Consider the following 105,628-nt stretch of genomic DNA (forward strand, 5'->3'; position numbering starts at 1 on the left):
AGCACGCGGTGACGTTCGCGGGCGGGTTGGCGACGGAGGGCTACCGGCCGTTCGTGGCGATCTACTCGACCTTCCTGCAGCGGGCCTACGACCAGGTCGTGCACGACGTGGCGCTGCAGAACCTGCCCGTGCGGTTCTGCCTGGACCGGGCCGGGCTGGTCGGCGCCGACGGGGCGACGCATGCCGGGGCGTTCGATCTGGCGTATCTGTGCTGCCTGCCGAACATGACCGTGATGGCGGCGGCCGACGAGGCCGAGCTGGTGCACATGGTGGCGACCGCGCACGCGCATGACAGCGGCCCGATCGCGCTGCGCTATCCGCGCGGCGAGGGCGTCGGCGTCGAGCTGCCGGAGCGAGGCGAGGTGCTGGCGATCGGCAAGGGCCGGATGGTGCGCCAGGACCCGGAGGCCCGGGTGGCGATCCTCAGCCTCGGCACGCGGCTGTCCGAGGCCCTGAAGGCGGCGGATGCGCTGTCCGAGCAGGGCGTGGCGATGACCGTGGCGGATGCGCGCTTCGCCAAGCCGCTCGACGAGGCGCTGATCCTGGAGCTGGCGCAGAGCCACGAGGTGCTGATCACCATCGAGGAGGGCTCACGCGGCGGGTTCGGGGCGATGGTGCTGCACCTGCTGTCCGAGCAGGGCGCGCTGGATGCGGGCCGGGTGCGTGTGCGGACGCTGACGCTGCCGGACACCTACCAGGACCACGACAGCCCGGAGAAGATGTACGCCGAGGCCGGGCTCGACGCCGCCACCATCGTCAAGACCGCGCTCGCGACGCTGCCGGCTTCCTCCGGTCAGGTCGAGCAGGCGAGCAACGTGGTGAGCGTCCGCCGCCGCCCGCGCTGATCATTTTGATCGCGACGACCGTCCAACCCAAGTCCCTCAACCTGAGGCGGCGACGCGCAGCGTAGCCCTCGAAGGAGCCTGCCAGCTTTCTTGCGATCCCTGGCAGGCTCCTTCGAGGCCCGCTGGTGCCGGCTCCTCAGGATGAGGGGTGGATGGGAGGTCGGGGAAGCTACCCCAACGCCTCTGCCACGGCCTTCCCGCAGGCCTGCGTGTCGGCATTGCCGCCGAGGTCGCGCGTGCGCAGCGTCCGCTCGGACAGCACCCGCTCGATCCCGCTGACGATCTCGCGGGCGGCTTCGTGCTCGCCGAGATGCTCCAGCATCATCGCGCCCGACCAGATCTGGCCGATCGGGTTGGCGATGCCCTGGCCGGCGATGTCGGGGGCGGAGCCGTGGACCGGCTCGAACACGGAAGGGTGCACCCGCTCCGGGTTGATGTTGCCGGACGGCGCGATGCCGATCGTCCCCGTGCAGGCGGGGCCCAGATCCGACAGGATGTCGCCGAACAGGTTCGAGGCAACGACCACGTCGAACCGGTCCGGGTTCAGCACGAAATGCGCGGTCAGGATGTCGATGTGGTATTGGTCCCACCGCACATCCGGATAGCCCTCGGCCACCGCCTTCACGCGCTCGTCCCAGTACGGCATCGTGATCGAGATGCCGTTCGACTTCGTGGCCGAGGTCAGGTGCTTCTTCGGCCGGGTCTGGGCGAGCTCGAAGGCGAATTTCAGGATCCGGTCGACCCCGTGGCGGGTCATGATCGTCTCCTGCAGGGCGAATTCCCGGTCGGTGCCGGCGAACATCCGGCCGCCGGCATTCGAGTACTCGCCCTCGGTGTTCTCCCGGACCACCCAGAAGTCGATATCGCCGGGCTTGCGGTCGGCCAGCGGGCACTTCACCCCGGGCATCAGCCGCACCGGGCGCAGGTTGGCGTACTGGTCGAATTCCCGCCGGAACAGGATCAGCGAGCCCCACAGGGAGATGTGGTCGGGCACGCGCTCCGGCATCCCGACGGCGCCGAAATAGATCGCGTCGTGCGTCTCGATCTGCGGCTTCCAGTCCTCCGGCATCATCCGGCCGTGCTGCTCGTAATAGTCGCAGCTCGCGAAATCGAACCAGTCGAGCTGGAGCGCGAAGCCGTGGCGCCTGGCCGCCTGCTCGAGCACGCGCACGCCCTCGGGCACCACCTCCTTGCCGATGCCGTCGCCCGGAATCACCGCGATGCGGTAGCGGCGCTGCGAACTGCTGTCTTGACCGGCCATGGATCCTCTCGGGTGTCGCGTCGGGGGCTGCGTACCGGGCCTGGGTTGCACGGTGCCAGGGTGTTGCACGCGCTCCTGCGGTCAACACCCCATCCTGACAATCACGCAGATTCGCCTGCCATCATCCGGCGCTGGCGGTCCAATTCCTCGCTGTAGCGCTTAAGCGTGTGGCTCTCGGTAAGGAGCCCCAGGACCTGGCGGCTCTCGGCGCTCTGGACCACGGCGAGCGCCTCGCTCTCGCTGCGGTCGAAGGTGGCAGCCGCGTCCTTGGCGTTCATCTCGGGCGTCAGGAACAGGTCGGCATGGTGCAGCAGGTCGGCCAGAACCGGCGCCGCGCCGGCCTCGGCGTCCCGGGCGGCGGCATGCGCCTCGGGGACGTTCACGATCCCGGCATAGCGGCCCTTCGCATCCACGGCGACGACCCGGGAAGGCGAGCCCAGAGGGTGGGCGCGCAAGAAGGTCGGCAGCGGGGTGTCCACCACGACGGTGGCGGGATCCCGACGCATCAGCCGGCCCACGGTCAGCGAGCGGATCCAGCCGACATCGTGGGGACTGCGGATGCTCTCGCCGCGCAGGTGAAAACGCCAGGTGGCGAAGGAGTAGCCGAAGATCTTCCGCACGGTCAGCGAGGAGGCGATCACCGCCGCCAGCACCACCCCGGTGATCGGCAGGCTGCCAGTGACCTCCAGCGCCAGGAACGTCATGGTCAGCGGGCCGCCGATGATCGCCACGGCGAGCGCGCTCATGCCGATCACCGCGTAGGCCAGCGGCGTGAGGCCGAAGCCTGCCATCGCGGGCAGGAACTCCGGCGCCACGACGGCGAACAGCTTGCCGGCGATCGCCCCGAGGAACAGCGAGGCGAAGAACAGGCCACCGCGGAATCCGGATCCGATGGAGATCGCCGTGGCGGTCGCCTTGGCGGCGAACAGCCCGGCCAGGACCGCGACGCCGTGGTCCTGGCCCTCGGCGGCGAAGTGCATGTGCAGGGCGCCGTGGCCGCCCGAGAGTACCTGCGGTGTCGCGATCAGCGCCAGCGCACCGACGCACAGCCCTCCCAAGGCGGGCCCGGCCGCCCGCGGCAGGCCGGAGGCCTGGACCAGCCGCTCGACCAGGGTGACGCCGCGCATGATCAGGATGCCGAGCAGGGCGCAGAGCAGCCCAAGGGCAAGGCTCGGCAGGATCTCCAGGCTGGTGATGTGCGAGGTGGTGACCGCCTGCATGTCGCCGAGGTCGGCCAGCGGCTGCGTGTGGATCAGCGCGCGAGAGACCAAGTTGCCGCAGAGCGCCGCGACGACCACCGGCGCCAGGGTGGCGATCGAGTAGGTGCCGATGATCAGCTCGAAGGCGTAGAACGCCCCGGCGAGCGGCGCCCCGAACCCCGCCGCGATGGCGCCGGCCGCCCCGCACCCGACCAGGGTCCGCAGGTCGCCCCGGCGCACCTCGAAGGCGATCCCGAGCCGGGAGGCGAGGCCAGACGCGAGCTGCGTATAGCCGGCTTCCAGTCCCACGGAGGCGCCGGAGCCGTTCGAGATCACGTTCTGGAGGGCGAGGTAGAGGCTGTCCCGCAGGGACATCCGACCGCCATGCAGTGCATTCGCCTCGATCGGGTCGATGGCCGGACGCTTGCGCGGACCGCGGATGTAGTTGGCCGCGACGATCAGCAACCCGAGCAGGGCGCCGCCGAGACAGGGGCCGATCAGTAGGAGTGGCGGCGCCACGGCGTCGGCAGCGCTGAGCCGGGTCCCCGCGGGAAGGTGATAGAATGTCTCGCGCAAAGCCTGCGTCACCCAGGTCATGGCCGACACCGCCAACCCGGCAACGCATCCCACCAAGGTCGCCAGCAGGACGAGACCGCCTTCGCTGCGCCGGACAAGGCTGCGCAACCGCCCGGGGGCCAGGAGGATCCGAGACCGGGTCCAGCGCCCGCGGGAGCGCGTGCCGGGCCGGGCAACGTTCCGGGCCGGGTTATGGGCCGCTCCCGCCTCGGAGGCCTGACCCGAATTCTGGCTTCCGGTCGCGGCTGGTGCCGGCTGTCGCGCGCTCACATTCCGCCCCTCCGCCCCGCCCCGCCCCGGCTGGCGCCGCATGGTTTCATCCTCTCCTTACGGAGCGAATCCGGCCTGCGTCCACCGACACCCCATCAAGCTGCACGGATCGGGTTGAAAACTGCCGCAGCCCACGATACACCGCCCGCCAGTGCCGCCGTAGCTCAGTTGGTTAGAGCACCAGATTGTGGATCTGGGGGTCCCCCGTTCGAGCCGGGGCGGTGGTACCAAGACTTAGCTGGTTTTAGACAGCTCGAAAGTGGACCAGGGGTAACGCTGAGGGTAACAGCGACCCCTGGTTTTCTTTTGTCCGCACGGCATGAGCCGCAGCAGCGCCAGCAACCGACAACCTGTCAGTTGCTCAGCAGCACCGGCATCGGTGGTATCGCCGGCACGCCGCTGAGCGTTCGCGGGATCGGGCCCTGACCGACGGCGATCAGGGTCCGCAGAGCGCGGGTGGCGAGGTAATCCGCTTGGCGGAGGCCTTCCCTGGCCCGGCGCATGTCGTCACCGGCACGGCGAACCCGCCGCATCTGCCACCACGCCACCGCGGTGATAATCGGGCTGATCAGGTGCATAGCTCGATCACCTCCTGCAGGACCGTGATCACCATCCTCTCAAGGTCGTCCGGCGCCTTGTTCATCGCCGGATCCGTGAACGGGAATGTGTGAGCCAGGTAGTCCTGAAGGCAGAGACGGGCCTTGGCCTTCAGGTCAGCGGGATTGAGAGACGGCTCCGCTAAGGCGCGGTCCCAGACGGCATCGTACAGATCCATCTCTGCATCGAGCTTATCGTCGTCCCAATCCTCGGCTCGGCAACGAGGGGATATGCCGGCCCAGTGAGCGGTAGCCCACTCGCAAGCGTGGGCCAGATCGGACGGCCGCAGATCTAGGGGCGATCCGGAAGGGAGGGCCATGACGGCCCCACCTGTGATCGGAGCGGCGAGGATGGCTGCGAGGGCGGCGCGGCGGGTGGAGGCGGCCATTAGTTCTTACCTCTGACCATGTCGAAAGCCTCACGGCGGTTGGTGTCGAGGCGCTCGCCTATCTTCGACAGGACCTTGCTGATGACGAACACGTCCTCTGGGTCGATAGGATCCCCGGAACAGCCCATGCGGTTAAGCACGCTCGCCCAGCGTCGCAGATCCGTTGTGTCGTTTTCCATCCTATCGATGGCGTTCCAAGCGGGATGCCGGCTCATAACGACCTCCCGACATTGAAGCGGTGAGCGCCGCGGCCGGTCCACTCGGTGGCCGAGGCTTCCGGCTCCTCGGGCTCGCAATCTGCGTCGCCGTCGAGCGCATCTAATAAGGCCAGGTCCGCCTCGATACGGTCGGCGATCCGGCGGCGCAGCTCGCGGACGCGCTGGCGGTCGGCATCAGCGAAGAAGCTGGCCAGCCCGATCTGGATCTCGGCGATGGCCTGGTCGGCCGGATCAGTCTCACGGCAGGCCTTAATGGCCCGGGAGACGGGGCCCAGCTGCCGGCCGAGCCCCTGGCCTGCTAAGGGCCGCGAGCTGCGGTTGGCCTGAGCAAAACTGCTCAAACCCTTGTTGCCGGACTGGGGTAATAAGGGCGTGCGTGTGCTATGGGCGTGGCTAGCCATGCCGCTCTCCTCAACAGAGTGGTGGGGTCAGGTCCGGTGCGGGAGCTTCCACCTTCCCGCCGGACCGTCATTGTGGTACCACTAGGCGTGAGGCACGTCAACTATGGTACCACATGCGCACGGGTAGAACCCGCGGGAAGCAGACCGGCATTCAGATCCAAGTGCGGGTGCAGCCTGAACAGGTCGCCCCCCTCGACGCTTGGATTGCCGATCAGCCTGATCCGAAGCCAACCCGTCCGGAGGCGATCCGGTACGCTCTCACTGACTGGCTCACCGGCCAGGGCTACGTGAGGCACCGCGAGGATCCTGAGGGGGCGAACTGACATTCTCGCCCAGCGTTGCAGCGCTGATGTCGCGTGGCGCGGCGTCCATTTTGGAAACCTGATGCCCTACACCCTTCAGCGCCTCGCCCCGGGCAGCTTCGATCTCATTCTCGACGGCAAGGTCGTCGGCAGCCTCGTGCGAGACGTGTCCGAGGACGGCCGAGAGGGCGACTGGATGGCTGAGACGCTAGAGGACAGCCCACCCTTCCCGCCGCCGTTCGAGCGCGGGCAGCACGCATTCCCGACACTGTTGGGAGCTGCGAAGTGGCTCGACGCGACTGTGCCCGATCTCTGACTGGAATCCGCTGGCGTCATCTTCATTGAGGAGAACGGCGAGGGGCCTGTAACTTAATGGTTAGAGCCGACCGCTCATAACGGTCTGGTTGCAGGTTTTAGTCCTGCCGGGCCCACCAGCTAGCAAGCTATCCCTGGAGACGCTCGCTCCATCTACATTGAGGTGAAGGCGAATGACGGGAAGCGCCGCTGATCAGAGCGAGCAGCTGCAACGATTTAACCTAGAGAAATCAAGCAACTTCTAGCATGCCAGCGATGCGTTGGAAAAGTTTTATACAAAGTTCGCGTGGAAAAGCGGTGCTTCCAGTCAGATATGCCGCCGCCTCGCTAGCTAGATCCTTCTTTCGAATAGATATTCCGTTCATTTCCACATTGTCGCTACCAGATATCGCAATTCGTTGCGCTTCATCTAAGCTACACATAAACTTTTCAGCAAGGAATTCAGAAGGGTAAAGATATTCTATTCCATTATTTTCCCATATTATGATGTTTTCTCTACTAACTCCTAATGCTGCGAGCTGCTCTGAATTAGACTTGTTGTGCACACTATCTAGAACAACTAGGGTTCTTCCGCTATATGCACTGCGTGCCAGTCCTCCGATCATAAGCCCCAATTCTCTTATGCGAGATACTACATCGCCTCTTGCCTCAACAACAAGAACACGATGCTGGGGAAAACTTATCTTGATCGCCGCGGACAGGAACTCATGATCGGTTTTGCCTTCGACGACAACGATCGCTGAAGGCAGCCAAAAATTTTCCAGACTTTCGCCTATAAATCTGAATTGAAGATCTTGAAGTTGCTGCAAGGAAGAGACATTCTCAACCGTTATTGTATTTCCCACGCGCGATATGCGGTAGTTATTTGATATAATATTCCGATCTAGGAAAATGTGCGAGTGCGTAGCAATCATCACCGCTTCAAGGTGTGGAAAGAACCCTTTCCGTACTGATTTATCAGATAATAATTTAAACAGTTTTTGCTGAGTTTCCGGTGAAAGGCCGAGCTCCGGCTCATCAATAGCAATTCGATTGATCCTCTTATCAGCTAGATCGCAGACAATTCGCAATATGAGTCTGCTTCCTGTGCTTGCTTGATCTAGGCGCTTCCCATCTATGAAAACCAAATTATCTGACAACGAATTATTTGGATCATGTTTTCGAATTTCAAACGAAGATCCTAAAATGTAATTAGAAACGGCAAATATATGATTTCGCTGGTCATCCGATATCAATCGCAGATATTGCCCCAAGTCGTAATAAATACCGTCAACGTTCGTGCTTTCGCGGAGGTAAGACAAATTTGGTTTTTCACCCAAATCTGATGGAGCGCCAGCGGTGGGGTTGAGATTCGTCCCATGCACAAACCTATTAACCGGCAGAATGCCAGCCTCAGTCCTATAGCATTCATAGAGAGCTTTAAGCAGCAGCGACTTACCGCAATTGTTTTTTCCCGAAAATACTACATAGTGCTTATTTTTAATATGCTCAGCAATAAGATTGTGAGATGGGTTGAAATTTGCAAACGGGATCTCCGGTATGTGCAGGGGCATCGGCGCTGGCGGCCTTCGATGATAGGGGGAATTCGCGCGGGTGGCACTCGACCTTATCGGAAGCTGTCCTGTTAGATCGAGTGGCAATCGATCCCGGCACGGTGAAGCGAAAGCACCAGCACCATCTACGCAGCCTGCCGCCGACCTTTGAAGATAGGCTTCAGCGCCTGCGCAGCATCGTAGCAAGCCCCGACTCGACACGGCAATTCTGACGGCTATCCTCCCGCCATCCGCACAGCCCTCGCCGCCCTCGCCTTCGCCGTCGCTGCCGGTGGGGCACAGGCTCAGCTGCCGCAGCCTCCGCGCTGATAATCCGCTCGCCCCCGCCCCGATCTGTTCACGGGGTAAGGCGGAAGTCGGCCGATCAAAAGCGGCGCATGTAATCTCCGAGTTCGGAGCGCATCCCCGCTTCGAAGCCAATGTGCCATGCCTGGACGTCGGCAGCTTTCATGCCGGCTTCCTGATGCCCTCGGGCCACAATGATCCCGACCTGCTCGATCCGGCGCACCATGCCCTCAACGCTACCTGTCTCCGGGCTCAGCGTTTTGATCATCTCGCTCGTTGCAAGCCGGCCAGCTTTTTCGCCTCGCGCGATGGGAGCTAGCGGCTTGCTATGCGGCGGCATGGGTCTCGATTGCCTCACCTCATTGAGCCGATACGCAACGCGGCTCGTGAGACAAAATGAGGCCGGGCGGTTACCGGGGCGTGCCGGTAATTCGATACCGCTGTCCCGGACCGGGAGCGCGACACGAAAAAGCCCGCGCCGGCGAACCGGGCGGGCTAAGTGGCCATTGAGCTTGGGAGTCCCTCGAATAACTGTCCGTGAAGCTGAGTCGCATCCCCCAATTGAAGGATGCCTCGCGCCAACAAGAAAGCCCCGCGCGGCTGGGCCGGCGGGGCTGAAGGTTGTGATCTCAAACTCGGGGAATCAAAAATCACGGTGACCATACCGCAACTGCTGACGTAGGAAAGCCCGCCACGATGCTGGATCGGGCGGGCTTTCAGCCTCGGACAAAGGTGTCACCGCGGAGTCCGAGGCTCTGATGGCGCCAGCTGTTGAGACGGGCGCCGCACACAGTTGTAGTGCTGCAGTGCAGCAAAGAAACCCGCCTCGCCAGTGAGCCGGGCGGGCAGAAGTAGTCATTGGGCTTCGAGCGCTATGCATGGCTCGGCCGACGCTGATCCGCTTCACCCTTTTGGATGATGGGAGGGTCTCACTCCGCCTTCGCCATCTGCCGCCCGTGGTTCTGCACGATGTCGCGGAAGAGGTTGGCGAGCTGTCGCGATGTCAGCCGCGCGAGTGGAGCGTCATCCAAATAGGGGTAGTGCTCCGGAGCACACCGCGAGATGGTGTGTGGGGATTAACCATATCTCGCACCGTCGTCGCCGTTGAGACTATGAGGCGTGGGTGCTGGAGGGTCTCCACCATGTTGACGCGCACCGTCATCAGCCTCGCCGCCCCCGTCTTCCTCATCGCCTCCTGGGCCGCTCCATCCTTGGCACAGCCGGCCGCCAACGGTGGGCCGAAACTGCTCATCCACGGCAACTACTGCGGTCCGGGCAACAATGCTCCGCTACCGCCGATCGACGCTTTGGACGCAGCCTGTGCCCGACACGATGCCTGTACACCGGATGTCGGTCTGCCCTCGAAGGCTTGTAACCTTCGGCTAGAACGGGAGGCTGCTGCGGTCGCGCGTGATCCGCGTCAGCCGGATGATATCCGCTCCCTGGCCGGCTTCGTAGCCTCATTCGCGGCGTCCAACGCGTCGAGCCCCGCTCCGTCGGTGCTCCCGGCTAGGTTCGGCCGCTAAGAGACTGGAGGTCAGCTCCCTCCAGCCGACGCCATCGTCCGGCCCCGGCTCAGCACCACGTCCTTGAACAGGTTGCCGGAGGCTGAGGTGCGAACGTTGGTGTCCGGCCCAGGCTTCTGAACGAGGACGTTGACGCTGCCGTTCGCCTCGACCTTCGTGCCACCCACGACACCGGCACGGCCGGCGGAGGCATCGAGGCGGCCCTCGCCCTTCTGCATCGCCTCGAACGCCTTCCTGGCCTTCTCCCGGGCTGCCCAGGCGTCACCGTCGGCTCGGGCACCGTCAGGACGTGGCAAGCCGGACAGCCGACCCGCAGCGGCATCAGGACCGGCGCGTAGAGCGTTGCGGACGGCATCCGAGCGCCGGTTGATGATAGCCGGGCTCTCGAACTCTTTGGTGATGGCGTTGGTGTCGCCGTCGAGATTGCCGGAACTGCCGCCCATCAGGATGCTGCGGGTCCGGGGATAGCGTCCCGACATCGCGCTGTGGGCCATCTCGCGCATCTGGCCCTCGGCCGAGTTGCGGGCGTAGCCGTTGGCCTCAAGCCATCGCACCATGTCGCTACGACGAGCGCCCCGATAGTTGCCCCACCCCTTCGGATCGCGGGCACCATAGATGCCGTAGCCGGTGCCACCGTCGTGGACCTTGTTCGGATCCAGCCCTGATTCCATCGTAGCCTGCCCGACGAGGTGCGCTGCAGCCTCCCGCAGCTTGTCCTCCGGCACGCCCTCCCGACGGAGCTGATCCATCGCGTAGCCCATCATCTGGCTGGTGCGAGCCGAGCCGGCTGTCCCGCTGCCGTCACCCCTCGGCGCCGAGCCGCCGCCGACACCAGGCAGTCGAGGCGTCCCGTCGCCGAGGCCAGGGATCCGCCCGCCCGGCCCGGTCGGAACCATGGCCCCGCCGTCGTAGCCCGGGACCTTCTTCATCAAGTACTTCCTGAAGGCCTCGCGCGCCGCGTCGCGCTGGGCCTCCGGGATAGGACCGGTGCCACCAGGCCCACCGAAGATCCGAGCGCCGCCGAGCGAGGCCGTCTGGACCCGGGCGTCACCGAACAAGCCATCGGCATCCAGGCTCGATTTTTGAGCCGTGGCGTCCTGCTTGGTCTTCAACTGCTCCGACAGATTGTCGACCGACTTGCGCAGCCGCTCGGTCGATTGCTCGTAGTCCTTCTGGCGCTGCTCGGGCGTGCGGGCTTTCAGGCGGTTTAACTCGGCCTCGGCCGCATCCAGCTTCTGCTGTGCGGCCTCGGGGCTGTCGATCAAGCCCATGCGCTGTTGGGTACGGCCGATCAGGTAGTTGCCTGCCTCGCGGGATGCATCGCGGAGCTTGCGAAGATCGTCCACCCGCTGCTGAGCTGCAATCTCATCATCACCGAGACGAGGGGCGAGGCGACGGCGCAACGGGCCATCCGCTCCGGCTTCCTTGCCAGGCAGCACCGGCCCTGACGCGCTGTCGGCACGGGCGAGCGCTTCAGCGTAGTCGCCGCTGCGAAGCGAGTGGATTACCTCAGCGACTTCCTGAAACGCCTTGGCAAGGGAGCCAGCGAGTGCGGTGCTCTCCTTCAGGAAGGCCGCAGCGTCGTCGCCCGCCTGCTTCCAGTTGATCGCCTCAAGCTCCCTTTTGACGTCCTGCAAGCCGTCACGGAGCGCCTTCGTCACGTCACCCCGCTTACCGCTGGCGAGGTCATCCAACCACGACGTGAACCGCTCGGCCGGGACCATCAGCTCAGAGGCGATGGTCGTGCCGATCTTGGACATGGACGAGCGAAGATCGGCTAGCGACCGCTCGTACCGCTCAGCAGACTCAACCATCTTGGGATCGAGCGGCCCTAGCTTCTCTGCAGCCTTGGCGTTCAGATCCCTGATCGCGCCGAGGTGCTTATCGCCGAGCCGGCCTAGGTCCATATTGCCGAACAGCTTCTCCGCAAAGCGACCCCGGTCCACCGCGTTCGGGATCTGCTCCATGAACTCCTCAGCCATCTTCAAGGCTTCGTCGTTGTTCTTCGAGCCTTTGAGCTTGATCGCGAACTGAGCCACCACTTGGTTCTGCGACTGCAGGAAGCCCATGGTCTCGCCGACACCACGGCGGATGTCGCGCATGTTCTGCGAGAAGGTTTTTGCGGCAGCCGAGGAGGCGTCGCCCGACACGCCGAACTTGCCAGCCACCGACTGGAACACGCGCAGCTGATCGGCGGCCATACCGGTCTCACGACCGAGCTGCCCAAGGCTCGACAAGCTGCTGCCCAAACTGTTCAGCGCGTTCACGACGCCGGCCACCGCCACACCCGTGCCTAGGCCTGTGACGCCGATCGCGGCCAGGGCTGGGTTCAGGACGGTTTTGGCGGTGTTTGCGGTCGCCTGGGCGGCAGCCTCGGCCTTATTAAGACCCTTCGCCAGAGCCTCGCCGTGAGCAGCACCTTGGCGGCTGGTGTCGAGCAACTGAGCCCGGAGGGCCTTCAAAGGTCCAGAAAATCGATCCTGTACCTCCGCCTGCATGCGCAGAACTTCATCGGGCATCGGCGTCGCTCCTGTGGGGCGCCAGCGCGCCGGCATTCAGTTGATCCGTTGTCGCTCGCAGCAGCGCGGTGCCGGTCTCCAGCATCACGATCTCGAAGGCGGCGGTTAGTTCGCCCGCCGTGGCGTCCGGCCATCGCAGGCAGATCGTCTCCAGCACCTCGGCCTTCCACGCCGCCTCGGTGTCGCCGATGCCGGTGCTGAGCAGGTAGTCGGCGATCTTGCTGACGCGATTCATGGGCAAGCCACCTTCACCCACCGGGAGCCATTCCACTGCAACCGAACGCCGAACAGCTCCCGGATCTCGCCGATGCGGGGCGGATCGTTCGAGGAGGTGGGCTGAGGATTCGATTGGTCGGTCATGCCGCTTCTCGGGCAGCGCTAGGAGGCAGCAGGTCCAGCAGGTTGAGATCGCGCTCGAACCGGCGCACATCCTCGTCGCCGGTGTTCGACCAGACAGGGGTGGCATCCAGAAATGCCTTTAGGCCTCCCGGGTCAAAGGGCACCCCGGCCGCCTCGGCGAGCGCCTTCCAATCAGGTTCGCAAACCGAAGTCGGCAGTTCCGCCGGCTCGTCGATGTCTTCAAAATCCGGGTGTTCCATGATGTGAAGTACGATGCTTGCCGCCTGGATCGTCGGCGAGTGCGCAAGGTGTGCTGCGGCATAAGCCACCTCAAGCGAGCCACCGGCTTCCAGGACCGCGTGGGCCACGATCAGCGGATGTACGCGCACCATGTGTTGGACTGCGAAGCGCGCGTGGGCATCGTACCCGATTTCACCGGAGCGAATGAGGGTATAGCTTGGCGTGCTCGGGGCCGGCGGTGACTGCGGCGGTCTACTTGTCTCGACTAGCTTGCGAGCCCGCACCACGCCCTTATCCTCATAGGTCTGGCTCAACTGATTCCGGTTGATCCAGTTAAGGGCTTCTTCGCGGTTCAGTTTGCCGTCCGAACGTACAGGGAGGCCTGCCTTCACGTATTGGCTGACACGCGCCTTAGAAATCTTCAGTTCGGCAGCAAGTGCAGCCTTAGTTGTGATAGCCATGATTCCGCTGCCAACTGTGAAGGGTTAAGTGGTTTTCAGAGGCTGCACCTAGACAGCTATCGAACTCGCGCCGACCCTCGGTCTCCACCCCCTTCACGGGGGAACCGGGAACTCGCATCAGGGCACCCTCCCTGCGGAGATCCCCGTTGGGTCCCACCCTCTGGCAGTGAGGGACGGTCGCTCACCGCACCCCTGCCGATCGCCACGCTGCGTCACGCGCTTCGACCTCCGCGGCCGTCTCGTGCAATAGGTCGGCCCGGATCGGCGCCTGCTCCACGTTGCCGATGCCATGAGCGTCGCCATGATCGACGGGCGTGGTCTCGATGACCGGCACGGCGGTCGTCACGGTGGTGTTGGGCTTGGTGGCTGCCATGAAGGCTCTCCGGGCTGTCGGGGTGTCGAGACCGCGGCGGGGGTGACCCCTCCCACCGCGATCCCGGATCGTCCCTGCTTGGCCAGGGGTGCAGTCGTGCCGGCCTTCGTATCCCTCGGTTCCATGGCCATGGATCAGGCAAGGGACAGGTCGGCTGCCGTTGTTGGAGGGACTGCGTCCTCCTCAATGGCGCGAGCAGGAGGCCCGTGAGGGCTTGGACCCGCGCAATCCGGATTAGGCGACGCGCTGCCAGCGGGAGCCGTCGGCGGCATAGCGCTCGGCGCCGACCGTGAAGGCTGAGCCGGGCGTGTGCAGGTCGCGCCGGGTCTGCTCGACGGCGGAGCGGGTCTGGGTGGCCGTGGCTTCGGCCTCGCGGCTCTGAGCCAGCCACGCAGCGACGCGTTCCGCCGAACTCAACTTGCGCTCGGAGGCAGCCGGCTCGGGCTTGCGGAACACACGGCGCGCCCAGGCAGCGCCTTCTTCGATCTCAGTGCGGTTCATGGATGATCCTCCCGTAGATCGGGGCGACCTCGCCCCAGATGTAGCCGGCGTCGGTGCCGAGGGCGGGCAGCTTCACGCGGCTGGCAATGGAGCTGTGAGGCTGATCAGACCGACCCTCCCAACTGCAGCGGGGCTCGCCGGGCGGCACCGGGTCGGCACCATCGGGCAGGCCTCGATTGGCCTCAGCGATCAGCGCGGCCCGCTCCCGGATCTTGGCGAGCAACGGTACAAGACGCTGCGCCTCAGTCACATACTGGTCGGCCAACGTCGCGACCTCTGCGGAGGCCTTCATGGCCTTGCGGTGCAGTTCCTTGCGGCGTTTCTGCTCGGCCTCGTGCGTGGCCTTGGCGTTAATCTCAGCGATCACCGCGGCGGCGTGCTGAACCTCCAGCTGGTCGAGCCGGATCTTGGTGACCGCGATGCGGTGATCGAGGTTGGCCACGTCGTCGGCGCTGCCCTTCAGCAGCACGCCGGAACGACTGGCCTCCAGAGCATCGCGCTCGGCCTGGGCAGTATCACGCTCGACGCTGATCTGCGTCGAGGTCCGAGGCGCAGGCGGCATCGGGTACAGGACGGTCTTGCTGGGCTTAAGACCAACGACCGGAGCAAGAGCGCGGTCCTGGCGATCGTGGCGGACGTTGACTGTCGGGAGAGCGTTCATGCCGGTCTCCCTCAAGCTGCCTGACGGAGAGCGGGCGCGGCCGGAGGCGTGCGGGGGCCGTCGTCGGGACTGAGCCGAACACCGTGACGGGCGAGGTGCGCGCGGACGCTCTGGCGCACGAACTCCGACATGGTCTGGCCGCGATGCCGGGCGGTGGTTTCGACGGCGCGGGCGAGATCAGTCTCGACCTTGAACCGAAGCAATGCGTCTCGTCGGAGAGAATTCGTCATGTTGTGGCTACGCCTCAGTCACTGCGTAGCCAGACGATGGGTCGTCTATCGCGACACGGCAAGCCATTGGAGGCAAGGACCCAAATCGCTGCGATCCCCCGCTGTCGTCCTTAGTTGTCCACTGTTGCGTTATGTTATATTTCCGCCCAGATTTTCACGCCAATATGCCGCACCTTAGGGATACAGTTTTGCGTCGAGGGGCTATGATTGACCAGGCGCCGCGGGTGGCTAAAGAGTTTCACGTTGGATCCGCCGGAGACCGTTGGTCACTGATGCGAGATCTGAATACGGGGCAGCCTTATGTGGTCCACCGCCCCTCGGACGATGAGCCGGAGGTCGAACTGGACCTCGGTTCCTTCCTGGTCCTGTTCCATGGCCAAGAGCGGGACAGCCTTCTGCAGCTGATCGCGTCGCTGCTGCCGGATGAGGAGCCGTCGGACAGCGACGAGACCAACGTCGTCCGGTCACCCCGCTTCCTGTCCCGATGGATCCCGAGCCGGCAAAACTGACAAGGCGCCGGGTGCGTGTTCAATTCGATGGAATTGAGGAACGGTTTGTAGCGTATTCGCCCGGCAGGATACTCCGCTTTACGTGAGTGCCCCATGGACAATCAGCGAACTGCCCGCCGCGTCTCCATCAACATGATCGGGCACATTGCTGTGCCTGGTGACGTGGCGATCCCATGCGTGATCCACGACATCTCGAAGTGGGGTGTGCGGGTCAGATTGGACGGCACCGAGCGCGTGCCGGACAAGTTCACGCTGACGTTCGATGCCACCGAGAAGGTGATCGGCTGCGAGACGGTCTGGAAAAGCTCGAATGAGATCGGGGCTTTGACCGACCTTATGGAGTGACGGATCTGGCAGCGCCACCAGCGTCCCGCCCCGCGGACCCTAAGTGTACTTTGAATACGATTGCAGTGTACTGGGCGCTTTAACACCACTTTAATCGGCCTCATTCAGTCTGTGCTGAATTGGAGTCGCATTTTATGATTAGCGTCTCGTCTAACAATTATTTCGGCATGATCCGGGCTGCGGAGACAGAGGCGATCCGAGCCGGCATGCCCCTGAACGGCAAGCAGTCTATGGCCGTTGTGATCGACAAGCCGGCGCCCCCGCCAGCACCGCCGGTCTCTAATCCCGCTGCTGGCGCCGTAGCAGACCAAGTCGTCAATGTGATGGTTTGAGTACGGCGAAGGCGGCTCGGATCTTCAGTGTCCAAACAGGGCGGCGATCACCGCGATCAGCGTGCCGCCGGCGATCGGCGCGAACAGCCCGAGGATCGAGATCAGGATGATAAGTGTGACGGCGGCGTTCTCAGCCCGCTTGGCATCCCGAGATGGTTTCCGCGGCGGCTCCCACGGTGGCGGGACGGATCGCTGATCGGGTGGGACGAACACCAGCGATTCCTTAAAGCGGGCTACGGGCTCGTGCTGAGGCTATGCGCGAACAGGCGGCATGTCACCGCGTCGATCCCCCGCTGCCTAATCGCGTTCTGCCGCGTTGCCCCTCCCGAACACTCTGGAGGTGAAACTTGGCCTACGTGACGATCGATAAGAACGGCGAGCCCTGGATGTTCTGCCATGCCACACACGATGGCGATCTTGAACGTCAGATTGAGACTGCCCGAGCGGAAACTCCGAACGCCACATTCACGCATCGGCTCTCGACACCGATAGAGAGCCAGCACTGCGCGGACGCGATGGATGCGCAGGAAGGGATGGCCGAGGATCCGTTCAAGTTCTTCGCTGTACCTGTGGTGGAAGATCCGGCCACCTGACAGAGGTGGAAGGAATTATTAACCATGCCGGTCCCCTATGGATGAGCGCGACTCGATCCAACCATGGTCGGTTGACCCGTCGGCGAGGGAGACCAGCGATGGACCAGCAAGCCGGGGATGACCACGAAGACCGCGCGCAGATGGAGTGAGCTTCCGCTCGGCCCTCTGCACGGCGGCTGTCATAGCCGCACCTCGTAGTCCGAAGTCGAGGGAGCTGCGTTGCAGTGTCCGATGGGGCGCATGCGCTGCTGCCCGCTTAGGACGCCCCGATGAACTTCATCAGTTGGCTGATCTCCAGGGTTACCCAGTTCTTCTCCGGCGGAGGTGACGCGCGGAGAAGCTCCTCTGCAGCGGGCGAGGGCGAAGTTCGCGGCCAAGAAAGCCGCAACCAGAGTAGGGGCAGAAACTTCGACGATGACTATCGCGCCGCTACGAATATCCTGAAGACGCGCATGAGCAACCGCTTCCCGGATAATTACCATGCCCGAATGGGCTCCGAGAAGAACAACGCGCGCGACTTCGGAGATGAGCGAGCTGAGGCAATCGACACAGCATCGGCTGTCATAGCTACGGCGCTGCGCGACGGCGCCACCGTCAAGCAGGCTGCTGATGCAGGCGCAGCCAGCGTCGGTATCTGAGCGGATGGCCGAACAGTCCAGCATTCCAACCCGAGTAAAGGCGTAAGGACGCAGGCCGAAACAGGGTGGACCTATGGCGTCTGCCGCCGGTTTCCCCCGCTCATCACACAATGGATAATACCAATGCTTGATCGCGCTCGGCAGCTGATCATGATCAACCCGCTTGGGGTATCGGCAGTCCTGGGATTGGGTGCCGCGATGGTGGTGCTCTATTTCGTGATGATGCCAATCGGTTGGTAGACCGAGTGCGGCGATCGATACTCGGAATCAAGCACGTCGCTCCATCCGGGCCGCCGCCCACTCCCGATCACGCTCGGCTTGCAGCTCCCGCTGCTGAGCCTCGTAGGCGGCCTGCTCGGCCAATTCCTTCAGCAGCCTACGATCCGCCGCAGCGGCTGCTCGGCGCCGTTCCGCATCAGCTTCAGCCCTCTGCCGAAGCACCTCCTCCAGGGTCGGCGGCTTCACGGGCCGCTTAGGTTTCGCCCTGGGCGGGGTCCTCCGTGCCGTGCGAGGTGGTGGGTGCGGCCAATCCATTCTTGGCGGGGCTGGCCGAGAGACACCGACGGCAGCCTTGGCTTCCGATAGTGTCATGCCGACAGACGCGTCCACGGCCTCGGCGGCGGCGAGGCCGGCAGCCCGTTCGCCGGCTGTAGCCCCGCGCTTGGCCAGAGCGAGGCACTTCTCGAAGCGGTCGCGTTCCGCCGGGGTCATGGCGAGGTTCCCAAATTCGCGGTTTTGCATGTGCCCCGTGCGAAACTTGCGAATTTTGCGAAAGTCCGCAGGTTCAGAACGTGAACTTTCGCAGATTTCGCAATCTTCGCAGCGGGCATGCTGATTTCCGAAGTTTCACTCACGTCCGCCCGGCCACCCGGATCAGGCGCGGGCGCTCGCTCACTTCCTCCACGAGGTTGTGCTCGATCAGAGTGCGGACGGCGGCATCGGCTTCCTTCTTCGTGCGGGTCGGTGCCGGGCCGAGCCGAAGCACGTCGCTGAACTTCACCGCCGCCTCGTTGCGGTTGCCGAGCCAGTCCAACAGAGCCTTCGCCCGGAGAAGCGTCGGATCGGTCCGGCACGCCTGCTGAAGGCGCAAAGCCTCGTCGGTGTACCAAGTCGTCAGGCGCACGGCCGCGGTCATAATCTCGGCCGAGATCTGCGACGCGTGCTCGTCCGCCACGATGGCCAGCACCCCGGCAATCCGTGCAGCGTGTTCGGCGGCCTTGGCGGCAAAGTCCCGGATCGGACGAAGGTCGCCGCCCGCGCCGCAGCGCTCCTCAATCCAATTGTAGAAGTCGCGCCACCGGTCCTCGGCAGTGGTGCTCATCGTGAGCTCACGCGGCATCAGGCCCTGCACCCGGTCTGCCTCCGGGGCCTTCTCCAATAGGTTCAGCATGCAGGCGTGGTAGCGGCGGATCTGATCGGCATCATCCGTTGTCACGGCGCGAAACAGTCGCGTGCCGGCGATGCTGTCAGGGGCTGCCACGAGGATTCGCGATAGCAGGCCTTGGTCCCGCAACACCGGATCCGATAGGAAGGCCGCTGCCGCGTCGGGCTGCACCATCAGGTGCATGGCCAGGCGCCGCCCCTTCAGAATCGACACTCCATCGAGAGCCCGCACCCGCGTGACCGGCTTGCCGTCCCAAAGGATGGAGAACCCAGCCGCCGTGCGGAGGCGGTTTTCGGCCGCCATCCCGTGCCCAGCGGTGAACTGGCCGCCCTCGGCTGTGAACACCCCGAGTGCGGGCGGCATGTTGGGCCAGCTCTTCACTAAGCCTTCGAAGGTCGGCTCGGCGGAGGTGAGCACCGGCCGCACTGGCGCTTGCGGTTCGGGGCCGAGTTCCGTCAGCAAGACCTTGCGAGCCTCAAAAACCAGCTTCCGATCGTTCTCGATCTTTTTCTTCTCGGCCGACCAAGCGGCATGCGTGACCGTCCAGTCCTGATAGGCGCGGCCATGGGTTTCTTGCAGCGCATCCTCGCGCCGGCAGACCGACCACAGCGCCTCGTTGTCTGTGGTGGTCTTTCGGTCACCAGAGAAGGCGCTGCTGACGAGATAGAGGCTCAGCGGCCGGCGTTGCCCATAGGGCATGCGAACGTCGGCATGGGCCTGCGCGGCCAGCGAGGCGGCGGCGAGCACCGACTGGGCGGCGATAGCGGCCGGAGCCTGAACTTTGCGGGCGATGGCACGGGCGGCTTCACCGAGGATCGGGCCAAGCGCATCTAGTGGGTACGGCTCGGCGGGCGGCAGGGGTGGGAACAGCGGTAGCTGTTCCGACTGGACCCGGCCGTAATTGTCCTGTCCATCAGGGCGTAGCCGGTCAAGTTCGGCGGCGAAATGATGCGCTCTCATACGCACGCCTCCTGATTCGAGTGGGTGTGGGAGGCCTGCGCGGGCTGCCGACGCTGGCGCTCGCGTTCCAACTGCTCGGTCAGATCACCGAGCAGGTTGAGGGCGGCACGGAACTCGGCCGCGGCGCACTTCATCGAGTACCGGAGGCCGGCATCGTCGCGCATGGCTGCATAATCGCCGGCCATGTTGGCGCGCATGCTGACGAGGGCCATCAGCTCGGCGATGTGAGCCCGAAGCTTATCCGGGTCGCCGTAGGCGTAATCGTTGGGGTTCAGGGTGGAGGCGCTCATGCGCGCCCCCAACGATCGGTGGTCGTGAACGCCAGTTCGGCGAGGAGATTGGCCACGGACGGCGTTAAACCGAACCGGGTGGCCAGATAGTCTTGTCGGAGCGCTTGGGCTGTCGTATCTCTCTGAGTGTCGACCTGGCAGAAGACACCTTTAGAGACCCGCCGCAGCCCGCGCTGTGCGCGGGTTTTCTGCTTCATGGCTTATGCGGCCTCCTTCTTGGCCTGTCGGGCCTCGAAGGCCTGCAGGTCGGCCAGCCGCCAGTAGCGGCGCCCATTGATGCGGATGGGTTGGGGAAACCTAAGTTTCGGATCGGCCAGCCACCGGAAGATCGTCATGTCGCTAACTTGATAGCGGGCCATGACCTGCGCTGCTGGCAGCATGTCTTCAGGGGATCGTTGGGTACGTGAGTTCATCGCGCCGCTCCTTTGAGGAACACGCTGTCTATTGATGCTAGATGTTAGGCTGTGTCAGCCAGGAATGGTCAGGAACGGTCAGGAACTCAGCCGCGATCAATTTTTTCGAAGCGCCGATACAGCGGGCCGACGTGCTTCTTCATTGAGCCTAGACTGGGGCCGCCAGCTTCACCCCCAAACAAATTCCATAAGTAAACGAACAAATCATTTTGACTTTTTGGCAACCCATTGACGTAAATATAAGCGGCCGCTTCAATCAAATATTCTTCCCAGTCATAATCAGCCTTTGCCCCACCCACACCTTTTCGGGGCGCCTCGATCAGAGGGGCTTCAGAAACTGCCTGTGCTGCGCCGACGCCCGGATTGAAATCAGGCCACAACCCTGTTACTTGCGACAAATTAAGTCTTACTCGGTGGAAATCACCCAAATGATAATGAGTTTGTCCCGTTGGTCCTAAATTCGAACGTTCAATTTGGTGCTCGATCCTACTTTCCTCCCAGATAACAAACCGAGCATCACGTAGATTGTCCGAACGCAGGATCCTTTCCGGGTGCGAGTTGCCGTTCATGTAGTAATCTGCTGCCATGCCGATCTTGCCAGATCGCAACGCCTCCAGCAGCAAAATCTCGGTAGTCGCTCGGCTTTCCATAATTTCAGCGAGCCTCCGATGAACCTGACTCAATGTGACCCAGTCATTTTGGCTCGTCATTTTGTGGTGTTTCCCCCGACTAGTTTCTCGACGTGCGCCGCCCATGCCTCTAGGGCCGCCCGCTTCTCGTCGAGGTACTGGTAGCGGTTGTAGACGGCCGCCACGCCCTGGATGATGCCGGACCGATGGTTCAGCACGGCCTCGATCACGTGCGGTTCGATCTTCAGTCGGCCCATACCCGTAGAAGCCGTCCGGCGCAGATCGTGCAGCCGCCAAGGTTCGATAGCGATGCTCTCAGGATCGCCCCCAGCGGCAACCGCGTCGGTGCGTGCAAGAGCTAGCATCACAGCGTCGAGGCGCGTCTTGGCCTTGGCGTAACCCGAAATGCCGCTGTTGCCAGTCGTGCTGATGAGATAGCCGGCCCGTCCGGCCACCCGCGGCAGTGAACCCAGGACGCCCTGTGCCGCGCCACTCAATGGCACGTCGTGAGCCTGACCGTTCTTCGCTCGCTCGGCCGGTATGGTCCACAGCGTGCCGCCTTCGCGCAGCTCGACACGCCGCATCTTAGCGACTTCATCGCGGCGCTGAGCAGTCAGCAGCAGGAGTTGCACGAACGGACCGAATGGCCATCCGATCGAAGCGCAGCCTCGCCAGAGCAGGCGCAACTCTTCGTCGCTCAGGACGCGGTCGCGGCTCGTCTCTGCCGCCGGCGCCTTGATCCGCACGCACGGGTTCGCATCAATGACACCGCGATCGGTAGCCCAATTGAACAGCTTGGACAGGGCCGCGAGCGTGCGGTTGGCGGCTACCGGTGTCCCAGCATCCACGATCCTATCGAGCAGATCGATCACGTCGCGGCGGCCGATGTCCTGAATCTTCCGGCCCTCCCAGACCGGCAGCACCTTGGTTCGCAGGATCCGGATCGTCTCCTCGGCCGTGCGGGGTCGGTTCCGCGGCTTCACGTGACGTTCGATGAAGCTGTCGATCACCGAGCCGATCAGGTCACGCGTCAGCAAGGGCACGACCGCCTTGCGTTCCGCAATTGGATCCTGCCCCAGCGACACGGACTGAAGGGCCGCCCTCCCCTCGGTTCGCGCCTTCACGAGGTCGAGAGCCGGATAAGAGCCGAGGGTAAGCTTCCGGGTCCGGCCGCCATGCCGGTATCGGACAGCCCAGCTTTTCGCGCCGGACGGCTGGATGATGAAGTACAGACCCGGAAGCGTCGCGTCTGGGATCTCCAACCGTCGCGCAGCGTCGGGCTTTAGGCGTTCTATGGCTTGCACGGTGAGGACTCGCGCTGCCACTCTGGTGATCCTCCGGGGTAACCGGGGGTAACAGAAACCGGGCGTTATGCCCTGTTACCCCGTGCTACTAACAAAGCATCACAATGGCAGTTTTTGCTAGACCTGGCAAAGCCGTTGACCGTCCAGAGGGCACCTGATTGTTAGGGCTTGTTTTGCCCTTAAACCAGATTGTGGATCTGGGGGTCCCCCGTTCGAGCCGGGGCGGTGGTACCATCCATTCAGAATGACTGCGCAAGGGGTTGGCGGATCGCCGACCCCTTTTGCGTTTCCAGATCGCTTGCGCGGCGCAAGTGGTCCCCGCCCGCGGAACCACGGGCCGAGAGCCGGCATCGACTTGCCGGGGTCGGCATGGCACCGGCCCTATGCCATCCTGGCGCGAGGCCGGCGCTCCTCGACGGGCGGCGGACGAACACGACCATCGAGGACGCGCCATGAAGCAGTACCGCATCGCCGCCATCCCAGGGGACGGGATCGGCCAGGAGGTCATCGCTGCCGGCATCGCGGTGCTCGACGTCCTCGCCGAGCGCGAGGGTAGCTTCCGCTTCGCCTTCGATCGCTTCGACTGGGGCTCGGACTACTACAAGGCTCACGGCGTGATGATGCCCCCGGACGGGCTGGCGCGGATCAAGGATCACGACGCGATCTTCTTCGGGGCGGTCGGCGCGCCGGACGTGCCCGACTACATCACCCTCTGGGGCCTGCGGCTCGCGATCTGCCAGCCCTTCGACCAATACGCCAATGTCCGGCCGACCCGGATCCTGCCCGGCATCACCAGTCCCCTGCGTCACGTCACCGGACCCGAGCTCGACTGGGTGATCGTGCGCGAGAATTCCGAGGGCGAATATGCCGGCGTCGGCGGCCGGGTGCATCAGGGCCATGCCAACGAGGTCGCCACCGACGTGTCGATGATGACCCGCTCCGGGGTCGAGCGCATCATCCGCTACGCGTTCGTGCTGGCGCGCTCACGCCCGCGCAAGCGGCTCACCGTGGTGACCAAGTCGAACGCCCAGCGCCACGCCATGGTGATGTGGGACGAGATCGCCGCCGAGGTCGCGGCCGAGTTCCCGGATGTAACCTGGGACAAGATGCTGGTCGACGCCATGACCATGCGGATGGTGAGCAAGCCCGAAACCCTCGACACGATCGTGGCGACGAACCTGCACGCCGACATCCTGTCGGACCTCGCGGCGGCGCTGGCCGGATCGCTGGGCATCGCGCCCACCGCCAACATCAACCCGGAGCGCCGGTTTCCCTCGATGTTCGAGCCGATCCACGGCTCGGCTTTCGACATCGCCGGCAAGGGTATCGCCAATCCGGTCGGCACCTTCTGGACCGCCTGCCAGATGCTGGAGCATCTGGGCGAGAAGCCCGCCGCCGACCGTCTGATGCGCGCGGTCGAGCGCGTCACCGCCGATCCCGCCCTGCACACCCCCGATCTCAGCGGCACGGCAACCACCCGCGCGGTCACGGATGCGGTGATCGCAGCGATCCGCGGCGACAACGGCTGACGCGCCGCCCCGGGCGGCCCGATCCGGAGTTCCCCCGGCGGGCCCGGGAGGGTAAGACCGACCTCCGATCGCGGCGGCGAGCCCGCACAAGAAAGAAACTCTCGGGACCCGTCAGATGAGCATCCCCGACCGGCGCGTCCGCCCCCTGTTCGACGAGGCGGCAATCGCCAAGCGCAACACCGAGCTGGCCCAGGAAATCCTGTCGGCGAACCCGGAGAACCTCCTGGTCGTGGCGGTGCTCAAGGGCAGCTTCATGTTCGCCGCCGACCTGCTGCGGGCGCTGCACCGGGTCGGGCTGTCGCCGCAGGTGGAGTTCGTGCACCTGTCGAGCTACCGCACCGGCACCGTCTCCACCGGCCAGGTCGAGATCCTGCGCGACGTGCAGAGCGAGGTCCGCGGGCGGGACGTGCTCCTGGTGGACGACATCCTGGAATCCGGCCGCACCGTGGTGTTCGCCAAGGATCTTCTCATGGCCCGGGGCGCCAAGCGGGTGCTGACCGCGGTGCTGCTCGAGAAGCCGGGCAAGCGCGCCGTGACGATCGACGCCGATTTCGTCGGCTTCACCTGCCCGGACGTGTTCGTGGTCGGCTACGGGATGGATGCGGCCCACGCCTTCCGCCAATTGCCCTTCGTGGGCGTGGTCGATTTCGACAGTGGCGATCCGGACCTGTTCGACGAGGCCTGACACCCCTGCGATCCAGCGCGGCATTTTCGCCGCGCTACCCCGCGATGCGATTGTTTTCCCGTCTCGCGCCTTGACAGAGCAACGGTTCCGTTCGTGATCTGTTATCCATAAGCAGGCCTGAAGTCTCATCTTGTGAGACACCCTCGGAATCAGGCCCGGGATCAGGAACGTTTACGGAACCCCATGGCGCGCATCCTCCTCGTGGATGACGAAGAAACCGTCCGCGGCTTCCTCAAGCGGGGGCTGGAGATCGACGGTCATGCCGTCGTGACCGCCAATGACGGCAGCGACGGGCTCGACCGGCTCAACGAGGCCGATGGCGGGTTCGACCTGATGCTGACCGACATCCGCATGCCGCTCATGGACGGCATTGCCCTGGCGCTGGCCGCCAAGCGCGATTTCCCGGAGCTGACCATCCTGCTGATGACCGGCTTCGCCGACCAGCGGGAGCGCGCCCGCGGGCTCGATGCGATCGTCACCGACGTGCTGACCAAGCCGTTCTCGCTGGCGGACCTGCGCGCCACCGTGAGGCGGGCGCTCGCCGCCTGAGGCGGGTCCCTCCGGTTCATCGACGGCGCACGAATGATGATTTCATCCGCCTTTAAACATCCGCTTTAGCCACCGCTTCACGAAAGCGTGGCAGTTTCATCCGGCGAATTCCAATCAGGCCGGACACGATACCGCGATGGACCGTCGAGACAGGGACGCCGCCGAAGCGGATTGGGACGACGACTGGGACAAGCCGCGGCGCCCCCGCAGGAGCCTGTTTGGGCAGCTCTTCGGCCTCGTAAAGCTCGTGGTCTTCGCGCTGCCCGTGGCGATGTTTCTCTACGGCAGCTTCGCGGATTGCGGCACGCGCCCCGCCACCACGGGCTGGCTCGGGCTCGTCGGGGCGGGGGCCTGCGCGCGCAGCGAGATGATCGGCAACGTCCTCTCGATGCAAGACAACTTCGCCCTCCTGAAGCGGCTGATCGATTGAGGCCACAGGGCGAAGAGCCCGCCGCCCCCACCCTTGCGAGCCTCCCATGTCCAGTCGTCCCCTCACCCCATCGCCCTCCGGTAGCGTCCCCGACGCAGTCGAAGAGGCCCAATTCCATGCGCGCATGGCGCGGCTCCGCCCCGAGCCGGTGAGCCAGCGCGACCGCCGGCGGGGCCCGCAGACCTTCGGCCGGGGCGGTTTTCGCCTGGGTTGGAAGGGCTGGCTTGTCATCGATGCCCTGGTCGTGCTGCTGGTCGTGGCCGCGGTGGTCGCTTGGCCACCAATCCGGGCCTGCCGGCACCAAGACAAGACGACCGGCTTCTACGCCGGCGACGCGGTCGACAAGTGCATCCGCCGGGGCATTGCCGAGCGCATGGACCGGGCCGACCAGCGCCTGAAGGCCCTGGTGCGCGGCTCGGGGCGCTAGCCGATTCCACACGGTAGATTCCGGATCATAGCCCGGGTCGGCTTGAGCGGCGGCACCGCGACTGGTAGCACGTGTGTCGCGGGCCGGTGTAGCACAGCGGTAGTGCAGCGGTTTTGTAAACCGAAGGTCGGGAGTTCGATCCTCTCCACCGGCACCACACCTCCTGTCCCTTTGGGTTTTCACTTGGGGCCGGGCGCGTAGTCCTTTCCCGGACAATCGGTTGGGTTCCGCTCCGACCGAGCGTGAGCCGACTGGGTCCTGGGCTGCGCGGGTCGGAATGTGCCGCCCATGCTCAGCGTCCATTCAGCCGCCCCGGGCGAGGTTCACTTACGGCCAAGCTCGAATAAGTATTTCTGAATTGTAACTGGCGCCTTTGTCAATAATTTACGGCAAAGCTCGCAAATTACGACATTAAGATTTGATGAATACGAAGTTCAGAACCGATTAAATCCGTTGCGCCTACCAGCGCCACCGGAAGGCGATGTAGCACGTCTCCGTCGCAACCGATCGCGAGATCGGAGCGGCGGATCGCAGACCCCGTCGGGGCCGCATCGCCGCTGGTCGGGACGTGATCATGACCCAGGGCAAGGACGAGCGGGCGGTGACGCGCCGCGCCGGTGATGCGGACGGAGGCGGGTTGATGCCCGCGAACGATACCGCCCCCCTGCCTGACGGTGCAGCCGCAGGCTCCGCGCCCGGGCGCCGGGCAATCAGCGACGCGGATCGCGCCCGGATCGGCCGCGGCCTGCGCCTGCATTACGCCGATGTTCTGGCCCTGCCGATCCCGGAGCGGCTCCGGACGCTGATCGACGACCTCGCCGCATGCTCCGACACGGAGGCCTCGCGATGACCATGACCCTGCAAGCCGCTCCCGCCGGCAACCATTCCGGCTCGCCGACGCACGGGGTCGATGCCGAGATGCGCGATCTCCTGCTCGGGTCGATTCCGGCCCTGCGGGCCTTCGCGTTCTCGCTCACCTACGATCTCGACCGCTCCGACGACCTCGTGCAGGACACGCTGGTGCGCGCCTGGGTCAATGCGGGCAGCTTCCGCCGGGGGACCAACCTCACGGCCTGGCTGTTCACGATCCTGCGCAACCTGTTCTACTCGGAGCAGCGCAAGCGGAAGCGCGAGGTGGAAGACGCCGACGGCGTGATGGCCGGCAAGCTGACCTCCTTGCCCGAGCAGGAGGTGCGGATGGAGATGGCGCAGTTTCAGACCGCCCTGAACCGGCTGCCCCATGCCCAACGCGAGGCGCTGGTTCTGGTGGGGGCCCAGAGCTTCACCTACGAGGAGGCGGCCGCGATCTGCGGCGTTGCGGTGGGGACGATCAAGAGCCGGGTCAGCCGCGCGCGGATGCGCCTGATCGAGGTGCTGGGCCTGGAGGGGCCGGACGACATCGGCGCCGACGCCCGCACCCGCGCGGCGCTGGGCGGCGGCTGACCCCACTCACTTGATTAACTTGACGGCCTCGCGGAAGCACGGGTGCCGGGCGGTGCCGAGCCACTCGAACACCACCATCTCAGTTGTGACGATCTCGGCCCCGTGGGCGGCCATCCGGGCGAGGCCGGCATCGCGATTCTCGGTTCGGCGCGAACCCACGGCATCGGCGACCACGTAGGCGCGCTGCCCGACCTCCCGGAGCCCGAGCACTGTCTGCAGCACGCAGATATGCGCTTCACAGCCGGCGACCACGAGGTCGCGGCCCCCGAGCCGGTCGAGGAAGCCCGGTGCCTGGACGGCACCGAAGCTCATCTTGGGGAAGACCGCTTCGGGCCCTGGAGTGAGGTCCGGCACGGTCGGGCCGAGGCCGCCGGCATTCTGCTCGGTGAACAGGGCCGGCACGTCGAGGAGCCTCGCTGCCGCCACGAGGCGGTTCGTGTTGGCAATCACCCCCGCGCCGTCGGTGATGGCCGGCATAAGCCGGACTTGGATGTCGATGACCAGGAGGAGCGCCCGGGCGGGATCGATCAGTGGCATCGGTCTCTCAAATCCGGCGGGCTTGCCCCGTAAGTGGGACGGCCCATCCTCATCCCTTTGGTATCCGATGGAACCGGCCACACCGGCATGCCAGGGACGCGTACCGGGCACGCCGCCGCGCCCCGCTCGGGCGCCCCCCCCCCCGCGTCGCGTCCCCGATGGAACGATCTGCAGGAGAACGTCTGACGCATCATCCCGGGCGTCGTACCGTAGCGCTGCTCCAGCCTCGTGGTTTGAAATCATCCCGACAGCTGGAGACCACCTTTCGGGCTGACGCGCACGCTGTTCCCGACCGCGTTACGATCGGTCCCGGCTCCATGCCTCTGTTCCAACGCGCTTCGCCGAACCGGTATTCGCTTCGGCGGAGACCGTTACAGGATGGGGCGAGGATTGCAGACTTGGGGCTTCCGATCAGGACGATGATCTGACCAAAGGCCGCTTTTTTGGTGAGCCGTCGTGTCACGCCGGTCTGACCGGGATGTCCTGACGGATGAGCAATGGGAGCGCCTGGCGCCGCTGACGCCGTGCGGCTGCAGCCAACGGGACAGCGGGCTGCAGGCGATCGCCTCCATCAACATCCGCCCGGAGCCCGCCGAGAAGAACGCCTGCAGCAGCATCTCGGGCGGTATCGAGGGCCGGCCCAGGCCCGAGTACAGCGCCTGAAAACGCGCGGTTAGCCCGGCCAGCGCCTCAATAAGCCAGAATCCGGAACGGCCGCCTTGGGTGGTCGGTCGGCCCGCGCGCCTCGAGACGCGCGGAGCGGAACAGGTTGGCCGGCTGCGCTCACCCAACCTGCTCCGCAGGCCAAGCTACCCATCGAGCGGCGACTGACCTGACCGGTCTGTCGGACCAGTCCGATCGGAGGACCGATGCCTGCCCGCAAATACAGCGCCAGGGCCTGCACCGCATGGACTTGCCAATCCGGGGGCATACCCCTCCCAATCCCGGTCGGCCAGCTCAATCGGCCCGGTCCGCTCCGATCGATCTTGCGCGGCGCCGCGCAAATGCCCCGGCGTTTAATCCGTCGCGCGGCGTGCGACGCGGCACGTCACGGCGGCGCGCGAAGCCCCATCTAGGTCTCGCACAAGAAAAACAGAGCCGAAAGACAGATCTGTAGTTTGTAGGAGCTAAGTTTTACCCATGAAGACCCGTATCGCTGCCGTCGTCACTTCGCTTATCCTTGGCGTCGCCCCGATCTCGTCCGCCATGGCATCAAACGGTGCGCGCTGGACCGGCTTTACCCCCTATGAGGTCGAGACCACTGGGGCACTGGGGCTCGGCGTCCATGACACCCCAACCTACGATCGCTGCCCGATGAGTTCGGCGGCGGAAGGCAATGCGGACCAGCAGACCCGCCCCGTGAAGCAGTACGGCCAGACCACCGGCGGCTACCGTTGCTGATCTGCGCAGCAGGCATCCCCGCATGGCGCTGAAAGTCTTTTCCTACGCGATGATCGCGGTCTTCGTCGGCGGCCTCATGATGACCCTTCTCGGGTCCGCCAGTATGTTACTGGGCTTGTAGCGTCGGGGCTTGGGCTCTCGACGGATCGGATCGACCGGCGGCGGGGTGCGAGCCCCGCCGTTTTTATGGCATGGCGAAACCACACCGCGACCTGATCGCGCGCCATTCACCATCAGGTTGATGAACGACCCAACCAGAACGGGTTCAGGGCACCGGCTCCATTCTCCTGGCATCCGGTCCGGACAAGCGGGCCGACGGTTTCAGGAGGTCGTGTCATGGTGCGCTTCAAGACCCTCGGGATGGCCGCATGGCTTGCGGCAGGGCTCGCCACCGCCACGGCGGCGCAGGCGGCGCCGTTCGGCTACGGCCCGCCCAGCGGGTCCGGGCTGATCGAACGCGTCGCTGGCGGCTGCGGCCCGGGTTTCCATCCGAATCCGTGGGGCCATTGCCGCCCCAACGATCGTGGGTGGGGCTATGGCGGCCCCCGTGGCCCCTATGGCGGTCGCCCGGGTTACGGTTATGGTGGCGGCTACGAGCGCGGCCCCGGCGGCTACGACGGCCCGCGCCGATTCTACAATGGGTGGTAACGCCCACGCACGGTCGTGATCGACCGGTCACGACAGCCGCGACTGAACCGTCAGGGCTCCCGGCGGTTCTCCCGCCGGAGGCTTCCATGTCAGATTTGTCCCAAGAGCCGAAGCGCGTGAATGTCGAGGATCCCAGTTCGGCAGCGTACTGGGCGCGCCGCCTTCAGGTGCCGGTCGAGGATGTGACAGCGGCCGTGCGTGCGGTCGGAGACGAACCGGCAGCGGTCGCGGCGCATCTCGATCGCCCCTGGCCTTACGACGGCAGCGGGATCGTATAGCTTCAGGCCTGCCCGCGCGCTCAACGCGCGAACAGGACCACCGCCCTTTCTGGCATCGCCACAACCAAAGGGCGAATTACTGCGGAATTATCATATCTAGAATAGAATTATCAGTCGAATGGTCAGGCTGATACGCAGTATTTGCAGCTGTGTGCGCTGCAGTAATTGCGACATGCTCCACACGGGCTCCGTGCAGAGCATGCTTTGATGATTGATGAATTTTCGGACGATCTGGCGAACGACCCCGAGCCGGGATCCGATCAGGCTCAGGAGGCCAATGGCGTCGCCTTTCTGCTCGCCAGCGCGGCCTACCTGGCCCTGGCGGACGCCTATCTGCGCCGGGAAGGTCCGAACGGCCTGACCGTGATGGACGAGATCGAGGGGCGGATCGAGGAGGCCCTTCAGAGCTTCGTGACGGAAACCTCTTACGACGAAGCGCGGCCCGACATCCTGGCGCACGCGACGGCTAAGATCCGCGCGTTGCTCGACGCGGGACGCTCGATGTCGCCGGGACCCGGCTCCCTCCAGTGAAGCAGCACGCGCGCCGGGAAGGAGCGGACGGCGAACGTCCCACTTCCTGGCCCCTGCTCCACCATCGGCGCTACTGACGCGGGCCGGGCAGCTGAGGCGACGCCCCCGGCTGGCGCGGCGCCTGCGGGCTCGGATCCTGCGGCGCAGGCTGGGGCTGCTGCGGCGCGGGATTGGACCCCGTTTGGTCGGTCTGCAGCGTCTGGTTCGCCTTGGTCTGGATCTGATCGGCGGTCTGCTGGCTGATGACGCCGTAGGAAACCGCGGCCGCGAGGGCGACGGCGATGACCGCCCCGATGATCGTCTTGGTGAGCTTCGGGGGCATCAGGACCTCCTCTCCGTCTCAGGTCGCCGGTCAGGCCGCTTCTTTGCGGGTGACGGCCAGGGCCCAGATCGTCGCCGGGATCCAGCCGATGATCGTCAGGTGGAGCAGGATGCACAGAAGGCCCTGAAGAACCTTCCCGCGCAGGAACATGGCAAGCCATGGCGCCAGGAAGCAGATGATGATCATGATCATGGGTTGAACGACTCCTTGCGGCTGACATAGGGAGCCGGGCCCGTTCAGGTAGACCTTTGCCGTGTGAGTCTCGAAGCGGCCGGCTGCTCGTCCGGGATCTCCGGTGGGGTGCATGAAGACCGACGGGGGCATCCGTCCGGGAGGGCGGGTCGGCAGCTACCATGCATGCACGAGGTGTCCCCCGGCCAGCACGATGACGGCCAGGGTCACGAGCGAGATGGCAACCTTCCTGACCGCCCCCGCCGTGCGTGAGGGCCGGCGCCGTCCGTCCGGCGTCCTGAGGACCCTGACCTTTGGATCCGCGAGATGCTGCGTCAGGCTCTCGGGCAGCGCACGCCGCGACGAACCAGATTTCGACCGACTCTTACGCATTCTGGTCCCTGATCACGAACGCTGAGCCGTCAGCGGCGCCGCCACGACGCGTCGGCGCCAGCACCATTCAGACAGGTGGGCGCCGACTCTCGGAAAACGAGTATCCCTCGTCAAAGCGTCTGCGGATTGTCCTGGATCCGCCCTCTGCATGAGGGGCCAGCTTTACCCGACGGTCACGGCGCCATCGATCGGACTTACCGCGAGGACGCGCGGCCCCCGAACCTCGGGATCGCGCTGCTCCCACGCGGACAGCGTGGCATTGGCCGCCTCGACGATCGCCCCCGGAGCGCCGCTGCCGATCTGGGGGCGGATCGCCTCGACGAGCCGCGCCAGGATCGTCTGCTCCTCCATCGGGCGGTTCGGCATCGTCGCCTGCCGGCAGAACCCTGCGTAGACGTTCTCGGCGATCACACGGGCGGCACGATCGGCGTCGGGTGTCTCGTGTGCCATCCTGGATCCCCTAAGAGCCCATCGCCGTAGGGCGCTTCTTCTACCTAGCGCGGGGAGCGCCCGAAACAGCGGGCTCTACTCGTCATCCGTATCCGCCGGCGAACCGGGCGGCAGGGGGCCGTCATCGATGACGCCGGGATCGCCGTAGTTGAAGGGCGGCCCGTCGAAGCCGACGACGCCGTCGGGATTGTCCGGTGTCACGTTCGGATCGACCGGCCGGCTACCGTCGCGGCCGAGGCGCTTGTCGATCCGGTCCATCCGCTTGAGATCACGCTGAACGGGGACATCCCGCGGATCCTGGGCCAGCGCCTCCGGCGAGACCGAGAGCGCCATCAAGGCGCCGAACGTCAGTAGCCGCATGTTGCCTAGACCTTCGCCGTCAGGTGCCGGGTGGCGCGCGCCGCGGATCGCCGCCGGCCTCCGAAATCCGAACCCACAGTGACGGTGATTGCTTGGCTGATCAACGTGAAGTGGCAGATGGATCGAGGATCCATACGGGATGCGGTGAAGACCGGCCCGTCAATCGATCGGGCAGCCTTCGGCCCGCTCCCGTCGGCGGCGCTCCGCGTTCTGCTGTGCCTGCTCCTGCCAGCTTTCCTCAGGCGGCGTGATTTCGACCTTGCCGAAGGCAGTCCCCAGGACTGCCGGCCCCTGTGTTTCGGTCGGCAGCGAACCCGTGGTCCGCGGATCTTCGCAGCCCAGGTCGAGCCGATCGCCCCCAGCCAGCGCCGCGGTCGCACACACGATCAGCATCGCAACGATCGCCAGGAATCTGTTCATGCGTGCGGTCACAGCATGCCGTCAAAGCGTCCGTTGACAGCGGGCGGAGCGTCGGATCGCGGACACCGGCAAGGCGTAGGGCCAAACGCTTAACGAAAAAGAGCCCGCCGCAGCTGGTGCCGAGCGGGCTCGAAGGGGTCGTCTTGGGAGGAAGGCCCTCGTACCGCAGGCATGTAAGCAACGGCATTAGCCATTGGGCATGGCTGGAGCGCGCCAAAAGCATGTAACCGCCCCGCTTGTACACGTCAGCGCAGCCATCGGGCCAATTCGCCTTCCTCCAGAGCAATGCGGCCGAAAGCGATGGCCACGATGACCGCGTTGATGAGCACTATAGCCGTCTGGACAGCGGCTTGCCGGCGCGCAGCCCGCGCATCCTGCTGGCAGAAAGCAACCACTCCCCGGAAAGCCAGAGGGATTGCCCCTCGAAAATCAGCACCTGAGGCGAAATCACAATCGAATATGCAACTTCTGATTAGTATCGGCGCGCTATCGTTCTCCCGTGTTGCCGCACGGCGAGGCTTCCGATGTACCGCGCTCTGGCCTGCCTGACCGACGAGCACACCCCCTGGGTGGTCCCCCTGGCCGCCTGTGTCTGCTGGATCTCGTGCTACGTCGCCCTGCTGCTCGAACAGCGCGTTCGGAAGGGGGGCGCCTCGGCCCCCGCCTGGCTGCTGGCTGCCGCCTTCTCGGCCGGTGCGGGCATCTGGAGCACCCATTTCATCGGCATGCTCGGCTACGATCCCGGCGTGGTCGTCGGCTACGAAATGGCCACGACGCTGCTGTCACTCATCGTGGCCATCACAGCCGCTCTTGTCGCCTTCACGCTCCTGAGCGCGGCGCGCGGGGACGCGCCGTGGGTCGGGGCGGTGGCCGGCCTGATCCTCGGCGGCGGCATCGCTTGCATGCACTTCCTCGGCATCGCGGGCGTGGTCCTGCCCGGACGGTTCAACTGGGACCTGCCGCTGGCACTGGTCGCCACGACGATCGGCTGCGGCCTTTCCGGCGCCGCCCTGGTGATCCATGTCCGCGGCGGCGAGGCACGGACACGAGTAGCCGCAACCACAATCCTGACGGCAGCCATCGCCGGCCTGCACTTCCTGGCCATGGCGGCGGCGCGCGTTGTCCCGGATCCGGCGCTGGAAACCCCGGATCTCGGCCTCGCCCGCGGCGCGGTGGCGGGTGGCATCGCCGTCATGATGGCGGTGATCCTGGCCTTCGCGGCGCTCGCCCTGATGCTGGACCATCTGCGCACGATCAACGCCGCCCTCGCCCGCCAGGGCTTCGCCCTGGGCGAGAAGACGTTGCTGCTCGACATGACCCTGGACAGCATGGACCAGGGGCTGATCATGGTGGACGGTCGTGGCCTGGTTCAGGTCTGCAACGAGCGCGCCCTGGTGCTCCTCGACCTGCCGCGGGCGATGATGCTGGCGGCTCCGAGCTACAAGGATGTCCTGCGCCATCAGCTGCGCCACCGCGAGCGCAACCGGACCGACCGGTCGTACCGGGACTGGATCGAGCGCGGCGGGCTGGAACAGGCCCATGTCCACGAGCGCGTGCGTCCGAACGGCATCGTGCTCGAGATCCGGACCGTGCCCCTTCAGGATGGTGGCTTCGTACGGACGTTTACCGACATCACCCAGCGCAAGGCCGCGGAGGCCGAGGTGGCGCGCCTCGCCCGGCACGACATCCTCACCGGCCTGCCGAACCGCGGCCTGTTCCGTGAGTACCTCGATGCGCGGCTCGCCGATATCGCCGTCCGGGGCGGCACCGGGTCTGTCCTCTATCTCGACCTCGACGGCTTCAAGGGCGTGAACGACACGCTCGGTCACCAGGCGGGCGACAATCTGTTGCGCAGTGTAGCGGACCGGTTGCGATCGGCGGTGGGCGACGGCGTCGTGGCGCGCTTAGGGGGCGACGAGTTCGCCGTCCTGCTCACCGGCGACCGCGCGGAGGCAATCGACATCGCCGAGCGCCTCATCGGCCTGTTCGAAACGCCGCTTTGGGTCGGCGAGCAGCGGATCGCCGTCGGCCTGAGCGTCGGCATCGCCCTGGCGCCGGAGCACGGGACGAGCGCGGAATGCCTGTACCGGCGAGCCGACCTCGCCCTCTACCGGGCCAAGGCCGAGGGCCGGGGCACCTACCGGGTGTTCGCGTCCGACATGGACGAGGAGGCGGAGGAGCGCCGGGTGCTGGAGAGCGACCTGCGCCAGGCCCTGGCGGACGATGCCCTGAGCCTGCACTACCAGCCGCAGGTCGACGGCGCATCGGGCATGCTGGTGGGGTTCGAGGCCCTGGTGCGCTGGACGCATCCCGTACGCGGCCAGATCCCGCCCAGCGTGTTCGTGCCCCTGGCCGAGGAGACCGGTCTGATCATTGCGCTCGGCGACTGGGTGCTCCGTGAGGCCTGTCGCGAGGCCGCGACCTGGGCACCGTCCCTGAAGGTGGCGGTCAACCTGTCGCCGCGGCAGTTCCAGAAGCCGGACCTGCCCGAGACCGTGCTCGCCGTGCTGGCGCAGACCGGCCTGTCGCCGAACCGGCTGGAGCTGGAGGTGACGGAGAGCGTCATCATCAACGACATGGCACGGGCGATCAGCATCCTCCGGCGCCTGAAGGGGTTCGGCGTCCGGATCAGCATGGACGATTTCGGCACCGGCTACGCGTCGCTGGCGACCCTGCAGGCCTTCCCGTTCGACAAGATGAAGATCGACCGCTCGTTCGTGGCCCAGCTCGGCGTCGACCCGCAGGCCGCCGTGATCGTGCGTGCGGTGCTCAGCCTGGGCCGGAGCCTGCGGATGGGCGTCGTTGCCGAGGGGGTCGAGACCGCCGCCCAGCGGCGGTTCCTGGCGGATGAAGCCTGCGGAGAGATGCAGGGCTACCTGTTCGGCAAGCCCCAGCCGATCAGCGACTATGCGGAGATGCTTTGTTTTCCGGATCACCCCGAACAGATCGCCTGCATCGCCCGGGCGAGGGCCTGACCCGGGCGTCGTGTTCGCCTGGGAGGCGATGGAAGAAACCGCGCGCGGGACGCGCGGTTCGGCGGACAGTAACAGGAAGGCAAGGTCCCACGCTGGGTGGCTGCGTCGCGGGTAGGCCACACGCCGCGCATAAGCCGCGTGGTCGCGGTTCAAGGTTCCGTGTCCGATCCAGACCGGTCGCCGATCTGCGATCGGCAACGAAACCTCAGCGATACAAAATAGCGGCGCCCGCGCGATGCGTGCGCCAAAAGACAATCATAGATTACAACGACTAGATATTTGAAATCTTGGATTGCATGCGATAGCGAGGCTCACGCCGTTACGCATCGCGAGTACTTACGTACATTTAATGCAGATCGTGTTTTCGACTGAGGGGCTTGATGCCCGGCACAGCTTCAAGCGTTGGCGTGAAGCGCTCGAGGTGCAGAAAGCGAACGTCGACCTGCGGCACCTCGACGATGCGCCGTTCGAGGCCAAGGTCGAGAACAGCGCCATCGGCCCGCTCCTGGTGACGCGCATGTCGCAGAGTGCCCTGCGCACCGAGGTCAGGAAGTTCGGAGCCTGGCGTCAGGGCCGCGAAGGCATGGCTACGGCAGCCTTCAAGCTCGCGGGCACCTCGAACAGCTTTCAGGACGGTCGCGACGCCGTGTTGAGCACCGGCGACCTCTACATCCTCGACAAGCGGCCAATGGTGCTGACGACGAGCGCAGGGGCTCAAGTCCTGTTCGTGGAGCTGCCACGCGAACGGCTGGAGAGCGTACTCGGGTCGACCCGGCACTACACGGCCCTCAGGATAGGGGCGGAGCTGGGCTCCACCTCCCTGGCGCGAACGTTCTTCGAGGAACTGGTCCGCCTGGGCGATCGGCTCGCCCCTGAGGCGGCCGACCGCATGGCCTCGGTCGGCGTCGACCTGATCGTAGCCAGCATAGCCGAGCGCCTGGCCAAGGACGTCCCGCAACCGCTGCACGGCACCGTCGTGGTCCAGCGCGCCAAAACGTTCGTCGAGGCCAACCTCGGCGATCCGACGCTCGGCCCGTCCCAACTCGCCGCCGCAGTCGGCGTGTCGCTGCGGCGGCTCCAGGAGCTGTTCAGCGAGCACGGCCAGCACATCTCGGACTGGATCTGGCAGCGTCGGCTTGAGGCCGCAGCCAAGCGCCTGATCGACCCGGGCGTCCGGCACCTGCCGATCGGCACCCTGGCCTATGGCTGCGGTTTCGCCAGCCAGGCCCATTTCGCCCGCCGCTTCAAGGCACAGTACGGCAAGACCCCGAGCGAATACCGGACCGAGTCTCTCCTCAAGGCGTCATAGGCGATCGATCCCGGGCGATCCGCTCCGGCCGGCTTAGCCGTGGGGCAAGCGCCGCCGCGCCGGGTATCGCGCCTCCGCGCGTGTCCGCGTTGCCCGCGCGCGCTCGACATCGGCAATGCCGACCGGCCGGGGCGAGGCCTCCTGGGTGAATGGCATCCGGCTGCGGATATCGCCGTAATAGTCAGAGCCGCTCATGCCGAAGCCGCCGCCCATGACCGGACCGTCCAGGAGCGGTTCCCCGGCGCAGGCGGCCGTGGCGCAGCAAACGAGGAGGGTGGCGAAGGTCAGACGCATGCAGGAATCCGGGCAGCGGAGATTCGGCCGTTTTAAGACCACGACGATGACGAAGGCGTGAGCGCCGGGTGGACCGGCCGCTCGGCCCCACCCCGATCTGGTCACGGGGCGGGGGAGCGTCCGATCTCACCAGCGGTCGAGCCGATACGCAACGCGGCTCGTGAATGCAGGATGACGCGCCCCGGTTAGCAGGCCGTGCGGGTACCGCGGGATCGATCGTCCCGAGCCGGGACCGCTCACGCACGAAGAAGCCCGCCGCGGCCTGGGGCCGGGCGGGCTGAAGATCGTCAGGATCCGGATCGAACGCGGTCAGAAGCCGCCGCGACGGCCATAGCCATAGCCGTGCGGCCGGCCATAACCGTAACCACGCCCGTACCCGCGGCCATAGCCGTAGCCGCGCCCCCGGAAGCGCGGGCCGCCATAGCCATGGCGGCGACCGCCGAAGCCGGGTCCGAAGCGGGGTCCACCGTAGCCGTACTGGACATGCTCCAAAGTCGGCGCAGGTTCGGCGACGGCGCCGAGGCCGATGTGGGCCGCGGCGGCCGGGAGTGGCGCGAGAAACAGGCTGGCGGCGAACAGGCCACCCGTCAGCGTCGGGACTTTGAACACGGATTCTCTCCTCGCCGCGGTTGCTGAGGCGCGCCCCCGGCTTGGGGGAAACCCGATGGCCGCTCAGACCGTTCCTGACGAAGTGACCTTCAACGGCCTCCCGCGGATGTGCCCAGCTCCCGCGCGACGTCCGCGCCCCGGCGGCGATCCCTCCGGGCGGCGCGTTCCACAGGGTGGGGAGTGGTCATGATGAGCGCGCTGGTGAAATGGCTCGTCCTCGCGCTTGCGGTCTTGGGCAGCACGCCCGCAGTCGCTCACCGTGTTCGCACCGACAGATCACAGCGCCGCGGAGTGACGGTAGCACCGCAATTCGGCGTTCCACGACCGCCGACCACGACGCCGCGCCCCCCGGACGACGGCATCATTCACTGGAATACGCCGAACAAGGACGGCAATCTCGGCGGTCCCGGGACGGGTGGCGGTGGCGGGGGTGGCGGCTAGATCCCGTCAACGGACGGGGGGGCCGGGAACTTGGAGGCTACTGCGTGCTCGGCACCGACCGATCAGCCGCCGCCATTGTCGCCGCCACCGCCGCCGCCCGTCTGGGGAACGCCGCGCTCGGGCTGGCCGGCATTTCCGCCCGCTGCCGTATCGGTCGTTATGGTCGCCGCACCCGTGCCCGTCGGAGCGATGACGGCCGTGCTGCCCGGGCCGCTGTTCTCGCCGCTGCCGGGGATGACGACGGTCCCCTCCGGTGTGCCGGGCGCGATCTGGCGGGGCGGTCCAGGCTGCGTAATCGGGGCGGGACCGGTCTTCGTTTGAGCAAGGGACGGGGTTGCAGCCGTCAGGGCAAGAACAGCAAGGATGGCATGACGCATCCTGGTCTCCTCGGCATGTCGGCCTCGTGCGCGCGTTGCACAGGGCCTCCGGGCCAAAACGTACGATGGAAGCCAGGGTTTCCGGTTGATCGGCTTCGGGCGTCAGCGGCTGCACCATCTCCATCCTGCGCTCCAAGATCGGGAGCCGATGCAGGTGCAGCCACGAAAAAGCCCGCCGCGGCCGGAGCCGGGCGGGCCGATCGATCTGCATCCAAACAGACTATTTTCCGCTGGGCGCGGCGTAGCTGCCGGTCGTCCCATTGCCGCCGCTGCTGCCCGCCGGCGCGCCGCGGGTGGTGTTCCGAACGAAGCTGGCACCGGGATACATCCGCTGCGTCCGCTGCATCGACGGCCGGCGCGTGCGGTGGTGGCGCATCCGAACCGGGGTGAACATGTCGGACGGCGATGACGCGCCGGCCCCAGGGCCGGCGGGAACGGCCGCAGCCGGCAGGCACAGGATGGCAAGGCCGACGCCGGAGAGCGCCGCAAGACTGGGGATGCGCATGAGGTTCTTTCTGCCTCGACCCGGAAGGATCGCCTTGGCTCATGGAGAAGCCCGCGAGCCTGCCTCTGGTTCACAATCCAGGCCCCCCGATCGCGCACGATGTCGCTGCCGGCCAGCGGTGCGTGGCTTCAACCGACAAGGGAGCCTCCACAATGTCCTTTTGTTATAGTTCCGGTGTGGCAGACCAGTGCGGCGATGATCGTCCGGCGTTCGCATACGACTGTCATCGCCCTCTGCGTGATCGCCGGGGCTGCCGCCGTCGCCGCGCTCATCCATCTTCTGCTCGGACTGCTCTCGCTCGACATCGCGGTCGCGAAGACCAGTGAGGAGGACCGGCAGGCGGCCCAGGCCTTGACCCAGCTTTTCGAGAACCAGCCCCCCCGGGTGCGCATCCGGACGATCTACGAACCGGATCGTCTCGGGACGGCGGCAGCCCTCGACACGAGTGAGACCCAGCTGACCCTGGTTCGCAGCGATGCCGCTCCAAAGGACGGGCAGACCCTGGTGATCCTGCGCCGCGACGCAATCGTCTTCGTTGCACCTGGAGGCAGCACCGTCGACAGCGTGGCGAAGCTCAAGGGCAGCACCGTCGGGCTCCTCGACGGGCGGAAGCTCGATCCCCGCCTGCTCGATCCGATCCTGACCCATTTCGGCGCCCCCGGCGAGCGTGCACCGGAAGGTCCCGACCATCGATCAGCTCACCGAAGCCGCACGGAGCCGGCAGATCGGTTCGGTGTTTGTCGTGGTTTCCGTCGGCAGCGCCGTATGGCTGCCGCTGTTCACGGCCCTGCGCAGGGGATCGGGGGCGGCGAACCGGGCGGAGGCGTACGGGCGGACGGAGAGCGTCGAGATGCGCCGCGTCGCCCTGCTCATCACCCATATCCGCGAGACCGTGCAGCGCCGCCGAACCTCTGGTCCTTCATCTTCGGCAGGACACGCTTCTGCACCGCATGCGAAACGGCCCCCGTTCTCGGCCAATGGCTGACCTCATCGTGGCTATGCGCCTGACATGCTCATGCTTGGCGGACACGGGCGCGGCATGAACGCCGACCTGTGTCGGGCCGACGCAGCCATCGCGAAGCTCACAAACCCAGTACTTCAACAATGCGACGTTGCGCAGGCACTTGAGGTCATCCCAAAAGCCTATGGTGCGCAAACAGGATTGTTGATCTCTGCGCTCGACAACGCGCGGTTCGTTCCCGTATGATGTTCAAACGTTGCCTGCGCATTTTGAGCCGTTAGGCACGTTGTTTTCAGGAATTCCGCACACATGAAGCGCCGGAGCGCGCGGCCGTTCACGGTCGAAGTCAAGCATACCCGCACCTCTCGTGTCGCACTGGTCGACGCACCGACGCGATCCCGCGAAAACCACGATCTCTGGTGGGACATTCCCGCGGTCACCGCCGACAAGCCGGCCGAGGCGCTGTTCGCGCCCGCCGTCCAGGCCGAGCCGACGCAGCCTGAGCCCCCCCCGGCCCGGCGAGTGCTGCCGAGCCTCATGCCGATGTTCGCCAGCGAGCCCGAAGCGGCGGAGGCAGACGAGGCCCCGTCGATCGAGCGCCTTCCGCGGGTGCGCCGCGCCAAGCCGGCGACGGCAACCAAGCGCGCACCGAAGCCGGTCGCCGAGGTGGCACGGCCGGCTGTCGTCGCAGCACCGGCGGCGACACGCCAGGCGACGGGCACACCCGCTCCGGTGACGGCCGCGCCGGCTCAACCGACAGCGATGCCAGTGCGTCCGATCCGCCTCTCCCGGCAATCCGACACCCTGAAGGCCGGCGAGCGCTGGAAGCGCCGATTGCCGCGCCATCTTTGGTAGGCCGAGCGCCATCTCGCCATGACACTGAATACCGCCGGAGACCGTGATCTCCGGCGGTGCTCCGATCGGCGTCGGGAGTCCCGAGGCCAGGCAGTGTCTCCGCCCCTCGGCGCCTCAGATTCCGACGCTCGCCGCCCCGGCTTCCGCGGCTTGGCTGACCGTCGCGCCGTTCCGCAGCGCCATCGCGATCGCGGTCGAAGCCGTGTCGACGGCGCCCGCGCGGTCCTCGCCGTAATCGTACATGCTGTTGGTCTGCGAGCCCAACCGGGCGTGGAAATTGTCCGGAAAGTTCTTGTTCATCCGCTGCTTCAGCAGAGTGGTCGCGGCGTGGTAATCGCCCTCGAACCCGGCCGATTGGTAAGCTTGACCGGCATCGTAAGTACCGCCCTCCTTTTCGGAGGCTGCTTTGCGGTTCTTGTGGTCGATCGTCTGCGAGAACAGGACGCCGATAACCTTGGCTATAAGCCATCTGAAGGCGTTCATGTCAGTCCTCTAGGGCAGCGGGCACGGAAACTCTTGAGAGCTGTACCACGCATTGCCCGAATGCAGCGGCTTTCTTGACGCAGATCCGGGCTCACCACTGCTCTTCCGCGATGAGCGCACCGCTCCCGTCGAAGGTTCCCCGCCAGCCCTTGCCGTGCAGGCGTACCGTCACGCAGGTCTGATCGGTTCCGGAGCCGGACTTAATCCGGGCCTCGACCTGCCCGAGGCGCTCATGACGCTTGAGCGCAGCCATGCTGACGCCCAAACGCGAAGCGAGCTCACGGGGATCGACGATCCAATCGCCCTTGTGACCGAGATCGAGCCGCACGGAGAGCCCCTCCATTCACTCGGCTTTGCATACGGGCGTGGGACCGACGCTAGGACCGTCAGTCCCCGATGGGAAGCCGGACCGGCTTGGGCGCAGAGAGGCCTGCGTCAGCGCTCGGCGGGGCGCCGGTGGCGGGCCGATTTGTGGTGCGTGCGTCCCGGGCGCCGCCGAGCCTGGACCCGGGGCGGCGAGGCGACGGGTGGTTGGGCCACGGGCACGCCGTCATGCTCCGCGATGACCGCGCGGGCCCGCTCGACGCTCATGTCACAGGCGCTGGTCATGCCCTGAAGGGCGCCAAGGGCGCGATTGTATTCGGGAAGGTTGGTGCATCCGGGGACGCCCCACGCCCAGGCCGTGGCGGGGGCCATGACGATGGCCATCAGAGCCAGCACAGCGGCGATCCCTGTGCGGATCGCTATCCTGTTCACATCCGGATCAACGCCTGCGCCCATGAAAACCTCCCGACCAGCTCCGGGGGGCAACCCGCATCGGCCCGCTCGGTGCAGTCACGATGAAGTTACGGCTGCGTCGAAGGCTTTGAACGCCCGGCCCGGATCGGCGCATCGCCGCGCCGGGCCGCCGTCCCGAGGATGACGGTCCGGCGCAGCTTTGGTGCTGCGTCGGACCGTCGTGTCTTCGTCGGAGGTGGCTTTAGAAATCCATACCGCCCATGCCGCCCATACCGCCGCCGCCCGGCATGGCCGGGGCTTCCTTGCGCGGCAGCTCGGAGATCATCGCCTCGGTGGTCACCAGCAGACCGGCCACGGAGGCCGCGCCCTGCAGTGCCGCCCGGACAACCTTGGACGGGTCGACGATGCCGGCCTGAAGCATGTCGACATACTCCTCGGTCTGGGCGTTGAAGCCGTAGGTTTCGGACGCATTGGCCAGGATGTTGCCGACCACGATCGAGCCTTCGACACCCGAGTTGGACGCGATCTGACGGATCGGCGCCTCAAGGGCCTTCAGCACGATCTTGATGCCGGCCTGGACGTCGGGGTTTTCGTTCGAGAGACCCTGCACGGCCTTCTTGGCGCGCAGCCCCGCGGTGCCGCCGCCCGGGACGATGCCTTCCTCGACCGCCGCGCGGGTGGCGTGGAGGGCGTCGTCGACGCGATCCTTCTTCTCCTTGACCTCGACCTCGGTCGAACCGCCGACGCGGATCACCGCGACGCCGCCCGCGAGCTTGGCCAGACGCTCCTGCAGCTTCTCGCGGTCGTAGTCCGAGGTGGTCTCCTCGATCTGCGCCTTAATCTGCGAGATCCGGCCCTCGATGTCCGACTTCTCGCCGATGCCGTCGATGATCGTGGTCGTCTCCTTCTCGATCCGCACGCGCTTGGCGCGGCCGAGCATGTCGAGCGTCACGTTCTCGAGCTTGATCCCGAGATCCTCGGCGATCATCTGGCCCTTCGTGAGGATCGCGATGTCCTCGAGCATCGCCTTGCGGCGGTCGCCGAAGCCCGGCGCCTTCACGGCCGCGACCTTCAGGCCGCCGCGGAGCTTGTTCACCACGAGGGTGGCCAGGGCCTCGCCCTCGATGTCCTCGGCGATGATCAGCAGCGGCTTGCCTGTCTGGACCACGGCCTCGAGCACCGGCAGCATCGCCTGCAGCGACGACAGCTTCTTCTCGTGGATCAGGATGTAGGGATCCTCGAGATCGGCGACCATCTTCTCCGCATTGGTGATGAAATACGGGGAGAGGTAGCCACGGTCGAACTGCATGCCCTCGACGACATCGAGTTCGGTATCGGCGGTCTTGGCCTCCTCGACGGTGATCACGCCCTCGTTGCCGACCTTCTGCATGGCGTGGGCGATCATCTCGCCGATCTCCTTGTCGCCGTTGGCGGAGATCGTGCCGACCTGGGCGATCTCCTCCGAGGAGGCGACCTTGCGGGAGCGCTCGCTGATGTCCTTCACGACCGCGGCGACCGCGAGGTCGATGCCGCGCTTCAGGTCCATCGGGTTCATCCCGGCGGCGACGTACTTGACGCCCTCGCGGACGATGGAGGCGGCCAGCACGGTGGCGGTGGTGGTGCCGTCACCCGCGATGTCGCTCGACTTCGAGGCCACTTCGCGCACCATCTGGGCGCCCATGTTCTCGAACTTGTCGGCGAGTTCGATCTCCTTGGCGACGGTGACGCCGTCCTTGGTGATGCGCGGGGCGCCGAAGCTCTTCTCGATCACGACGTTGCGGCCCTTCGGACCGAGCGTGACCTTCACGGCGCTGGCGAGCAGCTCGACGCCGCGCAGCATCTTCTCGCGGGCATCGACAGAAAAACGTACGTCTTTGGCTGACATGGAATGTCTCTTCTGTTGTCGTTCGGCCCCGAGGCACACCGGTGCGGGCGCCTCGAAGGGCTTTGGGAGCGTTGGTCCGGGCGGACGCCCTTAGGCGACGACGCCCATGATGTCGGATTCCTTCATGATCAGGAGGTCCTGACCGTCGATCTTGACCTCCGTGCCGGACCACTTGCCGAACAGCACGCGGTCGCCGGGCTTCACCTCGAGGGGATTGATCTTGCCGGCCTCGTCGCGCGCGCCCGGCCCGACGGCGACGACCTCGCCCTCCTGCGGCTTCTCCTTGACCGTATCGGGGATGATGATCCCCCCCTTGGTCTTCTCCTCGCCCTCGATGCGGCGGAGCACCACGCGGTCGTGCAACGGGCGAAACTTCATGTTTGGCATCCTGTTCGTCCCGCCTGCGGGCCTCGCGTCGACATGACGGAGCCTGCACGGGAAAGGCGGCGGCGGACCGAATCGCCCGCGCCGGGTCGACCGCTGTCTTAGCACTCAATGCGCAAGAGTGCTAACGTGTCTCACGAGCGATGGGCCGCAGACGGGGTTTTTCACAGCGGCCCGTCCCCCCACCAGCCACCGGGAGCCGATGGAGGTCGCGCCGACAACTGCAACCCGAATCCCCACCTCAGAACCGGCATATGGTCGCGCGGGGCTCTGCAATAGGCGGCGCCGAGATCTTCATTTCTATACCAGAACAGAAGCGCAGAAAGATCGCGAACCATCGGCGCTGCGCATTGAATTTCTGAACGCCCCTTTTGTGATTGTGATTATCCCGCCGATGCGGTAAAGATCATAAATCGATCTTTGGCCAGATATTCGGCCGTCTCGCCACAACAGGGCGAGCGCTCTGCATCTCTCCCATTTTCGACGACCACGGACGGGCGCATGCCATGCACGCGCTCGCCCTATTCGATCGTCCAGCGTTCGCTGCAGGTGCAGCGCAACAGCAGCAGGCCCTGGACCTTTGTTACCGCATGATGATCTCGGGCGACCGGTCTCCGGTGTCTCGCATCATGCTCTAAAGCAGTTGGAATATTTATGAGCATCGGCACCGTTAAGTGGTTCAACGAGACCAAGGGCTTCGGCTTCATCCAGCCTGATGACGGCGGCAAGGACGTGTTCGTGCACATCTCGGCTGTCGAGCGCGCCGGCATGCGCAACCTGATCGAAGGTCAGAAGATTTCCTACGAGATGGAAACCGACCGTCGCAGCGGCAAGCAGTCTGCCGGCAGCCTCCAGGCCGCCTGAACCTAGCGCCTCTTACGAGGACGCGTTTCGAAGCCGTTCCCTGTGTGGAGCGGCTTCTTCTGTTTCTGATACCCGCGCTGCGGCGCGCGAGGAGAATACGTGGGTCAATTCAAAGAAACGCAGCTCGCTGATCGTCTCGAGGCCGGCGCGAAGGCCAAGGAAGAGCGGCTGGCCCAGTTCCGTGCACGCCCCCCGGCGGACGATCCGGCCGTGCTCGCCCGGCAGGCCGAGCGCCAAGCCGTCGTGGAAGCCCGCGAAGTTCGGGTGAGCGAGCGGGAAGCGGCCCGTACCGCCGCCGAGGCGGTTCGCGCGGCGGAAGAACTCGCGGAGCAGGAGCGCGCGGCGGCCGAGATCGTCCGTCAGGCCGCCGAGAAGGTCGAGCGCCAGGCCGCGTTGGCCGCCGAGCAGAAGGCGACCCGCGATGCCCGCTTCGCCGCTCGCAAGGCCAAGGTGAAGCGGTAAGCACCGCGCGGAGCGCCGCCGACGCGGCTCTCCATCACGCGCGCCCCGGCGCCTCCGATGCAAAGAACCGGTTCGGCGGGCGCGGCAGGCCGAGATGGTCGCGCAGCGTCGTGCCGGCATAGTCGCGCCGGAACAGGCCGCGCCGCTGCAGTTCCGGCACGAGTGTGTCGACCACGTCGTCGAGTCCCTCGGGCACGAACGGGACCATGACGTTGAAGCCGTCGCAGCCGCGCCCCTCCAGCCATTCCTCCATCCGGTCCGCAACCTGCGCGGGCGTCCCCACGAAATGGAGCCCGGCATAGGCGCCGACCTTGCGGGCGAGGTCGCGCACGGTGGCGCCGGTCCGGCGGGCATAGTCGAGGAGTTGCGCCTGGCTGGTCTTGCTGGCGTTGGTCTCGGGGATCTCGGGCAGGGGCGCGTTGAGATCGAAGCTGGAGGCGTCGACCCCAAGCCGCACCGACAGGTTGGCGAGCCCACTGTCGGGATGGACCAGGTCGTCGAGGCGCGCCCGCTTGGCCTGCGCCTCGGCCTCGGTCTCGCCCAGGATCACCAGGGCGCCGGGCAGGATCTTCAGGTGGTCGGGATCGCGCCCCAGCGCCGGCATCCGGCCCTTCACGTCGGAATAGTAGGCCTGCGCGGCCTCCGGGGTGGGGCTGGCGCCGAACACCATCTCGGCGGTCTCGGCCGCAATGTGCTTTCCGGCCTCGGACGCGCCGGCCTGGACGATCACCGGCCAGCCCTGCACCGGCCGGGCGATGTTGAGCGGGCCCTTCACCTTCAGAAATTCGCCCCGGTGGTCGAGGACGTGCAGCTTGTTGGAATCAAAGAAGAGGCCGCTCTCCGGATCCATCAGGAAGGCGTCGTCCGCCCAGGAATCCCACAGGCCGGTGACCACGTCGTAGAACTCGCGCGCTCGGGCGTAGCGCACCGCGTGGTCAAGATGCGCGTCGCGGCCGAAATTCAGCGCCTCGTCCGGGTTGCCCGAGGTGACGAGGTTCCAGCCGGCCCGACCCTTCGAGATGTGGTCGAGGGAGGCGAACTTCCGGGCCACATGGTAGGGCTCGTTGTAGGTGGTCGAGGCCGTGGCGATCAGCCCGATCCGTGACGTGAGGGCGGCCAAAGCCGGCAGCAGCGTCAGCGGATCGAACGAGGTCACGGTGGCCGAGCGGCGTAGCGCCGCCATCGGCATGTTCATCACCGCCAGATGGTCGGCCATGAAGAAGGCGTCGAACTTCGCCGCCTCCAGCCGCCGGGCGAAATGCGTCAGGTGCTCGAAGTTGAAGTTGGCGTCCGGGTAGCCGCCGGGATAGCGCCACCAGGCCGTGTGGATCCCCACCGGGCGCATGAACGCGCCGAGATGCAGCTGGCGGTCTCGACTCATGGCTCTGCCCGATTCATGGCTGCGCTCCGCAGAGGCTCACGGGTGCTTGTGGATCGGGTCGACCCAGTGGACGGATTCGGGCCGCTCCACCGGCTCGACATCCGGGATGTTGACCACCACGGCCTCGTTGTCCGAGCGCACCAGCACGCAGTGCAGGGGTTCGTCCGTGGAGGCGTTGATCTCCTGGTGGGGCACGAAAGGCGGCACGAAGATGAAGTCGCCCGGACCGGCCTCGGCTACGTATTCGAGCCGCTCGCCCCAGCGCATCCGGGCGCGGCCGGAGACCACGTAGATCACGCTCTCCAGGGCGCCGTGATGGTGCACGCCGGTCTTGGCGTCGGGCTGGATCGCCACCGTGCCGGCCCAGATCTTCTGGGCCCCGACCCTTGCGGCGTTCACCGCCGCCTGCCGGAACATGCCCGGGGTCTGCGCGGTGTTGCTGTCGAGTTGGTCGCCCGGGATCACCCGCACGCCGTCATGCTTCCAGCGCGCCGCCTCGGGCGCCCCATCCCCGGCCCCGTGGTCGTCGGCGTGGTGATCGTGGGTATGGCCGTCGCCGCTATCGTGCATCGTCAGGACCTCCGATCCGGGTACGTGCCCATCATTGCACCGCTGCGAGGGCCTGGGAAAACCCCGTGTCGAAGATCGCCGCCGCCTGCGGAGCGCGGGCCTTCGGAATCAGGCCGGCGCGGACGTAGAGGTCGATGGTGCGCTGCTCGTCGGCGATCACGTCGGCGTCGATCGGCACGGTCCGGTAGCCGGCACGGCCGAACCAGCGCAAAGGCACCGCCTCCGGCAGGCCGATCAGCTTCGACCAGACCTCCGCGTAAGGCGCCGGATCCTTAAGCGCCCAGGCCCGCGCCCGGGCGAGGCGCGCGGCGAAATCGGTGAGCAGGGACCGCTTGTCCTTCAGGGCGCTGTCGCGCGCCACCGCGAAGGTGAGGCCCGGGGTGATGCCGTTGCCGTCGCGGACCACCCGGGCCAGGCCGGCGAGCTCCGCCGTGGAGGTATAAGGCTCCCAGGTCGCCCAGGCATCCACGGACCCGGAGGCGAGGGCGATCTTGGCATCCGCCGGGGGCAGGAAGCTGAACACGACGCTGTCGAACGGCAACCCCGCCTCCTCCAGGGCGGCCAGCACCACCTGGTGGCCGATGGAGCCGCGATTGGTGGCGATGCGCTTGCCCTTGAGATCCGCCACGCTCCGGATCGGCGAATCCGGCGTCACCAGGATTGCCAGCCCGTCCTGCCGGTTGCGGAACGCCATGAACGCCTTCACGGGCGCCCCGGCGGCGGCCGCGAAGGTGAAGGGCGCGTCGCCGACCCCGCCCGCATCGATCGCCCCGGCGTTCAGCGCTTCGAGAAGCGGTGCGGCCGCGGGGAACTCGCTCCATTCGAGCCGGTAGGACAGGCCCTCGAGGACGCCCGCCGCCTCCATCAGGGCGCGGGCATTGCCGCGCTGGTCGCCCATCCGCAGCACGTCGTCCGCCCGGGCCGGGCCGGCGGCCAGGAGGGCGACAAGAATCAAGATCGCGGCGCGCATCAGGCGGCCTCGGCGGCGCGGCCGCGGGCCGCGAGCGCGGCCTTGAAGGCCGGTAGCAGCTCCCGGCCGTACTGGATCGCGTCCTCCAGCGGATCGAAGCCGCGGATCAGGAAGGTGCGCACTCCGAGGTCGTGATAGTCGAGCAGCGCCTCGGCCACCTGCTCGGGCGTCCCGACCAGGGCGGTGGAATTGCCCGCCGCCCCGGTCTCGGCCGCGATGGCGGTGAACAGGCGCTTGTCGAGGCGCGAGCCTGCGGCCGCCGCCGCCAGCAGCCGGCGCGAGCCCTCGTTCTGCGGCGCGGCGGCCGCACCGCCTCCCCGTGCCGCCCGGGCGGCACGGGTCCGGGCCAGGATATCCTCCGCGCGAGCCCAGGCCTGCGCCTCGGTCTCGGCTAGAATCGGCCGGACCGACAGGCTGAAGCGCGGTTGGCGCCCATGCGGCGCGGCGGCGTCTTGGACGCGCCCGATCAGCTCCCGGACCTGGGCCTGGGTCTCGCCCCACAGGGCGTAGGTGTCGGCGTGCCGGCCGGCCACCGCCAGAGCCGCCGGCGAGGCGCCCCCGAAATAGACCGGGATGGCATCGACCGGCTTCACCTCGGAGAAGCCCCGTTCCACCCTGTAGAACGCGCCCGCGTAGTCGAATGGCGCCGCGGCGGTCCAGCTCTGGCGGGCGATGTCCAGGAACTCACCGGTGCGGGCGTAGCGCTCGTCCTTGGTGAGGTGGTCGCCGTCCTGGGCCAGCTCCCGGTCGTCGCCGCCGCTGATCACGTGGATCGCGACCCGACCGCCGGTGAGCTGATCGAGGGTCGCGAATTGCCGGGCCGCCACGGTGGGCGCCGTGAAGCCGGTACGGTGGGCGATCATCAGCCCGAGCCGCTCGGTGACGGTGGCGACCTGGGTGGCGAGCAGCAGGGCGTCCGGCGACGTTGAGTGGAACGCCACCAGCACCCGGTCGAACCCGCCCCATTCATGCGCCTGGGCCAGGAGCTTCAGGTAATCCCGGTCGATCGCCGGACCTTGCGCCGGATGGATCTCGGAAGTGTGGCGGGGGGCGACGAAGCCGATGAACTCGACAGCCTCCGGGGGCAGCAGACTCATGAAAGATCTCCGTGGCGGGGCCGGAGCGGCGATGGTTGCGGCAAGCCATCGAGGCCGACGGCGGCTGCGGCGAGGGCCGCAAAGAATGCCAGGATGGTCTGCCCCAAGACGCAGAGCGTCAACGAAAGCGTCTTTCGAAAATTTTGGGGACTAAAGAATAAGTCCCGCCGCAACCCGTGGAATACGAGAAGACCCTGCTCGTCAGGTGGTGGATCGCGAATGATTTCGCGTTTCCCGCATGCGTAGGCCCCAGGGCATCTCCCGACGGACCGCAGAACTGAGCCATCCACGACTCAGGTGGGTCCGACGACCGCCCGAGCGAGTGCCGGCCGACGCACAGGGTCACCATCGCCTACGGCGCACTGCACACGCGAGAAACGCCACCGTCCGGAACAGGAAAACCGGCCGGACCTTTCGGGGTCCGGCCGGTCTTCGGTTCAGTCTGTCTTGTCGCGGGAACGGCTCAGTGCCGCGGCAGGCTGTGCAGCGCCTTCAGGAACACGTCCACGTCGGACTTGGTGTTGTAGAAGGCGAGCGACGCCCGCACCGACTGGTCGACGCCGAACCGGCGCAGGGCCGGCAGGGCGCAGTGATGGCCCGAGCGCACCGCGATGCCGTGCGCGTCGAGATGGTGGGCCACCGCCTCGTTCTCCTGCCCCTCGATCACGAAGGACATCACGCTCGCCTTCTCGCGGGCCGTGCCGATCAGGCGCAGGCCCTTTACCTCGGCGAGGCCGGCCTGCGCGTAGTCCAGCAAATCGTGCTCGTAGGCGGCGATCGCCGGCAGGCCAATCCGCTCCAGATAGTCGAGCGCCGCACCGAGGCCGACGGCCCCCGCGATGTCCGGCGTACCCGCCTCGAACTTCTCCGGGGCGCCCTTGTAGACGGTCCGGGTGAAGGTGACGTCCTCGATCATGTGGCCGCCGCCCTGCCAGGGCGGCATCGCCGCGAGCAGGTGCGTCTTGCCGTAGAGCGCCCCGATCCCGGTCGGCCCGAACACCTTGTGCCCGGAGAAGACCAGGAAGTCGGCGTCGAGGGCCTGCACGTCCAGCGGCATGTGCGGCGAGGATTGCGCCGCATCGACCAGCACCGGCACCCCGTAGGCGTGGGCCAGCGCGATGATCTCCCGCACCGGGTTCACGGTGCCCAGCGCGTTCGCCACATGGGTCACCGAGACGATCTTCGTCCGGCCCGAGAGCAGGGCCGCGTATTGCTCGAAGATGATCTCGCCGCGGTCGTTCACCGGGATCACCCGCAGAGTCGCCCCGGTGGCCTGGGCCAGGAGCTGCCACGGCACGATGTTGGCGTGATGCTCGATGGTCGAGACGATGATCTCGTCCCCCGGGCCGATATTGGCCCGGCCGAAGGAATTAGCGACGAGGTTGATCGCCTCCGTGGTGCCGCGCAGGAAGACGATGTCGTCCTTCGAGGGCGCGTTGAGGAAGCGGCGCACCGCCTCGCGGCCGCCCTCGAACAGGTCCGTGGAGCGCGCCGCCAGGGTGTGGGCGGCCCGGTGGATGTTCGAGTTGTGCCGCCCGTAGAACTCCGAGGTCGCGTCGATCACGGCCTGCGGCTTGTGGGTGGTGGCGGCGTTGTCGAGCCAGACCAGCGGATGGCCGTTGACGCTCTGGTGCAGGGCCGGGAAGTCCCGGCGGACATGCTCCACGTCGAACGGCGCCGCCACCGGGCTCGACCCCTGCGCCGTCAGCCGCGGGGCGGGACCCGGATAGCGGGCGGACTCGATCCGGGGGCTGGCCGGCGCCTTGCGGGCTTGGCCGGGATCGGCATTCAGGAAGTAGTAGTCGGAGGCCGGAGTCTCCGGCGCCCGGGACAGGTGCCCGGTCCGGGCGAAGCTTTCCTGGGCGACGTCACCGCCCGGCCGCGACGGGTCGGCCGGCACCAGTTGCGGCGCGACCGCGTGCGCGAAGGCGTTGGCCCGGGGATGATCCCCGGCGACTTGGCGGTGCAGGTCGGGACCGCCCGGGAGGGCCGTCGGCGCGCTCGAGAATCCGAAATCCGGCAGGGCCGGGCGCGGGCTCGCCGGATGGACCGGCGGGATCGCGGCCACGTCGTAGAAAGCCGGGCTCGCGGGGGCGCGGTTCGGCACGGTCGGGCCGGTGAGGCCCGGCACGCCGACCGCAGGCCCGCCGAACGAGCGGGCCGCGAGTGTGGAGCCGTCCGGCTGCAGGCCGAAGGGTTGCCCCCCGGACGGCACCGAGGGGATCCCCGTGGCCGCGCTCGGGAACGGGGCGCCGCCCGGTCCCTGAGGCAGGCCTTCGAGGGCCTGCGGGACCTGGGGTCCCGCGGGCAGCGTCGGGGCGAGGGGCTGGCTCGCGGCCTGCCCCTGCTGGTAGATCTCGCGGGCGAGGCGCCCGATGAGATCGCTATGGGCGAGCTCCGCCGGGCTCGCCTCCGGTCGACCGAAGGCCAGTCCCTCAGGCATAGTCATGGTAATTGCCGAGGAGGACGTTATCGAGGCGGGCGATCGCGTCCTCGACCAGCACGGCGGCCGAGAAGTAGCGGGTCACCAGGTGCGAGGCGATCGAGTGATCGTTTGTGCCCATGTAGCGCACCGACAGGCCGGGCTCGATCTCGCCGGTCACGCCCGACTTCTGCAGGCCGACCACGCCCTGCTCGCCCTCGCCGACGCGCAGCAGCAGGATCGAGGTGGTCTCGGCGCCGGTGACCGGATCGATGTCGATCGGCAGCTTGTCGCTCGGCACCAGCGGGACGCCGCGCCAGGTGATGAACGGCGCGCCGAACAGATGGACGACGACCGGCGGCACGCCGCGGCGGGTGGCCTCACGGCCGAAAGCCGCGATGGCGCGCGGATGCGCGACGAAGAAGGCGGGCTTCTTCCAGACCAGGGTCAGCAGCTCGTCGAGATCGTCCGGGGTGGGCGGGCCGCCGCGGGTGGGGATGCGCTGGCGCGGGCCGACCTCGTTCAGGAGGCCGAACTGAGAGTTGTTGAGCAACTCCCACTCCTCGCGCTCCTTCACGGCGTCGACGGTGAGGCGGATCTGCTCGCGGAGCTGATCGATCTCGTTCGAGTAGAGGTCGGTCACCCGGGTATGGGTGTTGAGGATCGTCTGGATCGTCGACAGGTGATACTCGCGCGGATGCGATTCATAGTCGACGAAGGTGGTCGGCAGGCGCGGCTCGCCGGTATGAACCGCCAGCAGCTCGATGCCTTGCTCGCCATGGGAGCTGGTATGGCCCTTCAGCCGCTCCTGCTCGTCCCGGTACTGGGCGATCTTGGCGCGGATCTCGTCGTTCTCGAGGGCATCCGGATCGAGGGTCAGCAGGGTGACGGCCGAGAGCGCCTTCACGGCCGGGGTGGGTGCACCCGCGCCGAGCAGGTCGGTGTCACCGAAATAGTCGCCCCGGGTGGCCAGGCCCTGCCGCAACCGTCCCTTGTAGGGGCCCGAGAAGGTCAGCTCGACCGTGCCGTCCGCCACCACGGTCAGGCTGCGGGTGCCGGCGCCCTCCTCATGGATGATCTTGCCGGCCTTGTGCCTGCTCTCGGTGAAGCGCTCCGCGATCTTCGTCAGCTCGGCATCGCCCAGGCGGCTGAACAGCGGCACGGCCCGCAGCGAGGCGGGACGGATCGCCCGGTCCTTGTGCTCGGTGACGAGGTCGACGCGGCCGGGGCGGGCCAGAACGACGGCGCGGCGGTTCACGCGGTAGACGCCGCCGGCAACGTCCACGAAGGGCAGGAGCCGCAGGAGCCAGCGCGGCGTGTTGGCCGCGTTCTGGACCGACGTGACGGTGGCTGTCGCAAGATTGCGTGCCGCCGTGGCGCTCACGCTCAGACCCGGTCCACTCATCGTTCGTCCTCTTTCTTCTCAATGATGGGCGCGCCGCATCGGCCCGCGTCTTCGCGAGCTGCCACGCAGTCGATGCGGGCCGAGCGCAATATTAAATGGGTGCCGGCAGGATTAGATGACCGCGCCGCCCTGCATAAGATTCGATTTGTCGTGCAGTCCCATGGTCGTCCGCCGCCACGACACTAACGCGACACTGTGATCGCCGCTTCCGCGATCCAGCAAAGCTAAGGTAATCTTTGATTCCTCACTCGGTCAACGAAACAATTTTTCTTATTTATCTGTGTTTCAGGAAAAGCACCGCTGAGAAACGCGCTCACCCCAGGAAAAGATCAGCGCGATGTTTCATTCTGAGAGAATTGCATTCTCTATGGGCCGCAGATCCTCAAGGATCGGCGACAGACCTAACAGAGAAAAATTTTCCTTGCCGGGATCAGATCCCGTCCCCGAAGCCGAAGGACTGGTCCATGGTCCGTGCGGGCTCCTCGCCGGCGGCAAGGCGCGAGACCACGCGGGCGGGCACGCCCGCCACGGTGGTGTGGGGTGGCACGTCGTGCAGCACCACGGCGGCGGCGGCGACCTTGGCGCCTTCGCCGACGCGGATGTTGCCGAGGACCTTGGCCCCGACGCTCAACAGGACCCCGCGCTCGACCTTCGGATGCCGGTCGCCACTCTCCTTGCCGTTGCCGCCCAGCGTCACCGACTGGAGGATCGACACGTCGTCGGCGACCACCGTGGTCTCGCCGATCACGACCCCGGTGGCATGGTCGATGAACACCCCCGAGCCGATCCGGGCAGCCGGGTGGATGTCGCAGCCGAACACCTCGGAGATGCGACTCTGGACATGCAGGCTCAGCGTCGCCCGGCCCTGGTGCCAGAGCCAATGGGCGACCCGATAGGCCTCCAGTGCCGCCAAGCCCTTGTAGAACAGGAACGGATCGAGATAGCGGCGGCAGGTCGGGTCTCGCTCGCGGATGGCGATCAGGTCGCGGGCGGCATTCGCTCCGGCATGGGGATCCGCCTCGAAGGCGGAGAGGCAGAGATCGCGCATCGACAGACGCGCGAGGTCGCCGTCACCCAGACGGTGGGCGAGGCGGTACGCGAAGGCCTGGGCGAGGCTGCGCTGGTCCAGGATCGTCGCCTGGATGATCCCGGCATAGAGCGGCTCCTCGACCAGCACGGCCTCGGCCTCGGCGCGGAGTTCGGCCCACAGGTCGCCCTCGAGGGTGCCGCGGCCGGAGGTGCGTGGCGGCGGGATCGCGGCCGAAGCGGTCACGTCCGGAGAGCCCGGATGATGCGCCGCATCAAGGCACCAGCTCGAACAGGTCGGCCAGGTAGCGTTCGAGCGTCTCATGCCCTTCGAACTTCACGTCGACCGTGGCCGAGTGGTCGCTCTGCTGGTGGATGCCGACGATCCGCCCCCGCGCATGACGCCAGATCCCCAGGATCTCCGCGAGGTCGAGCCGCTGGAACACCACCTGATCACCTTGCGCCATCGTCGCTGAACCTTTCGCGCTGTCGTCGTTGCGAGGGCCGATCCTGCCGACCCGATTCTGGTGTCCGAAGCGGGGCCGGCGAGGCACTGAGCCGTCCCGGGAATGCCCTTCCACCCGGCCCGCATGGGCAGAGAAGGTTTCGTTCGCGGATTGCCCCGGGAGGAGCATGATCTTCACTAAAGCACTGAATTCTCTCGATAATTGACCGATCAACGGCGTTTGGCAAGGCTTGTTCCGCGAAAGCCCCAGCGCTAACCCGACAGCCTGGGACCGCGGGGGCGACCCCCGATTCGCGACGCGAGACCGCCATGAACCCCTATCTTCCACCCCTCGCGGGCGGCCTGCTGATCGGCCTGTCGGCCGCGATGCTCCTGTTGTTGAACGGCCGGATCGCCGGGATCAGCGGCTTGGTCGCCGGACTCGGCCGGCCGGGAAGCGCGCGCTGGCTCGCCGACGCTGCCTTCGTACTCGGCCTGATCCTCGGGCCTCCGGCCTTCGCGCTGCTGGCCGGACACTGGCCCGAGATACGAATCGCCGCGGGCCTGCCCGCCCTGGCGTTCGCCGGCCTGCTGGTCGGCTTCGGCACCCGTCTCGGATCCGGCTGCACCTCCGGGCACGGAGTATGCGGGCTGGCCCGGCTGTCGCTGCGCTCGATCGCGGCGGTGCTGGTCTTCCTCGCCACCGGCATGCTGACGGTCGCGGCCCTGCGGGTGCTGGCGTGAGCGCGGCCCTGCGCAGCCTGGCGGCCCTGGCGGCGGGCCTCATCTTCGGGCTCGGCCTGGCGCTCTCGGGCATGCTCGACCCGGCCCGGGTGCGGGGCTTCCTCGATGTGGCGGGCGCCTGGGATCTCAGCCTGGTCTTCGTCCTCGGCGGCGCCGTGACGGTATCTAGGCTCGGCTACCTTTTGAGCCGGCGCCTCCGCGGCCCGGTGCTGGATACCCGGTTCGACCTTCCGGCCCGGCACCGGATCGATGCGCCGCTGATCTTCGGCGCCGCCCTGTTCGGGATCGGCTGGGGCGTGTCGGGCTTCTGCCCCGGCCCTGCGGTAGCGGCGCTGTCGACGGCCGCGGCCCCGGTCCTGGTCTTCGTCGTCGCAATGCTGGTCGGCATGGCGCTCCACGGCCTGCTGCCGGCAGCGCCGATGGGACGCTCACGCAGCATCGGTACGGCCGGTGGATCCGGGAATCGCCGGGCGCGGGGATCGGCCTCGACGTGACCATCAATCTTGACCGCAGCAGCGCCGGGGACGGAGACAAGACGCTCCAGCCCTGGCGGCGGCTTGTTGCAAGGGCGCGACGGAGGCCCGCGCTCGAAGCAGCGGCAGCCCTCGAAGCGAGCAAAGGCTATTTCGACCCTGGAAAGCCGATGCGATTAAGGATGAATGGGTATAAGCAGCACAGCGCCTGATCTACCGCACCGTTTAACCACAACGGCCCGCGACCATGGCTGAATGTATTGGTTCACGGAAAGATGGCGCGCCCGAAAGGATTCGAACCTCTGACCCCCAGATTCGTAGTCTGGTGCTCTATCCAGCTGAGCTACGGGCGCCTGTCACGGCGGCGGGGTCTTGGCCCGCCGGTGTGAAGGGGCTTCTAGAGGCTCGGATCGGGCTTGGCAAGACCGATTGTGCCGAACCTGCAGCCGCGGGCGCTACGGGGTCCGGGCGCTCGCCCGCACCTGCTCCTCGGCGGCGCGGATCGCGTCCGGCGTGCCGACATGGAGCCATTGGCCGTCGAGGCGCATGCCCGAGAGTCGGTCGGTCGCGATCGCCCGGTCGAACAGCAGGTTGAGCGAGAAGGCGCCGTCCGGCGTGTCGGCGAAGAGGCTCGGGTTCAGGATCGCCACGCCCGCGTAGATGAACGGGGCGACCGTGCGCTCGCCGCGGCGTTCCAGGCGGCCGTCCGCGTCCATGACAAAATCCCCCGCGCCGTCGTAACCGAGGCTGGTGGCGGTGGGCGCGACGAGCAGCAGGGCGTCCATGCGCTCCGGATCCCAGGCGTCGATCAGCCGGCGGAGATTGGGAGTCGGGCCTTCGAGCCAGAACGAATCCGAGTTCAGCACCACGAACGGCGCGTGGCCGAGGAGCGGCAGCGCCTTGCGGATGCCGCCTCCGGTCTCCAGGAGGGCTGCGCGCTCGTCCGAGACCTGGATGGCGGGCCCGCTCGTCCGGCGGGCGAGGTGCCCCTCGATCAGGTCGGGCAGGTAGTGGACGTTGACGATCGCGGTCTCGATCCCAGCCTCCGCGGCCCGGTCGAGGGCGTGGTCGAGGAGCGCCTTGCCGGCCACCTCCACCAGGGGCTTCGGCACCGTGGCGGTCACCGGCCGCATGCGCTTGCCCAGGCCCGCGGCCAGCACGAACGCACGGGTGACGGCGGGGGCGGGCTCGCGCATGCGGGGATCCGAATCAAGCATTGCAAGTCATGGTTTCAAAAGGTCTCCGACCTTTTGCGGGTGCAGGGTGGAGCCCTGCGAACTTAGGCCTCCTCCCCGGAGGCGACCAAGCCCGGCAGATGCGCCGCGTGCCAGGCCCGCAGCTCGGCCAGCGCCGGATGGGCCAGGTTGCGGGCGAGATAGCCCTCAATCCGCGGCAGGTGGGCGAGGTAGCCGGGCTTGCCGTCGCGCCGGTCGAGCCGGGCGAAGATCCCCAGGATCTTGGTGGCGCGCTGGGCGGCCAGCAGGGCGTAGGCGGTGGCGAAGGCGCCGACATCGAAGGCCGGGTCCCGGCTGCGGCGCTCGCGGGCGTAGAGCCCGAGCAGACGCAGCTCGAACTCGGCGCTGGTATCGACCCTGGCATCCTGCAGCAGCGAGGCGACGTCGTAGGCCGGGTGGCCCATCACGGCGTCCTGGAAATCGATCAGCCCGACCCGCTCCAGCCCGTCGCGCTCGGGCAGCCAGATCAGGTTCGGCGAGTGGTAGTCGCGCAGGGTCCAGGTGGCGCGGTCGGGAATCGCATTCCGTAGGGCCGTGCGCCACAGGGCCACGAACTCGGCCCGGTCCGCCTCGGAGAGCGCGACGTTCCGGATCGCCGGAACGTACCATTCGGGCATCAGCTCCGCCTCGAACAGCAAAGCCGCCTCATCGTAGCTCGGCAGGACATGCTCGATACCGTCCGCCACCGGCAGCACCGCCGCCGCCGGGGTCGCGTGGAGCTTGGCAAGGAGGCGCACCGCCTCGGTATAGCGCTCGGGCCGGGGGCTGCCGCCCTCGACCACGGGCTCCTGGCCCAGATCCTCAAGGATCAGCAGGCCCTCGGCGAGATCCTCGCCGTAGATCTTCGGCGCCGAGAAGCCCAGCGCCCGCAGGCCGCGGTCGAGGGCGACGAAGGCGTGGACGCTCTCGGCCAGGTGCACGATCGCGCTGTAGGGTTTTCCGTCGCGCACCGCCGGGCCATCGGGCCGGGGCGGGGCGATCATCAGCACGGCGGTGGTGCCGTCGGGCTTGGTCAGGCGCTCGTAGGCCCGGGAGGAGGCGTCGCCCTGCATCAGGGTGCGCTCGGCGATGTCCCAGCCGCTGCGGTCGAGGAGGCGGCGCACCGCCCGGGCCCGGTCGAGCCGGGCGCGCATGCCGCCGGTGCCGTCGATCCGGGCAAGGCGCGCCTCGGCACCGAACTCGGCGCGCAGGGACAGGTCGATGGTGAGCACCGGGCCGTCGCGGGGCGGCATCCGGTCGGGCCACTCGACGAGGGTGATGGCGTCCTCGGCCATCTCCTCGAAGCCGAGCTCGACCAGTTCGTCGGGATCGCGCAGGCGGTAGAGGTCGGCGTGGACGATCGTCCGGCCGTCGCGGGCCGTGTAGGGCTGGATCAGCGTGAAGGTCGGGCTCGGCACCTCCAGGCGCGGATCGCCGGCGAGCTCGCGGATCACCGCCCGCGCCAGGGTGGTCTTGCCGCCGCCGAGGCCGCCCGACAGCGCGACGACGTCGCCGGGGAGCAGGAATTCGGACAGGAACAGGCCGAGATCCTCCGTGGCCGTTTCCTCCGGCAGCACGAATTCCCAGGGGGCCGGCGGCGCGGAGGCGCCCGCCATCTGTTCGTCCTGATCGTCGCCGCCCAAAATCCGCCTCCGAGACCCCAGGGCGCATGGTCCGAAAATAGGCCGCGGATGCAAGCGTTTCCGGTCCGGGCGGCACGCTTCCCGCCGGTCCGGTGCATCGAAACCACGCTTCGCGGGCTCTTCGCAGGGTCGATGTCCCGCGCCTCACGATTTTGGGTTTCTGCGAAGAATTGGCTGGCGCATCCTTTGCTACTTCGCGGTTTCCGCGTGTTTCGGCCGAGCCGGGACCGCGATCCGCGTTCCGCACCCGGCGCCGACCGAATCCCCCTCGTCGGTCCCGGGCCGGGTGCGCACCCCGCCCGGGGTGGGGCGAGGCCGCGCTCCGTCCGCGGCCTCGCCCGAACCAGCCAGACACATGACCACGGAGCCGAGCATGAAGCGCGCCGACCTGACCGAGAAGCTTCTCGACATCAAACGCGAGAAGGGCTGGAGCTGGGCCCATATCCACGAGGCGATCGGCGGCCTCTCGCCCTTCCTGATCACCGCGGCCTGCATGGGCCAGATGAAGTTGCCCAAGGCTCAGGCGCAGCGGGCGGCCGAACTGTTCGGCCTGAGCATCGCCGAGGAGCGGATGCTCAACGAGGCGCCGTACCGCGGCTCGATCCCGGCGATGCCGCCCACCGACCCGCTGATCTACCGGTTCTACGAGCTGGTGATGGTCTACGGCACGACCTTCAAGGAGCTGATCCAGGAAGAGTTCGGCGACGGCATCATGTCGGCGATCGACTTCAACATGGAGATGGCCCGGGAGGCCAACAACAAGGGCGACCGGGTGAAGCTGACCATGTCGGGCAAGTTCCTGCCGTACAAATATTACGGCAACGACGACGACACGCCGGAATACGGCTTCAAGGAGGGGTGAGCAGTTGAGCGGGGCTTCCCCTCCCCCCTCACCGCGGGGGGAGGGAGCCGAAGCGGACGCCGTGGCGCCTCACGCCGCCGCCGCTTCCGCCTCCAGATAATCCTGCACCGGCTGCGCGGCCCCGCCGCGCAGCAGCACATAGAGGAACGGCACCAGCAGCAGGGTCGCCGGGGTGGCGAAGGCGATGCCGCCCATCACGGCCCGGGCGAGCGCGGCGTTCTGCTCGCCGCCCTCGCCGGTGCCGAGCGCCATCGGGATCAGCCCGAAGAACATCGCCGAGGCGGTCATCAGCACCGGCCGCAGGCGGGTCTCGCCGGCGGTGATCGCCGCCTCCAGGGCGCTGCAGCCGGTGGCCTCCCGGTGCTCCTTGGCGAAGGTCACGAGCAGGATCGAGTTTGCCGAGGCGATGCCCACCGACATGATCGCCCCGAAGATCGACGGGATCGAGAAGCTAGTCCCGGTGATGAACAGCGCGAAGGTGATGCCGCAGAACGCCATCGGCAGGGCCGCGATCACCACGAACGGGTCGCCCCAGCTCTGGTAGTTCACCGCCATCAGCAGGTAGACCGCGATCAGCGCGATGCCGAGCCCGATCTCCAGGCGGAAGAAGGCCGAGCGCATGTTCTCGATCTGGCCGCGCACCGTGATCTTGTCGGGCGCCGGCAGGGTCTTCTGCTCCTCCTGCACGATCGCGTCGATGTCGCGGGCGACCGAGCCGAGGTCCCGGTCCTGGACCGAGGCGAAGATGTCGAAGGTCGGCTGGATGTTGACGTGGTTGATCACCGTCTGGGTCGGCACCCGGCGCAGTTCGGCCAGGCTCGACACCAGGGTCAGCACCCCGGGGCCGGTGCCGGCGGTGGCGGCCGCGCGCACGAACATCGGGGTGTTGCGCAGGTCGGTCAGCGAGGCGTTGCGGTATTCCGGCGTCTGCACCCAGAGCTGGTAGGGGATGCCGGTCTTGGGGTCGGGCCAGAAGTTCGGCGTCACCTGATAGCTGCCCGACAAAGAGATGTTCATGTTCTGCGCCACCTGCTGCTCGGTGAGCCCCTGCTCGGAGGCCAGGCGCCGGTCGACGTCGACGTAGAATTGCGGCTCGTTGACGATCTGCTGCAGGTGGACGTCGACCAGGCCCTTGGTGTGCTTGAGCCGCTGGACGATGCGCTGGGCGACCTCCAGGTCCTTCTCCTTGTTCCGGCCAGAGACCTGCACGTCGATCGGGGTGATGACGCCGAAATTCAGGATCTGGGTGATCATGTCGGCGGGCTGGAAATAGGCGATCAGATCGGGGAAGCGCTTCATCAGCACCTCGCGCAGGCGCTTCTTGTAGCCGGCCACCGAGCCGTGGTCCTCCTTGAGGCTGATCAGCATCTGGCCGTCGTTGTAGGAGACGAACGAGCCGTCCGAGAAGGCGAAGTTGTAGTTGGTCGAGGGCAGGCCGATATTGTCGAGGATCTGCTCGATCTCGGCCGGCGGGATCACCTCCCGGACGGTGTCCTCGACCTCGGCGAAGACCTGTTGGGTGGTCTCGATGCGCATGCCCGTGCGGGTGCGCAGATGCAGGGTCATCTGGCTTGCCTCGATCTCGGGGAAGTAATCCTCGCCGACGAAGACGAACAGCAATCCGGTGGTCCCGAGGATCAGGCCCACGACGCCCAGGGTGGCGAGCCGGCGGCCCAGCACCGCGTGCAGCAGGCCGATATAACCCCGGTGGAACCGGGTGAAGCCGCGCTCGAACGCCCCGTGGACGCGCCCGGCGAGGCGGAACAGGGGGCCCGAGACGAAGCCGAAGGCCCGGGCGAGGCGGCCCCGGCGCGGCGGATCGCGCGCGTCCCGGTCTTTCGCGTGCTTCTGCCGGTATTCCGGCGCCACGATCACGTCGATCATGAGCGGCACCAGGGTGCGCGACAGCAGGTAGGAGGTCAGCATCGCGAACACGACCGCGAGCGCCTGCGGGGTGAACAGGTACTTTGGCGTGTCGGTGAGCGCGAACACCGCCGTGAAGGCCGCGCAGATCGACAGGGTCGAGATCAAAGCCGGCTTGGCGATGCCGGCGGCGCCGTGGACCACGCTCTCGCGGAACTCTTCGCCCTCCTCGAACAGCCGATAGGTGTTCTCGATCGCCACGGTGGCGTCGTCCACCAGGATGCCCACGGCGAGCGCGAGGCCACCCAGCGTCATCACGTTGATGGTCTCGCCCAGCGCCGCCAGCACGGCGAGCGAGGTCATCACGCAGAGCGGGATCGAGATCAGCACGATCAGGGTCGAGCGCCACGAGCCCAGGAACAGCAGGATCGCGAGCCCCGTGAGCGCCGCCGCGATGGCGGCCTCGTGCAGCACGCCCTCGATGGCGTTCGAGACGAAGACCGACTGATCGAACAACGGCTTGATCGTCAGCCCCTCGGGGGCGGCGGCCCGGATCGTCGGCATCGCCGCCTTGACGTTGTTAACGACGCTGAGGGTCGAGGCGGTGCCGTTCTTGATCACCTGCATCAGCACGGCCTGACCGCCATCGGCCCGGACCACGTTGATCTGGGGCGGCCCGCCGTCGCGGACATAGGCGACGTCGCGCATCAGCACCGGCTGGCCGGCCACGACCTTGATCGGCGCGAGGTTGAGGGTCTCGATCGAGGGCGGCGTGGCGTTGAGCTGGATCGGGTATTGCTGCTCGCCGATCTTGGCCAGCCCCGACGGCACCGTGAGGTTCTGGGCCGTCATGGCGTTGGTGACGTCCAGCGGCGTCAGGCCGAGCGCCTGGAGGGCGTTCAGGTCGAGATCGACCATGATCTGCCGGGGCGCACCGCCGAACGGCGCCGGCAGGGTCGAGCCCGGCACCTGCGCCAGGGTCTGCCGGATCCGGTACTGGGCGTAGTCGTAGACCTGGTTGAGGCTGTCCTTGGCCGAGGTCAGGGCCAGCTGGATCACCGGCACCGAGGAGGCCGAGTAGCGCACGATGATCGGCGGCTGGGTGCCGGCCGGCATCGCGGCCCGGATCGAGTTGGTCGAGGACACCACCTGGGCGATGGCCAGATCGATGCTGACCGCGGGATCGAAGTAGATCCGCTGCACCGCCGTGCCCTGGAGCGTGGTCGACTCCATGCGGCGGATGTTGTTGACGTTGTTGGAGATGCCGTACTCGGCATAGGTGGTGATGCGCTGTTCCATCTCCGGCGTCGACAGGCCGGTATAGGTCCAGACCACCACGACGACCGGGATGTCGACGACCGGCAGCACGTCCTTGGGCATCACGACGAGCGCGCCGACGCCGCCGAGCATCATCAGCACGGCCAGCACGTAGGTCGTGATCCGGAACTTGAGAGCGTAGAGGACGAGGCCCATGCGGTCTCCGCCGGCCGGCGCCGGACCGGCCTGTTCGCGTCGCGTGTTGGCGTACCAAATACCCGAGCGGTTTCGCTATCATGTCCGGGCAGGCAAGGGGCGGGCCGCGACGCCGCAGGGCGGGGTGGGCTCCAGACGGCGATGGTCATGATGCATCGACGGATGGGGCGGCCGGACAGGCGTGCTCTGCCCTCCCCCCTTTGCGGGGGCTACCCGATGCGCAGATCTGTCTCCGGAAGGCGCGAGGCGCTCTCCTCCCCCTTGCGGGGAGGAGTTGGAGGTGGGGGTGGTGCAGGATGGGGCGTCCCGGCGCCTTCTGCACCACCCCCACCCCTGACCCCTCCCCGCAAGGGGGAGGGGAAAACCGCCCCTTCTTTCAACGTGTTGGTATCAGGCAGGGATGTGTGAATCCGGTAGCCCCCGCAGAGGGGGAGGGAGACGCGCACCTTGCGCCCGGCTCAGCGCAGCAGGGCCGACTTGTCCACGTGGAGCGCCGCGCCGATCTCGTCGAGCGCCTTGTGCTCGACCTCGCTGATGCCGCCGAAATCGGCGACGTCGGCGCCGATCAGGAAGACGTCCTGACGCTGGTCGATCGGCCGCTCCGCGATGGCGCCCACCAGGCGCAGGTTCTCCAGGCGGCCGGCCCGGGTCTTGGCCCGGGCGATGGCCTCGTAGAGCTCCTGCTCGACCCGCAGGGTGTCGTAGGATTTCTCGAGGATCGGGTTGGCGCGGATGCCGCCGATCGCCGACTCGATCTCCTCCTCGGCCACGTCGCCGTCGGCCACGATGACATTGGCCGCGGCCGAGACCGCAGCCTGGAGGAAGACGGCATCGCCCGCATACGACATGATCGTGCGGCCGAACCGAAGGATGGCGTCCTGGAAAATGCTCATGCCGACCTCCCGTGCGGTCGGAGATGGCGGATATTGTGGCGGCCGAGTCAAGATCCGGCTGCGCTTGCACCGGGGACTGACATTCTGGGCTCGCTTTATGGTTTCGCGGGCGCGCGGCGCAGGGGTCACATCCGTTTCCGGTTGCAGGCACGCAGCCGCCTTCTCCGTCCTTGCGAGCGCAGCGAAGCAACCTAGGGAAACGCCACGCTCGCGGAGCACGCGCTGCACTGGGTTGCTTCGCTGCGCTCGCAATGACGGTGCGGGACGACAAGCCCCGCACCGTTTTGACGGCATCGCCTAACTCAGCAGCAGCGGAACCCCGACGTATTCCCCACGCCGAAACGGGCGTTCTCGCGATTGCGGAAGAATTCCAGCTCGGTCATCGGCGCCTGGTCGGGATGGGTCCGGCGGATATGCGCGGCGTAAGCCGCGTAATCCCCCTGCCCCACCATCAGCCGGGCGCCGTCGCAGACGCATTTGGACAGCGTCTGGAGGCGGCTGCGCAGGTTCTGCGGTTGCTGCATGGCTTTCCCTACTCGGCCGGAGCCAGGCGCGGATCGGTCTCGAGGGCGGTCCAGCGATCCGCCCGCCAAGCCTTGAGGCAGGCTGCGATGCCGAAGCCCGCGATGGCGACGACGAGGCCGATGAACAGGGCCGCCAGGACGGCGTCGATCCGGTCGTTGAGGATGATCTGCGCCATCTGATCGGCGTTCTTGGCCGGCGCCAGGAGCTTGCCCTCGGCGGCGGCCGTCGCGTAGCGCTCGGCATGGGCCAGGAACCCGATCTTGGGGTCGGCGGAGAACAGCTTCTGCCAGCCGGCCGTGAGGGTGCAGAGGCACAGCCACGCGGTCGGGATGATGGTCACGAACGCGTAGCGCTCGCGCTTCATCTTGAAGATCACCACCGTGCAGAGCGTCAGCGCCACCGCGGCCAGCATCTGGTTGGAGATGCCGAAGAGCGGCCAGAGGGTGTTGATGCCGCCGAGCGGGTCGGTGACGCCCTGGTAGAGGAAGTAGCCCCAGGCGCCGACCGCGATGGCGGTGGCCGCGATGCTCGGCCCCCAGGAGGTGGTGTTCTTGAACGACGGCACCGCCAGCCCGACGAGATCCTGCACCATGAAGCGGCAGGCCCGGGTACCCGCATCCACGGCGGTGAGGATGAACAAGGCCTCGAACAGGATCGCGAAGTGGTACCAGAAGGCCATCATCGCCTTGCCGCCGATGGCCGAGGAGATGATGTGGGCCATGCCCACCGCCAGCGTCGGGGCGCCGCCGGCGCGGGAGATGATCGTGCCCTCGCCGACATCCGCGGCGGTCTGGGTGATCACCTCCGGAGTGGTGGCGAAGCCGAGCTTGGTGACGGCCGCGGCAGCGGTCTCGGGGGTGGTGCCGAGCAGCGCCGCGGGCGAGTTCATGGTGAAGTAGACGCCCGGGTCGATCACGCAGGCCGAGACCAGCGCCATGATCGCCACGAAGGATTCCATCAGCATGCCGCCGTAGCCGATGAAGCGGGCATCGGTCTCGCTGGCGATCAGCTTCGGGGTGGTGCCCGACGAGATCAGGGCGTGGAAGCCTGAGACGGCGCCGCACGCGATGGTGATGAACAGGAACGGGAACAGGCTGCCGGCCCAGACCGGCCCGGTGCCGTCCACGAACTTGGTCATCGCGGGCATCTGCATGTGCGGCGCGACGACCGCGATGCCGAGCGCCAGGCCGACGATGGTGCCGATCTTGAGGAAGGTCGAGAGGTAGTCCCGCGGCGCCAGCAGCAGCCAGACGGGCAGGATCGACGCCACGAAGCCGTAGCCGATCAGCATCCAGCACAGCTGCGGGCCCGTGAAGGTGAAGGCCGGGCCCCAGACCGGGCTCGCGGCGACCGAGCCACCGCCGATGATCGCCAGCATCAGGAGGACGAAGCCGAGGATCGAGACCTCGCCGATCCGGCCCGGGCGGATGTAGCGCGAATACACGCCCATCAGCATGGCGATCGGAATGGTCGACATCACCGTGAAGGTGCCCCACGGGCTCTCGGCCAGCGCCTTGACCACGATCAGCGCCAGCACGGCCAGCAGGATCACCATGATCAGGAAGGTGCCGAACAGCGCGATGATGCCCGGCACGGTGCCGAGCTCGGCCCGGATCAGCTCGCCGAGCGACCGGCCGTCCCGGCGCATCGACACGAACAGGACCATGAAGTCCTGCACCGCCCCGGCCAGCACCACGCCGGCCAGGATCCACAGCATGCCGGGCAGGTAGCCCATCTGCGCGGCGAGCACCGGGCCGACCAGAGGGCCCGCGCCCGCGATCGCCGCGAAATGGTGGCCGAACAGGACGCTGCGGTTGGTGGGCACGTAGTCGAGGCCGTCATTGTGCCGGACCGCGGGCGTCTGGCGCGTCGGGTCGAGGCGCATCACCTTCTCGGCGATGAATTTCGAATAGTAGCGGTAGGCGATCATGTAGACGCAGACGGCCGCGACCACGATCCAGAGCGCGTTGATCGTCTCGCCGCGCTGGGTGGCCACGATCGCCAAAGCCGCGGCGCCGAGCGCTCCCACAAGGGCCCAGGGCCCGTGCCTGCCGATCGCCGTACCCATCGTCCCGCTCCCTACCGATCGCCTCGCACTCGGGGCCGCTGGGGCCACCGGCTGGGACTCCAAGGCCCCGGGCTACACTGCGGGTTTATCCTATTGGTCTGCCGTTGACGCAAGCGATCCGAGCTGTGATGCAGCTTCGCGGGCGGCACGACGCCCGATCTGTTACATCGGGCCAACATCTCGGCCCCGGCCGTCGTCGCGGCCGGCCCTGGAAACCGTCGCCGGCTGCGCCTCAAGCGGAGGCCCGGTGCCGGCGTGATTCGGCCCTGGGAGGAGCGGACAACAATGGCAAAGGTCGCATTCCTGGGTCTCGGCGTAATGGGCGGCCCGATGGCCGGACACTTGGCCAAGAAGGGTCACGACGTCACCGTCTACAACCGGACCACCCCGAAGGCCGAGGCCTGGGTGAAGGCCCATGGCGGCGCCTTCGCGGCCACGCCCCGGGAGGCGGTCGCGGGCGCCGAGATCGTGTTCGCCTGCGTCGGCAACGACGACGACCTGCGCAGTGTCGTGCTGGGCGATGACGGGGCATTCGCCGGCATGGCATCCGGTTCGGTGTTCGTCGACCACACCACCGCGTCGGCCGAGGTCGCCCGGGAGCTCGCCGCGGCCGCCGAGGCCAAGGGGCTCGGCTTCGTCGACGCGCCGGTCTCCGGCGGCCAGGCCGGCGCCGAGAACGGCGTGCTTACCGTGATGTGCGGCGGCGCGCCGGAGACCTATGCCAAGGTCGAGGCGGCGATCGGCTCCTTCGCCCGGGCCTGCCGCCTGATGGGCCCGGTGGGCTCCGGCCAGCTCACCAAGATGGTCAACCAGATCTGCATCGCCGGGCTGGTCCAGGGCCTGTCCGAGGGCGTTCACTTCGCCAAGCGCGCCGGCCTCGACGTGGAGGCGGTGCTCGATGTGATCTCCAAGGGCGCCGCCGGCTCCTGGCAGATGGAGAATCGCGGCAAGACCATGAACCAGGGCAAGTTCGACTTCGGCTTCGCGGTCGACTGGATGCGCAAGGATCTGGGCATCCTGCTCGACGAGGCTCGCCGCAACGGCGCCACGCTCCCGGTCTCGGCGCTCGTCGACCAGTTCTACGCCGAGGTGCAGTCCATGGGTGGCAACCGCTGGGACACGTCGAGCCTGGTGGCGCGCCTGGAGCGCTGAGGCCGGCCACCTTGGGCTGCCCTTTTGGGCTGCCCTCAGACGACAGGTCCTGCCGAATGCCACGCCGTGCCCCCCCCCGGGGCGCGGCGTGTCTTATTTTACCACCAGCCAATCCTCGACCACGAGGGCGTCGAGGCCGGTGGTGTAGAACATCAGGATCGCGTCCTCCGCGCTGTGGAGGATCGGCTTGCCCATCACGTTGAAGCTCGTGTTGAGCAGGATCGGCACCCCGGTGATGTCCGCGAAGGCGGCGATCAGGGCCGCGTAGGCCGGATTGCGCTCCGGCGTGACGCTCTGGAGCCGACCGGTCCCGTCCTGGTGGACCACGGCCGGCACGCGGGCCCGGACGTGCTCATGCCAGACCAGGGTGCGCTCCATGTACGGGCTGTCGGCGTAATCCGCGAACCAGTCCGGCCCGGCCTCGGCCAGGATCGAGGGCGCGAACGGCCGGAACGCCTCGCGGTACTTCACCTTGGCGTTGAGCGCATCCTTGGCGCCCTCCGGCCGCGGGTCGGCCAGGATCGAGCGGTTGCCAAGCGCCCGGGGGCCGAACTCGGCCCGGCCCTGCACCCAGCCGCCGAGGCCGCCCGCGGCCAGGATCTGCGCGGCGGCCCGGGTCGCCTCCGCGTGGCCGACGTGCCTAGCCCGCGGCTCCTGCTCGGCCAGACGCTCCATGGCGGTGGTGGAGACCCGGGAGCCGAGATAGGGCGAGAGCGGGCGCAGCGCGGGGGGCGGGCCGGCCCAGTCCGGATGGTCCTCCGCGTAGGCGAGCCAGGCGGCGCCCACCGCGTTGCCGTCATCGGCCGGCGCCGAGGGGACGTGCAGCCGGGCGAAGCCGGAGCGGCCGAGCACCCGTCCATTATACGACGAGTTGAGACCGCACCCGCCGGCGATCACGAGGTTGTCGGAGGGGCCGAGGGCGGCGGCCTCGGCTACCAGCACATCCATCAAAGTCCCGAAAAAATCCTGGCCGCAGCGGGCGAGGTCGGCCCAGCCGGTCTCCGAAGCGTCCGCCGGGCGGCGCGCGCGGATTTCCGCGGCGACCGCCTGGATCGTCTCGGCCTCGGCGAAGCGCAGGCGCCCGGCCTCGATCGTGCAAAGCGGGGCCAGCAGGGCTGACAGGTCCGGATCGGGGTTTCCGTAGGGGGCGAGCCCCATGATCTTCCATTCCTCGCCCTTCACCTGGTCGAAGCCGGCCAGATCGGTGATCAGCCCGTACAGGAAGCCGAGCGACCCGCGGCCGCGATGGCGGCGCAGCTCCGTGATCCGGCCGTCCTGCAATCGGTAGATCGCCGCCGCGCCGGTCTCGCCCATGCCGTCGACCACCAGGGCGGTGGCCTCCACGAACGGGCTGCCCCAGAGCCCGTAGGCGGCGTGGCAGAGATGGTGCGGGTAGCGTCGCTGCTCCACGAGGGTCGCGCGCGGCGCCGTTCCGGTGATCCGCGCCTCCTGGTTGAGGGCCAGCAGGGTACCGTGGCCCACCCGTTCCTGGGCGCCGTGGAGGTCGGCGATGAATACCCGCTCGGCCTGCTCGGGCACGAAGGAGCAGTTGAGCGCTGTGGTGTGGGCGGCGAGCGCCATCAGATCGAAGGTGCCGGCCCCCGCCTGCCCGCGCAGGAAATCGGTGAATTGCGGGCCCCAGGTCGAGGCGACGACGAGCTCCGAGCCAGGCGGCACGTAGTCCTGCAACAGGGCGACCACCCGGGCCGGGATGTCCGGCTCGCAGTTCGGTGCGCGCTTGTACTGGAGGAAGCGCTCAGCAGCCTCGGCGAACAGCAGGGTGCCGTCGGGCCCGACGAGGGCGAGCGCCGGATCGTGGAAGGTGGTGGCGAGGCCGAGATAGAAGCGCATGCCCCGGCGAGGTAGCGCATTTTCGTGCGCAGCGAAGCCCGGGCATGGCGGCTACCGGCTTGCTGCGGGGCGCGGCGCCAGCAGAAGAATCGCCGCCCCCGCGAGTCCCGACAGGGCCGAGCCCGCGAGCACGCCGAGCTTCACCGCGGTTTCGTGCTGCGGGTCCGCAAAGGCGAGACCGCCGATGAACAGGCTCATGGTGAACCCGATCCCGCACAGGACCGCGACGCCGTAGACTTGGCCCCACCCGGCCCCGGCCGGCCGCTGCGCCCAGCCGAGCGCGACGGCGAGCCGCAGGCTGGCGAACACGCCGGCCTGCTTCCCCAGGAACAAACCCGCGGCGATGCCCAGCGTCACGGGCTGGAGCAGGGCGTCGGGTGTCAGGCCGGTCAGGTCCACCCCGGCATTGGCGAAGCCGAAGATCGGCACCACCAGGTAGGTGATCCAGGGCGCCAGCCCGTGCTCCAGGCGATGGAGCGGCGAATCCACATCTTCCGGCCGGCCGGGGCTCACCCGGATCGGAATCGTGAAGGCCAGCAGCACCCCCGCCACCGTGGCGTGGATCCCGGAGCGCAGCACCAGCAGCCACAGCGCCAGGCCGAGCAGCCAATAGGCCGACAGCCACGTCACACCCGCGCGATTGAGGCCGTAGAGGCCGGCCAGGACCAGCACGGCCAGCCCCAGCATCCCGGCATCGAGGCCGGAGCCATAGAACAGCGCGATCACCACCACGGCGCCGAGATCGTCGACGATGGCCACGGCGCTCAGGAAGATCTTGAGGGACACCGGTACCCGCCTGCCGAGCAGCGCCAGGACGCCGAGCGCGAAGGCGATGTCGGTGGCCGCCGGGATCGCCTCGCCGCGCAGCGTCCCGGCGCCGAGATTGGCCGCCGCGTAGACCAGGGCCGGTACCGCCATGCCGCCGAACGCCGCGATGCCGGGCAGCACCCGATCCGGCCAGGTGCGCAGCCGCCCGTCGAGCGCCTCGCGCTTGATCTCCAGCCCGACCAGCAGGAAGAACCCGGCCATCAGGCCGTCGTTGATCCAGTGCTGCACGCTCATCGGCCCGAGCATCGCGTGGAGCCCGTGCACGTAGGCCTCGGCGAACGGGCCGTTGGCGACCACGAGGGCCAGCGCCGCCGCGGCCATCAGGATCAGCCCGCCCGCGGCCTCGCTCGCCAGCATCGTGCGGATGGCCGAGAGCGGGCGCCGGCCGCGGGCCGGTGGGGCGCGGTCGGGATTGGAAGGCGGCTTCATCGCGGGCAGGCTTGGCTTGGTTCGGGGGTGGGGGCAAGGGGCGCCTTGCATCGCGGGGCGGCCGTCCCGTATCGTCATGCCATGTCAGACCGGCTGCTCTCGCTGGTGGTCGACAGCCGTTCCCCTGCAGATCGGGCTCCTACGGGGACCGCATTCCGGGAACTCGACCGCGTTCGGACCCTCGCCGAGGTGATCGGTGAAGATGGTGAGCGCGTGCCCGTTGGCAGCACCGGGACGATCGTCGCCGTCTGGGGCGCGGGCGCCGCCTTCGATGTCGAGTTCACGCGGCCGGTCGAGGCGCTCGCCGCCATCGCGCCGGAGGATCTGGTCCTCGTGGAGCGCGCCGGCGCTTGATCGGCCCGGTCAGCTACCCGGCGCAGTTCCGGGTCGATGACGACAAGGTGCGGCGCTACCTGCTCGATCCGAATCATGAGGACGGCGGGCCGAAATGCGCTTTCCTGCTCAGCGTCGGCTTCTCGATCGACAATCCGATAACGCTGATGACGACCCTCGTGGGACATCCGACGCCGTCCACGCTCACGAGAGCCTATCCGATGCCGTACGGCCTGCGGTACCATTTTGAAGGGCCGATGCTTTGCCCCGATGGAACCGCAGCGAACATTCGGACCGTCTGGCAGGTCGATGACCAGCCCGGATTGCATCCTGCCCGCTTCATCACCCTGAAGCCGCTTCAAAAAGTGCCGCGCGATCCATAACGCGCCGCACCCCTCACGACACCCGCCCCAAAACCGCGCGGATCAACCCCAGCCCGTCGGGACTCGACCAGGCGGCGGGGCCCTTCATCACCCCGATGGTGCAGCCCTGCGCATCGATCAGCATCGTGGTCGGCAGGCCCGGGGATTGCGTGTCGCGCTGGATCGCGGGCAGCACGCGCCCGCCCGGATCGGCGTAGAACGGCAGGGCGTGGATGCCGGCCTGCTTGAGCCATTCCGGCGGCTTGTCGAGGTTGCGGGTGTCGACGTTGATCGCCACGACGGCGAAATCGGGCCCGCCGAGTTCCGCCTGAAGGCGGTCGAGCGCCGGCATCTCGGCCTTGCAGGGGGCGCACCAGGTCGCCCAGAGGTTGACCAGCAGCAGCCGGCCTTTGAGGTCGGAGAGCCCGGTCTCGGCGCCGTCCGGCCCCTTGAAGCGGATCTCGGGCGCGGGCCGTGCCTGCTTCGGGGCCTGCATGCCCGCGACCTCGCCCTTGGCGGCGGCGTCGACCCGGGCGAGTGCGTTGGTCGCGCCCGCGCAGGGCTGAGCCGCCCCGCCCGTGTTGCCGGGCAGGAGACCGCTCCCGTATAGGGCGGTCCCGAGGACGGCGAGCGCGGCGAGGCCCGCGCCGGCCATCAGAGTGGTGCGGCCGGGCATCAGGCTTGCCTGCCGGGACGTTCAGGGCGCGGAAGGATCGACATGAGCAACCGGATGTGGGGCGGCCGCTTTGCCAGCGGCCCGGCGGAGATCATGGAGGAGATCAACGCCTCCATCGGATTCGACAAGCGCCTCGCGCCCCAGGATATCCGCGGCTCGCTGGCGCATGTGGCGATGCTGGGCGCGGCCGGCATCCTCCCGGCAGAGGATGTGGCCGCGATCGAGGCCGGGCTCAAGTCCGTCCGCGACGAGATCGAGGCGGGCCGGTTCGTGTTCAAGCGCGAGCTCGAAGACATCCACATGTCGGTGGAGAGCCGGCTCACCGAGATCGTCGGCCCGGCGGCCGGGCGCCTGCACACGGCGCGCTCGCGCAACGACCAGGTCGCCACCGACATGAAGCTGTGGGTGCGCGACACCCTCGATTCCCTCGACCAGCAGGCCGCCGACCTGCAGCGGGCGCTCGCGGACACCGCGCTCAAGCATGCCGGCACGGTGATGCCGGGCTTCACCCATCTCCAGTCGGCCCAGCCGGTCACCTTCGGCCACCATTGCCTGGCCTATGTCGAGATGCTCGCCCGGGACCGCGGCCGGTTCCGCGACGCCCGGGCGCGGCTCAACGAGTGCCCGCTGGGCGCCGCGGCGCTCGCCGGCACCTCCTTCCCGATCGACCGGCACGCCACCGCGGCGGCCCTGGGCTTCGATCGGCCGACCGCGAACTCCCTGGATTCGGTGGCCGACCGCGACTTCGCCCTGGAATCGCTGGCCGCCGCCTCGATCTGCGCGGTGCATCTCTCGCGCTTCGCCGAGGAGCTGGTGGTCTGGACCTCGGCGCAGTTCAACTTCGTCAAGCTGTCGGACGGCTACACCACCGGCTCGTCGATCATGCCGCAGAAGCGCAACCCCGACGCGGCCGAGCTGGTGCGGGCGAAATCCGGCCGGATCATCGGCGCGCTCACCGGCCTGCTGGTGGTGATGAAGGGCCTGCCGCTCGCCTATTCCAAGGACATGCAGGAGGACAAGGAGGGCACGTTCGATGCCCTCCAGGCCCTGTCCCTGTGCCTGGCCGCCATGACCGGCATGGTGAAGGACCTGGAGCCGAACGCCGACGTGCTCGCCCGGGCCGCGGGCTCCGGCTACGCCACCGCGACCGACCTCGCCGACTGGCTTGTGCGCGAGCTCGGCCTGCCGTTCCGCCAGGCCCACCACGTCACCGGCCGTCTGGTCGGCGCCGCCTCGGCCAAGGGCGTCGGGCTGGAAGAGCTGTCGCTGCCCGAGATGCAGGAGGCCGAGCCGCGGATCACCGACGCGGTCTACGCTGTGCTCGGCGTCGCAAACTCCGTGGCCAGCCGCACCAGCTACGGCGGCACCGCGCCGGACAACGTTCGGGCACAGGCGCAGAGCTGGATCGAGCGGCTCGGCTGAGCACGCATTGGCGGCGGACAATCCTGGTTTCAAAAGGTCTTCGACCTTTTGCGGGTCCAGGGCGGAGCCCTGGCTCCTCTTAGGCTCCGCCGCCAAATCCCACTGGCGCATCGTCCTGAATACTGGAATCAAGACGGCGCGCTGGGACTTCGAGTTTGCAGCATCTTTTTCTAGGTGCCCGTCGAACGCAGCGAGGCCTGAAATTTCAGGTGCGCCGGCGACGGCCGGCTATCGATCATCTTTTTGGTTTGCGCGTTGCGCTCCAGCTTGGCTTCGACGACCTTGTTCTCGGTCATCTGCCGGCTGGTCTTGTCGGGCTCGTTGGCTTTATGCGCGCGACTCGCGCTGGATGCGTGATGCGCGGAGGAATGGGCGGTCGTCGCGCTGATCTTGTCCACGATACAATACCCTGCGGTTTCCTAAGATCTTGAGTGTGCATCATCCCGGAAGTCGGACACGACCTTTCGGGATGATGCTCTAAGTTCTCGATGTAATGTGCTCGCCGACACCGAACCGGAACCCGCTTCGGCGGCAAACGCTCTGGCACCACCGAACCGATCCGCCCTCGCGACGCCCATCAGACCCGGACGCGGCTCGGCGCGGTCGGCCGGGTGACCAGCGTGGCGAGGCCGGTCTGGAGGGACGATCTGGTTTCGATCACCGGACTGGTGGCGTCCGGCAAGACCGGCTGGCCGTGCAGGACCCGCTCCACCGCCCGCTTCGACGCCGCGGCCTCGTCCAGCAGCTTGCGCACGTCTGCCTCGAAGGTGTCGTCGCCCTGACCGCCCGCCCCTTGCCGAAGCCGGGTGCCGGGATAGGCTTCGTCCTCCGGCAAGGATCGGGACTGCTCGGCGTCATCGGTGGTCGCATGTGGTGACGCCGCGCTCGGATCGTCCGCCGCCGCATGGCTCTGTGCTGCCACCGCGTCCGGATCGTCCGCGGGCGCGTTCGATTCGGCCTGTGGCGTCTCCGAGCTGGCCGCCTCCTGTCCAGGGGCTGCGCTCATATCGATCGCTGCCGTCACCTCGGCGAGGCTGGCCGCTGTCAAGCCTGGCTCACCCCCTGCGGCGGCATAGTCCCGGGCGATACCGGCAATCTCCCGGGCCACCTTGGCCAAGTCCTGGGCGATGAGCGCTGCCGCCTTCCTGTCACCGGAGACGACGGCCGCGAGGGCTTCGGCTTTGAGCCGCCGGAGCTTCCGCTCGGCCTCTTGGAGCGCGAAGGCTGCGGCGTCCCGCTGGCTGGTCCGCGCCGAGGCCAGGGTGATCAGCACGCTGCTGATCTGGGACAGCTTGGCGTAGCCCAGCCGATCCGGAGGCGCCAACCGCGCATCCTCATCCGGCTCTGCACCGGCCCCGCCCTCTTGTGCCGTCCCATGCGCGTCGGCCGCGATCTCCGGGCTCGCCGGCTTGTGCGCGGCCGGGCGCTGAGGCCCCTCGATCGCCGCCACCCGGTTCACAGATCCAACCATGGCCACCTGCCGCGCGGAACTGTCGTACGCCGATGGAATCAGACGAGATCGGCAAGCAATACATACGCCGCGCTGAAGCTTTTCACAAATTCAACTCTTGGTTTATGATGATGAGCGCAGATATCGGCCCTCGCCCAGAGCAAGTCACTTCGCTCAGCGGGCGGCTTCGATATCGGTCCGCGTCGCGCTCCGCCATCATTCCGGGCTGCCTCTAGCCTGGGGTGATGAAAGCTGGCATCACTCTTTCATGACCTTGTCGATTCCCCGCGCGGGCGCTGCGATTCGCAGCCGAATTCACGACCCGGCCTGATCCGTCAGGCCGGGTCTGCCCGCCCGTGAACGTTGTGGCGCCCGGTGCGCCGTCCCCAAGGTCGAAGCTCATGCCTGCCCAGGAACCGGTACTGCATCTCGTATGCGGCAAGATCGCTGCCGGAAAATCGACGCTGACCGCCAGCCTCGGCGCCCATCCCGGCACCATCGTGGTGGCCGAGGATCGCTGGCTCGCCCGGCTTTATCCCGACGAGCAGACCTGCCTCGCCGATTATGCGCGCCATTCGGCCCGCCTGCGGAGCGTGATGGGTCCGCACGTGGTCGACCTGCTTCGGGCCGGGCTCTCGGTGGTGCTAGATTTCCCCGCCAATACCGTTGCCAACCGGGATTGGATGCGCACCCTGTTCGAGGACGCAGGCGTGACCCATCGGCTGCATTATCTCGATGTCGCCGACGACGTGTGCAAGGCGCGCCTGCGGGCGCGGAATGCCTCGGGCGCGCACGATTTCACGGTGACGGACGCGCAGTTCGAGCTGTTTACCCAATACTTTGCGGCGCCGACCCCGGACGAGGGATTCAACGTGATCCTGCATCGCCCGTAACGGGGCCGGCCCCGGCGGATGCATCGGTCACGGCTACCCACACCCACCCACAGGCCCTACGCGAATTTGTGCGTCGCAACCTTCCGTGGGCCTGCGCGTTCACCCTCTGGCTAAGTCTGGTCCGTTAGAAGCTCGGCTGTGTGGATCGGAGATCGCATGATGCCTGTCGAGAGTTGGCTGAAGCCGGAAGAGGTGCCCGAACTCGCGGCACGGGCCACGGCCATGATCGATGCCGCCCTGACCGGCTCGGGCCTGACCCGGGAAACCTATTGGTCGGCAGTCCGCAAGGGTTACAACACTCCCTATAACGACCCGCCCCGCAAGCGCACGCCCCCGGCCCAGCCCAATGCGGTGCCGCCCGCCCTGGGCGTGCAGGCGGCCACCGATCCTGTATCGGTCCCCGCGGCGGTGATCGCGGCCCTGGCCGCAGAGGTTCGGGCGGTCTGAGTCGTCCCACGCTGTTGGCCGCCATCGAGCTTGGCTGCCATCTTGCCGACTTTTTACGCGGGCTTCACTAATCCCGATCCCCGGTTCGGCCCCGTATGGGGCCGCCCGTCGACAGGAAGTGAAGATGGTCCGCGTCCCCCGCCTGCTCCCGGTCGGAGCCCTCGCCCTGCTCGCCTCCGGTCTCGTCACCGGCCTCGTCGGGGCCATGGTCGGCGGGCTCACCTTGTCCACGACGGCCGCCCAGGCCCAGGAAGCCGCGCCCGAGGCAGGGTTCGACGAGGCGCCGACGCGCCGCGGACGTCGGCAGCGCCGCGAGCGGGCACCGCGGGCCGAAAGGAAGTCGGCGACACCTCCGGGGATGCAGCAGGCTACCCCGGTGGCGATTTTCGGCGACTGGAACGTGTTCGTGAATGGCGATGGCCGCGCCAAGCTCTGCTACGCCATCGCCCAGCCGCAGACGCGCTCGCCCAAGACCCTGAAGCGCGACACCGCCTATCTGTTCGTGAGCGTGCGCAAGGGCGAGAACGTTCAGAACGAGGTGGCTGTGATGCTGGGCTTCCCGTCGAAGCCCGCGGCCGCCCAGGTCCGGCCGGGCTCCGCCGCAGCGCCCACCGACCCGAGCCTCAATCTCGGCACCGGCCGCTACGGCCTGGTGGTGAAGGACGGCAACGCCTGGCTGCAGAACCCGGCCGAGGAGGCCCGGGTGGTGTCTGAAATGAGCGCCCGCAACCCAAAGCTCATCATCAAGACCACTTCGCTCCGCGGCAACCCAACGAGCGACGAATACGCGCTCGCCGGGTTCGCAGAGGCGATGAAGCGCACCCGGGACGAGTGCGCCAGGTAGGGTCTGCTCAAGCCCGGCGGCGCAGCTCGGCCCCCCGGTCGTGACGGGCGGCCGCGCGGGTGCGAGCCGCGACCCGCTCGCGGGCGGCGCGGGCCGCCTGCTCGGCATTGCGGAACACCGCACCGTCGAGGCCGTCGAAATCACGCGAGGACGAGAAGAAGCGCACACCGCGCCCCTCGGGCACGGCGATGCCGGCGGTGACCTCGCCGATCTCGATCACGCGCGGTGGCTCGGTCCGGCCCGCCGACGGATCGTCGGCGAGGGCGAAGCCTGCGGGCGCGACAGCGTCGGAAACGGGACGGTCGGTCTGTGTAAGGTCGATATCGAGACTGGGCATGGGACGGAATCCTGCCTTGGCCGGCGTCAGGGCCGTGCCGGAATGCTGGAAGGGTTGTCGCGGGTTCGTGCGGCTCAGGTTTCGCCGATCGCGTCGATCGTGCGCGTCTCTAGGCCCTCGATGTGACGCGCACGCTATGCCGGTCCGGCTCTGCGCGCGCCCAGCAGATCTGCCTCGGCGAGCCAGCGCTCGGCCCGCTCAGGCTTGCGATCGAATCCCGGGTTTCGACGCGAAACCCTTTTCGCGGCGCGCGCGGCACCGACAGCACGGCCGATGGATCGGTACGGCGTGCCCATGACGGAGCGGGTGGCGAAGGGAGCCGGTTCGGGTCGACATCCATGTCCTCCAGCGTGAAGGACCGCGCGGCGCGGGCGCCGTCGCAGTGCTTTAGCGTTTGATGACGCGGCGCAAGCTACGCTTCTCAAATCACCGCGGCCGAGGGGGCAGGCCAGGACGTCCGCCCCGTTCGGCGAGGCCAAAGATGGGCCCGGGCCGCCCGCCCGTCAACGGAACGGGCTTCCGATTTTCGGGCCCGGCTTGGCAGGAAGCCGGTCCTGTCGGGCTCCCCGGGAGACGCGATGGTTTCAGGCCCCGGCGATCACGCCGGCCAGGTCGGCAAAGTCCGAGAAGACCCGATCGGCACCGGCGCGCAGGAGACCGGCCCCCGCGGGGTCATGGCCCCAATGGCCGCCGCCGGTGAAGCCGGCGACCCGCATGCCGGCATGCCTTGCCGCGGTGACGCCGGGCACGCTGTCCTCGATTACCAGGCAGGATTCCGGCGCCACCCCCATACGCTCCGCGGCGAACAGGAACAGGTCGGGGAAGGGCTTGCCCCGGGCGACCTGGGCCGAGGAGAAGACGTGCTCGCCGAACAGCGGCAGCAGCCCGGTCAGGCCCAGGGAATGGCGCAGCCGCACCGGATCGCTGCTGGACGCGACGCAGGCCGGCAGGCCGAGCGCCGAGACCGCCTCGGCGACGCCGCGCATCGCGCGCAGCTCGGTATCGAACAACGCGAGCGTCTCGGCCTTTACCGTGTCCACGAAACCCGGGGGCGCGGTGACGCCGTAATCGTGCGCGACATGCTCCATGATCGACACCATGGAGGTGCCGGTGAAACGCGCGCGGACGGTCTCGAAGGTGATGGCGACGCCAATCCGGTTGAGGCCGGCCGTCAGGCAGGCGAGGCTCAGGGGCTCGCTGTCGACGAGAACGCCGTCGCAATCGAAGATCACCAAGGCGGGCGTCCGGGCGTGCGCGTCCAAGATCGACGGTCCTCGACGGCCCCGTGCCGCCGGGCGTCCCTGTGGCATGGGCCCCCGGGGGCGGCAACCGCGCGCATGCCGCAGTTCATCCTGTGCGGGCCCCGGCTTGCACCCGACGGCTCGGCCCCATACTCCCGGGGCGAGCGCCTCCCGGGGCGCGCAGGCATGGCTCAGAAGATCCCGCGATGTTCCGATTCCTGGCCCGCGTCCTGGGCTTCCTGCTGATGGCCGGCGGCTTCGTTGCGCTGGTCTATGACGGGGCCCGCTCGATCGCCAACAACGGCCTGCGGGTGACGCCGCTCTCGGACGTGATCGCCACCCTGTCCAAGGACAAGGCCGGCACCCTGCAGGGCAGCCTCGAAGGGGCAGCCCCCTGGCTCTGGCATTTGCTGGGCCTGCCGCTCACCCTCGCCCCGGCCTCGCTGATCGGCCTGGGGCTCGGGGCTGTGCTGCTCTGGCTCGGGCAGCCGGGCCGGGAGCCGATCGGGTTCCTGACGAAGCCCTAGCGGGCCGTCCTAGCGGTCGGCGAGGCGAGCCCGAGCTTCGGCGAGCTCAGCCTTCAGCCGTGCGACTTCGGCGGTCAGCGCGTAATGCTCGGTGACGTCGATCTGAGACGCGAAGAAGTAGACCACCGCGCCGGCATCATCCCGCACCGGCCCGACATACAGCGCGTTCTTGAAGACCGAGCCGTCCTTGCGGTAATTCACGAGATCGATCCGGATGTCCGTCTCCTGCCGGATCGCGGTGCGGAGGCGATCGACGTCGGCCGCATCGGTCTCCGGCCCTTGCAGGAAGCGACAGTTGCGCCCGGTGACCTCCAACCGTGTGTAGCCGGTCAGCTTCAGGAAGGCGTCGTTCGCGAACACGATCGGGTTGTCGTATTGCCGCGGATCGGTGACGATCATCGGCATCCGGGTCGCCCGCACGGCCGCCGCGAACGGGTCGCCCCGGTTCGACTCCGCTCTGAGATTATCCAGCACGTGGCTCGTGGCGGTCCAGCCCGTGTCCATCTGGTTTGAGCCCCTCACGCCGCAACCTGAAGGTCGCGGCTTCGCGTGCCTACAAGCCGGAAATTGCTGGCGCGGTCCAGTGCTCCGGTCGGGATTCGCCGCTCGCGCCGGGATTCTGGGCGGTCCGTACGACCCGTACCAATGACCAACAAAGTCTTGGCCGCTTTCTCGGCGGCCCGGCCGTCCCCATATTTCGATTACCCCCAAATCCGGAAGGCGAGAGACGATGTTCCTGTTCCGCAAGCGCCCCGAGATGCCGAGCGCCGCCGAGGCCCTGCCGGGGCGCCCGAACCCGATCCCGACCGCCGAGACCCACTTCGTCAATGGCAACCCGCTCAAGGGACCCTATCCCGAGGGGACCGAGACGATCGTGCTCGGGCTCGGCTGCTTCTGGGGTGCCGAGCGCCGCTTCTGGCAACTGCCGCAGGGCGTGTTCGTCACCGCGGTGGGCTATGCCGGGGGCCACACCCCGAACCCGACCTACGAGGAAGTCTGCACCGGCCAGACCGGCCACAACGAGGTGGTCCTGGTGGCCTTCGACCCGGCAGTGCTGCCCCTGGAAGCCCTATTGCGGACCTTCTTCGAGAGTCACAACCCGACCCAGGGCATGCGCCAGGGCAACGATGTCGGCACGCAGTACCGCTCAGGCATCTACACCAGCGGGCCCGAGCAGGAGGCGACCGCCAAGGCCGTGCGCGCGGCCTATGCCGGGGCCCTGCGGACGCGCGACCTCCCGGACATCACCACCGAGATCGTGCCGCTGGAGACCTTCTACTTCGCGGAAGGCTACCACCAGCAATACCTTGCCAAGAATCCGGCCGGTTATTGCGGGCTCGGCGGCACCGGCGTCAGCTGCCCGGTGGGGACCGGAATCGCCGCCTGAGACTCATGGGGTGCCGGCCGGACGCGGTACCGGCGCCGCGGGCGCGGTGACGGCGCCCGCTTCGGGCTGAGGCGTGCTCCTCGGGCTGCGCAGGACGATGAGCACGCCGCCCACGACCGAGAGCGCGAGGGCGGTGACGAGGATGAGGAAAAGCCAGCGGGGCATCCGCTGGCCCTAGCACGGCGCGTCCGGTTCGGCGAACACTCAGCGTGGGACGAACACGCCCGGTACGACCTTGCCGGTCCGGCCGAACATCTCATCGGCGCGGGCGCAGCTGGCCGGCACATCCTTCTCGTACACGGCCAAGTACGATTGGGCGTGTAGCAACAGGGTATCGCGTTCGAGATCCGCCGGATCGACGCCCATCGCCTTGACGACGCTCTTGAAGCGGTCCCCGTCGGTTCGCAGCGTTTCGCAATGGACGTTCACGAAACCAGCCAGCCCAGCGAGCTTGGCCGCCTTGAGGGCGTTGGCCGGCGGTTCCACCGGCGCCTGACCGAGGGCGGGCGCCGCGATGGAGGCCAGGACGAGCGTCGCCGGCAACAGGCTGCGGATTCGCATTCAAGGACACTCCATCATGGGCGCCGGGATCGCGGCCGAGGAGGCCGGGCGGCTATCGGATCAGCCAATTCGATTGGTCGACCGCGGGCGGCGACATCGCCACGGACCGCGCATCGCGACTGACTATCACCGGTCGATACAGTTCTCCACGAACATCGCCCGCGCGCGTTCCAGGCGCGAGTACTCGGCCATGCTTCCCGGATTGCGCAGCTCAGCGCCCTCGGGCAGGCGTCCGGCGAAGTCCGCGTCGACTTTGGCGACGAAGGGGCGCGGGCCCGTATAGGTTCCCATGCGGTTCCTGACCTCGACCGTGCCGCAGATTCCCCCGGTGCGGCCCCGCCGCAGGCCCGCCACCTGGGCGTCGGTGCTGTGCAAATGCCGTCCGATGAGGGCGAGCACGGCCTGCGTGTCGTCCGGGCCGATCGCCAAGGCCGAGAGGTCGGTCACACTCTGGGCCCTGCCGCCGCTCACCGTCTGCACGAGCAGCGTGAGGCCGAGTGCCAGGGCGGTGACGCCCCCGCCGCTGCGGCGCCCGACCGCCGGCACCGGACCGCTACTCCGGATCCGCCGCTTCTCGCGCATGGAGCGATAGGCAGGTCCGCACCATGTCGTCCAGCGTCAGATCCTTGGTATCGCCGATATTCGTCGTCTCCTCCAGGCAATGCATGAAGTAGCGGCTGTCGAGATCGGGCGACAGCGCATGCATTGCCTTGCCCATCCGGTCGGTGAAATCGATCTTGTCGGCCATGGAGGCGCGCGGCCAGAGCGACGCCTTGTCGTCCACCTTGAGCCGTGCCCAGGCCGGCGCGCTCACGAGGGTCGAGGCTACCAGCACGGCCGTCAGCAATCGGGTCACGGTGCGCGCTCTCCAGACGGGGTATCGGTTGCACGACCCTCGTTGCATACGTGTTTGCGGCGGGACACAAGCGCGCCGTGCAATGAAGCGTAAAAATAAGAGCCTTCGATCATAGAAACCGTATATTATTATGGTTTTATCCTGTTTTATCTGCCGCAATATCCCGGCTCATCATGTCCATCGGCGCAAGACCCCCTGACGATGCCAGTTTGTGGCCTGGCAAGCGCCGGGATCAGGACGTATTGCTTCCCTCATCGCACCAAACGCCGTAGCGTGACGCGTCTCATCTCCGGTTGCTCGAGTTCGGCATACCGATCTGTTCGCGAGTGGGAGCGCCGTCAGCGCCGCATGGTCCGGGCCGTATCCGCTCTCTTGTGTCTGGCGATGGTGACCGGCTCGTCGGGCGCCCGCGCCCAGATTGTCGACGATGGCTCCGGCGCCGCCCTGGGGCCGGCGGATACCCGCACGGTCCTCGATCTGATCGACCGGCACCTGAAGAGCCCGGACGCGAAGGTCACGGTGCTGCGCCGGAGCGCAGGAGCGATCATCTGCGGTTCGGTCAACGTGAAGAACCGGGAGGGGCTCTACACGGGCGAGCGCGGCTTCGTGGTCGATCTCGCCACGTCGTTCTTCGGCCGCGTCCCCGAAGGCCCGGAACTCATGACGTTCCGGCCCGGGGAGGCGTATCAGGCCATGGAGCGGATCCGGCAGATCTACTTCGACCGGTGCCTGGACTGATCCGCGCGCCGGTTCGCTACGGTGCCTTGAGCACCGCCCGGCAGGCGGACGGCAGGGCCGCCATGGTCATGGCGGGCTTGGGCTTCGGCGGCACCTTGGGCGGCTTCGGGTGCAGCACCGCGTCGGAGAACCAGTAGCCGAGATCGTCACAGCCGTCGGTGGCGGCGGGCGCGCCCTGGGGCTGGCAATCGTCCTGGCCGGCCGGGCAGGCCAGACGGATATGGTAATGGTAATTGTGCCCGTACATCGGGCGCACCTTCGACATCCAGCTCCGGCCCGAGGCCTCCCGGCACAGGGCCTTCTTGATCGCTGCGTTGACGAAGATGCGCTCCACCTCCGGCTGCTCGGCGGTGAGCTTGATCAATTGCAGATGGGTCGGCGTCCAGACCTCCGGGTCGATGTCGAGGCGGTCCGGGCGGACCATGTCGGTGGCCGACGTCTCCTCGCGCTCGGCCCGGCTCAGGCGGTGATCGGGCATCGGCGTCAGCCAGACATCCGCATCGATGCCGATCTGGTGCGAGGCGTGGCCGGTGATCATCGGGCCGCCACGGGGCTGGGCCATGTCGCCGACGAGCAGGCCCGGCCAGCCGACCCGAGCCGCCTTCTGCGACAGGCGCTCGACGAAGTCGATCAGATACGGCGTGCCCCACATCCGGTTGCGGGACGGGCGCATGACCTGCCAGTTCGGCCCGTCCATCGGCAGCGCCTCGCCGCCGGCGAAGCAGCCCTTGGCGTAGAACCCGTAGATATGGGCCGGCCCGCTGGAGGCGCGGGTGACGCGGCCGAACAGAGCCTTGGCCGGGGTCGAGGGCGCGTCCGGGTGCTCCAGGGGCGGCAGCGGCTTCGGATTGATGCTGCCGCGATCCTGGGCCTGCGCCCCTGCGGCGGACAGGATCAGGGCGACGAGGGCGACGCCCGCAATGGGGCTCGGGGTGGGGCGCGGAATCGGCATGCGGGGAGCTGTTCGTCCGTCTGAAGGGGCGGGCGCGGGCCCAGACCGGAACGTGGGGCATCGCCGGGGCGTTTTTCAGGCAGCAACCGAAACGCGAAGCATACCCCCGGGAGGCGAACATGGCGGCCAATCCTCGACCCGCAACGCGGCATCCCCGCAGCCTGATCGCCAGCGATCGGGTCATCGGCACGGATGTGCGCCGGCCGGACGGCAGCAAGGTCGGCCGGATCGAGCGGCTGATGCTCGACAAGGTTTCGGGCCGGGTCGCCTACGCGGTGATGAGTTTTGGCGGCTTCCTGGGGCTTGGCGAAGATTTCTACACGCTGCCCTGGTCGGTGCTGCGCTTCGCGCCCGAGCAGGACGCCTACGTGCTTGACCTCACCGAGGAGCAACTGCGCGCCGCCCCCGCCCGCACCCCCGAGGGCACCGACCCGGCGCAGGACGGTGCCTGGGAGGAGCAGATTCATCGCTACTACGACGCCGCGCCCTATTGGGGGATCTAGGCGGACCCGCCGTGCACGCTTCCCCCGTGGAGGCTCGCGGACTCACACATCGAGTTGGGAGAACACACGGGAGACACCGTGGCTCTCCCTCCCCCCTCTGCGGGGGAGGGTGGCGCGCTCGGGGCCGCCGTTGGTTCTCATCCGGCAGCGATATGAGAACCGCCTGGCCCGCACGGGCGAGGGGCCCTGCGCCTCAGCCGTCCGAAGGGCCGCACCAGCCCGGCAGGTAGCCGGCGTCCTTGGACTTCGCCAGGGCCATCGCCTTCTCCAGCGCCTCCGAGAAATCACCCTCGACGCGCTTCTCCTTGATGTTGCGGCGGAGGAAGTCCGCCCAGAGGAACTCGCTGAACGGGGTCGTGTCCTTGGCGAAGCCGCCGGCCCGGCGCAGCTCGCCCGCGAGGCTGCGGTACGGATCGTCGGCGAGGTCGGCGATCGCCTTGGGGATGTCCTTGAAATCCCGCCGCACGCCCTCGGCATCGTAGGGGTAGACCCAGGATTTGTGGTCGCAGACCGTCCAGAACGCATCCTTCTCCAGGTGATGCAGGTCGGCCAGAACCGTGACCAGCACGCTCTCGACGCCCTCTTCCTGCAGGGCCCGGGACAGGTGATGGTGGTCGACGACGTAGTGGCGCTTCTTCGGCCCGAGCACGGTCGGGATCATGTGTGCCCCGAGGAATGCCTTCTTTTTGTCGCCGTCGTAGCTCCGCCACCGCCGACGCTTCTCGGCGACCTCCCGGTAGCCCACCGTCATCTGGGTCGGGCGCAGCTCGGTGATCGGGATCGGCTTGAGCAGCGGCTCGCGGATGGGCATGGATCAGGCTTCCTGCGTGGTTCTGTCACGCCCTTCCCACAACGGGTCGCCGACCGGAAGGCCGGATGCGCTCACGTTTCGCGGATCGGCCCGGCCCGCACGGCGTCCAGCACGAACACCCGGATCGCCGAGGACAGGTTCTGGCCGCCGCGTCCGGCATCGATCGCGCCGATCAGCGCCTGGACCGACTGGCCGCGCGTCTCCGCGACCTCCCGGAGCGCCGCCCAGAACGGATCCTCCAGGGACACGCTGGTGCGATGGCCCGCGATCACCACCGAGCGCTTGCTGACGCCCGCGCTCACGTTGGGCGCATCATGGGGACGAATCGGAATCCGGCTCGCCGCGTTCGAGCCGGTGGCCCTCGTGGCGGTCGATCTCCAGGGCCTTGCGCCGCTGCTGCAGGGTCTTGGCTTTCTTCGGACGCCCGAAGGCGATCCGGTTCTCCTCGGCCTTGGCGTCCTCGGCTGCGCGGGCCTTGGCCTTGCGGACCTGGCGCAGGTTGATGATCTCGGCCACGGATCGCCTCCCGGCTCTCGGTTGGGGGCGGAGCCCCAAGACACCAGGGCTCCGCCCTGGACCCGCACAAGGTCCCGGACCTTGCGGATCCGGGACCTGCAAAACCGTTATTCGGCGCTGGGAGCCAGCATCGTCTCCGGCCGGACCACGCGCTCGAACTCCTCTGCGGTGACGTAGCCCAGGCGCAGGGCCTCCTCCTTGAGGGTGGTGCCGTTCTTGTGGGCGGTCTTGGCGATCTCGGCGGCCTTGTCGTAGCCGATCGAGGGGGCGAGCGCAGTCACCAGCATGAGTGAGCGGCTCATCAGGTCGGCGATCTTGTCCTCGTTGGCCTTGATGCCGACCACGCAATTGTCGGTGAAGCTGACCGCGGCGTCGGCGAGCAGCCGGATCGATTGCAGCACCGCGTTGGCGATCACCGGCTTGAACACGTTCAGCTCGAAATGGCCCTGCGAGCCGGCGAAGCTCACCGTGGTGGCGTTGCCGACCACCTGGCAGCAGACCATGGTCAGGGCCTCGCACTGGGTCGGGTTGACCTTGCCGGGCATGATCGAGGAGCCGGGCTCGTTCTCCGGCAGCGACAGCTCGCCGAGGCCCGAGCGCGGGCCGGAGCCGAGCAGGCGGATGTCCTGGGCGATCTTGAACAGGCCGGCGGCGAGCGCCGAGAGCGCGCCCTGCGTGAACACCAGCGCGTCGTGGGTGGCCAGCGCCTCGAACTTGTTGTCGGCGCTGGTGAATTCCAGCCCGGTCAGCGCCGCGACCTTGGCGGCGAACTGGGTCGCGAATTCGGGATGCGCGTTGAGGCCGGTGCCGACCGCGGTGCCGCCTTGGGCCAGCGCCAGCACGCCGGGGAGCGTCGCTGCGACGCGCGAGCCGCCGAGCGCCACCTGGGCGGCGTAGCCGGAGAATTCCTGGCCCAGCGAGACCGGTGTCGCGTCCTGCAGGTGGGTCCGGCCGATCTTGACGATCGATTCGAACGCCTTGGCCTTTGCGTCGAGCGCCGTGTGCAGATGGGTCAGGGCGGGCATCAGCCGCTCGCTGATCTCCCGGGCCACGGCGATGTGCATGGCGGTCGGGAAGGTGTCGTTCGAGGACTGGCCGCGGTTGACGTGGTCGTTCGGGTGGATCGGCGTCTTGCCGCCGCGCTGCCCCCCCAGGGCCTCGTTGGCGAGGCTCGCGATCACCGTGTTGGCGTTCATGTTCGACTGGGTGCCCGAGCCGGTCTGCCAGACCACCAGGGGGAACTCGTCGTCGTACTGGCCGGCCACGACCTCGGCGGCCGCGGCCGCGATGGCGTCGGCGAGCTTGGGCTCCAGCGCGCCGAGATCCTTGTTCACCAGTGCGGCGGCCTGCTTCACCAAGCCCAGCGCGTGGACCAGCGGCGCCGGCATGCGCTCGGTGCCGATCTTGAAGTTCTGGATCGAGCGCTGGGTCTGTGCGCCCCAATACCGGTGGGCCGGGACCTCGATCGGCCCGAAGGTGTCGGACTCGGTGCGGGTGGCGGTTCCGGTCTCGGTGGGCGACATCGTGGCCTCTACGTTTGGTGCAGTGCGGTGCCTACTTAAATGAGGCGCGGGTGAATCGCGATGCCGGTTTTCCCCGGCGCCGGACAAGAGCGGGGCTCTGTTCCCGCCGGACAAGGAGCCGATGAACGCGACGATCGACCTGACCGAGCCCGCCACCCGGTTCCGCCCGCCCGTGCCGCGCCCGTTGCGTGAGCCGCTGGGCCTGTTCGACTTCCTCCGGGCCGCTCGGAAGAACCCGATCACCACCTGGATGGACGTGCATTTCAAGGAGCCGGTGGTGGCCGCCGAGGGCGCCATGGGCCGGATCACCGTGGTCAGCGACCCAGCGCTGATTCGCTATCTGCTGGTCGAGAACGTCGAGGGTTACCGCAAGGACGATTTGCAGCGCCGGGTTCTGGCGCCGGGCCTGGGCAACGGCCTGCTGAGCGCCGAGGGCGACGAGTGGCGGCTCCAGCGCCGGACGCTGGCGCCGATCTTCAACGCCCGCACGGTCCAGGGCTTTTCCGACGCGATGAACGCGGCCGGCGCCAAGCTGGGGCGTCGTCTCGCCCGAAGGGACGGCAAGAAGGTCGACGTCGCCCTGGAGATGACCCGCGTCACCCTCGACGTGCTGGAGCGGACGATCTTCACGCAGGGGCTGCCGGGCGATCCCGACGCGCTGGGCCGCGCCATCACCCGGTTCCTGGAGGCGGTGGGGCCGATCGACCCCCTCGACGTGTTCGGCGTGCCCGATTTCGTGCCGCGGATCGGTCGCTTGCGGGCGCGGCCGGCGGGGCGGTTCTTCGCCGAAGTGGTCGACGAGCTCATCGCCCGGCGCAAAGCGGCGATGGAGCGGGGTGAGGCACCGCGCGACCTGCTGACCCTGCTGCTCGCCGCGCAGGACCCCGAGACGGGCAACGGGCTCTCGGACCTCGCCGTGAAGGCCAACATCGTCACCTTCATCGCCGCCGGACACGAGACCACGGCCAATTCCCTGACCTGGGCGCTCTACTGCCTGTCACAGGATCCCGCCGCGCAGGCGCGGGTCGAGGCCGAGGTTGACGCCGCGGGCGCGGGCGATTTCGCCGTCGAGCAACTGCCCTACACGCGGGCGGTGATCGAGGAGGCGATGCGCCTGTTCCCGCCGGTGCCGTTCCTCAGCCGGCAGGCAACCAAGGACGACCGGCTCGGCCGGATCAAGGTGCCCCGCGGCTCGCTGGTGATGGTGGCACCCTGGGTGCTCCACCGCCATCAGACGCTGTGGGAGGATCCCGAGGCGTTCATGCCCGAGCGCTTCCTGCCCGAGAACCGGGACGCGATCCCGCGCTTCGCCTACCTGCCCTTCGGCGCCGGCCCGCGGGTCTGCATCGGCCAGAGCTTTTCGATCCAGGAGGCGGTGATCGTGCTCGCCCACGTGGTCCGGGCGGTGCGCTTCCATCTGTCGGCGGATCATCCGCCGGTCAGCCCGCTCCACCGGGTGACGCTCCGGCCGGAGCACGGCTTGCGGATGGAGGCGGAGCTGCGGGGCTGAACAGCTTGACGAGGTCCCTGCCGGTTCGCGCCTTGTGGACCGGGTGGAGGGAGATTCCCCGATGTCCGATACGGCAGCGCCCCCCCACGCTCGACTACGCCGAGCAGGTCGCCCGCGTTTTGCGGTCCAACGCGGAGACGGAAAAGTTCGTTGCCGAGCAACGCAAGTTGATCGCGGAGCAATCCAAGCTTCAGGCCGAGACCTTGAAGATCGGCCGAGATCGCGTGCTCGCCCCGCTTTCGATCGGCTTCGTCGGCATGGCCGCCGCGGCCGCGTTCTTCGGGGCCGGGGCCGCCTTCGTCAAACTGCTCGGCCCGTGACGACGCCTCGTGAGGCGATGGCCTGCGGGGACCGTCGAGGTGTCAGTGAGCGCCGCCACCGGGCTCGAAACGGTGGCTGAGGTTCATGAAGCCACGCCGACGATGGACTGGCGCCAGCGTGTCGTCGTATCGGGGTGGTCTTCGGTAAGGCGCTTTAACCGCCTCGGCGCGCTTCGAGGCGGCGCGTGTTGCGGTCGTAGATGCGCGCGGCCACGAAGAGGCCTCCGAGGCCGAGCGCCGACATGGCGACGGCGATCATCAGGATCTGGAGAGCGTAGCTTTGGGGCAATCCGCTACTCCTCGGCGCGCAGGAACACCCGAATCGCGATCTGTCCGATCACATGTAGGATGACGGACGCAAGCAGGAAAGCCCAGCCGTTGTTGGTGAACACATCCGCAGGATGCTGAACCAGCGGGCTGATGAACGCCATTCCGAGCGTGAGGATCGCCGTAGCGTTGAAGAAGGTCGCGACGAGCTTTACGCCTTCAGTGAATCGTTTCGCGCGATGCTTGCGCTCCGCGGCCGACACGATCGGCTGCGCGACAGTCTCGTCCACCGATGAAGCCCCGGGCCGTCGATTCGGCCCGGTGAGTTCAGCTCTTCTTCCGGAACGCGTCCAGGCTCACGACCTCGGCGCTGCCCTCCTCGCCCTCCTTCTTGGCGACGGGGCGGGGGGCCTTCTCGTCCGGCTTGGCGCCGGGCTTGTCGCCCTGGGCCGCCGGGGCCGGCAGGACCTTCGGGGCGGCTGAGCCGATCGTGGCGAGCCCGGCGCCCTTGGGCCGGACTTCGCTCGGCTCCGAGCCGGCGCCGCGCGGGCCGGCCTTGGCCGGGGCGGCATTGGCCTCCTCGGGCACCTCGCCGGCCTCGGTCAGGTCGAACTTCAGGCCGAACTGCACGGAGGGGTCGAAGAAGCCCGACAGAGCGTCGAACGGCACCAGCAGCCGCTCCGGCACGCCCGAGAAGGACAGGCCGACCTCGAAGGTGTGCTCGTGGACGCTGAGGTCCCAGAACTGGTGCTGCAGGACGATGGTCATGTCCTGCGGGTACTTCTCGCGCAGGGCCTGCGACATCCGCACGCCGGGCGCCTCCGTCCGGAACGAGACGTAGAAGTGATGGTCGCCCATCAACCCGTCCCGGGCGGCGTCGGTCAGCACCTTGCGGACCACCCCGCGAAGGGCGTCCTGCACCAGGAGATCGTAGCGGATCAGGTCGTCTGCCATCTGCGGTCGCGCTCTCGCCCGGTCTGTGCCCAGCGCCCTGCCGCGGATGGCCGGACCGAGGAAATGAGTGAAGGCTTCCGGTGCCGGGCGCCTTCCTGCCCCGCCTAGACGATGCGAACCGCTAGGACTTGAGACCGATCGTGGAGACCGCTTACGCGGCCACCGCCACCGGTGCAAAGGTGTCGTTGGCAACTCTCGCGAGGGCCCGATAACGGCGGAGCCATGCCGAGCGAACGATCAACCTTTAGCCTTCGTCGATCCTGTCTCGCCTCCGCCTGAGACCAGTGCAAGACCCCCGGCCTTGCGGCCATCGGTCCTGGGCTCAGGTGGAGGCGCCGGGTACCGCCCCCGGGTCCGATAGGTTTAATTCGAAGATCGTTTATCGCCATAGCCGGCCTCGCGACCGGCGCCCAAGATATAGAGGGGATCGGTCCGGTTTTGAAGCCCGATCGTGTCGCGCCACTGTCTCAGGGCGAACCTCTTGACGCGGCTGTTGCCGGAAATGCGCAGTCGCGCGGTTCCGCGCTCGACGGGCCACGCCGACGCGACCGGATCTGGAGCGCTGTCTGGCGCCTGGGCGTCCTGATTGCCCTCGTGCTCGTCTATCTCGGCGCCGCGAGTCTACTCTCCCTCGCGAGCGTCCGCGTCGGCTTCGACCTGTGGGCCGGGATCGACCCGTTCCTGCCGCCCGAGCGGCGCCCCTTCCTCGGCGCGGTGGACCTCGCCCACCGTGCCTTCGCGGTCGACGCCCTGCGCCAGGTCTACCTCGCCGCCCTGGTGCTCGGCGGGGCGTGGTGGCACGACCGGGCCGGCTGGCGTCGGCGCCTGGCGCTGGATCGCGAGCGCCCGAACGGGATGCGCCCGGTGGCGCTGCTGGCGCTCCTCTTGGTCTGGCCGGTGCTGCACATTGTCTGGGTCACCGGCACGGCCGAGTTGTTCGGCGCGAGCTTCGGCCGGCGGGTGACGCTGTCGCCATTCATGAGCCAGAGCGCGGTCGTGGCCTGGCTGCTCTATCTCGCGGTGCTGGCCCCCGTGGCCGAGGAACTGCTGCTGCGCGGCGAGGCCTTCGCCCGAGCCCGGGAGGCCTTGGGGCCCGTCGGCGCCGTGCTGGTCACCGCCGTGATCTTCGCCGCCGCCCATGTCTCGTCCTGGGGGCTCGCCCGGCCGGTCTCGCTGCTGCCCCTGGCGCTGGCGCTCGGCTGGCTGCGCTGGCGCACCGGCCGCCTCTGGCCCGGCATCGCCCTGCACGGCTGGTCGAACCTAGCCCTGGTGACCTACGTGCTCTGGCCGACCTGAGCGCCGGAGCGCCCGGCCTCGCAACCCACGATGGCGGTGGACGATCCCGATCCGCGACCTTGCCGGACGCCGCTCCGACGCGCAGGAATAGGCGATGGACGCCTATCACAGCCTGCTGCGGCGCATCCTCGACGAGGGCGTGGCCAAGGACGACCGCACCGGCACCGGGACGCTCTCGGTGTTCGGCCACCAGATGCGGTTCGACCTGTCCGCGGGCTTCCCGCTGGTCACCACGAAGCGGCTTCACCTGCGCTCCATCATCCACGAGCTGCTCTGGTTCCTGGCGGGCGACACTAACGTCGGCGCCCTGCGGGCCAACGGTGTGACGATCTGGGACGAGTGGGCGGACGAGCACGGCGATCTCGGCCCGGTCTACGGCCGGCAATGGCGCTCCTGGGCCAAGCCCGACGGCGGCAGCGTCGACCAGATCGCGTGGCTGCTCGGCGAGATCCGGCGCAATCCCGATTCCCGCCGCCTGATCGTCTCGGCCTGGAACCCGGCCGACCTCGACCGGATGGCGCTCGCCCCCTGCCACTGCCTGTTCCAGTTCTACGTGAGTGATGGGCGCCTCTCCTGCCAGCTCTACCAGCGCTCGGCCGACGCCTTCCTGGGCGTGCCGTTCAACATCGCGAGCTACGCGCTCCTGACCCACATGATCGCCCAGGTGACCGGGCTCGGGGTCGGCGACTTCGTGCACACGTTCGGCGACGCGCATATCTACCGCAACCACCTGGAGCAGACCCGGACCCTGCTGGACCGGGCGCCACGCCCGCTGCCGCGGCTCGCGCTCAACCCGGAGGTCCGCGACCTTTTTGCCTTCCGGTACGCAGACATCACCATCGAGAACTACGACCCGCACCCCGCCATCTCGGCCCCGGTGGCAGTATGAGCCCCGCCATCGCGCTGGTCGTGGCGGTCGCCCGCAACGGCGTAATCGGCCGCGACAACGGGCTCGCATGGCACCTGTCCAGCGACCTGAAGCGGTTCAAGGCGCTGACGATGGGCAAGCCGATGCTAATGGGCCGGCGGACCTGGGCCTCGATCGGCCGGCCGCTTCCGGGGCGCCGCACCCTGGTGCTCACCCGCGATCCGGGCTTCCGCGCCGAGGGCGCCGAGATCGTCCACGACTGGGACGCCGCCGTCGCGGCTGCGGCCGCACCGGAGCTGATGGTGGTGGGCGGGGCCGAGATCTACGCCCTGGCCCTGCCGCATGCCGACCGGCTCCACCTGACCGAGGTCGAGGCGGAGCCGGAGGGCGACGTGCGCTTTCCCGCCTTCCATCGCGCCGCGTTCCGGGAGGCGTTCCGCGAGGCACATCCGGCCGGCCCGCGCGACGAGCACGCCTTTGCGTTCGTCGATTGGGTACGCATCCGCTGAGGCGCGCCGCCGCGGTTGTCTTCCGGCCTGTGCGTGCCCACCTGCCAGCCTTGACAGCATGGGGCGCACACCCGCAGGTGCCTGTCGGGCATGCGTTCTCATGGGGCTCCAGGCCTCGCGAGAAGAGACGTCCGTGCAGGCGTTTAGCCGCCGATCGAGCCCGTCCGCAGCGCGAGCGGTCCGGTTCGGCGGGACTAGGCGGGTGAGCGCGGCCGTTCAGGCAGGGAGACGCAGCCCGGGGAGCACGTTCAGCGTGCGGACCGGGCGCGGGCAGGCAGGAGACGACGGCTAGGATGCTTTGGAGCAATCAGAGCGGCGGTGGCGGCGGCGGCCCGTGGGGTCGGCCCGGCGGCAACGGCGGCGGCCCATGGGGTAATGGTGGCGGCGGCAAGACCCCGCCCAACCTTGAGGACCTGCTCCGGCGCGGGCAGGACCGCCTGCGCGGCCTGATCCCGGGCGGCGGCAACACCGGCGGCGGCTATGGCGGCGGCCCGAGCAGCGGCATCGGCGGCGGACGCAGCGCCGCGGTGATCGCGGCGCTGGCGGTCGCAGTCTGGCTCGCGACCGGCTTCTACACCGTCTACCCGCGCCAGGTCGGCATCGAGACGATTTTCGGCCGCTACGTCGGCACCAAGGGCGAGGGCCTGCGCTACAACTTCCCCTATCCGATCGGCGGCGTGGTCAAGCCGGATGTCGGCTCGCAGAACTCCATCCAGATCGGCTTCCGCTCCGGTCCGGGCGGCCAGGGCCGCACCCGCGACGTGCCGGACGAGAGCCTGATCCTGACCGGCGACGAGAACATCGTCGATCTCGACTTCGAGGTGCAGTGGCGGATCAACCCGCTCAAGGCCTCCGATTTCGTGTTCAACCTCCAGAACCCGGAGGGCACCATCAAGGCGATCTCCGAGAGCGCGATGCGCGAGGTGATCGGTCGCCGCAACATCCAGGCGATCCTCACTAACGAGCAGTCGAGCATCGCCCAGGAGGTCAAGGAGATGGTCCAGAAGGCGCTGGACGAATACGGCGCCGGCGTGCGCATCGAGGTGGTTCAGCTCGTCTCGGTCAACCCGCCGCCGGAAGTCCGGCCGGCCTTCATCGACGTGAACGCTGCTCAGCAGGACGCCGACACGGCGCAGAACGAGGCCAAGACCTACGCCAGCCGCGAAGTGCCGCAGGCAAGGGGCCGGGCATCGCAGATCTTCCAGCAGGCCGAGGCCTACCGGACGAAGGCGACGGCCGACGCCACCGGCCAGGCCGCACGCTTCAGTGAGGTCTACGCCTCCTACAAGGCCGCCCCGGCCATCAGCCGTGAGCGGCTCTTCCTGGAGACGATGGAGAAGGTTCTGGGCTCCGTGAACAAGGTGATCATCGACCAGAACGGCGCGCAGCCGGGCTCCGGCGCCGCCGCCGGGGTCCTGCCGGTGCTGCCGCTCACCGAGTTCGGCGCCCGCGCCCCGTCCCAGACCGCGACGGGAGCCGCCCGATGAAACAGGCTCTCCGCACCGGTCTGATCGTCGTCGCCGCGATCGTCGCGATCGGGCTCTACGCCTCGATCTTCACCGTCGGCCAGATGCAGCAGGCCCTCGTCCTGCAATTCGGCCGCGTCCGCGCCGTGCTCAACGCCACCGGCGAAGAGAAGCCCGGACTCTACTTCAAGGTGCCGTTCGTCGAGAACGTCGTGATCTTCGACAAGCGCGTGCTCGACCTCGACCTGCCGGTGCAGACGGTGCTCACCGCCGACCGGCAGAACCTGGAGGTGGACGCCTTCGCGCGCTACCGCATCCTCGATCCGCTGCGGTTCTACCAGGCGGTGGGCAATATCGGGCTCGCCAATCAGCGGCTCGCCAGCTTCACCAATTCCGGCCTGCGCAACGTGCTCGCCCGCTCGACCCGCGACGCCATCGTCAAGACCGATCGCGGGCAGCTGATGCACCAGATCCAGGAGGACGTGAACCGGCAGGCCAAGGCGCTCGGCATCGAGATCGTCGACCTGCGCATGACCCGGGTCGATCTCCCGGCTCAGAACTCGGCCGCCGTCTACAAGCGGATGAAGACCGAGCGCGAGCGCGAGGCCGCCGACATCCGCGCCAACGGCGACCAGAGCGCCGCCACGATCCGCGCCAAGGCCGACCGCGAGGTCACGGTGATCCTCGCCGAGGCGACGCAGAAGTCCGAGCAGCTGCGCGGCCAGGGCGACGCCGAGAAGAACCGGATCCTCGCCGAGGCGTTTAGCAAGGACCCGGACTTCTTCAGCTTCTACCGCTCGATGCAGGCCTACGAGACCGGGCTGAAGGGCTCCGACACCCGGCTGGTGATCAGCCCCAGCTCGGACTTCTTCCGCTACTTCAGCGACCCGCAGGGCCGGGCGACGGCCTCGGCGGCGCGCACGCCCCGCGCGCTTACGGACCCGACCGCCTCCACCGGCGCGACGCGCTGACCGCTGGCGCCCCGGCGCCAGCGAACTACGATGCGAGACAATCCGCGGGCGGCCGATCCCGGTCGGCGGCCCGCGAAACCGGAAACGCGTTCTTGAAGAGGTCGACCATGCACCCCGTCGCGAGCGCCCCCCCGGCGCCCTTCGGCCGCGCGCAGGCGCAGCCCCGTACCCGCGCCCGCTCCCTGATGGCAGCGATCCTGGTCGGCGCCTCGTTCGCGACCGCCGCCCTGCCGGCTCCGGCCTTCGCCAAGGGGCCCGCCTCGCTGGCCGACCTCGCCGATCAGGTTACCGACGCGGTGGTGAACATCTCCGCCTCCACCACGGTCGAGGCGCGCAACAGCCGCACCATGCCGCAGCTGCCCCCAGGCACGCCCTTCGAGGACTTGTTCGAGGAGTTCTTCAACCGCCGCGGCGGCAAGGGCGGTGAGAAAGGTGGCGAGCGCGGCGACAACGACAGCCCACGCCAGCAGCGCAAGTCGAACTCGCTGGGCTCCGGCTTCATCATCGACACGTCCGGGATCGTGGTGACCAACAACCACGTCATCGGCGACGCCAACGACATTCAGGTAATCCTGCACGACGGCACCAAGCTGAAGGCCGAGATCATCGGCAAGGATTCGAAGATCGATCTGGCGGTGCTGCGGGTGAAGCCCGCCGCCGACCACCCGTTGAAGGCGGTGCCGTTCGGCAAGTCCGACACGATGCGTCCCGGCGACTGGGTCATCGCCATCGGCAACCCGTTCGGCCTCGGCGGCTCGGTCTCGGCCGGCATCGTCTCTGCCCGGGGCCGGAATATCGAGTCCGGCCCCTACGACAACTACATTCAGACCGACGCGGCCATCAACAAGGGCAATTCCGGCGGCCCGCTGTTCAACATGGACGGCGAGGTGATCGGCATCAACACGGCCATCCTGTCGCCCACCGGCGGCTCGGTGGGCATCGGCTTCGCGGTGCCGTCGGACACGGCCAAGCCCGTGATCGACCAGCTGCGCGACTTCGGCGAGGTCCGGCGCGGCTGGCTCGGCGTGCGCATCCAGAACGTCGACGACGCCACCGCGGAGGCGCTCAACCTCAAGGGCGGCGCCCGCGGCGCCCTGGTGGCTGGGGTCGACGAGAAGGGTCCGGCCAAGACCGCCGGGATCGATGTCGGCGACGTCATCGTCAAGTTCAACGGCGCCCCCGTGAAGGCGTCGGGCGACCTGCCCCGGATCGTCGCCTCGACGCCCGTGGGTCAGAAGGTCGACGTGGTCGTGGTCCGGAAGGGCGAGGAGCTGACCAAGCCCGTCACCCTCGGCCGGCTCGACGATACCGACAAGCCGCAGCTCGCCAACCTGCGCCAGCCCGAGGCCGAGAGCGCGACCCGTCAGGCGCTCGGCCTCAACCTCTCCGGTATCACCGACGAGCTGCGCAAGAAGTACGCCATCAAGGACAGCGTGAAGGGCGTGGTCGTCACCCGGGTCGACCCGAACTCGACCGCCGCCGACAAGCGGATCCAGCCGGGCGAGGTGATCGTCGAGGTCGGCCAGGAGGCGGTGAACACGCCGGCCGAGGTGACCAAGCGGGTCGAGGCCCTGAAGAAGGACGGGCGCAAGTCGGTCCTCCTGCTCGTGGCCAGCGCCACCGGCGACGTGCGCTTCGTGGCGATCGGGCTGGAATAAACCCGCTGCGCTCCAAAAGGCGGAGGGCCGTCGCTCCGAAAGGACGCGGCGGCCTTCGCATTTTTGCGGATGGGAACGGCCGCATTGACGCGGCCGGTCCGTGCAGCACACTGGTGCCGCGAGTCGATGCGGCTCGGAATCTCCAGAACTCCATGACCGCCGTCGCCTTCGACGCCCTGAAATTCGCCCGCGCCCTGCGCGAGAAGGCCAAGCTGTCGCCTGAGCAGGCCGAAGGGTTTGCCGACGCGTTGGTCTATGTCCTCGACGGAAACCTCGCCACCAAGGGCGATATCCGCGACGTGCAAGGCGACATCCAGGTCGTCCGCGGCGATATCGAAGCCCTGAAGATCCAGACCCGCGCCGATATCGAAGCGCTGCGGCTCGCCACACAGGCAGATATTGCGTCCGCGAAAGTCGAAACGGTGCGCTGGCTCTTCGGCGTGATCGGCTTTCAGACTTTGGCCGTCCTGGGCGCGGTGGTCACGCTCGCCCGCACCTTTCACTAAGAGCACCTATCTAAACCGCTTCGACCCTAGCAACTTCAAACACTTAGCGGGCACAAAAATCGGTTGTGTTAGGGGCTCCAAACCTTCACGCCACGAACTCCGCCGCCCCATATCCCTGCAGGTACAGCAGCGCGGTGAGGTCGCCGTGGGTGATCCGGACCCGGGCGGCGGCCGCCACCGCGGGCTTGGCCCGGAAGGCGACGCCCAGGCCGGCCTCCGCCAGCATGTCGAGATCGTTGGCGCCGTCGCCGACCGCGAGGGTCTCGGCGGGGCCGAGCCCGAGGGCATCGCGCAGCTCGATCAGCGCCGCGCGCTTCTCCGCCTTGCCGACGATCGGGTCCTCCACCGTGCCGGTGAGCCGCCCGTCCGCGACGCCGAGCACGTTGGCCCTGTGCTCCTCGAAACCGATCATCCCGGCGGTCGGGCCGGTGAACAGGGTGAAGCCCCCCGACACCAGGCAGGTTCGGGCGCCGTGTGCCCGCATAGTCCGCACCAGCGTCGGCCCACCCGGGGTGAGGCTGAGGTGATCGGCGATCAGCCCATCGACCGCCGTGATGGGAATGTTCTTGAGGAGCGCCACGCGCTCGCGCAACGCCGGCTCGAACGCGATCTCGCCGCGCATCGCCCGCTCGGTGATCCCCGCGACATGGTCCTTGAGGCCGAGCGTCCCGGCCAGTTCGTCGATGCATTCCTGCTCGATCATGGTCGAGTCCATGTCGGCCAGGAACAGGCGCTTGCGCCGATGCGCATCGGCCGGCAGCACGGCCATGTCGATCGGCTCGCCGGAGAGGGCGCTCCGCAGCCGCTCCGTGAGAGCGCCCGCGTCGGCCGGATCGCCCGGCGCCAGCACCTCGGCGGCGACCTCCCCGTGCAGGATCCGGGGCTGGTGCTCCGTCCGCAGCACCGCGCGCGCCTCGGCCAGCACCGCGTCGGTGATGGACGGCCGAGCCGGGTTTGCTATCAGGACCGCGACCAGCATCGTGGAGTTTCGCCTTGCCGCCACACCGGAGAGAGACCGGGGGACGCCCGGCGGCGATCCTCATTGCAGGGCCCACCGCCTCGGGCAAGTCGGCGCTGGCGGTCCGGCTCGCGCTGCGCCACGGCGGCGTGGTGATCAACACCGATTCCATGCAGGTCTATCGCGACCTGCCCCCCCCCCCCGCCCGGCCCGAGCCCGACGAGGAGGCGCGGGTACCCCACCGGCTCTACGGCCATGTCGACGGGGCGGTGAACTATTCCGTGGGGCAGTTCTCCCGGGATGCCACGGCCTTGCTCGCGGACCTCGACGGCCGCTTGCCGGTCTTCGTCGGCGGCACCGGCCTGTATTTCCGCGCCCTGGAGCAGGGATTTTCGGACTTGCCGCCGGTGCCGGAGGCTGTGCGCGCCGGGGTGCGGGACGAGGCCGAAGGCCGCCCGACCGAGGCGCTGCATGCCGACCTCGCCCGGCACGACCCCGAGGGCGCTGCCCGCCTGCGCCCGAGCGACCGCATGCGGGTCATGCGCGCCCTGGAGATTTTTCTGACCACCGGCCGACCGATCGCGAGTTTTTACGGCGACCCGGTGCCTGGGCCTCTGGCCGGCCAGAACCTGCAAAGATTCTTCCTGGCGCCGGACCGCGCGCTGCTGCGCGCCCGCATCGACGCCCGCTTCCGCATGATGATCGCAGACGGCGCCCTCGACGAGGTGTCCCGCCTGCGCGCGCGACGCCTCGATCCGATGCTGCCGGTGATGCGCGCCCACGGCGTGCCGGGCCTGATCGCCCATCTCGACGGAACGCTCGACCTCGAAGCGGCGATCGCCCGGGGCCAGGCCGATACCAGGGCCTACGCCAAGCGGCAGGTCACGTGGTTCCGCCACCAGATGGGGACGGACTGGCGCTGGCTCGACCCCGAGGCGGAGGGGTCTGACATCTGAGGTACGCCGGGGCGCTCGCATCCTGCACGCGCGAAATGCCCGCAGAGCCGAGAGATCGATCCGCAGCCCATCCCGTCGGCGCCTCCTCGCCCGCACGAGCCGCGAGCGGATCAACGCCGCCACCCGGGGCGGCGACCCACGCAGGATCCCGAAGCCGGGGGCAGGAAACCGCGAGCTCCCGGGGGAGCGGGAGCTCGCGGATGCGGTCGCGTTACTCGCAGACCTCGACCCGACGGTAGGTGAACTCGCCGTCGCCGAGCCATTCCTTGCGGCGCTCGTAATGGCAGATGGGTCCGCGGCGCTCGCGCACCACCACGGTCTCGGGCTCCTCGACCAGGACGCGGCGCGGGCGGTACTCCGGCGGCGGCGGCGGCGGCTGGTTGGCGCCGTTGACCAGGGCGCCCCCGACCACGCCGCCGACAACGCCGGCCGCGAGGCCGCCGATGATCGCGCCGGTCTGGTCGCGGGCGGTGGCCGGGGCGACGGCCCCGAGCACCAGGGTCGCCGCGAGGGCTGCGGCCCCGGCGCGGATCATCGTGAAGGAACCGTTCGTGGCCACGCGCAACTTCTCCCGTTCGTGTTGCGGATGATCCAACACCGGGACGATTAAAAATCTCCGAAGCGGCGCAATTCGATCGCGTGCCAGTTGTGGCGCCGACAGACCGAGCCGCGGCAGCGGAACGCCTTGGTCCCGCTGCCGCCTGAACCTTACTTCGCCTTGGCGGCTATGCCCTTCAGGCCGGCATCGTACACGCCCGCGATGGCTTCCTGCGCCTTGGCGTCGGGCGCGCCCTTGGCCTTGAACGTGCCGGTCCAGGTGACCTTGGAGCCGCTGCCGGCCTTCGCGACCATGAGGGTCGAATGGTAATCCGTGACGGGCAGCGGGCCTTCCAGGATCGTGTAGGTGTAGGCCATCTTCTTGTCGTCGCGGGATTCCTCCTCCTCGACGATCGTCCCGCCGCCCTTCAGGCTGAGGGTGCGGACATCCTTGCCGCCCTTCTTGGACAGGGCACATTTCTCGATCACCGGATGCCAGTCGCCGATCCCGCAGAATCCGCCGATGGTCTTCCACACCGCCTCGGGCGATGCGGCGACATCGACCGACTTGGTGACATCCAGGGCCCAGGCCGGCCCGGCCACGCCGACGCAGAATGCGGCGGCCAACAACACGCGCTTCATCAGACGCTCCCTCACGCTCGACGCTCCTGATTCTGGCGTCCGAGTCAGAGGCGAACCAAGCGCGCGGGCCGCACGTTGCAAGCGCGACTTTAGTCCAACCCGCGGCAGCGCGCCCCGACGCGGGTCTCAGAGCAGCCCGTCGAGCGACGCGATCACCGCCTGGGGTGCGAGGTCTGCGTACTCGTCCGGAAGCCCCCGGCGGTTCACCCAGGCGGCCCGGAACCCGAACGCATGGGCGCCCGCTACGTCCCAACGGTTCGAGGAACAGAACAGCACGTCCGCCTCCCCGACCGCGAGCCGGGTCAGCGCGATCCGATAGGCGTCGGGATGGGTCTTGAACACCTGCGCGTCATCCACCGAGAGCACCGCGTCGAGATGGTCGGCGAGCCCCGCCGAGGCCACGGCGCGATCGACCATGGCGGCGTTGCCGTTGGTCAGCACCGCCGTGCGCAGGCCGCGCTTCTGCAGCGCCGCGAGCACGGCCGGCACCTCCGGGTAGGCCTCGAGATCGCGATAGGCGTCGAGCAGCTTTTCACGCAGGCCCGGATCCACACCCGGATGCAGCGCCAGGGCATGGTCGAGGGCGCGCACGGTGAGGTCCCAGAAAGCGGCGTAGCGGCCCATCAGCGACAGCGTCCAGCTGTATTCGAGCTGCTTGTTGCGCCAGACCTCCGAGAGATGGTCGGCATCCGGCCCGACTAGGTCGGCGTAGCGCTGGACCGCGGCATTCACGTCGAACAGCGTGCCGTAGGCGTCGAACACGACGGCCTTCACGCCCGCGAGCAGGTCCTTGGTCATGGCGTTCCTCAATGGCGCTCAGGGACGATGTGGGACTCGCAGGCGCGGCGGCGAGCCCGGCTCGATGGGACGAACGCGCTCAGGCCCGGCGCAGGCGCAGGCCGAACAGGTGCAGCAGGCCGGCCAGCAGGCCGCCATAGACCATGGTCCCGGCGAGGCCCAGGACCGCCAGGACGGCGATCTCGCGCCCGTGCGGCAGGGTCGGCACCAGCGCCTCCGCGAGCCCCTGGCCGTAGACCGCCACGCCCGCCAGCGCGAGGCAGGCGAGGCCGACGCCCAGGACCGTGAAGCCCAAGGTGCGGCCCGGCGCCGTCCAGCCGCGGCGCTTGGCCAGGACGACAAGGATCAGCAGGTTCACCCACTGGCTGACCGCTGTGGCCAACGCCAGGCCGGTGACGCCGTAGGGCCCGGTGAGCCAGAGCTTCAGCGCGACGTTGACGAGGATCGCCGTCAGCGAGGCCCAGAGCGGCGTCTTGGTATCCTGGCGGGCGTAGAAGCTGGCGACGGCGCTGCGCACCAGCACCACGGCCGGCAGGGCGAGCCCGTAGGCGGCGAGCACCGAGGCCGCCCGGGACGCGTCCTCGGCGCTGAAGGCGCCGCGCTGGAACAGGGCCGCCATGATCAGGCCCGGGATGGTCAGGAACGCCACCGTGAACGGCGCCGACAGGGCCAGCGAGAACCCCGCCGCCCGGTTCTGCGCCGCATGCGCACCGGCGACGTCGCCGGCCGCGATCCGCCGGCTCATCTCCGGCAACAGCACGGTGCCGGCCGCGATGGCGATCACCCCGAAGGGCAGCTGGTAGAGCCGGTCGGCATAATACAGGGCCGAGACCGCGCCGGTCGGCAGCCAGCTGGCGATGATCGTGTCGGCGAAGGCCGCGATCTGGAACCCGGCCGACCCGATCACCGCGGGGCCGAGCACCACGAAGAACCGCTTCAGCGCCGGATCGGAGCGCGGCACGGCGAGGTCGGGCATCACCCGGGCCCGGCGGCAGCCCCACCACAGCAGGCCGAATTGCAGCACGCCGGAGACCGCGACGCCCCAGGCGGCCGCGTAGGCGGCGTTGGGGAACAGGAAGCTCAGCGACAGGGCTGCCAGCATGGTGAGGTTGAGCAGCACCGGGGCGCCTGCCGCCACGGCGAAGTGCCGGTGGGCGTTGAGGATGCCCGACAGCAGCGTCACCAGGGTCATGAACAGCAGGTACGGGAAGGTGATGCGGGTGAGCGCAACCGCCAGCTGGAAGCGCTCGCCATCCTCGGCGAAGCCGGGCGCCAAAGCGTGGACCACCCAGGGCATCGCCGGCAGGGCGAGGTTCAGCAGCACGAGCTGCACGATCAGCATCAGGGTGAAGACGCGGTCTGCGAAGTGATGCGCCTCGCCGGAGGTGCCCGCCTCGGCGAGCCCGGCATAGGCCGGCACGAAGGCGGTGTTGAACGCGCCCTCGCCGAAGATTGCGCGGAAATGGTTCGGCAGCCGGAACGCGACCACGAAGGCGTCGGCCATGGGCCCCGCGCCCATCACGGCGGCCATCACCACGTCCCGGGCGAAGCCGGTGACGCGAGAGACCAGGGTCCAGCCACCCACCGAGAGGATGGAGCGGATCATGGATCCGCCCGCTGCGGGATCACGGGGTCGGGAAACGAGGAAAGAATGGCGGCCTGCCCTGCTGAGCCCGGGGGCCGCATCAAGAGCCGTTTTTGGCCGGCATCTCAAGGGCGCCGCGGACACGATCGGCCCGCGGCGCCCCTTATGGCCGGATCAGGCGGTCGCTTCGCCGTGCAGCTTCTCGACGTACTCCCAGTTCACCAGGTTCTCGATGAACGCCTTGAGGTAGTCGGGGCGGCGGTTGCGGTAATCGATGTAGTAGGAGTGCTCCCACACGTCGACGCCCAGGATCGGCTTGGCGCCGTGGACCAGCGGGTTCTCGCCGTTGGGGGTCTTCAGGATCGCGAGCTTGCCGTCCTTGACGGCGAGCCAAGCCCAGCCCGAGCCGAACTGGCTGACGCCCGCCTGGATGAAGTCCGCCTTGAACTTCTCGGCCCCGCCCAGATCCTCGTCGATCTTCTTGGCGATCGCGCCGGGAATCGCGCCGCCGCCGTTCGGCTTCATCCAGTTCCAGAAATGGAGATGGTTGAAGTGCTGGCCGGCATTGTTGAACAGCGGCTGATTCGTGTTGTAGGCCGCCTTGACGATCTCCTCGACGCTCTTGCCCTGGAGATCCGTGCCCTCGAGCAGCTTGTTGCCGGTATCGACATAGGCCTTGTGGTGCTTGTCGTGGTGAAACTCGAGGGTTTCCTTCGACATGTACGGCCCGAGCGCGTCGTAGGCGTAGGGCAATTCCGGCAGGGTGAAGGTCATGGGCTCTGTCTCCGCTTAGAGCACGATGCGGACAAGCCGGATCCGGCTGTCCGAAATCATCGCACGGTAACAAGAGGCTAGGGCCCGCTGTGTTTCACGGGAAACAGCAGCCGGCGCCAGCCATGGGCGGCCTCGTCCCCGGCGGGGGCATCCGGGTCACGATGCGCTAGGTAAGTCGGCATCCGCGCGACGGCAACGCCGTTCCGGCCAGGCTTGATGCAAACTTTCCCAGGTGGCGCCCGGGTGGCACCCGGCCGCCCGGCGGCGGCGCGGAGAGCCGGCCCGACGATCCACGAGAACCGGTATCCCGGACAATCTCGCCGTCGGATTTTGCAATATGCCCGCAAGGCCTTACTGTGCGACATGCCTTAAGCGCCGGCCGTTAGCCGGCCCGTGTCAGAGAGTAACATGATCGCTGCGCTGTTCGCGCTCGCTGCCGCCATGGTCATCGGGGGCTGCGCCGCCGTGATCCAGGGCTTCCCCTATGTGCGTCTGGAGAGCGGCCTCGCGATGGTGATCGCGGGTTCGGTCGCGGCCTCGTCGGGCGCGATTCTGGCCGGGATCGGCGTGCTCGGCCTGGTGTTCCGGCGGCTGGAGCGGGCGATCGGGCAGCGCCCGGTGCTGGCGTCATCCGAGAGCGCAGCCGCCGAGAGCGCGCCGCGGCTGCCACCGGTGCTGCCGGCCGCCCCGGCCTTCATCGTGCCATCGATCGTCGAGCCGCCCTTCGATCCCGAGCGGCCACGGATCGAGCCCGACCTGCGCCTCCTCGAGGACGTCCCGCCCGCACCGGCCGAGGCTTCGAAGGTCATCGAGCCGCACAGGACCCCGGCGATCGAAGCGGATTTCCCGCTCCGGTCCGTTCCTTCCGCCGTTCCCCCCGCCCCGCCCGCGGCGCCGCTCCACCGGCCTGAGCCAGCGCCGGAGCCCGTCAGCGAGCGCAGCGCGGAGGACGACCTGTTCGCCGCGCCCGAGGCGTCTGCGAAGCTGGAGGCGGCCTCGGAGCCCCCTGCCCTGCGCCCGAGCCTCGACGCGGCGCCGGAACCCGAGCCCGAGCCCGAGCCCGAGACGAAGCCGGAAACCCGCACCGTGGTCGGGCGCTACGCCTCCGGCGGCAACACCTACGTGATGTACGAGGACGGCTCGATCGAGGCGGAGACGCCGCAGGGC

The 105,628-nt window shown here is 67.8% G+C and carries 127 protein-coding genes, 4 tRNA genes, 1 other RNA gene and 1 pseudogene (1 of these 133 cut by a window edge); 54 read left to right on the forward strand and 79 right to left on the reverse strand.

Annotated elements, in window-relative coordinates; translation table 11 throughout:
* Positions 1–845 (forward strand): transketolase C-terminal domain-containing protein (locus AO398_RS25440; protein ID WP_280139155.1); only part of this gene is annotated, 845 nt, incomplete at its 5' end.
* 169 nt (positions 846–1,014) lie between these two features.
* Here AO398_RS25440 and AO398_RS25445 read toward each other — a convergent pair.
* Positions 1,015–2,106 carry a tartrate dehydrogenase gene (locus tag AO398_RS25445; protein ID WP_058194953.1) on the reverse strand — a complete coding sequence of 364 codons (1,092 nt, stop codon included), beginning with the start codon at positions 2,104–2,106 and terminating at the stop codon, positions 1,015–1,017.
* Between the two features lie 101 nt (positions 2,107–2,207).
* Complete coding sequence (locus AO398_RS25450) at positions 2,208–4,151, reverse strand: chloride channel protein (RefSeq protein ID WP_244498888.1); 1,944 nt, start codon at positions 4,149–4,151, stop codon at positions 2,208–2,210.
* A 153-nt stretch (positions 4,152–4,304) separates the two neighbouring features.
* Between AO398_RS25450 and AO398_RS25455 the strand changes: the two genes are divergently transcribed.
* Positions 4,305–4,381: transfer RNA gene (locus tag AO398_RS25455), tRNA-His, on the forward strand.
* Between the two features lie 123 nt (positions 4,382–4,504).
* Here AO398_RS25455 and AO398_RS25460 read toward each other — a convergent pair.
* The 4 genes from AO398_RS25460 to AO398_RS25475 are packed head-to-tail and all read right to left on the reverse strand — an operon-like array spanning position 4,505 to position 5,755.
* On the reverse strand, positions 4,505–4,729 hold the full coding sequence (locus tag AO398_RS25460; RefSeq protein ID WP_058194954.1) for a hypothetical protein: 225 nt from the start codon (positions 4,727–4,729) through the stop codon (positions 4,505–4,507).
* Positions 4,720–5,136: a hypothetical protein gene (locus AO398_RS25465; RefSeq protein ID WP_058194955.1), complete on the reverse strand. Its 417-nt coding sequence runs from the start codon at positions 5,134–5,136 to the stop codon at positions 4,720–4,722. The genes AO398_RS25460 and AO398_RS25465 overlap by 10 nt, the downstream gene beginning before the upstream one ends.
* Complete coding sequence (locus AO398_RS25470; protein ID WP_152997653.1) at positions 5,136–5,351, reverse strand: hypothetical protein; 216 nt, start codon at positions 5,349–5,351, stop codon at positions 5,136–5,138. Before AO398_RS25470 ends, AO398_RS25465 begins: the two co-directional genes overlap by 1 nt.
* The gene (locus AO398_RS25475; RefSeq protein WP_058194957.1) at positions 5,348–5,755 is read right to left on the reverse strand and encodes a hypothetical protein; all 408 of its coding nucleotides are present in this window, start codon (positions 5,753–5,755) and stop codon (positions 5,348–5,350) included. The genes AO398_RS25470 and AO398_RS25475 overlap by 4 nt, the downstream gene beginning before the upstream one ends.
* Positions 5,756–6,139: 384 nt before the next feature.
* On the opposite strand from AO398_RS25475, the gene AO398_RS25485 reads away from it, so the two are divergent.
* Together AO398_RS25485 and AO398_RS25490 are read left to right on the forward strand one after the other, a co-directional pair.
* The gene (locus tag AO398_RS25485; protein WP_058194959.1) at positions 6,140–6,373 is read left to right on the forward strand and encodes a hypothetical protein; all 234 of its coding nucleotides are present in this window, start codon (positions 6,140–6,142) and stop codon (positions 6,371–6,373) included.
* Between the two features lie 42 nt (positions 6,374–6,415).
* Positions 6,416–6,491 (forward strand) — tRNA-Ile (locus AO398_RS25490).
* 111 nt (positions 6,492–6,602) lie between these two features.
* Here AO398_RS25490 and AO398_RS28600 read toward each other — a convergent pair.
* Entirely contained in the window at positions 6,603–7,925 is a 1,323-nt protein-coding gene (locus tag AO398_RS28600; RefSeq protein ID WP_152997654.1) for an ATP-binding protein, read from the reverse strand.
* A 364-nt stretch (positions 7,926–8,289) separates the two neighbouring features.
* Positions 8,290–8,478: a hypothetical protein gene (locus AO398_RS25495; protein WP_058194960.1), complete on the reverse strand. Its 189-nt coding sequence runs from the start codon at positions 8,476–8,478 to the stop codon at positions 8,290–8,292.
* Between the two features lie 874 nt (positions 8,479–9,352).
* Here AO398_RS25495 and AO398_RS29555 point away from each other — a divergent pair.
* Complete coding sequence (locus AO398_RS29555; RefSeq protein ID WP_082643447.1) at positions 9,353–9,736, forward strand: hypothetical protein; 384 nt, start codon at positions 9,353–9,355, stop codon at positions 9,734–9,736.
* Between the two features lie 11 nt (positions 9,737–9,747).
* Here AO398_RS29555 and AO398_RS25500 read toward each other — a convergent pair whose 3' ends face one another.
* From AO398_RS25500 to AO398_RS25525, 6 genes are all read right to left on the reverse strand, one after another.
* Positions 9,748–12,255, reverse strand: a complete 2,508-nt coding sequence (locus AO398_RS25500; RefSeq protein ID WP_152997655.1) for a phage tail tip lysozyme — start codon at positions 12,253–12,255, stop codon at positions 9,748–9,750.
* Complete coding sequence (locus tag AO398_RS25505; protein ID WP_058194962.1) at positions 12,245–12,490, reverse strand: hypothetical protein; 246 nt, start codon at positions 12,488–12,490, stop codon at positions 12,245–12,247. The genes AO398_RS25500 and AO398_RS25505 overlap by 11 nt, the downstream gene beginning before the upstream one ends.
* A gap of 121 nt (positions 12,491–12,611) precedes the next feature.
* Positions 12,612–13,295, reverse strand: coding sequence for a hypothetical protein (locus AO398_RS28605; RefSeq protein ID WP_152997656.1), 684 nt, complete (start codon positions 13,293–13,295; stop codon positions 12,612–12,614).
* A 181-nt stretch (positions 13,296–13,476) separates the two neighbouring features.
* Positions 13,477–13,668 carry a hypothetical protein gene (locus AO398_RS25515; RefSeq protein WP_058194964.1) on the reverse strand — a complete coding sequence of 64 codons (192 nt, stop codon included), beginning with the start codon at positions 13,666–13,668 and terminating at the stop codon, positions 13,477–13,479.
* 234 nt (positions 13,669–13,902) lie between these two features.
* Positions 13,903–14,169 (reverse strand): hypothetical protein, encoded by a 267-nt coding sequence (locus AO398_RS25520; RefSeq protein WP_058194965.1) that lies wholly within the window; start codon positions 14,167–14,169, stop codon positions 13,903–13,905.
* On the reverse strand, positions 14,156–14,830 hold the full coding sequence (locus tag AO398_RS25525; RefSeq protein WP_058194966.1) for a hypothetical protein: 675 nt from the start codon (positions 14,828–14,830) through the stop codon (positions 14,156–14,158). The genes AO398_RS25520 and AO398_RS25525 overlap by 14 nt, the downstream gene beginning before the upstream one ends.
* A 502-nt stretch (positions 14,831–15,332) precedes the next feature.
* Here AO398_RS25525 and AO398_RS25535 point away from each other — a divergent pair.
* Complete coding sequence (locus AO398_RS25535) at positions 15,333–15,569, forward strand: hypothetical protein (RefSeq protein ID WP_244498889.1); 237 nt, start codon at positions 15,333–15,335, stop codon at positions 15,567–15,569.
* Positions 15,570–15,662: 93 nt separating this feature from the next.
* Complete coding sequence (locus AO398_RS25540) at positions 15,663–15,914, forward strand: PilZ domain-containing protein (protein ID WP_058194969.1); 252 nt, start codon at positions 15,663–15,665, stop codon at positions 15,912–15,914.
* Positions 15,915–16,270: 356 nt separating this feature from the next.
* Here the strand turns inward: AO398_RS25540 and AO398_RS25545 are convergent, their stop codons facing one another.
* Complete coding sequence (locus AO398_RS25545; RefSeq protein WP_058194970.1) at positions 16,271–16,459, reverse strand: hypothetical protein; 189 nt, start codon at positions 16,457–16,459, stop codon at positions 16,271–16,273.
* 134 nt (positions 16,460–16,593) lie between these two features.
* Here AO398_RS25545 and AO398_RS25550 point away from each other — a divergent pair, with 134 nt between their 5' ends.
* On the forward strand, positions 16,594–16,839 hold the full coding sequence (locus tag AO398_RS25550) for a hypothetical protein (protein ID WP_058194971.1): 246 nt from the start codon (positions 16,594–16,596) through the stop codon (positions 16,837–16,839).
* A 269-nt stretch (positions 16,840–17,108) separates the two neighbouring features.
* On the forward strand, positions 17,109–17,477 hold the full coding sequence (locus tag AO398_RS25555; protein WP_058194972.1) for a hypothetical protein: 369 nt from the start codon (positions 17,109–17,111) through the stop codon (positions 17,475–17,477).
* 850 nt (positions 17,478–18,327) lie between these two features.
* Here AO398_RS25555 and AO398_RS25565 read toward each other — a convergent pair.
* The 6 genes from AO398_RS25565 to AO398_RS25580 all read right to left on the reverse strand — a co-directional run bounded on the left by AO398_RS25565 (position 18,328) and on the right by AO398_RS25580 (position 22,478).
* A complete protein-coding gene (locus tag AO398_RS25565) occupies positions 18,328–19,821 on the reverse strand; it encodes a YfjI family protein (protein ID WP_082643448.1) in 1,494 nt (497 codons plus the stop codon).
* On the reverse strand, positions 19,818–20,111 hold the full coding sequence (locus tag AO398_RS25570) for a hypothetical protein (protein ID WP_058194975.1): 294 nt from the start codon (positions 20,109–20,111) through the stop codon (positions 19,818–19,820). Before AO398_RS25570 ends, AO398_RS25565 begins: the two co-directional genes overlap by 4 nt.
* Positions 20,108–20,308, reverse strand: coding sequence for a hypothetical protein (locus tag AO398_RS28610; protein WP_152997657.1), 201 nt, complete (start codon positions 20,306–20,308; stop codon positions 20,108–20,110). Before AO398_RS28610 ends, AO398_RS25570 begins: the two co-directional genes overlap by 4 nt.
* A gap of 3 nt (positions 20,309–20,311) precedes the next feature.
* Entirely contained in the window at positions 20,312–20,524 is a 213-nt protein-coding gene (locus tag AO398_RS25575; protein ID WP_152997658.1) for a DNA-binding protein, read from the reverse strand.
* An 86-nt stretch (positions 20,525–20,610) separates the two neighbouring features.
* Complete coding sequence (locus AO398_RS28615; protein WP_152997659.1) at positions 20,611–21,234, reverse strand: hypothetical protein; 624 nt, start codon at positions 21,232–21,234, stop codon at positions 20,611–20,613.
* Positions 21,231–22,478 carry a site-specific integrase gene (locus AO398_RS25580; RefSeq protein WP_058194977.1) on the reverse strand — a complete coding sequence of 416 codons (1,248 nt, stop codon included), beginning with the start codon at positions 22,476–22,478 and terminating at the stop codon, positions 21,231–21,233. The genes AO398_RS28615 and AO398_RS25580 overlap by 4 nt, the downstream gene beginning before the upstream one ends.
* Positions 22,479–22,909: 431 nt before the next feature.
* Between AO398_RS25580 and AO398_RS25585 the strand changes: the two genes are divergently transcribed.
* From AO398_RS25585 to AO398_RS25620, 8 genes are all read left to right on the forward strand, one after another.
* On the forward strand, positions 22,910–23,986 hold the full coding sequence (locus tag AO398_RS25585; RefSeq protein WP_058194978.1) for a tartrate dehydrogenase: 1,077 nt from the start codon (positions 22,910–22,912) through the stop codon (positions 23,984–23,986).
* A gap of 115 nt (positions 23,987–24,101) precedes the next feature.
* Positions 24,102–24,671 (forward strand): hypoxanthine phosphoribosyltransferase, encoded by a 570-nt coding sequence (hpt, locus tag AO398_RS25590; protein ID WP_058194979.1) that lies wholly within the window; start codon positions 24,102–24,104, stop codon positions 24,669–24,671.
* 183 nt (positions 24,672–24,854) lie between these two features.
* On the forward strand, positions 24,855–25,220 hold the full coding sequence (locus AO398_RS25595) for a response regulator (protein WP_058194980.1): 366 nt from the start codon (positions 24,855–24,857) through the stop codon (positions 25,218–25,220).
* Positions 25,221–25,356: 136 nt separating this feature from the next.
* The gene (locus AO398_RS25600; RefSeq protein WP_058194981.1) at positions 25,357–25,650 is read left to right on the forward strand and encodes a hypothetical protein; all 294 of its coding nucleotides are present in this window, start codon (positions 25,357–25,359) and stop codon (positions 25,648–25,650) included.
* A 46-nt stretch (positions 25,651–25,696) separates the two neighbouring features.
* Positions 25,697–26,077: a hypothetical protein gene (locus AO398_RS25605; protein ID WP_058194982.1), complete on the forward strand. Its 381-nt coding sequence runs from the start codon at positions 25,697–25,699 to the stop codon at positions 26,075–26,077.
* A gap of 82 nt (positions 26,078–26,159) precedes the next feature.
* Positions 26,160–26,234: transfer RNA gene (locus AO398_RS25610), tRNA-Thr, on the forward strand.
* A 417-nt stretch (positions 26,235–26,651) separates the two neighbouring features.
* Positions 26,652–26,927, forward strand: a complete 276-nt coding sequence (locus tag AO398_RS25615; protein ID WP_058194983.1) for a NepR family anti-sigma factor — start codon at positions 26,652–26,654, stop codon at positions 26,925–26,927.
* On the forward strand, positions 26,924–27,520 hold the full coding sequence (locus AO398_RS25620; RefSeq protein ID WP_058194984.1) for a sigma-70 family RNA polymerase sigma factor: 597 nt from the start codon (positions 26,924–26,926) through the stop codon (positions 27,518–27,520). Before AO398_RS25615 ends, AO398_RS25620 begins: the two co-directional genes overlap by 4 nt.
* A gap of 6 nt (positions 27,521–27,526) precedes the next feature.
* Here AO398_RS25620 and AO398_RS25625 read toward each other — a convergent pair whose 3' ends face one another.
* On the reverse strand, positions 27,527–28,057 hold the full coding sequence (locus AO398_RS25625) for an isochorismatase family protein (protein WP_058194985.1): 531 nt from the start codon (positions 28,055–28,057) through the stop codon (positions 27,527–27,529).
* Between the two features lie 456 nt (positions 28,058–28,513).
* Between AO398_RS25625 and AO398_RS28620 the strand changes: the two genes are divergently transcribed.
* Positions 28,514–28,720 (forward strand): hypothetical protein, encoded by a 207-nt coding sequence (locus AO398_RS28620; protein ID WP_058194986.1) that lies wholly within the window; start codon positions 28,514–28,516, stop codon positions 28,718–28,720.
* Here AO398_RS28620 and AO398_RS27855 read toward each other — a convergent pair.
* Positions 28,618–28,825: pseudogene (locus AO398_RS27855) on the reverse strand (IS5/IS1182 family transposase); the annotation flags it as partial. The gene AO398_RS28620 and the pseudogene AO398_RS27855 sit on opposite strands and share 103 nt — an antisense overlap.
* 372 nt (positions 28,826–29,197) lie before the next feature.
* Between AO398_RS27855 and AO398_RS25635 the strand changes: the two are divergent.
* From AO398_RS25635 to AO398_RS25645, 4 genes are all read left to right on the forward strand, one after another.
* Positions 29,198–29,458 carry a hypothetical protein gene (locus tag AO398_RS25635; protein WP_058194987.1) on the forward strand — a complete coding sequence of 87 codons (261 nt, stop codon included), beginning with the start codon at positions 29,198–29,200 and terminating at the stop codon, positions 29,456–29,458.
* Between the two features lie 336 nt (positions 29,459–29,794).
* Positions 29,795–30,106 (forward strand): hypothetical protein, encoded by a 312-nt coding sequence (locus tag AO398_RS25640; RefSeq protein ID WP_058194988.1) that lies wholly within the window; start codon positions 29,795–29,797, stop codon positions 30,104–30,106.
* A gap of 86 nt (positions 30,107–30,192) precedes the next feature.
* On the forward strand, positions 30,193–30,384 hold the full coding sequence (locus AO398_RS27860) for a DUF3606 domain-containing protein (RefSeq protein WP_082643449.1): 192 nt from the start codon (positions 30,193–30,195) through the stop codon (positions 30,382–30,384).
* 207 nt (positions 30,385–30,591) lie between these two features.
* Complete coding sequence (locus AO398_RS25645; RefSeq protein ID WP_058194989.1) at positions 30,592–30,915, forward strand: hypothetical protein; 324 nt, start codon at positions 30,592–30,594, stop codon at positions 30,913–30,915.
* Positions 30,916–30,985: 70 nt separating this feature from the next.
* On the opposite strand, the gene AO398_RS25650 is transcribed toward AO398_RS25645, so the two are convergent.
* From AO398_RS25650 to AO398_RS25665, 5 genes are all read right to left on the reverse strand, one after another.
* Positions 30,986–31,237 carry a hypothetical protein gene (locus AO398_RS25650; protein WP_058194990.1) on the reverse strand — a complete coding sequence of 84 codons (252 nt, stop codon included), beginning with the start codon at positions 31,235–31,237 and terminating at the stop codon, positions 30,986–30,988.
* Positions 31,238–31,267: 30 nt separating this feature from the next.
* Positions 31,268–31,429, reverse strand: coding sequence for a YqaE/Pmp3 family membrane protein (locus AO398_RS28625; RefSeq protein ID WP_152997660.1), 162 nt, complete (start codon positions 31,427–31,429; stop codon positions 31,268–31,270).
* Between the two features lie 534 nt (positions 31,430–31,963).
* Complete coding sequence (locus tag AO398_RS25655) at positions 31,964–32,251, reverse strand: hypothetical protein (RefSeq protein WP_058194991.1); 288 nt, start codon at positions 32,249–32,251, stop codon at positions 31,964–31,966.
* Between the two features lie 75 nt (positions 32,252–32,326).
* Positions 32,327–32,611, reverse strand: coding sequence for a hypothetical protein (locus tag AO398_RS25660; RefSeq protein ID WP_058194992.1), 285 nt, complete (start codon positions 32,609–32,611; stop codon positions 32,327–32,329).
* 159 nt (positions 32,612–32,770) lie between these two features.
* Positions 32,771–33,031: a hypothetical protein gene (locus AO398_RS25665; RefSeq protein WP_058194993.1), complete on the reverse strand. Its 261-nt coding sequence runs from the start codon at positions 33,029–33,031 to the stop codon at positions 32,771–32,773.
* A gap of 524 nt (positions 33,032–33,555) precedes the next feature.
* On the opposite strand from AO398_RS25665, the gene AO398_RS25670 reads away from it, so the two are divergent.
* Both AO398_RS25670 and AO398_RS25675 read left to right on the forward strand, forming a co-directional pair.
* Positions 33,556–36,006, forward strand: a complete 2,451-nt coding sequence (locus AO398_RS25670) for an EAL domain-containing protein (protein ID WP_058194994.1) — start codon at positions 33,556–33,558, stop codon at positions 36,004–36,006.
* A gap of 349 nt (positions 36,007–36,355) precedes the next feature.
* Positions 36,356–37,315: a helix-turn-helix domain-containing protein gene (locus AO398_RS25675; protein ID WP_058194995.1), complete on the forward strand. Its 960-nt coding sequence runs from the start codon at positions 36,356–36,358 to the stop codon at positions 37,313–37,315.
* 33 nt (positions 37,316–37,348) lie between these two features.
* On the opposite strand, the gene AO398_RS25680 is transcribed toward AO398_RS25675, so the two are convergent.
* The 4 genes from AO398_RS25680 to AO398_RS25695 form a co-directional block, all read right to left on the reverse strand.
* Positions 37,349–37,609 (reverse strand): hypothetical protein, encoded by a 261-nt coding sequence (locus tag AO398_RS25680; RefSeq protein WP_058194996.1) that lies wholly within the window; start codon positions 37,607–37,609, stop codon positions 37,349–37,351.
* A gap of 309 nt (positions 37,610–37,918) precedes the next feature.
* On the reverse strand, positions 37,919–38,218 hold the full coding sequence (locus AO398_RS25685) for a hypothetical protein (protein WP_058194997.1): 300 nt from the start codon (positions 38,216–38,218) through the stop codon (positions 37,919–37,921).
* A 503-nt stretch (positions 38,219–38,721) separates the two neighbouring features.
* Positions 38,722–39,036, reverse strand: a complete 315-nt coding sequence (locus AO398_RS25690) for a hypothetical protein (protein ID WP_082643450.1) — start codon at positions 39,034–39,036, stop codon at positions 38,722–38,724.
* 220 nt (positions 39,037–39,256) lie between these two features.
* A complete protein-coding gene (locus AO398_RS25695) occupies positions 39,257–39,541 on the reverse strand; it encodes a hypothetical protein (RefSeq protein WP_058194998.1) in 285 nt (94 codons plus the stop codon).
* 99 nt (positions 39,542–39,640) lie between these two features.
* Between AO398_RS25695 and AO398_RS25700 the strand changes: the two genes are divergently transcribed.
* The 3 genes from AO398_RS25700 (at position 39,641) to AO398_RS25705 (ending at position 41,357) form a co-directional block, all read left to right on the forward strand.
* Positions 39,641–40,549: a hypothetical protein gene (locus AO398_RS25700; RefSeq protein WP_244498890.1), complete on the forward strand. Its 909-nt coding sequence runs from the start codon at positions 39,641–39,643 to the stop codon at positions 40,547–40,549.
* Positions 40,550–40,580: 31 nt separating this feature from the next.
* Positions 40,581–40,748, forward strand: a complete 168-nt coding sequence (locus AO398_RS28865; protein ID WP_160329358.1) for a hypothetical protein — start codon at positions 40,581–40,583, stop codon at positions 40,746–40,748.
* Positions 40,749–40,811: 63 nt separating this feature from the next.
* Positions 40,812–41,357, forward strand: coding sequence for a hypothetical protein (locus AO398_RS25705; RefSeq protein WP_058194999.1), 546 nt, complete (start codon positions 40,812–40,814; stop codon positions 41,355–41,357).
* Positions 41,358–41,471: 114 nt separating this feature from the next.
* Here AO398_RS25705 and AO398_RS25710 read toward each other — a convergent pair whose 3' ends face one another.
* The 5 genes from AO398_RS25710 to groES all read right to left on the reverse strand — a co-directional run bounded on the left by AO398_RS25710 (position 41,472) and on the right by groES (position 44,841).
* On the reverse strand, positions 41,472–41,840 hold the full coding sequence (locus tag AO398_RS25710; protein WP_058195000.1) for a hypothetical protein: 369 nt from the start codon (positions 41,838–41,840) through the stop codon (positions 41,472–41,474).
* A gap of 91 nt (positions 41,841–41,931) precedes the next feature.
* A complete protein-coding gene (locus tag AO398_RS25715; protein ID WP_058195088.1) occupies positions 41,932–42,168 on the reverse strand; it encodes a DUF6522 family protein in 237 nt (78 codons plus the stop codon).
* A 107-nt stretch (positions 42,169–42,275) separates the two neighbouring features.
* Positions 42,276–42,620 carry a hypothetical protein gene (locus AO398_RS25720; protein WP_058195001.1) on the reverse strand — a complete coding sequence of 115 codons (345 nt, stop codon included), beginning with the start codon at positions 42,618–42,620 and terminating at the stop codon, positions 42,276–42,278.
* Between the two features lie 199 nt (positions 42,621–42,819).
* Positions 42,820–44,463 carry a chaperonin GroEL gene (groL, locus tag AO398_RS25725; RefSeq protein WP_058195002.1) on the reverse strand — a complete coding sequence of 548 codons (1,644 nt, stop codon included), beginning with the start codon at positions 44,461–44,463 and terminating at the stop codon, positions 42,820–42,822.
* Positions 44,464–44,553: 90 nt separating this feature from the next.
* Positions 44,554–44,841, reverse strand: a complete 288-nt coding sequence (gene groES / locus AO398_RS25730) for a co-chaperone GroES (RefSeq protein WP_007565402.1) — start codon at positions 44,839–44,841, stop codon at positions 44,554–44,556.
* Positions 44,842–45,501: 660 nt separating this feature from the next.
* Here groES and AO398_RS25735 point away from each other — a divergent pair.
* The gene (locus tag AO398_RS25735) at positions 45,502–45,711 is read left to right on the forward strand and encodes a cold-shock protein (protein ID WP_058195003.1); all 210 of its coding nucleotides are present in this window, start codon (positions 45,502–45,504) and stop codon (positions 45,709–45,711) included.
* Between the two features lie 99 nt (positions 45,712–45,810).
* Positions 45,811–46,173, forward strand: a complete 363-nt coding sequence (locus AO398_RS25740; RefSeq protein WP_058195004.1) for a DUF6481 family protein — start codon at positions 45,811–45,813, stop codon at positions 46,171–46,173.
* A 34-nt stretch (positions 46,174–46,207) separates the two neighbouring features.
* On the opposite strand, the gene AO398_RS25745 is transcribed toward AO398_RS25740, so the two are convergent.
* The 8 genes from AO398_RS25745 to AO398_RS25780 form a co-directional block, all read right to left on the reverse strand.
* Positions 46,208–47,554, reverse strand: a complete 1,347-nt coding sequence (locus AO398_RS25745) for an LLM class flavin-dependent oxidoreductase (RefSeq protein ID WP_058195005.1) — start codon at positions 47,552–47,554, stop codon at positions 46,208–46,210.
* A gap of 36 nt (positions 47,555–47,590) precedes the next feature.
* Complete coding sequence (locus tag AO398_RS25750) at positions 47,591–48,124, reverse strand: cupin domain-containing protein (protein WP_058195006.1); 534 nt, start codon at positions 48,122–48,124, stop codon at positions 47,591–47,593.
* Positions 48,125–48,155: 31 nt separating this feature from the next.
* Positions 48,156–49,094, reverse strand: a complete 939-nt coding sequence (locus AO398_RS25755; RefSeq protein WP_058195007.1) for an ABC transporter substrate-binding protein — start codon at positions 49,092–49,094, stop codon at positions 48,156–48,158.
* Complete coding sequence (locus AO398_RS25760; RefSeq protein ID WP_058195008.1) at positions 49,094–50,191, reverse strand: LLM class flavin-dependent oxidoreductase; 1,098 nt, start codon at positions 50,189–50,191, stop codon at positions 49,094–49,096. The genes AO398_RS25755 and AO398_RS25760 overlap by 1 nt, the downstream gene beginning before the upstream one ends.
* 463 nt (positions 50,192–50,654) lie before the next feature.
* Entirely contained in the window at positions 50,655–52,640 is a 1,986-nt protein-coding gene (locus AO398_RS25765) for a family 2A encapsulin nanocompartment cargo protein cysteine desulfurase (protein ID WP_058195009.1), read from the reverse strand.
* A complete protein-coding gene (locus AO398_RS25770; RefSeq protein WP_058195010.1) occupies positions 52,627–54,018 on the reverse strand; it encodes a family 2B encapsulin nanocompartment shell protein in 1,392 nt (463 codons plus the stop codon). Before AO398_RS25770 ends, AO398_RS25765 begins: the two co-directional genes overlap by 14 nt.
* A gap of 430 nt (positions 54,019–54,448) precedes the next feature.
* Positions 54,449–55,291, reverse strand: a complete 843-nt coding sequence (gene cysE / locus AO398_RS25775) for a serine O-acetyltransferase (RefSeq protein WP_058195011.1) — start codon at positions 55,289–55,291, stop codon at positions 54,449–54,451.
* 28 nt (positions 55,292–55,319) lie between these two features.
* On the reverse strand, positions 55,320–55,511 hold the full coding sequence (locus AO398_RS25780; RefSeq protein ID WP_058195012.1) for a hypothetical protein: 192 nt from the start codon (positions 55,509–55,511) through the stop codon (positions 55,320–55,322).
* 308 nt (positions 55,512–55,819) lie between these two features.
* On the opposite strand from AO398_RS25780, the gene AO398_RS25785 reads away from it, so the two are divergent.
* Both AO398_RS25785 and AO398_RS25790 read left to right on the forward strand, forming a co-directional pair.
* The gene (locus tag AO398_RS25785) at positions 55,820–56,233 is read left to right on the forward strand and encodes a YeeE/YedE family protein (protein WP_058195013.1); all 414 of its coding nucleotides are present in this window, start codon (positions 55,820–55,822) and stop codon (positions 56,231–56,233) included.
* Positions 56,230–56,727 carry a DUF6691 family protein gene (locus AO398_RS25790; RefSeq protein WP_058195014.1) on the forward strand — a complete coding sequence of 166 codons (498 nt, stop codon included), beginning with the start codon at positions 56,230–56,232 and terminating at the stop codon, positions 56,725–56,727. Before AO398_RS25785 ends, AO398_RS25790 begins: the two co-directional genes overlap by 4 nt.
* Positions 56,728–56,982: 255 nt before the next feature.
* Here the strand turns inward: AO398_RS25790 and AO398_RS25795 are convergent.
* The 3 genes from AO398_RS25795 to tsaE form a co-directional block, all read right to left on the reverse strand.
* Positions 56,983–57,059, reverse strand: a tRNA-Arg gene (locus tag AO398_RS25795).
* A gap of 102 nt (positions 57,060–57,161) precedes the next feature.
* Positions 57,162–57,902, reverse strand: a complete 741-nt coding sequence (locus AO398_RS25800; protein ID WP_058195015.1) for a nucleotidyltransferase family protein — start codon at positions 57,900–57,902, stop codon at positions 57,162–57,164.
* A gap of 83 nt (positions 57,903–57,985) precedes the next feature.
* Positions 57,986–59,536, reverse strand: coding sequence for a tRNA (adenosine(37)-N6)-threonylcarbamoyltransferase complex ATPase subunit type 1 TsaE (gene tsaE, locus AO398_RS25805; RefSeq protein ID WP_244498891.1), 1,551 nt, complete (start codon positions 59,534–59,536; stop codon positions 57,986–57,988).
* A 400-nt stretch (positions 59,537–59,936) separates the two neighbouring features.
* Here tsaE and cynS point away from each other — a divergent pair, with 400 nt between their 5' ends.
* Positions 59,937–60,425: a cyanase gene (gene cynS / locus AO398_RS25810; protein WP_058195089.1), complete on the forward strand. Its 489-nt coding sequence runs from the start codon at positions 59,937–59,939 to the stop codon at positions 60,423–60,425.
* A gap of 69 nt (positions 60,426–60,494) precedes the next feature.
* Here the strand turns inward: cynS and AO398_RS25815 are convergent, their stop codons facing one another.
* The 4 genes from AO398_RS25815 to AO398_RS25830 all read right to left on the reverse strand — a co-directional run bounded on the left by AO398_RS25815 (position 60,495) and on the right by AO398_RS25830 (position 67,247).
* Positions 60,495–63,761, reverse strand: coding sequence for an efflux RND transporter permease subunit (locus tag AO398_RS25815; protein WP_058195017.1), 3,267 nt, complete (start codon positions 63,759–63,761; stop codon positions 60,495–60,497).
* A gap of 458 nt (positions 63,762–64,219) precedes the next feature.
* Complete coding sequence (locus AO398_RS25820) at positions 64,220–64,654, reverse strand: tellurite resistance TerB family protein (protein ID WP_058195018.1); 435 nt, start codon at positions 64,652–64,654, stop codon at positions 64,220–64,222.
* 302 nt (positions 64,655–64,956) lie between these two features.
* On the reverse strand, positions 64,957–65,178 hold the full coding sequence (locus AO398_RS25825; RefSeq protein WP_058195019.1) for a YbdD/YjiX family protein: 222 nt from the start codon (positions 65,176–65,178) through the stop codon (positions 64,957–64,959).
* 8 nt (positions 65,179–65,186) lie between these two features.
* On the reverse strand, positions 65,187–67,247 hold the full coding sequence (locus tag AO398_RS25830) for a carbon starvation CstA family protein (RefSeq protein WP_058195020.1): 2,061 nt from the start codon (positions 67,245–67,247) through the stop codon (positions 65,187–65,189).
* A gap of 285 nt (positions 67,248–67,532) precedes the next feature.
* Between AO398_RS25830 and AO398_RS25835 the strand changes: the two genes are divergently transcribed.
* Positions 67,533–68,399 (forward strand): NAD(P)-dependent oxidoreductase, encoded by an 867-nt coding sequence (locus AO398_RS25835; RefSeq protein WP_058195021.1) that lies wholly within the window; start codon positions 67,533–67,535, stop codon positions 68,397–68,399.
* Positions 68,400–68,492: 93 nt separating this feature from the next.
* Here the strand turns inward: AO398_RS25835 and AO398_RS25840 are convergent, their stop codons facing one another.
* On the reverse strand, positions 68,493–70,250 hold the full coding sequence (locus AO398_RS25840; protein WP_058195022.1) for a carbamoyltransferase C-terminal domain-containing protein: 1,758 nt from the start codon (positions 70,248–70,250) through the stop codon (positions 68,493–68,495).
* Positions 70,251–70,301: 51 nt separating this feature from the next.
* Complete coding sequence (nhaA, locus tag AO398_RS25845) at positions 70,302–71,507, reverse strand: Na+/H+ antiporter NhaA (protein ID WP_058195023.1); 1,206 nt, start codon at positions 71,505–71,507, stop codon at positions 70,302–70,304.
* An 81-nt stretch (positions 71,508–71,588) separates the two neighbouring features.
* On the opposite strand from nhaA, the gene AO398_RS25850 reads away from it, so the two are divergent.
* Positions 71,589–71,861: a DUF4926 domain-containing protein gene (locus tag AO398_RS25850; RefSeq protein ID WP_244498892.1), complete on the forward strand. Its 273-nt coding sequence runs from the start codon at positions 71,589–71,591 to the stop codon at positions 71,859–71,861.
* Complete coding sequence (locus AO398_RS25855; protein WP_058195024.1) at positions 71,858–72,223, forward strand: DUF6883 domain-containing protein; 366 nt, start codon at positions 71,858–71,860, stop codon at positions 72,221–72,223. Before AO398_RS25850 ends, AO398_RS25855 begins: the two co-directional genes overlap by 4 nt.
* Positions 72,224–72,236: 13 nt before the next feature.
* On the opposite strand, the gene AO398_RS25860 is transcribed toward AO398_RS25855, so the two are convergent.
* Positions 72,237–72,878, reverse strand: coding sequence for a TlpA disulfide reductase family protein (locus AO398_RS25860; RefSeq protein ID WP_058195025.1), 642 nt, complete (start codon positions 72,876–72,878; stop codon positions 72,237–72,239).
* A gap of 42 nt (positions 72,879–72,920) precedes the next feature.
* Between AO398_RS25860 and argH the strand changes: the two genes are divergently transcribed.
* Positions 72,921–74,300, forward strand: a complete 1,380-nt coding sequence (gene argH, locus AO398_RS25865; RefSeq protein WP_058195026.1) for an argininosuccinate lyase — start codon at positions 72,921–72,923, stop codon at positions 74,298–74,300.
* 170 nt (positions 74,301–74,470) lie between these two features.
* Here argH and AO398_RS25870 read toward each other — a convergent pair whose 3' ends face one another.
* Both AO398_RS25870 and AO398_RS25875 read right to left on the reverse strand, forming a co-directional pair.
* Complete coding sequence (locus AO398_RS25870; RefSeq protein ID WP_058195027.1) at positions 74,471–74,698, reverse strand: hypothetical protein; 228 nt, start codon at positions 74,696–74,698, stop codon at positions 74,471–74,473.
* Between the two features lie 179 nt (positions 74,699–74,877).
* Positions 74,878–75,771: a hypothetical protein gene (locus AO398_RS25875; protein ID WP_152997661.1), complete on the reverse strand. Its 894-nt coding sequence runs from the start codon at positions 75,769–75,771 to the stop codon at positions 74,878–74,880.
* Positions 75,772–76,151: 380 nt separating this feature from the next.
* On the opposite strand from AO398_RS25875, the gene AO398_RS25880 reads away from it, so the two are divergent.
* The 3 genes from AO398_RS25880 (at position 76,152) to AO398_RS25890 (ending at position 77,934) form a co-directional block, all read left to right on the forward strand.
* Positions 76,152–76,643 (forward strand): ATP-binding protein, encoded by a 492-nt coding sequence (locus AO398_RS25880; RefSeq protein ID WP_058195029.1) that lies wholly within the window; start codon positions 76,152–76,154, stop codon positions 76,641–76,643.
* A 159-nt stretch (positions 76,644–76,802) separates the two neighbouring features.
* Entirely contained in the window at positions 76,803–77,090 is a 288-nt protein-coding gene (locus AO398_RS25885; RefSeq protein WP_058195093.1) for a hypothetical protein, read from the forward strand.
* A 124-nt stretch (positions 77,091–77,214) separates the two neighbouring features.
* Entirely contained in the window at positions 77,215–77,934 is a 720-nt protein-coding gene (locus tag AO398_RS25890; protein ID WP_058195030.1) for a hypothetical protein, read from the forward strand.
* A gap of 7 nt (positions 77,935–77,941) precedes the next feature.
* Here the strand turns inward: AO398_RS25890 and AO398_RS25895 are convergent, their stop codons facing one another.
* Positions 77,942–78,271 (reverse strand): hypothetical protein, encoded by a 330-nt coding sequence (locus tag AO398_RS25895; RefSeq protein WP_244498893.1) that lies wholly within the window; start codon positions 78,269–78,271, stop codon positions 77,942–77,944.
* 584 nt (positions 78,272–78,855) lie between these two features.
* A complete protein-coding gene (locus AO398_RS25900; protein ID WP_152997662.1) occupies positions 78,856–79,581 on the reverse strand; it encodes an HAD family hydrolase in 726 nt (241 codons plus the stop codon).
* A gap of 137 nt (positions 79,582–79,718) precedes the next feature.
* On the opposite strand from AO398_RS25900, the gene AO398_RS25905 reads away from it, so the two are divergent.
* The gene (locus AO398_RS25905) at positions 79,719–80,039 is read left to right on the forward strand and encodes a hypothetical protein (RefSeq protein ID WP_058195031.1); all 321 of its coding nucleotides are present in this window, start codon (positions 79,719–79,721) and stop codon (positions 80,037–80,039) included.
* 9 nt (positions 80,040–80,048) lie between these two features.
* Here AO398_RS25905 and AO398_RS25910 read toward each other — a convergent pair whose 3' ends face one another.
* Positions 80,049–80,543: a PAS domain-containing protein gene (locus AO398_RS25910; protein WP_058195032.1), complete on the reverse strand. Its 495-nt coding sequence runs from the start codon at positions 80,541–80,543 to the stop codon at positions 80,049–80,051.
* Positions 80,544–80,769: 226 nt separating this feature from the next.
* On the opposite strand from AO398_RS25910, the gene msrA reads away from it, so the two are divergent.
* Positions 80,770–81,426, forward strand: coding sequence for a peptide-methionine (S)-S-oxide reductase MsrA (gene msrA / locus AO398_RS25915; protein WP_058195033.1), 657 nt, complete (start codon positions 80,770–80,772; stop codon positions 81,424–81,426).
* Positions 81,427–81,429: 3 nt separating this feature from the next.
* Here msrA and AO398_RS29195 read toward each other — a convergent pair whose 3' ends face one another.
* The 4 genes from AO398_RS29195 to AO398_RS25930 all read right to left on the reverse strand — a co-directional run bounded on the left by AO398_RS29195 (position 81,430) and on the right by AO398_RS25930 (position 82,843).
* A complete protein-coding gene (locus AO398_RS29195) occupies positions 81,430–81,591 on the reverse strand; it encodes a hypothetical protein (RefSeq protein ID WP_201025839.1) in 162 nt (53 codons plus the stop codon).
* A 39-nt stretch (positions 81,592–81,630) separates the two neighbouring features.
* A complete protein-coding gene (locus AO398_RS25920; protein ID WP_058195034.1) occupies positions 81,631–81,987 on the reverse strand; it encodes a hypothetical protein in 357 nt (118 codons plus the stop codon).
* Positions 81,988–82,113: 126 nt separating this feature from the next.
* Positions 82,114–82,569, reverse strand: coding sequence for a hypothetical protein (locus AO398_RS25925; protein WP_244498894.1), 456 nt, complete (start codon positions 82,567–82,569; stop codon positions 82,114–82,116).
* Positions 82,541–82,843: a hypothetical protein gene (locus tag AO398_RS25930; protein ID WP_244498895.1), complete on the reverse strand. Its 303-nt coding sequence runs from the start codon at positions 82,841–82,843 to the stop codon at positions 82,541–82,543. The genes AO398_RS25925 and AO398_RS25930 overlap by 29 nt, the downstream gene beginning before the upstream one ends.
* Positions 82,844–83,191: 348 nt before the next feature.
* Here AO398_RS25930 and AO398_RS25935 point away from each other — a divergent pair, with 348 nt between their 5' ends.
* On the forward strand, positions 83,192–83,581 hold the full coding sequence (locus tag AO398_RS25935) for a hypothetical protein (RefSeq protein WP_058195036.1): 390 nt from the start codon (positions 83,192–83,194) through the stop codon (positions 83,579–83,581).
* A gap of 16 nt (positions 83,582–83,597) precedes the next feature.
* On the opposite strand, the gene mepA is transcribed toward AO398_RS25935, so the two are convergent.
* Positions 83,598–84,533, reverse strand: a complete 936-nt coding sequence (mepA, locus tag AO398_RS25940) for a penicillin-insensitive murein endopeptidase (protein ID WP_058195037.1) — start codon at positions 84,531–84,533, stop codon at positions 83,598–83,600.
* Positions 84,534–84,652: 119 nt separating this feature from the next.
* Between mepA and AO398_RS25945 the strand changes: the two genes are divergently transcribed.
* On the forward strand, positions 84,653–85,036 hold the full coding sequence (locus tag AO398_RS25945; RefSeq protein WP_058195038.1) for a PRC-barrel domain-containing protein: 384 nt from the start codon (positions 84,653–84,655) through the stop codon (positions 85,034–85,036).
* A 193-nt stretch (positions 85,037–85,229) separates the two neighbouring features.
* Here the strand turns inward: AO398_RS25945 and AO398_RS25950 are convergent, their stop codons facing one another.
* The 4 genes from AO398_RS25950 to fumC all read right to left on the reverse strand — a co-directional run bounded on the left by AO398_RS25950 (position 85,230) and on the right by fumC (position 87,886).
* Entirely contained in the window at positions 85,230–85,847 is a 618-nt protein-coding gene (locus AO398_RS25950; RefSeq protein ID WP_058195039.1) for a ParB-like protein, read from the reverse strand.
* A 71-nt stretch (positions 85,848–85,918) separates the two neighbouring features.
* Positions 85,919–86,149 carry a ribbon-helix-helix domain-containing protein gene (locus tag AO398_RS25955; RefSeq protein ID WP_058195040.1) on the reverse strand — a complete coding sequence of 77 codons (231 nt, stop codon included), beginning with the start codon at positions 86,147–86,149 and terminating at the stop codon, positions 85,919–85,921.
* Positions 86,150–86,159: 10 nt separating this feature from the next.
* Positions 86,160–86,363: a DUF4169 family protein gene (locus tag AO398_RS25960; protein WP_058195041.1), complete on the reverse strand. Its 204-nt coding sequence runs from the start codon at positions 86,361–86,363 to the stop codon at positions 86,160–86,162.
* Positions 86,364–86,470: 107 nt separating this feature from the next.
* Positions 86,471–87,886, reverse strand: a complete 1,416-nt coding sequence (gene fumC / locus AO398_RS25965) for a class II fumarate hydratase (protein ID WP_058195042.1) — start codon at positions 87,884–87,886, stop codon at positions 86,471–86,473.
* Between the two features lie 121 nt (positions 87,887–88,007).
* Here fumC and AO398_RS25970 point away from each other — a divergent pair, with 121 nt between their 5' ends.
* Together AO398_RS25970 and AO398_RS29850 are read left to right on the forward strand one after the other, a co-directional pair.
* Positions 88,008–89,396 (forward strand): cytochrome P450, encoded by a 1,389-nt coding sequence (locus AO398_RS25970; protein ID WP_058195043.1) that lies wholly within the window; start codon positions 88,008–88,010, stop codon positions 89,394–89,396.
* Between the two features lie 5 nt (positions 89,397–89,401).
* Entirely contained in the window at positions 89,402–89,716 is a 315-nt protein-coding gene (locus AO398_RS29850) for a hypothetical protein (protein WP_348272376.1), read from the forward strand.
* Positions 89,717–89,870: 154 nt separating this feature from the next.
* Here the strand turns inward: AO398_RS29850 and AO398_RS29770 are convergent, their stop codons facing one another.
* The 4 genes from AO398_RS29770 to ssrA all read right to left on the reverse strand — a co-directional run bounded on the left by AO398_RS29770 (position 89,871) and on the right by ssrA (position 91,384).
* Positions 89,871–90,005, reverse strand: a complete 135-nt coding sequence (locus AO398_RS29770) for a hypothetical protein (RefSeq protein WP_280139156.1) — start codon at positions 90,003–90,005, stop codon at positions 89,871–89,873.
* 4 nt (positions 90,006–90,009) lie between these two features.
* Positions 90,010–90,273, reverse strand: a complete 264-nt coding sequence (locus tag AO398_RS25980) for a hypothetical protein (RefSeq protein WP_058195045.1) — start codon at positions 90,271–90,273, stop codon at positions 90,010–90,012.
* 37 nt (positions 90,274–90,310) lie between these two features.
* Positions 90,311–90,937, reverse strand: coding sequence for a ClpXP protease specificity-enhancing factor SspB (locus AO398_RS25985; protein ID WP_058195046.1), 627 nt, complete (start codon positions 90,935–90,937; stop codon positions 90,311–90,313).
* Positions 90,938–91,003: 66 nt separating this feature from the next.
* Positions 91,004–91,384: a transfer-messenger RNA gene (ssrA, locus tag AO398_RS27865) on the reverse strand.
* On the opposite strand from ssrA, the gene AO398_RS25990 reads away from it, so the two are divergent.
* The 7 genes from AO398_RS25990 (at position 91,376) to AO398_RS26020 (ending at position 98,211) form a co-directional block, all read left to right on the forward strand.
* On the forward strand, positions 91,376–92,233 hold the full coding sequence (locus AO398_RS25990) for a CPBP family intramembrane glutamic endopeptidase (RefSeq protein ID WP_058195047.1): 858 nt from the start codon (positions 91,376–91,378) through the stop codon (positions 92,231–92,233). The two genes, ssrA and AO398_RS25990, sit on opposite strands and share 9 nt — an antisense overlap.
* 94 nt (positions 92,234–92,327) lie before the next feature.
* The gene (locus AO398_RS25995; RefSeq protein ID WP_058195048.1) at positions 92,328–93,122 is read left to right on the forward strand and encodes a thymidylate synthase; all 795 of its coding nucleotides are present in this window, start codon (positions 92,328–92,330) and stop codon (positions 93,120–93,122) included.
* Positions 93,119–93,610 carry a dihydrofolate reductase gene (locus AO398_RS26000; RefSeq protein ID WP_058195049.1) on the forward strand — a complete coding sequence of 164 codons (492 nt, stop codon included), beginning with the start codon at positions 93,119–93,121 and terminating at the stop codon, positions 93,608–93,610. Before AO398_RS25995 ends, AO398_RS26000 begins: the two co-directional genes overlap by 4 nt.
* Positions 93,611–93,903: 293 nt before the next feature.
* Positions 93,904–95,097 carry an FtsH protease activity modulator HflK gene (gene hflK, locus AO398_RS26005; RefSeq protein ID WP_058195050.1) on the forward strand — a complete coding sequence of 398 codons (1,194 nt, stop codon included), beginning with the start codon at positions 93,904–93,906 and terminating at the stop codon, positions 95,095–95,097.
* Entirely contained in the window at positions 95,094–96,047 is a 954-nt protein-coding gene (gene hflC, locus AO398_RS26010) for a protease modulator HflC (RefSeq protein ID WP_058195051.1), read from the forward strand. Before hflK ends, hflC begins: the two co-directional genes overlap by 4 nt.
* Before the next feature lie 107 nt (positions 96,048–96,154).
* Positions 96,155–97,705: a DegQ family serine endoprotease gene (locus tag AO398_RS26015; protein ID WP_058195052.1), complete on the forward strand. Its 1,551-nt coding sequence runs from the start codon at positions 96,155–96,157 to the stop codon at positions 97,703–97,705.
* Between the two features lie 152 nt (positions 97,706–97,857).
* The gene (locus AO398_RS26020) at positions 97,858–98,211 is read left to right on the forward strand and encodes a hypothetical protein (protein ID WP_058195053.1); all 354 of its coding nucleotides are present in this window, start codon (positions 97,858–97,860) and stop codon (positions 98,209–98,211) included.
* An 85-nt stretch (positions 98,212–98,296) separates the two neighbouring features.
* Here the strand turns inward: AO398_RS26020 and serB are convergent, their stop codons facing one another.
* Complete coding sequence (gene serB, locus AO398_RS26025; RefSeq protein ID WP_058195054.1) at positions 98,297–99,190, reverse strand: phosphoserine phosphatase SerB; 894 nt, start codon at positions 99,188–99,190, stop codon at positions 98,297–98,299.
* Between the two features lie 14 nt (positions 99,191–99,204).
* On the opposite strand from serB, the gene miaA reads away from it, so the two are divergent.
* Positions 99,205–100,125 (forward strand): tRNA (adenosine(37)-N6)-dimethylallyltransferase MiaA, encoded by a 921-nt coding sequence (miaA, locus tag AO398_RS26030; protein WP_058195055.1) that lies wholly within the window; start codon positions 99,205–99,207, stop codon positions 100,123–100,125.
* Between the two features lie 211 nt (positions 100,126–100,336).
* Here miaA and AO398_RS26035 read toward each other — a convergent pair whose 3' ends face one another.
* The 5 genes from AO398_RS26035 to AO398_RS26055 all read right to left on the reverse strand — a co-directional run bounded on the left by AO398_RS26035 (position 100,337) and on the right by AO398_RS26055 (position 104,461).
* Complete coding sequence (locus tag AO398_RS26035; RefSeq protein ID WP_058195100.1) at positions 100,337–100,660, reverse strand: hypothetical protein; 324 nt, start codon at positions 100,658–100,660, stop codon at positions 100,337–100,339.
* Positions 100,661–100,833: 173 nt separating this feature from the next.
* Positions 100,834–101,304, reverse strand: a complete 471-nt coding sequence (locus AO398_RS26040) for an SRPBCC family protein (RefSeq protein WP_152997663.1) — start codon at positions 101,302–101,304, stop codon at positions 100,834–100,836.
* Positions 101,305–101,430: 126 nt separating this feature from the next.
* The gene (locus AO398_RS26045) at positions 101,431–102,102 is read right to left on the reverse strand and encodes a haloacid dehalogenase type II (protein WP_058195056.1); all 672 of its coding nucleotides are present in this window, start codon (positions 102,100–102,102) and stop codon (positions 101,431–101,433) included.
* 79 nt (positions 102,103–102,181) lie between these two features.
* On the reverse strand, positions 102,182–103,708 hold the full coding sequence (gene murJ / locus AO398_RS26050) for a murein biosynthesis integral membrane protein MurJ (protein ID WP_058195057.1): 1,527 nt from the start codon (positions 103,706–103,708) through the stop codon (positions 102,182–102,184).
* A gap of 153 nt (positions 103,709–103,861) precedes the next feature.
* Positions 103,862–104,461, reverse strand: a complete 600-nt coding sequence (locus AO398_RS26055; protein WP_058195058.1) for a superoxide dismutase — start codon at positions 104,459–104,461, stop codon at positions 103,862–103,864.
* Between the two features lie 408 nt (positions 104,462–104,869).
* On the opposite strand from AO398_RS26055, the gene AO398_RS26060 reads away from it, so the two are divergent.
* Positions 104,870–105,628, forward strand: partial view of a hypothetical protein gene (locus tag AO398_RS26060; protein ID WP_058195059.1) — the 5' portion only. Its footprint extends 81 nt past the window's final position; the window shows 759 of its 840 coding nt (coding positions 1–759); the start codon lies at positions 104,870–104,872; its stop codon lies beyond the right edge, outside the window.

Origin of the sequence: Methylobacterium sp. GXS13 (assembly GCF_001455965.1) — a bacterium.
Lineage (GTDB): Bacteria > Pseudomonadota > Alphaproteobacteria > Rhizobiales > Beijerinckiaceae > Methylobacterium.

What these genes read in the sequence shown, in the direction of transcription:
- AO398_RS25445 (WP_058194953.1), bottom strand. Translation starts at nt 2,106, where the DNA reads ATGGCCGGTCAAGACAGCAGTTCGCAGCGCCGCTACCGCATCGCGGTG.
- AO398_RS25460 (WP_058194954.1), bottom strand. Translation starts at nt 4,729, where the DNA reads ATGCACCTGATCAGCCCGATTATCACCGCGGTGGCGTGGTGGCAGATG.
- AO398_RS25465 (WP_058194955.1), bottom strand. Translation starts at nt 5,136, where the DNA reads ATGGCCGCCTCCACCCGCCGCGCCGCCCTCGCAGCCATCCTCGCCGCT.
- AO398_RS25470 (WP_152997653.1), bottom strand. Translation starts at nt 5,351, where the DNA reads ATGAGCCGGCATCCCGCTTGGAACGCCATCGATAGGATGGAAAACGAC.
- AO398_RS25475 (WP_058194957.1), bottom strand. Translation starts at nt 5,755, where the DNA reads ATGGCTAGCCACGCCCATAGCACACGCACGCCCTTATTACCCCAGTCC.
- AO398_RS25485 (WP_058194959.1), top strand. Translation starts at nt 6,140, where the DNA reads ATGCCCTACACCCTTCAGCGCCTCGCCCCGGGCAGCTTCGATCTCATT.
- AO398_RS28600 (WP_152997654.1), bottom strand. Translation starts at nt 7,925, where the DNA reads ATGCCCCTGCACATACCGGAGATCCCGTTTGCAAATTTCAACCCATCT.
- AO398_RS25495 (WP_058194960.1), bottom strand. Translation starts at nt 8,478, where the DNA reads ATGATCAAAACGCTGAGCCCGGAGACAGGTAGCGTTGAGGGCATGGTG.
- AO398_RS29555 (WP_082643447.1), top strand. Translation starts at nt 9,353, where the DNA reads ATGTTGACGCGCACCGTCATCAGCCTCGCCGCCCCCGTCTTCCTCATC.
- AO398_RS25500 (WP_152997655.1), bottom strand. Translation starts at nt 12,255, where the DNA reads ATGCCCGATGAAGTTCTGCGCATGCAGGCGGAGGTACAGGATCGATTT.
- AO398_RS25505 (WP_058194962.1), bottom strand. Translation starts at nt 12,490, where the DNA reads ATGAATCGCGTCAGCAAGATCGCCGACTACCTGCTCAGCACCGGCATC.
- AO398_RS28605 (WP_152997656.1), bottom strand. Translation starts at nt 13,295, where the DNA reads ATGGCTATCACAACTAAGGCTGCACTTGCTGCCGAACTGAAGATTTCT.
- AO398_RS25515 (WP_058194964.1), bottom strand. Translation starts at nt 13,668, where the DNA reads ATGGCAGCCACCAAGCCCAACACCACCGTGACGACCGCCGTGCCGGTC.
- AO398_RS25520 (WP_058194965.1), bottom strand. Translation starts at nt 14,169, where the DNA reads ATGAACCGCACTGAGATCGAAGAAGGCGCTGCCTGGGCGCGCCGTGTG.
- AO398_RS25525 (WP_058194966.1), bottom strand. Translation starts at nt 14,830, where the DNA reads ATGAACGCTCTCCCGACAGTCAACGTCCGCCACGATCGCCAGGACCGC.
- AO398_RS25535 (WP_244498889.1), top strand. Translation starts at nt 15,333, where the DNA reads ATGCGAGATCTGAATACGGGGCAGCCTTATGTGGTCCACCGCCCCTCG.
- AO398_RS25540 (WP_058194969.1), top strand. Translation starts at nt 15,663, where the DNA reads ATGGACAATCAGCGAACTGCCCGCCGCGTCTCCATCAACATGATCGGG.
- AO398_RS25555 (WP_058194972.1), top strand. Translation starts at nt 17,109, where the DNA reads ATGAACTTCATCAGTTGGCTGATCTCCAGGGTTACCCAGTTCTTCTCC.
- AO398_RS25565 (WP_082643448.1), bottom strand. Translation starts at nt 19,821, where the DNA reads ATGAGAGCGCATCATTTCGCCGCCGAACTTGACCGGCTACGCCCTGAT.
- AO398_RS25570 (WP_058194975.1), bottom strand. Translation starts at nt 20,111, where the DNA reads ATGAGCGCCTCCACCCTGAACCCCAACGATTACGCCTACGGCGACCCG.
- AO398_RS28610 (WP_152997657.1), bottom strand. Translation starts at nt 20,308, where the DNA reads ATGAAGCAGAAAACCCGCGCACAGCGCGGGCTGCGGCGGGTCTCTAAA.
- AO398_RS25575 (WP_152997658.1), bottom strand. Translation starts at nt 20,524, where the DNA reads ATGAACTCACGTACCCAACGATCCCCTGAAGACATGCTGCCAGCAGCG.
- AO398_RS28615 (WP_152997659.1), bottom strand. Translation starts at nt 21,234, where the DNA reads ATGACGAGCCAAAATGACTGGGTCACATTGAGTCAGGTTCATCGGAGG.
- AO398_RS25585 (WP_058194978.1), top strand. Translation starts at nt 22,910, where the DNA reads ATGAAGCAGTACCGCATCGCCGCCATCCCAGGGGACGGGATCGGCCAG.
- hpt (WP_058194979.1), top strand. Translation starts at nt 24,102, where the DNA reads ATGAGCATCCCCGACCGGCGCGTCCGCCCCCTGTTCGACGAGGCGGCA.
- AO398_RS25595 (WP_058194980.1), top strand. Translation starts at nt 24,855, where the DNA reads ATGGCGCGCATCCTCCTCGTGGATGACGAAGAAACCGTCCGCGGCTTC.
- AO398_RS25600 (WP_058194981.1), top strand. Translation starts at nt 25,357, where the DNA reads ATGGACCGTCGAGACAGGGACGCCGCCGAAGCGGATTGGGACGACGAC.
- AO398_RS25605 (WP_058194982.1), top strand. Translation starts at nt 25,697, where the DNA reads ATGTCCAGTCGTCCCCTCACCCCATCGCCCTCCGGTAGCGTCCCCGAC.
- AO398_RS25615 (WP_058194983.1), top strand. Translation starts at nt 26,652, where the DNA reads ATGACCCAGGGCAAGGACGAGCGGGCGGTGACGCGCCGCGCCGGTGAT.
- AO398_RS25620 (WP_058194984.1), top strand. Translation starts at nt 26,924, where the DNA reads ATGACCATGACCCTGCAAGCCGCTCCCGCCGGCAACCATTCCGGCTCG.
- AO398_RS25625 (WP_058194985.1), bottom strand. Translation starts at nt 28,057, where the DNA reads ATGCCACTGATCGATCCCGCCCGGGCGCTCCTCCTGGTCATCGACATC.
- AO398_RS25635 (WP_058194987.1), top strand. Translation starts at nt 29,198, where the DNA reads ATGAAGACCCGTATCGCTGCCGTCGTCACTTCGCTTATCCTTGGCGTC.
- AO398_RS25640 (WP_058194988.1), top strand. Translation starts at nt 29,795, where the DNA reads ATGGTGCGCTTCAAGACCCTCGGGATGGCCGCATGGCTTGCGGCAGGG.
- AO398_RS27860 (WP_082643449.1), top strand. Translation starts at nt 30,193, where the DNA reads ATGTCAGATTTGTCCCAAGAGCCGAAGCGCGTGAATGTCGAGGATCCC.
- AO398_RS25645 (WP_058194989.1), top strand. Translation starts at nt 30,592, where the DNA reads ATGATTGATGAATTTTCGGACGATCTGGCGAACGACCCCGAGCCGGGA.
- AO398_RS25650 (WP_058194990.1), bottom strand. Translation starts at nt 31,237, where the DNA reads ATGCCCCCGAAGCTCACCAAGACGATCATCGGGGCGGTCATCGCCGTC.
- AO398_RS28625 (WP_152997660.1), bottom strand. Translation starts at nt 31,429, where the DNA reads ATGATCATGATCATCATCTGCTTCCTGGCGCCATGGCTTGCCATGTTC.
- AO398_RS25655 (WP_058194991.1), bottom strand. Translation starts at nt 32,251, where the DNA reads ATGGCACACGAGACACCCGACGCCGATCGTGCCGCCCGTGTGATCGCC.
- AO398_RS25660 (WP_058194992.1), bottom strand. Translation starts at nt 32,611, where the DNA reads ATGCGGCTACTGACGTTCGGCGCCTTGATGGCGCTCTCGGTCTCGCCG.
- AO398_RS25665 (WP_058194993.1), bottom strand. Translation starts at nt 33,031, where the DNA reads ATGAACAGATTCCTGGCGATCGTTGCGATGCTGATCGTGTGTGCGACC.
- AO398_RS25670 (WP_058194994.1), top strand. Translation starts at nt 33,556, where the DNA reads ATGTACCGCGCTCTGGCCTGCCTGACCGACGAGCACACCCCCTGGGTG.
- AO398_RS25675 (WP_058194995.1), top strand. Translation starts at nt 36,356, where the DNA reads ATGCAGATCGTGTTTTCGACTGAGGGGCTTGATGCCCGGCACAGCTTC.
- AO398_RS25680 (WP_058194996.1), bottom strand. Translation starts at nt 37,609, where the DNA reads ATGCGTCTGACCTTCGCCACCCTCCTCGTTTGCTGCGCCACGGCCGCC.
- AO398_RS25690 (WP_082643450.1), bottom strand. Translation starts at nt 39,036, where the DNA reads ATGCGTCATGCCATCCTTGCTGTTCTTGCCCTGACGGCTGCAACCCCG.
- AO398_RS25695 (WP_058194998.1), bottom strand. Translation starts at nt 39,541, where the DNA reads ATGCGCATCCCCAGTCTTGCGGCGCTCTCCGGCGTCGGCCTTGCCATC.
- AO398_RS25700 (WP_244498890.1), top strand. Translation starts at nt 39,641, where the DNA reads ATGTCGCTGCCGGCCAGCGGTGCGTGGCTTCAACCGACAAGGGAGCCT.
- AO398_RS28865 (WP_160329358.1), top strand. Translation starts at nt 40,581, where the DNA reads ATGAACGCCGACCTGTGTCGGGCCGACGCAGCCATCGCGAAGCTCACA.
- AO398_RS25705 (WP_058194999.1), top strand. Translation starts at nt 40,812, where the DNA reads ATGAAGCGCCGGAGCGCGCGGCCGTTCACGGTCGAAGTCAAGCATACC.
- AO398_RS25710 (WP_058195000.1), bottom strand. Translation starts at nt 41,840, where the DNA reads ATGAACGCCTTCAGATGGCTTATAGCCAAGGTTATCGGCGTCCTGTTC.
- AO398_RS25720 (WP_058195001.1), bottom strand. Translation starts at nt 42,620, where the DNA reads ATGGGCGCAGGCGTTGATCCGGATGTGAACAGGATAGCGATCCGCACA.
- groL (WP_058195002.1), bottom strand. Translation starts at nt 44,463, where the DNA reads ATGTCAGCCAAAGACGTACGTTTTTCTGTCGATGCCCGCGAGAAGATG.
- groES (WP_007565402.1), bottom strand. Translation starts at nt 44,841, where the DNA reads ATGAAGTTTCGCCCGTTGCACGACCGCGTGGTGCTCCGCCGCATCGAG.
- AO398_RS25735 (WP_058195003.1), top strand. Translation starts at nt 45,502, where the DNA reads ATGAGCATCGGCACCGTTAAGTGGTTCAACGAGACCAAGGGCTTCGGC.
- AO398_RS25745 (WP_058195005.1), bottom strand. Translation starts at nt 47,554, where the DNA reads ATGAGTCGAGACCGCCAGCTGCATCTCGGCGCGTTCATGCGCCCGGTG.
- AO398_RS25750 (WP_058195006.1), bottom strand. Translation starts at nt 48,124, where the DNA reads ATGCACGATAGCGGCGACGGCCATACCCACGATCACCACGCCGACGAC.
- AO398_RS25755 (WP_058195007.1), bottom strand. Translation starts at nt 49,094, where the DNA reads ATGCGCGCCGCGATCTTGATTCTTGTCGCCCTCCTGGCCGCCGGCCCG.
- AO398_RS25760 (WP_058195008.1), bottom strand. Translation starts at nt 50,191, where the DNA reads ATGAGTCTGCTGCCCCCGGAGGCTGTCGAGTTCATCGGCTTCGTCGCC.
- AO398_RS25765 (WP_058195009.1), bottom strand. Translation starts at nt 52,640, where the DNA reads ATGACTATGCCTGAGGGACTGGCCTTCGGTCGACCGGAGGCGAGCCCG.
- AO398_RS25770 (WP_058195010.1), bottom strand. Translation starts at nt 54,018, where the DNA reads ATGAGTGGACCGGGTCTGAGCGTGAGCGCCACGGCGGCACGCAATCTT.
- AO398_RS25780 (WP_058195012.1), bottom strand. Translation starts at nt 55,511, where the DNA reads ATGGCGCAAGGTGATCAGGTGGTGTTCCAGCGGCTCGACCTCGCGGAG.
- AO398_RS25785 (WP_058195013.1), top strand. Translation starts at nt 55,820, where the DNA reads ATGAACCCCTATCTTCCACCCCTCGCGGGCGGCCTGCTGATCGGCCTG.
- AO398_RS25800 (WP_058195015.1), bottom strand. Translation starts at nt 57,902, where the DNA reads ATGCGCGAGCCCGCCCCCGCCGTCACCCGTGCGTTCGTGCTGGCCGCG.
- tsaE (WP_244498891.1), bottom strand. Translation starts at nt 59,536, where the DNA reads ATGGCGGGCGCCTCCGCGCCGCCGGCCCCCTGGGAATTCGTGCTGCCG.
- cynS (WP_058195089.1), top strand. Translation starts at nt 59,937, where the DNA reads ATGAAGCGCGCCGACCTGACCGAGAAGCTTCTCGACATCAAACGCGAG.
- AO398_RS25815 (WP_058195017.1), bottom strand. Translation starts at nt 63,761, where the DNA reads ATGGGCCTCGTCCTCTACGCTCTCAAGTTCCGGATCACGACCTACGTG.
- AO398_RS25820 (WP_058195018.1), bottom strand. Translation starts at nt 64,654, where the DNA reads ATGAGCATTTTCCAGGACGCCATCCTTCGGTTCGGCCGCACGATCATG.
- AO398_RS25825 (WP_058195019.1), bottom strand. Translation starts at nt 65,178, where the DNA reads ATGCAGCAACCGCAGAACCTGCGCAGCCGCCTCCAGACGCTGTCCAAA.
- AO398_RS25830 (WP_058195020.1), bottom strand. Translation starts at nt 67,247, where the DNA reads ATGGGTACGGCGATCGGCAGGCACGGGCCCTGGGCCCTTGTGGGAGCG.
- AO398_RS25835 (WP_058195021.1), top strand. Translation starts at nt 67,533, where the DNA reads ATGGCAAAGGTCGCATTCCTGGGTCTCGGCGTAATGGGCGGCCCGATG.
- AO398_RS25840 (WP_058195022.1), bottom strand. Translation starts at nt 70,250, where the DNA reads ATGCGCTTCTATCTCGGCCTCGCCACCACCTTCCACGATCCGGCGCTC.
- nhaA (WP_058195023.1), bottom strand. Translation starts at nt 71,507, where the DNA reads ATGAAGCCGCCTTCCAATCCCGACCGCGCCCCACCGGCCCGCGGCCGG.
- AO398_RS25850 (WP_244498892.1), top strand. Translation starts at nt 71,589, where the DNA reads ATGTCAGACCGGCTGCTCTCGCTGGTGGTCGACAGCCGTTCCCCTGCA.
- AO398_RS25860 (WP_058195025.1), bottom strand. Translation starts at nt 72,878, where the DNA reads ATGCCCGGCCGCACCACTCTGATGGCCGGCGCGGGCCTCGCCGCGCTC.
- argH (WP_058195026.1), top strand. Translation starts at nt 72,921, where the DNA reads ATGAGCAACCGGATGTGGGGCGGCCGCTTTGCCAGCGGCCCGGCGGAG.
- AO398_RS25875 (WP_152997661.1), bottom strand. Translation starts at nt 75,771, where the DNA reads ATGGTTGGATCTGTGAACCGGGTGGCGGCGATCGAGGGGCCTCAGCGC.
- AO398_RS25880 (WP_058195029.1), top strand. Translation starts at nt 76,152, where the DNA reads ATGCCTGCCCAGGAACCGGTACTGCATCTCGTATGCGGCAAGATCGCT.
- AO398_RS25885 (WP_058195093.1), top strand. Translation starts at nt 76,803, where the DNA reads ATGCCTGTCGAGAGTTGGCTGAAGCCGGAAGAGGTGCCCGAACTCGCG.
- AO398_RS25890 (WP_058195030.1), top strand. Translation starts at nt 77,215, where the DNA reads ATGGTCCGCGTCCCCCGCCTGCTCCCGGTCGGAGCCCTCGCCCTGCTC.
- AO398_RS25895 (WP_244498893.1), bottom strand. Translation starts at nt 78,271, where the DNA reads ATGCCCAGTCTCGATATCGACCTTACACAGACCGACCGTCCCGTTTCC.
- AO398_RS25900 (WP_152997662.1), bottom strand. Translation starts at nt 79,581, where the DNA reads ATGCCACAGGGACGCCCGGCGGCACGGGGCCGTCGAGGACCGTCGATC.
- AO398_RS25905 (WP_058195031.1), top strand. Translation starts at nt 79,719, where the DNA reads ATGTTCCGATTCCTGGCCCGCGTCCTGGGCTTCCTGCTGATGGCCGGC.
- AO398_RS25910 (WP_058195032.1), bottom strand. Translation starts at nt 80,543, where the DNA reads ATGGACACGGGCTGGACCGCCACGAGCCACGTGCTGGATAATCTCAGA.
- msrA (WP_058195033.1), top strand. Translation starts at nt 80,770, where the DNA reads ATGTTCCTGTTCCGCAAGCGCCCCGAGATGCCGAGCGCCGCCGAGGCC.
- AO398_RS29195 (WP_201025839.1), bottom strand. Translation starts at nt 81,591, where the DNA reads ATGCCCCGCTGGCTTTTCCTCATCCTCGTCACCGCCCTCGCGCTCTCG.
- AO398_RS25920 (WP_058195034.1), bottom strand. Translation starts at nt 81,987, where the DNA reads ATGCGAATCCGCAGCCTGTTGCCGGCGACGCTCGTCCTGGCCTCCATC.
- AO398_RS25925 (WP_244498894.1), bottom strand. Translation starts at nt 82,569, where the DNA reads ATGCGCGAGAAGCGGCGGATCCGGAGTAGCGGTCCGGTGCCGGCGGTC.
- AO398_RS25935 (WP_058195036.1), top strand. Translation starts at nt 83,192, where the DNA reads ATGGTCCGGGCCGTATCCGCTCTCTTGTGTCTGGCGATGGTGACCGGC.
- mepA (WP_058195037.1), bottom strand. Translation starts at nt 84,533, where the DNA reads ATGCCGATTCCGCGCCCCACCCCGAGCCCCATTGCGGGCGTCGCCCTC.
- AO398_RS25945 (WP_058195038.1), top strand. Translation starts at nt 84,653, where the DNA reads ATGGCGGCCAATCCTCGACCCGCAACGCGGCATCCCCGCAGCCTGATC.
- AO398_RS25950 (WP_058195039.1), bottom strand. Translation starts at nt 85,847, where the DNA reads ATGCCCATCCGCGAGCCGCTGCTCAAGCCGATCCCGATCACCGAGCTG.
- fumC (WP_058195042.1), bottom strand. Translation starts at nt 87,886, where the DNA reads ATGTCGCCCACCGAGACCGGAACCGCCACCCGCACCGAGTCCGACACC.
- AO398_RS25970 (WP_058195043.1), top strand. Translation starts at nt 88,008, where the DNA reads ATGAACGCGACGATCGACCTGACCGAGCCCGCCACCCGGTTCCGCCCG.
- AO398_RS25985 (WP_058195046.1), bottom strand. Translation starts at nt 90,937, where the DNA reads ATGGCAGACGACCTGATCCGCTACGATCTCCTGGTGCAGGACGCCCTT.
- AO398_RS25995 (WP_058195048.1), top strand. Translation starts at nt 92,328, where the DNA reads ATGGACGCCTATCACAGCCTGCTGCGGCGCATCCTCGACGAGGGCGTG.
- AO398_RS26000 (WP_058195049.1), top strand. Translation starts at nt 93,119, where the DNA reads ATGAGCCCCGCCATCGCGCTGGTCGTGGCGGTCGCCCGCAACGGCGTA.
- hflK (WP_058195050.1), top strand. Translation starts at nt 93,904, where the DNA reads ATGCTTTGGAGCAATCAGAGCGGCGGTGGCGGCGGCGGCCCGTGGGGT.
- hflC (WP_058195051.1), top strand. Translation starts at nt 95,094, where the DNA reads ATGAAACAGGCTCTCCGCACCGGTCTGATCGTCGTCGCCGCGATCGTC.
- AO398_RS26015 (WP_058195052.1), top strand. Translation starts at nt 96,155, where the DNA reads ATGCACCCCGTCGCGAGCGCCCCCCCGGCGCCCTTCGGCCGCGCGCAG.
- AO398_RS26020 (WP_058195053.1), top strand. Translation starts at nt 97,858, where the DNA reads ATGACCGCCGTCGCCTTCGACGCCCTGAAATTCGCCCGCGCCCTGCGC.
- serB (WP_058195054.1), bottom strand. Translation starts at nt 99,190, where the DNA reads ATGCTGGTCGCGGTCCTGATAGCAAACCCGGCTCGGCCGTCCATCACC.
- AO398_RS26035 (WP_058195100.1), bottom strand. Translation starts at nt 100,660, where the DNA reads ATGATCCGCGCCGGGGCCGCAGCCCTCGCGGCGACCCTGGTGCTCGGG.
- AO398_RS26040 (WP_152997663.1), bottom strand. Translation starts at nt 101,304, where the DNA reads ATGAAGCGCGTGTTGTTGGCCGCCGCATTCTGCGTCGGCGTGGCCGGG.
- AO398_RS26045 (WP_058195056.1), bottom strand. Translation starts at nt 102,102, where the DNA reads ATGACCAAGGACCTGCTCGCGGGCGTGAAGGCCGTCGTGTTCGACGCC.
- murJ (WP_058195057.1), bottom strand. Translation starts at nt 103,708, where the DNA reads ATGATCCGCTCCATCCTCTCGGTGGGTGGCTGGACCCTGGTCTCTCGC.
- AO398_RS26055 (WP_058195058.1), bottom strand. Translation starts at nt 104,461, where the DNA reads ATGACCTTCACCCTGCCGGAATTGCCCTACGCCTACGACGCGCTCGGG.